This window comes from Novosphingobium sp. fls2-241-R2A-195, from assembly GCF_030209485.1.
Classification (GTDB): domain Bacteria; phylum Pseudomonadota; class Alphaproteobacteria; order Sphingomonadales; family Sphingomonadaceae; genus Novosphingobium; species Novosphingobium resinovorum.
Map to the genome: position 1 here is coordinate 57672 of NZ_JARVRY010000032.1, position 98813 is coordinate 156484.

Here is a 98813-nt window from a genome sequence, read left to right on the forward strand (position 1 = left end):
CGTTCACTCAGGGGCCACGCGGCTTCCGGGATGAACGGGCGGGATCGTATGCATCGTCTCGTCAAACCTTCTTGCCGGACGCGGCCTGCAGTGCATCGAGCGTGGTCTTCGTGTCCAGCACTTGCGGCAATATCACCGGATCGCCGCCCTTGGCCGGATAGACGAGGTAGAGCGGCAGCCCGGAGCGGCCCAGTTCCATCATAGCCTGTTCGATCCGCGCATCATAGTTGGTGGAATCCGCCACCATGTAGGTGGTGCCGGTGCGCGAGATGCCGTCCTTGAAAGCGGCGGTGGAAAGCACTGCCTTTTCGTTGACCTTGCAGGTCAGGCACCATTCGGCCGAGAAATCGACGAAGACGGCGTGACCGGCCGCCCGCGCCTTCGCGACCGCTTCAGGCGACCAGGGCACCGGCGCGATGTCGGTCCGTATGCTGCCAGCGGATGCCTGCATCTGCGCGGCCGGGGGAGAGGCCCGCAGCGCATTGCCCGGCAGGGCGCAGAGCGCCGCGATCGCCGCCGCGCCTGCGATCGTGAGCCCTTGCAGGACAGGGGCGGGGCGACCGGCCATCGCGCGCCTTTGCGCCATGCCGTAGATCCAGCATGTGAAGGCCAGCAGCAGGGCGCAACCCAGCATCAGGGCCAGGCCCGCACTTCCGGTCTGCTGTGCCAGCACCCATAGCAGCCATGCGGCGGCGGCCAGCATCGGAAAGGCCAGCGCATGCTTGAGCGTCGTCATCCATGCTCCGGGTCGCGGGAGGCGCCTCGCCAGCGCCGGGCTGAAGGACAGCGCCGTGAAGGGCGCGGCCACGCCCAGGCCCAGCGCCGCAAAGATGGCTAGCGCGGCCAGCGGCGGCTGGACGAGCGCGAAGCCGATGGCCCCTGCCATGAACGGTCCGGCGCAGGGCGTCGCCACCACCACGGCCAGCGCGCCGGTGAGCGCCGCACCCAGCATCCCGTCCTTCCCGTCGAGCGTCTGGCCCATGCGCTGCAGGCCCAGGCCGAACTCGAAGAGACCGGCAAGGTTGAGCGCCGAACCCAGCAACACCAGCACCAGCACGGCGACCACGAGCGGGGACTGGAGCTGGAAGCCCCAGCCCACCGCCTGCCCGCCGGCACGCAGGGCGATCAGCGTGCCGGCGAGGGCCAGCATCGCCAGCAGGGTTCCACCGAGGAACGCCAGCCCCTCATGCCGCATCCGCTGCGGATCGCCGCCCTGGCGGGCCAGCCCGAACGCTTTCAGCGAGATGATCGGAAAGACGCAGGGCATCAGGTTGAGGATCAGCCCGCCGAGGAAGGCGGACAACAGGGCAACAAGCATGACGGGGCCTCTTGGCGACGGGAAGGATCGATCGTGGGGAAAAGGTCAGCCGTGCTTGGCTTTCCATGCGCGCACTGCCGCCATCGTCTTCTCGATGTGGGCCTGCGGGTTCATGTCGGTGTAGCTGAGCAGGATCGTCCCGTTGGGGGCGATCACGAACGAGGTACGGTTGGAAATCGTCTGCTTGCCGCCCTGCATCGTCGCGTCGAACTTGGCGGCGACCTTGGCGTTCGGGTCGGCGGCGACGGCGAACTGGTTGCGGCATTCCGACTTCGAGAATTCGGCGACACGTTCGACATTGCCCGCGGTCACACCGATCACGCTGGCGCCCAGCTTCTTGAAATCGCCGGTGGCTTCGGCGAAGAGGTGCGCCTCGACCGTGCAGCCGGACGTGAAGGCGGCGGGGAAGAAGTAAAGCACGACCGGCCCCTTCTTCAGCGCCTTGGCCAGCGAGAGATCGAAGGGCTTGCCCCCCAGCGCGGCGTTCAGGGTGAAGTCGGGGGCTTTCGCGCCTTGCGGCAGGGCGGCGAAGCTCTGGCTCGGCACGGCGGCCATGAATAGACCAACGGCCAGCGACAAGGCGAAATTCTTCCGGATTTTCATCGGCTCTGCTCCAACGGGGGGCTCCAACGGGTTCAAGGCGAAAGCGCTCTGATCGAGCGCTTTCCCATCGCTGTTCGCTGGTGGGTGGCAAAAAGTTGCGGTCCGGAAATTTGCTCGCCGCTTTTTTTAACGGCGCGGCTCTGCTGCGTATTCATTCTCCGACCGGCGCCGCTCGTCCCGGATCAAATGCGGGCGAGCGCAATTCGTCGCAATATTCGTTTAGTCATGCATCCGCTGACGGTACTGGTCGTTAGAGCGGCATGGCCTCCATGACCGACCGTTCGCCCCCGGTGGCCTCAGCTTCATGCCAGGCAGCCCGGTTCGCTATGGTCCGCGGTCTTACCGAGGCGCTTGTCGCGCCGCTGTCCGATGCCGACGCCACCATTCAGTCCATGCCGGACGCTTCTCCGGCGAAGTGGCATCTGGCGCATACGACGTGGTTCTTCGAAACTTTCGTGCTGCGCGACCACCTGCCCGGCTACAGGCTTTTCGACGACGCCTGGCCTTTCCTGTTCAATTCCTATTACGAGGCGGAAGGGCCGCGCCACGCGCGCCCGCAGCGCGGGATGCTCTCGCGACCCGCGCTGGACGAGGTGCTGGCCTACCGCGCTCATGTCGATGCGCATGTGGAACTGCTTTTGCATCGCGCCGATCTTGCCGAACTGATCGCATTGGGGCTCAACCACGAGCAACAGCATCAGGAACTGCTGCTCACCGACCTGAAGCATGCGCTTTCGCTGAACCCCCTGGCTCCCGCCTATGCCTATCCGCGCGCGCCGGAGAGCGGGACGGCGTCCGCCGTGCCGATGGACTGGCACCGGCACGAAGGCGGCCTTCATCGGATCGGCCATGGCGGCGGGGAAGCTGGCTTCGCGTTCGACAACGAAGGCCCGGCGCATGAGGTGCTGCTCGAACCTTTCGCTCTTGCCCGTCGTCTCGTGACGAACCGCGAATGGGCGGAGTTCGTTGCCGACGGCGGCTATCGCAACCCGGCGCTGTGGCTGTCGGACGGGTGGGCCTGGATCAATGCAGAGGGGCTGACGGCGCCGCTCTACTGGCGCGAGGACATGGCCTTCACGCTGTCCGGTCTCCAGCCGATCCTGCCCGATGCGCCGGTTGCGCATGTCTCGTTCTATGAGGCCGACGCCTTCGCCACCTGGGCGGGGCACCGCCTGCCGACCGAATTCGAATGGGAAGTCGCGGCGGCGGGGCATGATCCGTCGGTTGGCGTCCAACTCGACGCGGGGGCCGGAGCGTTCGGAATCCACCCCCAAGGTTCGCCTGGGCTGTTCGGGGACTGCTGGCAATGGACCCGCTCCGCTTACCTGCCGTATCCGCGTTTCCGCCCTGCGGCGGGCGCGGTGGGTGAGTACAACGGCAAGTTCATGTCCGGGCAGTGCGTGCTCAAGGGCGCCAGCTGCGCAACGCCGCGCGGGCACTCGCGCGCCACGTACCGCAATTTCTTTCCCCCCGACAAGCGCTGGCAGTTCACCGGCGTGCGCCTCGCTAAGGACTTGTAGACCATGGCCACCGCCGTCCGCGAACTGATCGATACCTCCCGCGATGCCCTGCGCGCGCAGTTCCGCCGCGACGTGCTGACCGGCCTCTCGCAGCCGCGCAAGGCGATCCCGGCGCGCTGGTTCTACGACCATCGCGGCAGCCAGTTGTTCGAGGAGATCACGCGGCTGCCCGAATACTATCCTACCCGCGTCGAGACCGGCATCCTCATGGCCCACGCCACGCGGATCGGGCGCATGGTCGGATCGCGGCATCACGTCGTCGTGGAGTTCGGCGCGGGCAGCGCGACCAAGACGCCGTTGCTGCTCGATGCGATCTGGACCGCCGCTTACGTGCCGATCGACATTTCGGGTACATTCCTTTCCGAATCCTGCGAGGCGCTGGCGGCGCGCTATCCCGACCTGCCGATCCACCCGGTCGAGGCGGACTTCAGCGTGCCCACCGCGCTGCCCGCCGAAGTGGCCGATCATCGGCGCCTGGGCTTCTTTCCCGGCTCCACGATCGGCAACATGGAGCCGATGGCGGCCGCCGACTTGCTGCGTTCGATGCGCGAGACGCTGGGCGCGGGCAGCCTGTTGTTGATCGGCTTCGATCGCATCAAGGCGGAGGCGGAACTCGTCCGCGCCTACGACGATGCGCAAGGCGTGACGGCGGCGTTCAACCTCAATCTGGCGGAGCGCATCAACCAGGAGCTTGGCGGCACGATTCCGCGTGACGGGGTTGCGCACCGGGCGGTCTGGAACGACGATCGCGCCCGGATCGAGATGCACATCGCGGCGACGCGCGACATCGATTTCGAGGTCTGCGGTCGCTCTTTCACGATGGCGGCGGGCGAGACGATCCACACCGAAAACAGCCACAAGTACGATCCGCGCAGCGCCGACACGCTGCTGCTGGCGGGGGGCTGGGAGCCGCTGCAGGGCTTCGGCGATGCGGATGACAAGTTCATGGTCATCCTCGCCCGCGCGATCGGCGATGACCTCACCGCCTGACGGTGGAAACGGGCTGAGCGCGTTGCCAGTTTAAGGCGAAGTCACGGTCCGAGCTGCCGCAACGGGGGGGCGGGGCGGTCTCGCGTGCCTGGGCCGGCATCCCAGTTGGCCGATGTCGGTGCACGGTGCTAGGGGCGCAGGAGCAGCACGGGCTTCCAGCCCGGGCAACCAGCACAGGAACCCAATTCGATGATTCAGGCCGGCCCGACGTTCAAGGACAATCTGCAGCAGTTTCCGCCGATCGCGGGGGTGGATCGCATCGATCTCGTCGGGATTGACGGCGCGGTGGTCGCCAGCATCGAGAATCAGCCGGGCAAGCAGGGTTCGCTCGCGGTCTACCAGTACCTCAAGCAGTCGTTCGGCACGCTCGACGCCCGCGCGGCGGAGCATGGCCTCGACGTATTCGCCGAGCACACTGCCGATGCCCGCAACCGCCCCGGCGCGCATCCCAACATCGACCGTCTTCTGGAAGTCGCGGCGGGCGGCGGCACGCTTGCCATCGAAGTTATACCCCAGCCGCTCGGTTGAGGGCGCAGTGCGCACTGGCTGCTTGATTGCGGCGCGCGCACACAAGTTTTCGGCGAACGGTGCAACGCCCGGCTACGACCAGGGTGCGGCAGGTCAGATGACCCGCCGTACTACTGGAAGGAGCATTCGTGGCCTGCAAGCGTGACCGAGTTGGCTGGAAGGGATACCTCCCGGCGATCACGACCCCGTTCGACGACCAGCGCAACCTCGACTTCGATGCTCTCGGCACTCTGCTCGAATGGCTTCATGGGGAAGGCATGCACGGGCTGGTCGTCGCGGGGACGACCGGCGAGTGGTTCAGCCTAGACGCCGGCGAACGCCATGCGCTGTTCGCGGCGGCGGGCGCGCAGATGGGCAAGCGGCTGCCGCTGATCGCGGGGTGCAGCGCCTATACGCCTGCGGAAGTGCTGGCGCACATCGAGCAGGCCCATGCCGCCGGCTTCTCCGGCGCGCTGGTGACGCCGCCGCCTTATGCGCGGCCCGGCGACGAGGACATCCTTGCTTTCTACACGACGATCGCGCGGCACAGTCGCCTGCCGATCTGCGTCTACAACTGGCCGCCGGGCACCGAGATCGACTTGTCCCTGCCGCTGCTGGAGCGCATCGCCGCTCTCGACGCGGTGGTAGCGATCAAGCATTCGACGGGTGACATGGCGCATTTCATGGCGACCTTTTTCGCGCTTCACGCCGAGGTCCGCGTGTTCGGCCTGCCGCTGGACGAAGTGGGCCTCACGATGGTGCGGTTGCACGATGCGGACGGAACGATGGGCGCGGGCGGTGTGCTGGGCCACAACCAGCCGGATTTCTACAACCTGGCATGGCAGGGCGACTTCGACCGGGCGCTTGCCTGCGGGGCGAAGGATCGCGTCATCATGCGCGAATGGTTCACACCTTCGCTGGTCGGGCGCTTCGGTTCCGCCGCCGCCATCCTCAAGGCGGCGCTCAATGCGCGCGGCGTCCCCGGCGGGCGGGTGCGTTCGCCGTTCCAGGACGTGAGCGCCGCGGACGCCGGGCGCATCGCGGCTACGCTTGCCGGGCTCGGCTGCCTGGGTGACACGCCAGGCGTGCAGCGGGCGATGGAGGGCGTGGGCTGATATTTCGCGGCGATCGCGGGCGCTAATTTGCGTCAGCGACAATGAAACCGGGATGGCGATCGCATTGATCGCACCAGGCTGAAATGGAAGCATCAGGACCGGCCGCAAGGCCCGCAGAGAAGACAAGAGCACCGCGCCGGAACGAGCGCGGCACGAATGCAGGCAACCAGGAGGAAGTCAGTTGGCGCGTTATCGCATTTTCGCGGTGGCGCCCGGCCTTTCAGCGCATGAGGGTTTGATCCATGAAGACACGATACATGACTGCCATTTCGACCAAGGCGCTGGTTTGTGCCGGACTGGTCTCCGGGGCGTTCGCCACCTTCTCCGCGCCCGCCATGGCCCAGACCGCCGACGAGCCGAGCGCGCCGAACGAGATCACCGTCACCGCCCGCAAGCGCAACGAGACCGCGCAAACCGTCGCCGACCCGATCAGCGTCGTGACGGCCGCGAAGATCGGTAATGCCGACTTGCGCACGCTGCAGGACGCGGTGCGCCTGACCCCGAACCTCGTCGTGCTCGACGGCCTCTATCCGGGCTACAAGACCGTGTCGTTCCGTGGTTTCACCACGCTCGGCCGTGACGGCGAGTTTCCCTTCGCCACCGTCGTCGACGGTGTCGTCCAGCCGGGCCAGATGTTCTTCCAGCAGGACCTCGTCAACGTCCAGCAGATCGAAATCCTGCGCGGTCCGCAGGGCACGCTCTACGGCGGCGGCGCGATCGCGGGCGCCATCAACATCGTGACGCGCAAGCCGACCAACGAATACACCGGAAACGCCTCGTTCCAGTATTTCAACGGTGACGAAAAGCGCGGTCTGGTCGGACTGTCCGGTCCGATCTTCAAGGATAAGCTGTACTTCTCGGTCGGCGCATCGGCTTACGATACCGATGGCCTCATCAAGAATCTGGCGAATCCGAAGAACGTCGATTTCGGCAAGGGCCTGACCACGCGCGCGCAACTGCTGTTCACGCCGACCGAAGACCTGACTTTCGCCCTTAGCGCCACGACGACCGATAGCAAGACCGGCGGCCTTTGGCTGGCCCCGGTGCCGGATGTGGACTTCAAGGATACCATCCCCGATCCGAGCGAGAACCAGGCGGGCATCGTGAAGACCAAGCTGCGCGGCTATTCGCTGAAAAGCGACTGGGCACTTGGCGGGGCGACGCTCACCTCCGTTACCGCCTATTCGCGCGGGCGCGACTACACCACGGCGGATGGCGATTTCACGGCGGTCGATGCCTATACGCAGACCGTGCACTTCGTCGATACGACCTGGTCGCAGGAACTGCGCCTGACTTCGACCGGCGAAGGGCCGTTCAAGTGGAACGTCGGCGGCTATTACCAGGACGAAAAGCGCGATTATCAGAGCAGCTACGGTCCTGTCGGCGGCACGCCGGGCCTGAACGACAGCCTGAGGCACTATGAGACGTTCGCATTGTTCGGCCAGGCGTCCTACGAACTGACCGACCGCCTCGAACTGACCGGCGGCTTGCGCTACGACTGGGAAAACCAGTCCTACTTCGATCGCCTGAGCGGCCAGATCCTCAAGCAGAAGTTCAGCGAGCCGCAGGGCAAGGCATCTGTCTCCTACAAATGGAGCCCGGACCTGTTCACTTATGCGACCTACTCGCGCGGTTATCGCAAGGGCGGGTTCAACCCCAGCAGCAGCGCCGAAACGCTGTTGTATTACGCCCCCGAAACGGCCGACAACTTCGAAGCCGGGTTCAAGAGCAACTTTGGCGGCAGCCTGATGACCTTGAACGGCGCCTTGTTCTACACCGACTTCAAGGGGCAGCAGTTCTCCACCTCGCGCGTGCTGGAGGGTGACGGTATCTACACTGCCATCTCCAACATCGGAAAGACGCAAGTGATGGGTGCAGAAGCCGAGCTGTCGATCCGGCCGACGCGCGGGCTCAGCATCAACGGCTCGGTCGGTTATTCGGATGTGAAGATCAAGAACTTCGTGCCCGAGGATCAGGACGCTTATCACAACAACGTAATCCCGCAGATCTACCGCTTCACGGCGCAGCTCGGCATCGACTACGAAGCCGATCTGACCGACGATTTGAAGCTTGTCGCGCATGGTGACATGTCGCATCGCGGCAACGTCTACTGGGACGTCCAGAACTCGCTGGAGACCGGGCCGAAGACGTTCTTCAACGCCAAGGTTACGCTGCAGAAGGGCATGTGGTCGCTCTCCGCGATCGGCCGCAATCTCAGCAACGAGAGAACGCCGATGGCGGTCGGACCCCACGCACTGGGGACCTCGACGCTTGCCAGCTACAACAGCCCGCGCCAGTACGGCGTCGAGGTCGGCGTGAAGTTCTGATCGGACAGGGCCGGTGGGGGGTGCCCCCACCGGCCCGGTTCGTGTGAACGACAGGATAGATTACAGGCAACAGGGCAAGGCATTGCACCGCAGGGACATTCTCAAGTGGATCGCCGCCGCCGCGTTCAGCACGCCGGCGATAGCACAGGGCATGGCGGATCATGCAGGTCATATGATGGGCGGTGGCGATGCGGCTCCGTCGGTGCCGCTGCCTCCGCCTTACACCCCATTTGCCCCTGAACACCACGCCGCGCTGGAGCGGCTGGTGGACCTCGTCATTCCTGCCGACGATACGCCCGGCGCGAAAGATGCGGGCGTCACCGGGTTCATCGAGATGATGTACCAGCACTGGATGAACGACGAGGAGCGCCGCCGCTGCGACGCCGAACTCGATCTCGTGCTGGCCGCCTTCGCTGCCGGGGGCGATCCGGTGGTCACGCTCTACGACGGCACGCGCTTCAAGGCGCCGACGCTGCGCAAGCTGACCGTCTACGGCTATTACACCAGCGAGATCGGCGCGAGCCAGGAGCTTGATCTCAACCTCGTGCCCGGCTCCTACGACGCCTGCGCGGCACTGGGCGCCGACGATAAGGCGCCCTCTCTCTACGTCTGGGGAATTTCGATGAGCCTTGCCAGCGGAGCAGGCGCCTGATGGATGCTGACGTCATCATCGTCGGCTCGGGCATTTCGGGCGGCTGGGCCGCGAAGGAACTGACTGAGCGCGGCTTCTCTGTGCTGTTGCTGGAGCGTGGCCGCGACGTCGATCCTGCCAGCGACTACGTCACCGAGCACCTCGCCCCTTACGAGCTGCCCTATCGCGGCTTCGGCGACCGCCACCGCTATCAGCGCGACTACAAGGTCCAGTCGCTCATGGCGGGACTTTCGGACGCCAACGAACACTGGTTCGTCAATGATGCCGAAAACCCCTACGAGACCGCACCCGAGGCGGACTTCGCGTGGATACGCGGCTATCACCTCGGGGGGCGCTCCATCACCTGGGGGCGCGCTTCCTTTCGGCTGAGCCCGCTCAACTTCTCCGAAGCGGGCAGGGACGGCCACGGCATTCCCTGGCCGATCGGTTATGACGACCTTGCGCCGTGGTATTCGCACGTCGAGCGCTTCATCGGCGTCAACGGCGATGCGGACGGCATTCCCTCTCTGCCCGACGGCGAGTTCATGCCCCCGCACGGCATGAACTGCGTGGAGGAGCACGTGAAGGGTGCGGTTGCCGCGAAGTTCGGCGGGCGCCCGATCATCAACGAACGCAGCGCCGTGCTGACCCAGCCGATCGGCGACCGCCAGCCGTGCCACTACTGCGGCCCGTGCATCCGGGGCTGCTCCACCGGTTCCTACTTCAGCAGCGAAAGTTCGACGCTTCCGGCCGCGAAGGCGACCGGGCGGCTCAAGGTGATGACTGACGTGGTGGTGGACTCGCTCATCCACGATCCGGCGACGAACCGCGTCACCGGCGTGCGGATCATCGACGCGAAAAGCCGCACGCGCAGCACCGTTTCGGCGCGGGTGGTGTTCCTCAATGCCTCGACGCTGGGGTCGACGCAGATCCTGCTCAATTCCCTCGATACGCAGACCGGACGCAGCTTCGCGAACCGTTCCGACGCACTCGGCCGCTACCTGATGGATCACGTCATGGGACCATTCGGTCTGGCGACGATCCCCGGCTTCACCGACCGCATGCCGATGGGCAACCGGCCGAGCGGCATCTATATCCCGCGCTTTCAGAACCTCGACGGCAGCGACCGGCAGTTCCGGCGCGGCTACGGCTACCAGGGCAGCGCCTCGCGCCAGATGTGGACGCGGGGAGGAGAGGGCGACGACATCGGCCTGTCGCTCAAGCACCGTCTGCGCCAGCCGGGGCCGTGGCAGATGTTCATCGGCGGCATGGGCGAATGCATGCCTTATGCCGACAACCGCGCTACGCTCTCCAGCCAGACCGACAACTGGGGCCGTCCGCAGCTGCACGTCGAATTCCACTGGCACGAGAACGAACTGGCGATGGCCAGGGACATGGCCGCAGAGGCGAAAGCCATGCTGGAGGCCGCCGGGGCTACCGACATCATGGTCGGCGATACCCTCGGGTCGGGTGGCCTCGCCATTCACGAGATGGGCACCGCGCGAATGGGCGACGATCCGGCGCAGGCGGTTCTCAACGCGCGCAACCAGTGCCATGACGCGGCGAACGTGTTCGTGACGGACGGCGCCTGCATGACCGCTTCGGCCGCGCAGAACCCGTCGCTGACCTACATGGCGCTGACAGCGCGCGCTGCCGCCTTCGCGGCCGACCAGATGAAGCAAGGAGTGCTGTGATGACCGACTTCGCCCTTTCCCGCCGTGGCCTGCTGGGCGGTACGGCCCTGTTGGCGACTGGGCTGGCGGCAGGCTCCATGCTGGGCGGCGCCGGCGCCTTTGCCCGCCCGCCGAAGCGGCCGCTGGGCATCCAGCTCTACACCCTGATGACGCTGCTGGATGCCGACTTCGAGGGCACCGTGGCGAAGGTCGCGAAGATGGGATACCGCGAGGTCGAGACGCTCGGCAGCTTCGGCCGCGACCCGGCTTTCGTCCGCGATGTCTTCGATCGCAACGGCCTCGTTTCGCCCTCTCAGCACATCATGCCGCCGGGCTTGTACGAAGTGTTCGACGATGGCGTGGCGGGCCGCATCGACCGCGCCACCTTCGAGCGCAAGTTCATCGAGGCGTTCGACTTCGATCACGTCGAGGGCCTGATCGACGCCTGCGCCAAGCAGGCCCGGCCGCTCGGCCAGAAGTACATCGTGTGGCAGATCAGCTGGCCCTCGCAGCTGCAGTCGCTGGAGCAGATCAAGCAACTCATCGCCGCGCTGAACCGCGCCGCGCAGGCTGCTCACGATCGCGGGTTCCAGCTGGCGTACCACAATCATGATCAGGAATTCAAAAAGGTCGGCCCCGACGTCCCCTACGACCTGATCATCGAAGGCACCGACCCCGACAAACTGAAGTTCGAACTCGACCTTGCGTGGGCGACCAAGGCGGGCGTCGATCCCGTGGCCTACTTCAAGCGCCATCCCGGCCGGTTCCGGATGGTCCACATGAAGGACGTCGCCGCTGATGGCAGCGTGCGCGATCCGGGCACGGGTCTGGTGGACTTTCGCCGCATCATCCCGGCGGCGGAGAAGGCGGGGATCGAGCACTTCTTCGTGGAATACGACGTGCCCACCGACCCGTTGCGCACTGCGGCGGATGCCCAGAAGTACCTCGCGCCGCTGATGTGACCTGCCAGCGGGATAATGAAATAAGAAAAGGCCCGGTCGCATGAAGCGGCCGGGCCTTTTTTGATGCCGATCAGCTGGCTTCGGGCCGTCCGATGACCTCGAAGCGGGCGATCTTGCCGTCGCGGAACCGGGCATGGGCCATGCAGACTTCGGAACCGGACTTGCCTTTGGCGGTGAAGGTGCAGCGATATTGCACGAAGCCCTGTGTCTCGTCGGCGAGCGTCGCGATCACAGGGGTGACCAGTTCGACCGCATCGCAACGCTCGCGAATTCGGGCGAAGTGGGCGCAGATGGCTTCGGGGCCGGTGCCGCGCACGCCGCCGTCGACGATGAACTGGGCATCGTCGGTGTAGTGCGCCGCAAAGGCGTCGGGCGTGAAGGCGTGTTCGCGGAAGGCCCTGTTCCACCAGTCGAACATGCGGGTGATGGGGCTGAGGGTGTCGGTCATGAAAGCTCCGTTCAGGTAAGGGCTGCGGCGGGGCGCGAGCCGGGCACCCGGTCGGCCACGAAGAGAAACACCATCGCCGCCAGCAGGGCATCGACGGTGGGGGCATGGGTGATCTCGAACAGGCCGAGGCCGACGTTCGCGCGCGGCAGCGCCGCCACGCCGACTGCTATGCCGAACACCCATGCCATCAGCGGCGCGGCGCGGAACGCCGGGATCGGTGCATTGGCGTCGGTGTAGCGGCTGCGCTTCATCAGGAAGTCGGCGACATAGGCGCCCGACATCGGCGCGATCAGCAGGCCCATGAAAGTCAGCCAGACGATGAAGTGGCCAAGGATGTCGGCCGCGGCGAGGCAGGTGCCCAGCACGCCCGCGACGACCGCCAGTTGCCAGCGCTCAACCTTCGGGAACAGCGCCGAAAGCGCCAGCGCCGAGGCGTAGAGGTTCTTGTCGTTGCTGGTCCAGGTGGCGAGGATGATGATCAGCGTGCCCGGCAGCGCGATGCCCGCCGCCAGCATCGTCGCGACGAGATCGGCGTTGCCGTAGAGCGTACCGAGCGCGGCGGCGAGGATCAGCAGCAGCGGAAAGGCGATGGCGTAGTTGATCGTCATCGCCGTCGCATTGTCCCCCGCGGTCTTCAGGAAGCGGCTCAGGTCGGGGTTGATCGAGCAGCCGAACACTTCGGCGCCGACGACCACCGAGACGATCATTCCAAGCCCCATCGGCTCTGTGATCGGGCGAGCAGCGAAAAGTCCCGCCATGCCGTGCCGGTCCAGCCCGATCGCCAGCGGTACCAGCGTCGCCATCAGCAGCAGCGGCACGCTGACCACGGCGACCTTGCCCATCGCCTTGACCCCGATCACCGCCGTCGAGGCGATCAGCGCGCCGACGAGGACGACGCCGATCCGCTCGTCCAGTTCATAGGCCAGCTGGGTGCGCAGGATCGCCGCGAGGCTCTTGACGAGGATTTGCGTCTGCAGACCGAACCAGCAGAACGAGGTCAGCACCATCATGCCCACGATCGCCATCGACCCGCGCCGCCCGAAAGTGCGCTGGATGATCATTGCGGTGGGCAGGCGGGCGACGAGACCGACATAGCCGGTCAGCACGCCCCACAGGCCCAGCAGCGCGCTGCCCAGGATCACGCCGATGGCGACGGTGGTGAAGTTCGCATGCTGGCCCAGCTGTCCACCGAACGCGAAGAACGGGACGGAGATCGAGACGCCGATCAGCACCATCGTCAGGAACGGCCAGCGGCGCAGTTCCCCCTCTTGGGGCGGGCGTTCGGGATTGCGTTCGACGATCCCGGCGATCTTGCGCAGCAGCTTCATTATCGAAAATGTCTCCAGTGCCCGCCGCCACGGGGAGGCGCGGCGGAAGGGCGGGTATGGCTCAATGGTGTCAGACGTATCGGGCAGGGCAAAGGGGAGAGGGCGGGTCTTGCGCGTGATGCAATGACTTCGCGAAGACTTGTGCCGTTTGCGCAATATCATCGGCGGCGAGTTCAGGGATTCACATCCGGGAAAGCAGTGCATGAAGAGATTTCGCGTCGCCGTCGATATCGGCGGGACATTCGTGGATTCGATCCTGTTCGATTCCGAAACGGGAACGACAAGGCTCGCCAAGGCATCGACCACCCCTGACGAACCGGTGCGCGGCGTTCTGGCCGCGCTCGACCGCCTCGGCGTGTCACTGAACGACACCGAACTGTTCGTCCACGGCACCACTCTGGGCCTCAACGCGGTAATCGAACGGCGCGGGGTCGAGACCGGCATCATCACCAATGCGGGCTTCCGCGACGTGTTCGAGATCGGCCGCGCCGACGTTCCAGCCGCCTCGATGTACGACTACCGTTACCAGCGCGAGGCGAGCATCGTGAAGCGCCGCCACCGCTTCGGCGTCGGCGGCCGCATTGATGCGCACGGCAACGAGGTGGAACCGCTCGACGAAGCCGCCGTGCTGGACGCTGCGGGCAAGCTGGCCGAGGCGGGCATCCGCTCGGTCGCGATCTGCTTCCTGCACAGCTACCGCAACCCGGTGCATGAGGCGCGCGCCGCCGAAGTCATCCGCGCGGCCTATCCGCAGCTGGCGGTCTCCGCTTCCAGCGCGATCACCCGCGAATACCGCGAGTACGAACGCACCGCGACCGCCGTGGTCGATGCCTACATCAACCCGATCTTCAACGATTACGTCGGCCGTCTTGAGAACGGGCTGGTCGAGAACGGGTTCGGCGGCAAGCTGCTCATCATGCGCTCCGCAGGCGGGGCGATGACCGCGCAGACCGCGCGGCAGGCGCCGATCTATACCGTGCTGTCCGGCCCTGCCGGTGGCCTCATCGGCGCGGGCCAGCTGGCCAAGGCGATCGGCCGCGACCGCGTGCTGACGCTGGACTACGGCGGCACCAGCCTTGACGCTGCAGTGATCGAGGACGGCGAGCCGCTGGTCATGCACGAGGCGCCGCTCGCGGACCTTCCGGCACTGATCCCGATCTTCGACATCCGCTGCATCGGCGCGGGCGGCGGCTCGATCGCCTGGGTGCAGGAAGGGCTACTGCAAGTCGGCCCGCAGAGCGCCGGTTCGCAGCCCGGCCCGATCGCCTACGGTCGCGGCGGCAATGAGCCGACCACAACCGACGCGGCGCTGATTTTGGGCTTCCTCGACCCCTCTACCTTCCTGGGCGGCACCGTCGACCTCGACGTTCCCGCCGCGAGGCAGGGCATGCAGAACCGCGTTGCCGGGCCGCTCGGCATCGATATCGACCGCGCGGCGGCGGGCATCTTCGACGTTCTCGTCGCCCGCACCGCCGGTGCCATCCGCGAGATCACCGTCGAGCGCGGCCGCGATCCGCGCGACTTCTCGATGCTCGCCTTCGGCGGCGCCGGTCCGCTGATTGCCCCGCTGATCGCCCGCGAGGTGATGAACGCCGAACTGATCGTGCCGCAGAACCCGGCCGTGTTCTCGGCCTGGGGCATGCTGATGTCGGATATCGTCACCGACGTCGCGCTGACCCAGCTGCGCCTGCTCGAACCCGAGGCGCAGGGCCCGGTGGAAGAGGCGTTCGCGACGCTCATCGAGGACGCGCGCGCGCAGCTTGAAGGGCAGAGCGGCACCCAGACCGAGCGCCGCTTCCTGCGCCTCGTCGAATGCCGCTATGCCGGGCAGGAACACGCGCTGGAGATCGAACTGCCCGAGGGTGAGGATCTCGCCTCGCTGCGCGCCCGCTTCGACGACCTCCACCGCGAGCGCTACGGCCACGCCATCGCCGCGCCGGTTCAGATCGTCACGCTGCGCGTGCGCGCCAGCGCGGTCATGCCCAAGCCCACCCTGCCGATCGTGCCCGAGGCCACCGGCCCGGCATCGGACGCGCAGATCGGTTCGCGTGAGGCGTTCTGCTTCGCCCTGCGCGAACGCACGCCGTTTGCGGTCTACGATCGCAAGCTGCTGGGCGCGGGCCACACCTTCGACGGTCCCGCAATCGTCGAGGAAGGCACCACCACCACCGTCATCCATTCCGACCAGACCGTCGCCGTCGATCCGCACGGCCACCTCATCGTCCGCAGGAAGTCCGCATGAGCACCGAAACGAAGCTTGATGGCGCGACCGTAGAGGTCATCCGCAGCTACCTCGTCTCCGCCGCCGAGGAGATGCGCCGCACGTTGATCCGCACCGCGTTCAACCCGGTGATCTACGAGGTGCTGGACTTCGGTATCTCGATCTACGACGCCGATCTGGAACTGATTTCGGACGCGCCGGGCCTCGCATTCTTCCTGGGCGCCAACGACTACGCAATCCGCAAGGGCGTGGAGTTCGCGGGCGCAGAGACGATGCGCCCCGGCGACATCTTCATCATGAACTACCCGTACTGGAATTCGGCGCATGCGCTGGATGCTACGTTGTTCGCGCCGGTCTTCGCCGACGGCGAGGACAGGCCCTTCGCCTATACCTGCATCCGCGCGCACTGGATGGACCTTGGCGCCAAGGATCCGGGCTACGTGCTCGATTCCACCGACATGCACCAGGAAGGCCTGATCTTCCCCGGCACCCGCATCTACAAGGATGGCGCGCCGGTGAAGGACATCATCGACATCATCAAGTTCAATTCGCGCATGCCCGGGCCGGTGATGGGCGATCTCGACGCGCAGGTGGCGGCCACCCGCACCGGCGTCGAGCGCCTGAACGCGATCCTCGGCAAGTTCGGTCGCGAGGCCTTCGACGAGGCGGTGGAGCGGATCAAGGTGGCAAGCGAGGCGCTGGTGCGCCGCGCGCTGGCCGACCTGCCGCGCGGCACCTGGGAAGCGGGCGATGTGGTCGATGACGACGGCATCAGCGATGATCCGGTGCCGATCCACGTCAAGGTCACCATCGACGACGAGGGCCTGACCTGCGACTTCTCGGGCTCCTCCCCGGCGGTGCTGGGTCCGATCAACATCCCGATCGGCCTGACCGAGACGATCTGCAAGTTTGTGCTGAAATCGCTGACTTCGGCGTCGCAGCGCAACAACGCGGGTTCGTTCCGCGCGCTCAAGGTGATCGCGCCTGAAGGCAACCTGTTCCACGCGGTGTACCCCGCCGCCACCTTCACCCAGTGGCCCGCGCACCTTGCGCTGGAGCTGGTCTACAAGGCGCTGGCGCAGGGCATGCCCGAACGCATCGCGGCCTGTTCGGGCGGCGATACGCTGGGCTTCATGATGATCGGCACCGATCCGGTCACCAAGTCGATGTACGCGGTGTCGAACAACGAGCCGGTGGGCTGGGGCGGCAGTGCCGAGTTCGACGGCATCAACGCCACCAACCACATCTCGGGCAGCCTCGTGCGCAACACGCCGATCGAGGTCATCGAGATGAAGACCGGCATGATGATGGAGCAGTTCGAGATCAAGCCCGATTCGGGCGGCGCCGGCAAGCGCCGCGGAGGCATGGGCACCGAGCGCCTGATCCGCTTCACGCAGGACGGCGAGTTCCTGTCTATCACCAAGCGTTCGAAGGAAAAGCCGTGGGCGCTGGGCGGCGGCGCGCAGCCCGAGACGAACGAGCTGATCGTGCGGGCGGGCACCGATGCCGAAAAGCGCGTGGGCACCTACCGCATGCCGGTGGCGATCGGCGATCGCGCCATCGCGCGCGGTGCGGGCGGCGCGGGCTACGGCCTTGCGGCGGAGCGCGATCCGGCGGCGGTGCTGGACGACGTGCTTGACGGCTACGTCTCGGTCGAGGCGGCGCGGGAACTGTACAAGGTGGCGATCGTCGGCAGTGCCGTCGATGTGGCTGCGACCGAGGCTCTGCGCGGGGGCTGAGGGTTCGGACGACGCAAAGCAAAAGGCCCGCAGGATTGCTCCGGCGGGCCTTTTTTGTGTTTCGGCAGAGGGTTACTTCGGCAGCGACGCCAGATACGCCACCAGCGCGGCGCGCTGAGCCGGATCCTTGACCCCGGCAAAGCCCATGCGATTGCCGGGCACCATGCCAGAGGGCTTCGCCAGGAAAGCATCGAGCGTCTTGGCATTCCAGGTCACGCCGGCCTTGGCCATCGCCGGCGAGTAGCGGAAACCGGGGATGCTGCCCGCCTTTCGGCCCGAAACGCCTGCGAGGTTAGGGCCCAGCTTGTTGGCGCCGCCCGTATTGGTCGTATGGCACATCGCGCAGCTGCGTGCGAAGACCTGCGCGCCGGCGGGGGGCGGGGCGGCGAAGGCGGGGGCGGCGGCGAGCGCACCGGCGGCGGCCAGTGCCGCTGCGGCGAGGGGGAAAGTCTTCACTGTTGTTTCCTCACGGTTTTTCCGGGTCATGGTCCGGGGGAGGCGGTCACGCGGGGCAGCGTGCCACGGGGTAGAGCATGTGGCGTTCGTCGCGGTAGGGCGAACGCAGGTAGAACCACTTCAGCCGCGCCATCGGGTCGGCGGCGAAGGCGTTGTCCGAGGCCAGTTTCGCGTGGAATTCCGCGCTCAGCTCTGCGTCGGTCGCCAGCATCTCGTCGGCCATTGGCGCGATGACGTAGGCTTCGAGGTATTCGACGGGGTCGAGCATGCCCGCGACGTAGCCTTGCGCGAACAGGGAATCGGCGCAGACCGGCTCAAGCATGTGAATCGCCAAAGCTCCAAGCCTTTGATCCGTAGTCACAAAAGCCGATCCCGGGGCGAATTTCTCGACGCGCCGCTCGACGCCTGCGACGCTGGCCTTCAGGACGATCCGGCGTTCGGAGACACCGCCCGCCACCTCCAGATCCGCGAGGCGCAGCATGTCCACTTCCGCCTCGGTCCATGCCTCGGCGATCTCCATCGCGATGCCGTGGGCGCGCAGGCGGTCGAGCACGTCGAACTCGCTGGCGGGCACCCAGTAGCCGCGCGGACGGGCGATCGTCTGGCCCGGAATCGAGCCCAGAACGGGGGTTTCGAGCGCGGGAAGCGGTGTGCCGAGCCAGCGTACTTCGCGCGCACCGCTTGCCGGGGAATCGTAGAATTCCGAGGCGATCGGGTGGAACATCGTGGTCCGCACCGGCTCGGGCGCCATGTCCCAGGTGAGGACCGGCTCCGCCACGCGGCGTTCCCGGTCGGCGCGGGAGGCGGCGCGCAGCGGCACCGAGCGGCACCTAGCGGCACCTAACGATGCCTCAAGCAGCGCATACGTGCCCAGAACGCGCTGGCGCACGGGCTTTAGCGAGTGGTTCTCCACCAGCACCGTGGCGATGTGGCGAATGTCGCCGTAGCCATGCGAAAAACGCGGGGGGAACGCGGGCAGCATCAGCCCGAGTTCGGGCCGGCGATCGTCGGCGGCAAGGATGAGCGGACCGGGCAGGTGCCCCAGGGCGCGCATGTGCGCATCGACCAGCGGGCGGTAGCTGTCCTCCAGCCAGGCGCTCAGTTCGGGCGAGGCGGAGTAGCGGGCTTCCTGGAAACCGTAAGTGATGTCGTACTGGTAATCGAGGCCGTCGGTGACGTGCAGGTCGATGAACAGGTCGGGATCGATGCAGCCCAGCAGCTTGATGATCGCGCGGATCTCGGGCGAGTGCGCTTTCACGAAATCGCGGTTGAGGTTCAGCCCCTGCGCCGAGGCGCGCCAGCCCTGTTCCTCGGGCCCGCGCTGGTTGGGGCGCGCGTAGACCGAGCGGCGCTCGTGCCCGTCGGGGTTGAGCACCGGCACGAAGTACCAGTCGCAGCCGTCCAGCAGGTCCGCCTTGCCGCCCACCGCGATGTCGCGCAGCAGCATGAGGCCGGCGTCCTTGCCGTCGATCTCTCCGGGGTGGATGCCGCATTCGGTGAAGACGCGGACCGGGCCTTCTCCGTCCGGAGCCGCAGCGGCGCGGTCGAGATCGGTGCTGACGATGACCAGCGTGAGCGGCCGCCCTTCGGCGGAAGTGCCGTATTCGTAGAGCCGGATCAGCGGCGAGGCCTCCGCCAGCCGGACGAGGAACGCGCGGGTCTCCTCGTACGTCGGCGTGGTCTGGAGATCGTCGATCTCGGCCGGAGTCACCCAGGGGTCGGACGGCTGGCGGATCAACGCTTCGCTCGGCCCGGTCCAGGGCTGCACGGGGGGGAGGGGGGCGCGGCGCTCCGGCGGCCAGTAGGCGGGCTTCATCGTCTTCCTTTCACAGGTCGGCAACACGCTACCGCCCGTTCGTTGCGTGCGCGGGCACAAGACGTTGCGTGGGGGTTCGGTTGAGCGGGGCCGGCCCATGCCCCCACCCGGCCTCCCAACGATAGTACCCTGTGGGAGGCCGGGTGGGGGCGTGGGCCGGCCCCGCGAAATTCGCCGCAGGCGAATTTCCTGACAACTTCAATGCGTCCAGCTGCGCATCTTCGCTTCGAGAACCGTCAGCAGCTTGGCCGGCGCGCCTTCCAGCTGGCGGCCGAGGCGGGTGATGAGGTGGACGGATACCGGCTCCGCCTCGGTCTCGGCGAAAGGGATGGCGATCAGGCGGCGTGCGGCGATCTCGCCGAAGGCGGCGATCTGCGGCAGCACCGTCGCAAAGCGGCCCTCGCAGGCGAGGTCGCGCATCATCACGATCGACGAGGTCGTCTGCGCCGGTTCGAGATAGGCCCCTGCGGCGGCCTCCATGTGGCTGAGGATCTGGCGGATGCGAAAGCCCTTGGGCGGCAGGCACAAGTCATGCTGCGACAGGTCGGCGATCGACACCTGGTTCTTGCGCGTGAGCGGGTGCGAGGGATGGACCAGGATCATCAGCGGCTGCGCCACCGACAGGCGCACGCGCACCTTGGGCTCCGGTTCGATCTGCAGGACGAGGCCGACATGCACCTCGTCCTCCTCCACCATTCGCACGATCTCGCTGGTGGAGCCGACGTGGGTGTCGATGTGCAGGCCGGGGTTCTTCTTGTGGAAGGCGTCGATGGTTTGGAAGAAGGCGCTGGTCAGGAACCCTTCGCCCACCGCCAGCCGGATCGAGCCCTTGCGCACCCCGCGCAAGTCCTGGATGCGCGACCGCAGCGCGTCCAGCTCGGCGATGTGGGTGCGGTGGAAGTCGTAAGTGAGCTGTCCCGCCTCGGTCAGCTTCACCGAGCGGCGGCCCTTCTCGATCAGGTTGACGCCGAGATAGCCTTCGAGCTGCACGATCTGGCGGCTGATCGAGGAGACCGCCACCCCCAGCTTCTCGCTGGCGAGGCGCATCGAGCCCTGGCTCGCCGCCTCGTAGAAATAGCGCATCGCCACGTCCATCAACATCTTCGTGCAGACCCTTCCACCACCCTCGGGCAACAGGAAGGAGGATAACCGAGGGCTGCCGTCTGGCACCTGCGGGAAATGGACAGGATCGTGCAGATTCGGCCAGTAGGCCCTGCGCTTTGGCGCTGTCCGGCGTATGACAGCGCATTCGCGGGGCTTGCGCGGGAAGCGCCAAAGACGTTAGCCTTTCGCACATGCGAAAGCCTGTGTGCTCCCTCTCATGGCCCGAAACCTCCGGAACGTCAGTCCTCGGAACGGCCCGGCCGTCGTCGGGCGGGACGGCATGACCGCATCGGGGCGCGTCAGCCCTCTAACGCCGCCGGATGACGTATCCGCGACAGCGCGTGTCGAAAATCGGCCTCCCTCCCCGGAGCTTTCTCCTCTCCCGGTCCCGCCGACGCCTTTTACCGTGGAAGTACGTCTGGGGCGGCTGGCCAAGCTGATCGAACCCGCTGGGACGGAGCGGGTGCTGCAGGTCTACGGCCCCACCGGCCTCGGCAAGACGACCCTGATCGCCAACTACGCGCTGGCTCGCGGGGCGGTGCAGCGGCAGTTCCGCTGGCTGGGCCTGCATCCGGCGCATCTGCGGGACGAGGACGCCTTTCGGCAGACGCTGGCGGAGGCGCTCGGTCATCCGGGCGAGACGGCGTTCGATCGCATTCGGGCCGTCCTTCGCGGGCGCGGCGATCAGGTGCTGGTGGTCGATGCCGGTGCGCTGGAGCCGGGGCCGCTTGGCAAAGTGCTGGGAGAACTGGTGCACTGGACCGGGACCGAACTGCAGGTCTGGTTGATCTCGCGCCGGCCCAATGCGGCGATGCTGGCCGAACTGCGCTCGCCGCATCTCGTGCGCACGCTCGATCCCGGGGCGCTGCTGTTCGATGCGGATGAGGTGTTGGGCCAGGGCATCGCGCAAGGGTGGCCGCTGGCCGAGGCGGTCGTCGCAGCGTTGTCACCGGGGGAAGCGGACGCCGACCGGCTGCTCGATCATGCCGGCGGCTTGCTGGAAGCGGCGATCCGGGAAGGCATCTGGCAGGGCCTTTCGGCCACGACCCGCGATTTGCTGGCGCAGACTGCAATGCTCGAGAGGGTGGACGCGCGGCTGCTGCCGCACATCGCCGCGCCGTTGCCGGCCTATCCGGTCCTCGACGAGATCGCCACGCTGGCACCGCTCGGGCAGGTCAGGCGCGGAGCGGGCGGCGGTTTCTCGCTCCATCCGCTGCTGCGCGCCTTCGCCTTGCGCCAGCTGGAGCGCGGTGAGCCTGCCCGCAGGGACCGGGCATACCGGCAGGCGCTGCTCCATCATGCCGAGCGCCGCGCGCCGGAAGCGGCGATCGCGCTGGTGCAGGATACCGGAGACCACGGCCTTGCGCGCATGGCCTTCGAGACTTTCACCAGCACCGAACTGCTGCGCGCCTCGGGCTACAACCGCCTGCGCTCGGCGATGGCGCAGCTGAGCCCCGAAGCCGCCGAGCAATCGGGGCAGATCCGCATCACGCAGGCAGTCGTGGCGATGAAGGAAGGGCGCTTTCCCGAAGCGCGGCGACTGCTCGAATCCGCGCGCGAGATGTTGAGCGAGGACATGGCCTACCAGTCGCCGTCGCTCTCGCGCGTCTATACCGATTTCGTCATCGCCCAGCACGTTCTGGCGTTCCACGCCCATACCGAGCTGACCGAGGCGCAGCTTTCGGAAGGATATTTCTGGTCGACCTACACCAACGACCTGACCAACGCGGCTTTCGTCTACGCCTTGCGCAGCCTGCACTACCTGCGCCGGGGGGAGATCGCGCTGGCCCAGGACCAGATCGAGATTTCCCGCGCCAAGTATGAACGGGCGACGAGCTATTACGGCCTGGGCTCCGCGCTGCTGGTGGACGGCATGATCGCGCTGGCGGGCGGGCGGCTGGAGCGGGCGGCGGCGCTGGCGACCGAGGCGCAGGTGCTGATCACGCGCGCCATGCCGGACGATGCGGGCCTGATGGCCGTGGCCGAATGCGTCCTGTGCGAAGTGGAGTTCGAGCATGGCCACGCCGATGGTCTGTTCGACCGGGTCGATGCCGCGTTGCGCGATCTTGAGGCTTGCGACGGCTGGCCCGATGCCTTCGTCATCGGCTACCGCGTCGGCACACGGGCCGCTCTGGCGGCAGGGGAGGAGGACCGCGCGCTGGGCTTGCTCGACCGGGCGATCCGGTTGATGCGCGGGCGCGGCCTCAGCGACATCGAGCGGTATTGCCGCATCCTGCGCGCGGGCATCGTCGCGGACGACGCGGGCGGTGCGCAAGGCTGGCGCTCGCGTGATGTAGCCGCCAACCTCGTCACGCCGAACTGGATCGCCTGGCGCGAGAGCGACGAGACGGCCCTCCTGGACGGGCGCGAGGCGCTGGAAGCCGGGGACAATGCCCGTCTTGGCGGCATCGTTGCCCGGTTGCAGGAGCAGGCGGGCGCATCCGGGCGGCGGATCACGGCGATCCGCGTGCTGCTGCTTTCGGCGGTGGGCGCATTCGGCGACGATCACGTGGCAGAGGCGGTGCAGAGCCTTCGAAAGGCGGTCGCTCTGGCCGAGGCCGAGGAGATCGTGCAGCCCTTTGCCGAGCACGGCCCGGTCCTGCTGATGGTGCTGGAGGCGATGAAGGCGGCGCCGGCCTATCGCTCGGCGGGGCGCGGCACGCGGGGGTTCTGCGCCGCCCTCGGGCGTGCGATCGCGGCCCGCACGCAGGACGCGGACGGCGGGGTGGCCTTCGTCCCGCGCGAATTGCAGGTGCTCCATTGCCTGACGCAGCGCCAGTCCACCAAGGCGATCGCGCGCGAGCTGGGGCTGTCGGCCAGCGCGGTCAAGTTCCACCTTGCCAATATCTACCGCAAACTGGGCGTCAACAAGCGCTCCGAAGCGGTCGTCGAAGCCCAGCGTCGCGGCGTCGCGACCTGAGAGCCGCCGTCGATGGGTGCGGGTCTGGATGAGGGTATTCGTGTAAACGATTACTGGCATAACTCCGTGCTATTACGCGAAATTATCGGGCAACAGGCGGATACAGCGTTGCGCTCATCGCAACGAACCTCACGGATTGGCTGCATTGAAGGGCAACCGCGCTCGTGTGACGTTTCTGTCATCCGGCGATGCGGGGACACTTGCTGTCGCGCCGGTTAAAGCACAATCGGGTTGAAAGGGGTTCCATGAAGATCGAGACGAGCACTGCGCTGAAGCTTTTCGTAACCGGCATGATGGCCGGCACCGCGCTCTGCGCCGTGCCTGCACTCGCGCAGGACGCAGCGACGGCCGCTGAGGGCACCGGCGGCGACATCGTCGTCACCGCGTCCAAGCGTACGTCCTCGACCGTTCAGGATACCCCGATCGCCGTGCAGGCTCTGGGCGGCGACGCGCTGAAGGACAAGGGTGCGGTCGATTTCGCGGACTTCTACCACGCGATTCCGGCCCTGTCGGTTCAGGACGAAGGCCCCGGCGACAAGCGCTACGTCATTCGCGGTGTCAACTCCGCCGGTGCCAGCACCGTGGGCATGTACCTCGACGAGACCGTCATCACCGGCGAGAACGCGCAGGACGGCGGCGGCCAGGCTCCCGACATCAAGCTGTTCGACATTGACCGCGTGGAAGTGCTGAAAGGCCCGCAGGGCACCACCTTCGGCGCCAGCTCGATGGCGGGCACGATCCGCTACATCACCAAGAAGGCCGATCCCGACGGCGGCGTGAACGGCTACGTCCAGTCGGCCCTGCGCGCCACCAAGGGCGCATCGCTGGGCATGCAGACCGACGGCGCCGTCAACCTGCCGGTCATCCCCGGCGTGCTCGCCGTGCGCGCCTCGGGCTTCTATGCCGACCTGCCGGGCTGGATCGACAACCGCTTCGAGAAGGGCGCCAACGCCGAAAAGAGCAAGGCCGGCCGCCTGACCGCCCGCCTGCAGGCAACGCCCGACCTGACCGTAGACCTCACCGCGATGTACCAGGATGTCCATCAGGACGCGAAGAACTTCTACAACAAGCTGGATTACGACGGCAACGCGCTGCCCTCGAACTATCAGGCCGACGAAGTGCGCGCGCCCTACAGCGACAAGAGCGAAATCTACAACGCGACCGTCAACTACAAGCAGCCCTTCGGCACGTTCACCGGCACCGTCTCGCGCTTCGTGCGTGACACCAGCTTCGTGCGCGACGCCTCGCTGGCGGCGCAGGCGTTCCTTGGCCTGCCGCACGACACCACCGGCCGCAGCGCTCTGAAGCAGGACAAGCACCGCCGGGTGGACAGCGGCGAACTGCGCTTCGCCTCGGACTTCGACGGCCCGTTCCAGATCCTCGTCGGCGGCTTCTTCCAGAACGAGAACCGCTTCTTCAACAGCTCGTGGCCCAAGGCCGACGTGAACGGCAACCTGCCCGCCGATGCCGACATGCTGCTCGACCGCACCGTCGACACCCGCATCAAGGAACGCGCGCTGTTCGGCGAACTCAGCTACGAGATCGTGCCGGACCTGACCTTCACCGCAGGCGGCCGCCTGTTCGACTTCAAGCTTGAGCAGCAGTCGGTCGCCAACGTCGCGTTCGGCGGCGGCACCGGCGCGGGCGCTGGTCCCAAGCTGCACACCAAGGACAACGGCCTGATCGGCCGCTTCAACCTGGCGTACAAGCTGAGCGATCAGGTCAACACTTACGTTCAGGTTGCGCAGGGCTACCGCTCGGGCGGCACCAACGACCAGACCGCCGCCGCCATCGCCAACGTCGTCATCCCCGACGGTTACGGCTCGGACTCGCTGTGGTCCTACGAATGGGGCGTGAAGACCACGCTGATGGATCGCAAGCTGTTCCTGAACGGCGCGGTCTATTACATCGACTGGTCGGATATCCAGGTTTCGCAGCAGGCTACCGACGGCACCGTGTCGTTCGGCTACACCGGCAATGGCGGCAAGGCCGAGGTCAAGGGCATCGAAATGACGCTCGATGCGCGTCCGGTCCCGGGCCTGCAGATCAACCTGTCGGGCAACTACAACACCGCCAAGCTGGCGCAGGACAACCCCGTCGCGGGCACCGGCAACAAGGGCGACCGCATCCCCTACGTGCCGGAATTCACCGGCGCGGGCAGCGTCAACTACACGACTTTCGTGGACGCACTGGGCGTGGACGCTTCCTTCGGTGCCGACGTGAGCTATCAGGGTTCGATGGCGACCAAGTTCAACCCGACCATCGACAACTACCAGCCGCTCGACTCCTACTGGCTGGTCGGCATGCATGCCGGCATCAGCAAGGGTCCGTGGCAGGTGAACCTCAACGTTACCAACCTGTTCAACGACCAGACCACGATCAACTACAACGAGATCGTCCCGGGCGTGTACCCGCTGGGCTACTACATGAACCGTCCGCGCACCGTCAGCCTGTCGGGAATGGTGAAGTTCTGATCATGACTGCTGCTTCCAAGTTCGTCCTCGGGTCGCACCAGGTGGCAAACGTATCCCGGAGAGCCTTGCTCTCCGGGATCGCGTTTTGCGCCGTGGCGACTGCTCCCGCCCTTGCAGCTCCGGCCGACAAGCCGTGGCTGGACGCCGCCCGCACGCCCGAACAGCGGGCGGAGCTGGTGGTCGCGGCGATGACGGACGACGAGAAGCTGAAGCTCCTTCAGGGCGATACCGAGCTTGATGCCAACGGCACCGGCGTCAACGCCTGCGTCGGCCACATCAGCGGCATCGCCCGCCTCGGCCTGCCGCGCCTGTGCATGGGCGACGGCCCGGCGGGCGTCGGCAACGGCATGAAGGGCGTGACGCAGTTCCCGGCCCCCGTCATGGGCGCGGCGACCTTCGACCGCGACCTGATGACCGCCTACGGTAAGGCGCTGGGCGCCGAGCACGCGGGCAAGGGGCGCAACGTGGTGCTCGCCCCCACCATCAACATCATCCGCACCCCCAAGTGGGGCCGCCTTGCCGAGACGCTGAGCGAGGATCCCTATCTGACCGCGCAGCTGGGCACCGCGATCACCGGCGGCATCCAGTCGCTCGGCCTGATTGCCACGCCCAAGCACTTCGCGGCCAACAATCAGGAGTGGCTGCGTCTGGGCGATGGCCCCGCCTACGAGGCGGTGGATGCCATCGTGCCCGAGCGCGCTCTGCGAGAGATCTACTATCCCGGCTTCGAGGCGGTGGTGAAGCAGGGCAAGGCCGGCTCGATCATGTGCGCGTACAACCGCGTCAACGGCCAGTACGCCTGCGAGAACCCCGGCACGCTGGGCAATCTCAAGCGCTGGGGCTTCGACGGGTTCGTCGTGGCGGACTGGTACTTCGCCCATCGCTCCACCGCGCCCTCGGTGAAGGCGGGGCTCGACATCTCGATGCCGGGCGGCGTCAGCCCCTTCGGCTTCGCCGAGTTCTACGGCGTCAAGGAACTCAAGGCCGCACGCGCGAGCGGCGCCATCACGCAGGCCGACATCGACGGCATGGTGAAGCGCATCGTCACCCCGATGTTCCGCCTCGGCCTCGTCGATCATCCGATCGCTGCCGCCGACGCCAATGCCAACGTGCGCGATCCGGCGCATCTCGCGCTGTCGGAGAAGATCGCCGAGGAAGGCACCGTGTTGCTGCGCAACGAGCGCGGCGTACTGCCCCTGAAGGCCAAGACCATCGCCGTGATCGGCGACGATGCGGGCGCGAACGTCCAGACGTCCGAACGCTACGGCGGCTTCGTGAAGACCGAGGACGTCGGCACGCTCAAGGCCCCGGTCGATGCGATCAAGGCGGCGCTCGGCGACAAGGCGAGCGTGACATATGCGCGCGGCACCCTTGGCATCGCGCCGCTGCCCGCCATGCCGGCCTCGGCTTTCGAGGGCCTGACGGCGCGCTACTACGCCTCGCCCGACTGGAAGGGCGAACCGCTCGTCACCCGCAAGGAACAGGCGATCGACTACGCCGAGGCCGGTCCCAAGGCGGGCGTGCAGGGCTTGCCCTCGCTGTGGTCGGCGCGCTGGACGGCGGGCTTCGTACCGCCCAAGACCGGCACTTATCGCTTCTCGCTCAACGGCGGCGGCGAGATCGCGCTGCTGATCGACGGCAAGCGCGTGGCCTACGTGCCCAAGCAGAGCTTCCGCCTCGCCACGCACGGCACCGTCTGGCTGGAAGCGGGCAAGCGCGTGGCGCTGCAGCTCGACTATTCCAACGCACCGACGCTCTCGGCCAACGAGCTGCGCCTTGGCTGGCAGGCGCCGGATTCGACGTTGATCGACGAGGCGGTCGCCGCCGCGAAGAAGGCCGAAGTGGTGGTGGTCTTCGTCGCCGATCACGTTTCCGAAGGCGCGGATCGCACCGACCTCAAGCTCCCCGGCGATCAGGACGCGCTGGTCGAGGCGGTCGCGGCGGCCAACCCCAACACCGTCGTCGTGCTCCATACCGTCGGCCCGGTGCTGATGCCTTGGCGCGACAAGGTCGCGGGCATCCTCGCCGCCTGGTATCCGGGAGAGCAGGCGGCGGACTCCATCGCCGCGCTGCTGACCGGCAAGGCCAACCCCTCGGGTAAGTTGCCGGTGACGTTCCCGGCGGACGAGGTCAATGGCCCCGCCGACCAGCCCGCCCGCTACCCCGGCATCGGCACCACCGCGCGCTATGACGAAGGCATTCTCGTCGGCTACCGCTGGTACGACGCCAAGGGCATCGCGCCGCTCTATCCCTTCGGCCACGGTCTGTCCTACACCCGCTTCGCCTACAGCGGGCTGAAGCTGGCGAAATCGGGCGATGGTTGGTCGGTGCGTGCCACCGTGCGCAACACCGGCAAGGTCGCTGGCGACGAAGTGGCGCAGCTTTACGTCTCGATGCCCGCCGCCGCCAACGAACCGCCGCGGCAGTTAAAGGGCTTCGCGCGCGTCTCGCTGCAGCCGGGCAAGTCGGCCACGGTCGAATTCCCGCTGGACCGCCGCGCGCTGTCCTACTGGGACGAGACCGCGCACGACTGGCAACTGGCCAAGGGCAGCTACCGCGTCCAGATCGGTTCCAGCTCGCGCGACCTGCCGCTGGGCAAGGACTTCGATCCGGCGCGGTGACCTGCTAGGGACTGGCTTCGTCATTGCGAGCGAAGCGAAGCAATCCATAGCGGTGTAATGCTGCCCTGGATTGCCGCGCCCCTTCGGGGCTCGCAATGACGAGCGGTGTGCGAGTCCCAAAGGAGTTCGATTTGTCCGAAGCCGGAATGCGATATCTGCTGGAAGCGCTCAGCGCCGGATCGATGCGCGCGGCGGGGGATCGGCTCAATGTCGCGCCGTCCTCGATCAGCCGCCAGATCGCGCAGCTGGAAAGCCAGTACGGCCTCGCCCTGATCGAGAAGGGGCGGCGCGGCGTGCGCCTGACCCATGCGGGCGAGATCGTCATCGCCCACTACCGCAACCAGCTGGCCGACCGCGAGGCCCTGCGCGCCAAACTGGAGGAACTGCGCTCGGTTCGCACCGGGCAGGTGACGGCGGCGATCGGCGACGGCTTCGCGGGGCAGAGCTTCACCTCGATCGTCAGCCAGTTCTCGCAGGCGAACCCGCTGATCCGGCTGGAGATCCTCACCGGCTCGACCACCGAGATCCTGCGCATGATCGCGGATGACGAGGCGCATTTCGGCCTCGTCTTCTCGACGCCCAACGACATGAAGATCCACGTCCGCTCAGTGATCGCGCAGCCGCTCATGGCGATCATGCTGCCGGATAACCCGCTGGCCGCGCAGCCGAGCGTCACCATTGCCCAACTGGCGCAAGTGCCGCTGGTGCTGCCGCCCGCCCACTTCCGCATCCGCCAGATTCTGAGCGCGGCGGAGGCCAATTCGAAGACCTATTTCCAGCCCGCGATCACCTCGAACTCGATCCACGTCATGCAGGACATGGTGCGCGCGGGGATCGCCGTCGCCATCCTGCCGCAGATTTCGGTTTGGTCCGAACTGACCGAAGGCGCGATGGTCAGCGTGCCCATTGCCGACGACAGCATCGAGGAAACCACCACCAGCCTCGTCCTGCGCTCTGGCCGCCAGCTGGAAGGCGCGCCGCTGCGCCTGCTCAAGCGCATCGAGGCGCAGCTGCGGCAGTGGAACCGGCCCGTCGTCCGGGAGCGCTGATGTCAGGATACCTTCGGGTCGTCATTGCGAGCGCAGCGAAGCAATCCAGGGCAGTATGAGGCCGCCCTGGATTGCTTCGCTGCGCTCGCAATGACGAAATGGGCGAAAGACAGTCATGCGGGATGACGTTTCGTTTTTCGCAACATTTCGAGCATTGATTCGTCATTGAATGCAACGTTGACGGCGTCCACGCTGCTCATTGCAACATCCGAGAGCACTGATGACTGACCCGACCGACAACTCCGAAGACACCGGCCTGTCGCGCGCCGACCTGCTCCTGCTGCTGCCCTTTGTGTGGCAACTGGGCTTCGCGCCATGGGCCAACGGCGTCGAGTGGGCGCCGCTCGGCCTGCCGTTCGGGATGGTCTGGCAGATGGCGGGCATCCTCTTCGCCACCGTTGTTCTGGGTCTGCGCTTCATGCTGGACATGCGCAACAAGGAGGGCGGAGCATGATCCTCTCGCTCATCCTGCTGATCGTGTGCGGCACCGTCGCCGGGTCGATGCTCTATGGTCGCCGCAAGCAGAAGCGCGCGCAGACCATGGAGGAATGGGCGCTCGGCGGCCGCAAGCTGGGCACGCTGGTGTTCTGGTTCCTCAACGCCGGTGAGATCTACACGACGTTCGCCGTGCTCGGCATCTCGGGCTTTGCCTGGGCTTACGGCGCGCCTGCCTATCTGGCGTTTTGCTCGGTCTCGCTGTCGGCGGCGCTGGGCTATTGGCTGACGCCGATGATCCATGCCTATGGGCGGCGCCACGGCCTTGTCACGCAGGCGGACTTCTTCGCGCACCGCTATCAGGCGCGCTGGCTGGGCGTCTGCGTGGCGGCGGCGGGGCTGATCGCGCTGGTGGTCTACGTGCAGATCCAGGTCACCGCGCTGACTCTGGTGGTGCGCCTCGCCGCAGGGCCGTGGGTGAGCCAGGGCGCGGCGGCGGGCTTTTCGGTCGTGCTGATGCTGCTCTTCGTGTTCCTCGCGGGCCTGCGCTCCGCCGCCTTCGCCGCGGGCGTGAAGGACGTGCTGATGCTGATCGTGGTGATCGTGCTGGCCTGGACCGTCGCGAGCGTGGTGGGCGAGGCCTCGGTGCTCGACGTCTTCCGCACCGTCGGCGAGCGTTTCCCCGACGCCACCCGCTTCCCCGGCCTCAAGCCCGAACTCGGCCTCGACGTGACCTGGCTGGTGACCTCGGCGATCAATGTTGCGCTGGGGACGTACATCTTCCCGCACATGTTCCAGCTGTGCTACTCGGCCGACAGCGGCACGACGATCCGGCGCAATGCGGTGTTCCAGCCGATCTACTCGCTCTCCTATTTCTTCATCATCCTGCTCGGCTTCGCGGCGCTGCTCGCCGGGACCAAGGCCCCCGGCGGCGACCCCAATGCGCTGCTGCTGGCCTTCGTGGAGCAGCGCTATCCGGCCTGGATGCTCGGCGTGCTGGCGGGGACGGCCTCGCTGCTGGCGCTGGTGCCGGGATCGGTGCTGCTGCTGACCTGCGGGTCGATCTTCGGCCGCAACATCGTGCGCCCGCTGGTTCCGACCATAGACGACCGCACCGAACTGCTGGTCTCGCGCCTCGCCATGGTCGTGTTCGCCGCGATCGCGCTTTACCTGACCTTGGGTGCGAGCGGCTCGCTGGTCGAGATCGGCCTGTCCGCCTATGCTGCAATCGGGATGCTGGCGCCGGGCGTCTACTGCGCTTTCCTGCTGCGCCGCACGAGCGCCGCCGCCGTGCTGTGCGGATTGCTGACGGGCTATGCGGTGCTCTGGGTGCCCGCGCTGTCGAGCCTTGCCGCCGGGTGGTTCCCGCACTGGGAGATCGGCCTCGTCGCGCTGGTCGCCAATGCCGCGGTCACCGTGGGCCTGTCCCTGGCCAGCCCGCGCAAGGTGCTCGTCGCCCAACCCGCCTGATGGCAGGCGACTGAGGCGAAAGACAACGCCGCGTCCGGTTTCGACCGGGCGCGGCGTCTTCGTGTCCGGGCCATGTCCGACGTTGCGGCCAGCGCAACGTTTTCGCCCGATGCGCGCCATTGTTGGAAAACAACCCCGCTGGCATCGATCGTCTGAAGGCAGAGAGCGGGACAAAGATCGCGCCGCTGCAGCAGGAATTTCCGCAGGTCAGGAACAAGGACGAAGCAATGACGGTCAGCAAGCGGTCACGGGTGAACTGGCAGGGCTATATCCCCGCGATCACGACCCCCTTCATCGACGAGGACACGCTCGACGAAAAGGGCCTCGGCCTGCTGCTCGAATGGCTCGTCGATCAGGGCATGCATGGCCTCGTGCTGGCCGGCACCACCGGTGAATGGACCAGCATGCGCCCCGACGAGCGCAAGCGTCTGTTCGAACTCGCGGGTGCCCAGATGGCGAAGAAGGTGCCGCTCATCGCGGGCTGCTCCAGCTTCACCGCGCGCGAGACGATTGCTTATGCACAGGCCGCCGCAGAGGCCGGTTTCGAGGGCGTGCTGATCACCCCGCCGCCTTACGTGCGTCCGCTGCCGAACGAGATCGTGGCGTTCTACGAGGAAGTCGGCGCCGCCATCGACCTGCCGATCTGCGTCTACAACTGGCCCCCGGGCACCGGCATCGACATGCCGCTGGAGACGCTGCGCCGCCTTGCCGACATCGACGCGATCGTCGCCATCAAGCAGTCCACCCCGCGCTTCACGCACTTCATGGACACCGTCTTCGCGCTGGGCGAGCAGGTCCGCGTGTTCGGCTATCCGATGGACGAACTGGGCCTGACGATGCTGCGTGTCCACGGCGGCGACGGCACGATGGGCGCAGGCGGCGTGCTCGGCCGCAACCAGACCGGCTTCTACGACAAGCTGTGGGCCGGTGATATCGAGGGTGCCCGCGAATGCGGGCGCAAGGACCGGGTGCTGATGGAGGAATGGTACACGCCGGACCTCGTCGGCAGGTTCGGTTCCGGCCCGGCGATCCTCAAGGCCGCGCTCGATGCCATGGGCCTGCCCGGCGGTCCGGTGCGCAAGCCGCTGATCGACGTCACCGGCAAGGACCGCGAAAGCATTGCCGAGACGCTGCGAAAGCTCGATATGATCTGACCATGAGCATGCCGGCGACGACCCACTGCGATATCCTGATCGTCGGCGGCGGACTCGTCGGCTGCGCTACGGCCTGGCACCTTTCCCGCTTGGGATTCAAGGTGTTGTTGGCCGAGCGGGGGTACCTCAATTCGGGTGCCTCCGGCCAGAACGCGGGCTCGCTGCACTTCCAGATCGAGCGCCGCTTCCTCGAACAGGGGGAGAAAGCGGCGGCCGACGGCGCGCGCATCGTCTCGCTCAACCGCCTCGCGATCGAGGAGTGGAAGGGCATCGAGGAGATGCTCGGCCGCCCCCTCGACGTCGCCATGCACGGCGGGCTGATGGTGGCCGAGACCGAGGCGGAGATGGACCTCCTTGCCTTCAAGGTGGCCCGTGAGAACGAACTGGGGCTGCCCACAAGGGTACTCAACGGCACTCAACTGTACCACAAGGCGCCATCACTGTCCCCCAACCTCGCCGGAGCGGCCTGGCTGAAGGACGAAGGCCATGCCAATCCGCGTATCCTCGTCGATGCCTTCGCCGATGGCGCGCGCGGGCAGGGGGCGGTGGTGCAGACGGGCACCGCACTCGCCGGACTCTCGATGCAGCGCGACCGGACCTATCGCGCCACGCTGCAAGGACTTGACGGCGAGGTCACGGTGAACACGCCGCGCGTGCTGTTGGCGGCGGGGCATTGGGTGCCGCGCCTTGCCGGGCTGCTCGGGCTCAACGTGCCGCTCTATCCCGCGCCGCTGATGATGAGCGTGACCGATCGGACCGCGCCGGTGCTGCCTTACCTCATCCAGCACGTCGGGCGGCGGCTGTCGATGAAGCAGACCGAGGACGGCAACCTGCTGATCGGCGGCGGCTGGCCCTCGCGCCTTGCGAAGCGCGCCGACGGCACCCCCGATCTCGACCGTCCCGCGATCGTCGAGCCTGCCAACTTGCGCGCCAATCTGGAAGTCGCCGCGCGGGTCATGCCGGGGCTGGCCGAGCGCTCGCTGCTGCGGACATGGACCGGCACCACCTGCATTTCCGCCGATCAGCTTCCGATCGTCGGTGAGGTCGCCGCCGCGCCGGGACTGTTCGTGGCGGCGGGGGGATCGCTGTTCACGCTTGGCCCGGTGCTGGCGCGGCTGCTCGCGCGCACGATCGCAGAAGGCGCCGCGCCGGAGGAACTGACGATGTTCACGCCGCGCCGCTTCGCGCACCTCGATGCCTTCGCGGTGTTGCCGTGAAGCGCGTCGAACAGGGCGTCACCCGGCCCGCGCCGGTCGCGGTGGAACTCGACGGTGCGCAAGTCATGGCGCACCCCGGCGAGACGGTGGCGGTTGCCGTGCTATCCGCCACGCCGCGCTTTCGCGACGACCGTTCGGGACAGGCGCGGGGGATGTTCTGCAACATGGGCACCTGCAGCGAATGCACCGTCTGGGTCGCGCGCGGGGATGCGCCATGGCGCCGCCTGCGCGGCTGCCTCGTGCCCGTGGAGCCGGGCCTGCGCATCCGCACCGAAAGGCCCGAGGCATGAGCCTTTACGACATCGCCATCGTCGGCGGTGGCCCGGCGGGCCTGGCTGCTGCGGAGCGCACGCTGGCGGCGGGCCTCTCGACATGCGTGATCGACGAGCAGCAGCGCCCCGGCGGCCAGATCCTGCGCCAGCCTCCCGCGACGTTCTCCGTCCCCGGATGGCTCGGCGGCGCGCCTTATCGCAAGGGCCGCGCACTGCTCGACCGGGTGAGCGGCGACGCGCGGCTGCAGTGGCTGGGTGGCCGCTCGGTGCTGGGCGTCATGCCTGATGGCGAGGGTTTCGCGCTGACCCTCTCGGGCACGGCGGGCGGTATCGAACAGGTGCGGGCGCGGCGGGTGCTGGTGGCTGGGGGCTGCTACGACATGCCGGTGGCGCTGCCGGGCTGGACGCTGCCCGGCGTCATGAGCGCGGGCGCGGTGCAGACGCTCATCAAGGCGCAGCAGGTGCTGCCCGGCCAGCGCGTGGTCCTGTTCGGCACCCATCCGCTGATGATCGTCCTCGCGCAGCAGATCGTCGAGGCGGGCGGCGAAGTCGCTGCCGTCTGTTTCGCGCAGCCCTTTGCGGCGATGGCGCGCACGGCGCTGGCGAACCTCCCGCGCGCGCTGCGGACGCCCGGCCCGTTGCTAGCCGCTGCCGCCGGGATCATGGCGCTGCGCCGGGCCGGGGTTCCTGTTCGCCACGGCGCGCAGGCGTTACGCTGCGAAGGCACCGACGCGGTGGAGCGCATCGTGCTCAGCGACGGCGAGGACATCGCCTGCGACGTCGCCGCGATGTGCTATGGCTTCCTGCCGCAAGCCGACCTGATCCGCCAGATCGGCGCCGAGGTACGCTGGTCCGACCCCGCCGGAGGCTGGGAGGCGGTGCACGACGAAGCCATGCGCGCGACCGTGCCGGGCCTCTACGTCGCGGGCGAGACCACCGGCGTCGCGGGCAGCGATGCGGCGATGGCCGAGGGCGCGTTGGCGGGGCTGGCCATCGCGCAGGACGCGGGCGCGCTGTCGGACGGGGAAGCGGCTGCGGCTATACGCAAGCCTCGGGCTGAACGGCAGGCGATGCAGGGCTTCATCGATCTTCTGCGGGCTGTCGCCGATCCCCGCCCGTGGCTGCCGCAGCCGGAACCGGAAACCCTGCTCTGCCGGTGCGAGGACATTTCCGCCGGGACTGTCGATCGCGCGATTGCCGATGCCTTGGAAGTCGGTCCCTCGTTCGGGGCGAGCGCGATCAAGCTGCGCTGCCGGGCGGGAATGGGGCTGTGTCAGGGCCGGACCTGCGAGCACGCGCTGGTGCGCCGCATCGCCTCGGCGCGGGGCTGCGCGGAAGCCGAGGTCACCGGCTTCCGCCCGCGCTTTCCCGCGCGTGCGATGTCGGTGGCGGACTTACTGGATACCCAAGAATAACCCCCTCCTCCCGCTCAGCCTGAGCTTGTCGAAGGCCCTGCGGCTGGCGCCTGGAGCCTGGAGCGCGACTTCCGCCGATCCATCGTCATTCCCGCGAAAGCGGGAACCCATCTCCTGACGCCGCCTGTTGCACGGGCATCAGATGGGTCCCCGCCTTCGCGGGGATGACGACCGATTTTCGAGCAACACTGTCACGCTTTAATTCCCGGGCCTTCGACAGGCTCAGGCTGAGCGGGGTATGGGGAAGCGGCGGGCCTTTACGTTGCGTCCATCGCAACATCTTCGCTCAGTCCACGCCATTGCCGGAACACTCGTGCGGCGTAGGCTGGCCGCTTCCCAGCCGGAGATTCCCATGACCGACGCCGCGTCCGACCGCCCCATCTTCATCGAGGCCGACCACGTATCCTGGACCGTGGCCGCTGCCGACGCCGTCGCGCAGTGGTACAAGGACGTCTTCGGCGCCACCGAACTGTTCCGCATGGGCCCGCTCGACGCCGCGCAGATCCCGGTGGGCGAGGACGGCCGCGACTGGATGGAAAGCCACGTCAATGTGCCGGGCGCCTGTCTGACGCTCATCATGCTCAAGCTGACGGCGAACCTCAACTTCCAGCTCGTCCAGTACGACAAGCCCGCCGATCGCTCCGCGACCCTGCCGCGCAACTGCGACGCGGGCGGCCACCACCTCGGCATCAAGGTGGACGATGTGGAGAAGGCCAAGGCTTACCTCGCCGCCCACGGCTGCACGCCGATGGAGACCATCGACATCACCGAGGGGCCGCTGGCGGGCAAGAAGAACCTCTATATCCTCGACCCCTGGGGCCACCAGCTCGAGATCGTCGACTGACCTTTCCTGACAGGAGCTTGCCATGACCAGCACCCGCATCAATCCCGAGACGCTCTATCCCAGCGTCCAGTACGGTTTCTCGCACGCCACGCTCGACGAGGCGACCGGCACCCTGCACCTCTCGGGCCAGGTGGCCTGGGACAAGGACTACAACGTGGTCGGCGGATCGGACGTGGGCCTTCAGGCGCGTCAGGTGCTGGCGAACATCAAGGACGTGCTGGCTTCGCAGGGCGTCGGCCCTGAAGCGGTGCTGCGCCTGCGTACCTTCATCGTGAACTACGACGTCTCGATGCTGGCCGCGATCGGGCCGGAACTGGGCGCGTTCTACGGTGATGTGGTGCCCGCCTCGAACACCGTGGTCGGTGTCTCGGCGCTGGCGATGCCCGAGTTCCTGATCGAGATAGAGGCCATCGCTACGGTGAAGTAAGGCGCACTCGTCGTCCCGGAGCAAATCCGGGACGACGATCATCACGGCACGTTGTCGCGCAGCCGCATCCAGCCCGGCGCCTCGACACAGACCCCCGCGCCGACGGCGAGATTGTCCGCCGCGAGCCACTGGACCGTCTCGTCCTGAGGCTTGCCTTCGGAGACCACGCGGATGCCGATGCGCGCCAGCGTGATGGCGTTGGCATTGGCGTGCAGGAACCGCCCGAGCCAGCCCCAGATACGGATGCCCTCGTGGAAGCGGCGGTCGTTGCCGGGGGCGAAGTCGATTTCGTTCTCGTTCACCCGCACCTGCGCGGCATTGCCCACGTAGATGCCGTGACCGCCCCACAAGTACTCGACCGGCAGGCGCAGCGCCATGCGGTTGGCGATGACGGCGACGCTGGCGAAGTCCCGGTGGTCCCCGGGGCCGTCGCCCTCGCGGGCCAGCGCGACATGGACGCCTTCGAGGAAGGCGGCGATGTCGTTGCGGGCGATGCGGGTTGTCCGGCCTTGACCACCGGCGACGACGATCGCCTGTCCGCCGACCACGCCAAGACCTTTGCGCAGCCGCTCGAACCACGCCGCGACGGCGGAGAACTTGGCGCGCAGGTCGGGATCGGTGACGAAGCGGCGGGTCAGGTCAGCGATAGCGTCCCAGGTGCGCTCCTCGGTTTCGGCCGTGATCTCCTGCGCGAATTCGCGGGCGATGCGGATCCAGGTTTCCTGATCGATCTCGGATTCGAAGGCGATGCGCCATTGCCCGGCGGGAATGGTGATCAGGCCCTTGCCATCCGTGGCAGCGGGTTTCGGGGCCTCGGCCACGGTCATCTCGCCGCCGCGGATGAGGTCGCCGAGCAGTTCGGGCGATAGCTGGATGCCGGTCTGTCGCCCCATGACCTTGCGCACCCGGTCGGCAGGCGCGCGGAAGGCGGACGTGGCGGACGTGTCCGCCAGAGCCTTGTCGGTCAGGCGGCGCATATAGGCCTGCACCGCGTCGGTGCTGGCGGTGTCGGCGGCGGCGGGCGGTTCGGCGGCGACCAGCTTGCGCCATTCGGGGGCCTCGACCATCGAGGCCATGCTCACCGCGTATGGTCCGACGAGGACTGCATTGCCCGGCACCGGCGTGCGCGTCTCGGCCGGGGTGAAGTCGCGGGCAAGGTGCCTTGCCAGCATCCCGTGGCGACGCGGATCGGCGGCGAGTTCCTCCAGCGTGAACCGCTCCGGCAGGGGCGAGACGCGCAGGCGGTTGCCCTCGATAACGGAGTCGATGGCGTCGGTGACCAGCACGCCGTCCTGCCCGAAGCCGCAAGTGAAGGCGCAATCGACGATCCGCACGAAGCTGACCGAAACGGGCTTGCCGTCGCGCTGCGTGCCGGACACGGTCACGCATGTCCGCTCGTTTCCGCGCGCGGTGCCGCACGTGACGGTCAGGTCCTCGAGCGTCACGGTATCGACCCCGATGGCGGTGATCGCTCCCCGGCGGCGGGGCTTGTGGTCGAGGAGATCGGCGGTCGCGGCGACGGTCAGCTCGCGCATCGAGAGGCTGGCGCAGTCGATGAACTCCAGCACGCTCTCCCCCTCGCTGCACAGCACCTGGCTGGCCGCTCCGCCGCCGTGGATGACGACGTGGCCGAGGCCGGTCAGGATCACCGGCTCCCCGGTCTCGAACCGGCCCTGCCGGAAGCAGATCGTCACGTCCTCGCCTTTGGGCAGTTCGCTCAGCGTCTTCACCCAGTCGGTGCCGGGCGAGAGCGTGACTTCCACGCAGCCGCCGCCGACGCGATTGGCCAGTTCCTCGATCGCGCGCTGGACGGTGACGATCCCGGCGAGGCTGGGCGTGGCCGCCGGGTCGTAGGACACGCGCGCGGCGGTGGAGAGGCTGGCCCCGAAGGTGACGGCAAGGCCCACCCGCGCATCGGTGGAATCGATGAGTTCGGCGCGGACCTGCTGGGTCGCGGTAGCGGCGTCGAGTGCCCAGGCGACGGTCGCCTCGCCTTTGTCGTCGGTGAGGGCGATGACGCTGGAGAAGCCGCTCGCGGGCGGAATGACGTTGAGCCCCCCGCTGCCCGTCAGCACCTTGAAGCGTACGCGGGCATTCTGGACCGGCGTGGTCCCGCGAAACACGCCGACGCGCAGCAGGTCGGCGAGGGGACACAGGCGCGTCGGCTGGGTCGGATCGGGCATTGCCTCCTGCCCGTCGCCGCCGAGTAGCGCCAACTGGCGCATCCGGGTAAGCGGCGGGAACAGAGGGCGGCAGTCGCCCACGATAGTCCACGCGCCGCCGGTGCAGTCGAGCACGGCGAGGCGGGCATAGGCATGTTCGATGCCTTGCGGTGACTGCTGTGCGGGGGCGCCGCCGCTCTCGGGCCAGTCGATCCCGCTGCCGCTGCGGGCAGGGATCACCCACCAGTCGCCCGAGCGGTAGGCGCCTCCGGCGAGGAAGGCGACCTCCAGCCCGCTTTCCAGCGGCAGGAAACCGTCGTTGGTGCCGGGCACGGTGATGGCAACGGCACCGGGCGAATCCCACGCGCGGACCTTGGGATTGCGACCGAAGGAGCTGATCGCGATCGGCCCGTCGGCAGTCGGCGCGTCGAGCCGGACGCGGTTGCCGGTCAGGCTGACGATGCGCACCAGCGTTCCGGGGCGGCCGGCAAGTTCGGCGTCGTCGTCGGTCAGCTCGATCCACTGGCCGGGGCTCAGGCCGCTTACCGCGTCGCGGCCGGTCTCGGCGAGGGTCAGGGTGTCGCCATTGCTTTCCAGCCAGCGCGTGGCGAAGGCGGCATTGTCGCGCGACCACTTGAAGGTCGCCCCTCCGCCTGCCGTACCCGGCTTGTGAATCTCGACGCGGTAGAGGTGGTTTTCGAGCCGCTGATAGCCTGCGGTCTCGGGAAAGGCGCAAGGGTTGGCCTCGGTGTCGGCGGGCTTGCCGCGCGCGGCGATCGTGCCGTTCGGGCGCTGGATGAAGGAGGTCCACCCCGGCACCGCCGCGTCGCAGGTCACCGCGCCGTCGCCCGCATCGCCTGCCCGAAGGAAACCGACCTGCTCGACCACCTGCAGCCGCGTCGTGGTATCCACGCCCAGCGCTTCCTCGACGAGTTCATCGTCCTCGATCGCGGTGACGTGGCGGTGCCAGACGTCGACGAAGGCGATGTAGCGCCCGTCCGCCGGGCTGGCCGAGCGGCTGCCGTCCGCCGCGACGAAGACCAGCGCTCCGGCAGGCAGGAAGGGCTGCGCGTCGTGAAGGAACTTGCTGAGGTTCACGCAGCGCACGCCGTCGACGTAGAGCGTGCCCGCGCCGACCCCCAGCTTGCCTGCCGCCTCGACGGTGATCGCAAACCCGGCATCGCCCTGCGGCGCGCCGGATGGGCCGATCAGGTCTGCGGCGGTGCGCCTGTCGCGGTGGAGCTGGATCGCGCTGGCCTCGTTACTGTCGGCGTCGAGCGCGACGCGGCCCTGTTGCAGCAGGACGGCCTCGTACTGGCGGTCGGGATCGAACCGCAGCCGGGAAAAATCGCCTTTCATTCGTCCTTCTCCTGCATGATCAGCTGGCCGGCAGCAGTCCGGCTTCGAGGCCGAGGCCCAGATATTCGTCGAGCGCGATGGCAAGGTTGGCGCGGCGCTGCGGCTCCTCGAGGAAGCGCCAGACGCCCATCGGACCGCCGTTCGCCGCGCCTTGCGTCAGCGCGGGATCGCTGCCCCACGAGAGGCGCGCGAAACCTGCAGCGCCCGGCTCCAGCGTTTCGAAGGCGAGGCCCAGACGCGCGGCGATGGCGGCCTGATCTGCGGCCGCGCCGGCTTCGCGGATGGCGAGGTCGGGCTGGCAGCGGAACTGGCGCGGGCCGGTGGAGCCGGGAGGCACCAGCGAGTAGCGCAGGCATCCCACCTGCCGCCGCGTCGCCGCGAGCGTGCGGGCGAAGATGCAGTCGCTGGCGGTGATCGAACGCACCTGTGTCTGGCCGAGAACGGTTGCTCCCGAGAGCACCGCGCGCACGCCGGGCATGGTTGCAGGACCGAGCACCACGCTTTCCGTCACGTCCAGCCCCGGCACCGTCGCGGGCGCGGAAAGAGCGGGCAGGACGCTGCGGCGCAGGGTCACGTTCAGCCGGTCGTGGTCCCCGGCGATGGTGAGGCCGTCCGCGCCGAGCACGGTGCTGTTGGACACGACCAGTTCGCCGAGGTTCGCGGACCCGTCCGCCGCCACCCTGAGCGCGCCGCCGACCAGCAGGCCGTCGATCACCAGCGCGCCGGGATCGAGCGCATCGGCCGGAGCGGTCCCGGTGACGGCAATGTCGCCGGTCACGCAGGCGCGCCGGTCGCGGGCGGTGAGGGAGCCGGGGCGAAGGTCGCTGCCGCCGCCCTCGCGCGGGGTTTCCGGCCAGTCGACGCTGGCGAGGAGCAGCAGGCTGCCGCGCGGCAGGGCGATCGTGCGCGGGCCGGTCAGGTCCTCGTCGAAGCGGTCGTTGTCGAGCAGGACGATGGCGCCCACGGTCCCGGCAGGCTGCGCGTTCCACAAGGCCACGGCCTCGGCCACGCTGGCGAGCATGACGCCCGGAACCGGCGTGCGGCGGCGGCTGACGCCGACCTGCCAGGTGATCTCGCGGCCGCCGAGCAGCGTGGCGATTGCGGTGCTGCGATCGTAGGGGCCGCCGCCGAGGTCGCCCGGCGCCGCGAGGGCGTGGCTGACGTGGACGCCCGCAGGCTCTACGCCTTCGGGAAAGGCGACGCGGCCGCGCACCGGGTCGAAGGCGGCGGTGATCGGCCGGGTCACGGTGCTTCCCGTGGCATCGAGGTAGTCGAGCGTCGCAGGAGGCCGTCGCCATCCGCGCGCGTCGGCCACGTCATGCAGGTCCGCGCTGGCCAGTTCGGCGGAGGGCACCGCGACGAAGGCATCGCCCGTGCTGGCTTGCACCCAGAGTTGGACCGGCGGGCGATCGTCGAACCACAGCGGCGTGGGCGTGCGTCCCGCCGCTATGTCGGCGCGCATGGCTTCCAGTTCGAGATACAGCCTGCGCCGGTCGAGTAGAATGGGCAGGTCGGCCTCGCCCGCCGGAACGTCGGCAGCAAGCGGGCTTGGCGGGTTCCACAAGGGCAGTTCCCGCCCCGCAGGATCGCAAAGGAAGCGCCCCGGTCCGGCAGGCGCGGCTTCCACGGCGGCAAGCGGGTAGACCTGCTGGCGCCACGCGAAGATGCCGATGTTTGGCACGTTGTAGCGGCCCCGCCCGCGCGCGATGGGGCGGATGTCGAGCGTGTGCGGCAGCGCGTCGAAGGCGGTGTCGTGGCGCCGCATCCGCTCCGGTTCGCGCACCGTGGCGGTAGCGGGCGCGTCGAGGCGCAAGTGGCGCAGCGCCTGCGTGGTGGCGAGGCGGCGGAACATCTCGGCCGGCACGGCGGGCCAGCCCGTCGTCGCGCGGGTCAGGGTGCCGATGATCCCCAGCGTGCCCTTGCGCCGCCGCAGGCCGACGGTCTGGGCCACCCATGCACGCTCGGAGAAGTTCTCGGTCGGGGTCAGCGCCCGCACGGCGAGGAGGTCGGCGATGTAGGGTACGGCCCATTCCGGGCAGGTCTCGATGAACCAGCTTTCGCTCAGCTCCTCGATGGCGCGGGCGACGCGGTCGGCCTCTCCGCCCATGATGTCGAACAGCGCGGCGACGGCTCCCCCGGCATCGAGGTCGGCCTCGCGTAGATAGGCGGGCAAGGCGGTGTATAGGCGATCTGCATCCATGCGCATCATTGCACCTGCGTCAGCTGGAGGGCGGCGGGATCGATCGTCAGCAGTTCCGCGCCCTGCCACCCGTTGCCGAGGCGCGCGGCGATGGCCGCGGGAAGAACGGGGGCAACCGAGGCGGACTGGTCCTGCCGGTGGAAGCGGGTGAACCGCGCGGCGGTCACGCCGTCGACCGCGTGCAGCACGGCGGAGACTTCGGCGAGGCTGGCGGGATGGGCGAAGGCGCGCGCCGCGAACTCGAAGGCGGCCAGCAGCGCCTCGCGCGCGGCGGCCATGACCGTGGCGGCGACCGCATCGGCGGCAAGTACCAGCCCGGCGTGCAGGACAAATCGGCGCGATCGGTAGGGGGCGAGCGCGATCGGCAGGCCGTGGCGTTGCCCGGCATAGTCCCCGCCGCTGCGCACGGACGCGATCGACTGCTCCAGGTTGTCGAACAGGGCGTCGCCGGGCAGGGGGGCGCCGCCGCGCGTGTCGGCGATTGTCAGGACGACGGCGCGCAGCGTCCGGTCGCGTACAAGGGTGGCGTCGGCCTTGCCGATCCCGGCGAACGTGCGCGCATAGTCCGCCGCGTCGGCGAGGCTGACTATGCGGGCCATCGTGCGCACGGTGCTCGGCGCATTGGCGCGTGCGGTGGCGAGGGTCTCGGGGTCTTCGGCGCCCGATGCAGGGAGCGGGTTGATCACGCCCGAGAGTCCGGCGGGCCGCTGCAGTGGCTGGCTCAGCTGCCCGGCCCTGAGCATCCCGACAAGGCCGGTGCCGATGCGGTAGCGGGCGATCAGGTTGCCCTTGCCGCTCGGCGGGCGCGCGCCGGTCACGCCGTCGCCGAACTGGATGGTGACGGTGCCGTCGTCGGCGGTGCGGGTGGTGAACACGCGGTCGCGCGGGCCTTTGCCGACGAAATCCGCGACTTCGCGCCAGCGGGCGGGTCCGATGCGCAGTTCCAGCGTGCTCGCGCGGCCGAGCGGCGTGGGGGCCGATACCCAGGTCAGCGGCTTGCCGGGAAGCGCGACGGCCTGGAAAGCGAGCGTCGCATCGCCGTTGCCGATGGCGTCCTCGCGCGTTTCGCCGTGGCTGGCGGCGACGACGTTGGCGTTGATCCGCAGGCTGCGCGGGGTGAGCGGCGGGTCGATCTCGGCGGTGAAGGTCAGGCGGGTGGCGTCCCGTGCCGGGGGAGCGAGTTGCGGCGCGTCGCCGCCCGCCGCGACCGTGCCGATCTGGGCGATGGTGAGGATGCGCGCGGCCGCCGCGCCGCTTGCGGCCTCGGAGCCGGTCAGGGCGACGCGCTGGCCGACCGAAAGCCCGGCGACGCGGCGGCTCAGCGTCACGCTCTTGCCGCTGACGGTTTCGGTTACCGGCGTCATCGCCCAGCCGAGCAATTCGCTGACGCCGTGCACGGTGGTCGAGCGCGGCGAGAAGGCCGTCATCACAGGGCCGCTCAGCTTCAGGCGGGTGACCTTGCCGGACATGCCGAAATCGCTGACGCTGATCTCGCTGGCTTCGGTGACCTTGTAGGTCTCCATAGTCGTCCCGGCGCGCAGCACGACCCAGCTTCCCGCCACGAAGCGTTCGTAGACCTGGTCGAGATCGACATAGTCGCGGGTGGCGGGGAACGGCGCATCGGCCCAGCTGGAACGCCTGCGCGCATAAAGGCCGGGCGCGAGCTTGCGGGTGGTGTCGAACTCGATGATCTCGCTGATGTCGTCCAGGATGCCGCCGTAGCCGATCGCGCTTACGGCGGTGTCGCCGATGCCGCCCACGATGGCCCGCTTGATCGCCTTGGCCTCCAGCGCGGCTGCGGCGATCGGCAGGAATTCGCCGACGCGCAGGGCGAGGGGCAGCGACTCCCACGCGGGCGCATTGTGCCCGAACAGGCTGGCGCGCTGGCGCAGAGCGAAGACGCGGGGCGCCAGCTGCGGAATGGCAGCGGCGGTGCCGAGCGGTGCTTCGAGGACCACCTCGCTGCGTGCCGGGATCTGGTCGGCGGTGTCAGGAGGCACGTCGGTCACGCCCGCGACGCGGCGGGCCTGCCAGCGGGGGCTGGTGGTCGCGGTGTCCCGCTCGGAGCCGACGATCAGCACCATGTCGCCGGTGCGCAGCTGCGTGGGCGGCTGCAGCATGAGCTTGTCGTCCCCCGCCTTCGGTGCGACGTAGCGGACGCTTTCGGCGCGCAGGTCCTGCCAGTCCGGGCGAGCGTCCATGGCGGCGTCGGTTTCGAAGATCTGGGGCTTCTCGTCGGGGCCAGGGATGCTCATGATCCCGGACCCGGCGGGGAGCGAGACGACCTCCGGCGAACCGGGAATGGTGTCGCAGGTCACCGCCAGCCAGGCCGAGGCGGAGACGCCGGGTGCGGGCGCATAGCCGATCAGCCGCGCCAGTTCGAGCACCGAACGCCGCTCGGTGGCGGGGCGCAGGAAACCTTCGTTGCCGATGCGCTCATTGTAGAAGGCGAGGATGTCGAGCGCAGTGGCCCAGCCGTCGAGCAGGGCGATGGCCGGGTCGGCGGGGTCGCGCGTGGTCAGCCGGGCGAGCGCCGGCGCCTTGTGCAGCCGGTCCAGCATCGCGCCGTTGAAGCCTGCGTGCGTGGCCAGTCGCCACGGGATCATGGCGAGGTTCGCGGCGGGCGTGTCCGGCTGCGTGTCTGCGCCACCGAAGCAGGCGCATTCGGGGTCAGTGGTCATCGTCCGCCCTCCATGTCGAAGCGGATGCGGCCCCGGTCGGGATGGTCGGGGTCGTTGTCGAGCCGCAGCAGTTCCGGGCCAGTCGGTGCGATCACGCCGTCGGCGACCGGGTCTATCGGCGGCGCCCCGGCACGGCCGAAGCGCGTCAGCATCGCCGATCGCACGCCTTCCACGCCTACGGCAGCGGCGAGGATCGCGCTGGCGTGCACCGGGTCGCCGAAGCTGCGGCGGTCGGGATGGAAGAACCCCGGCGTCCCGTCCGGCGCGGTGGCCGCGCTGAAAGTGCGCTCCAGCCGCTGCCGCACATCGGCGAGGATCGCGTCGGGATCGACGCAGACGTGCATCACGATGTCGAGCGGCACGTGGACCGGGTCGGCGACTTCGAGGTCGAAACCGACCATGCGCTTCGCTTCCAGATGGGCGAAGAGGTCTGCGGCGAAGTCCGGGTCGTCCGTCGCGGACAAGCCGCCGATGCGGTCGACGATGAGGAACACGGTGTACCAGCTTCCCGTCCAGCGAATGCGCGCCTGTGCGCGCTGGACGCCGGGCAGTTCCTCCAGTGCGGCTGCATAGTCGGCCTCGGTCACCGCGCGGTCCTGCCGGGCGACGCGGGCGGGGGCGAAGCGGCGGATGTGCGCGGCATCCTCCCGGTCGCGGCCGCCCTGTGCCGGGAGCGGGTTGGTGACGGCGACGATACCTTCGTGCGGCGGCAGGGCGACGTGGCGCAGCACGTCGCGCCCGACGTTTCCGGCCGCGCCGCCGCCCAGCCGGTAGGCGACGGAGAAGCGTGTGCCCAAGGCAGGCCGCACGCCCAGCCGGTCGTCGCCGAAGCGCAAGCTCACGGTGCCGCCGTGCTCGACTTCGGCGACGGCGGCGCGGGCGAAGCGGTCGGCGCCGAGCAGGTCGGGCAGGATGTCCCACGCCTGCGCTCCGTCGGTCAGCCGGATCGCGGCATGGGTGGGTGCTTGGGCGGGCGGGGCAAGGAAGCCGGAGACCGGCCCCGATGCGGCGAAGTCCGGTGCGAAGACGACGCCGGCATGCGCCAGTTGCGGACGATAGGGTCGGTCCGTGTCCCGGGCGGTGTCGGGCAGGAGCGTGGCCTGCGGCTCCCAATGCCCGGCATCGGCAGGGGCGAGGTTCGCCATGGCGAGGGCGCAGGGACGCACTTCACCGGCAAGGCTCAGGCTGTCGAGAGGCAGCGCGAAGGGCAGGGCGTCCTCCTCGTCCCACGCGACGTCGCAGACCGGGGTGCCGTCCACCGGATCGACGGCGTGGCGCACGGCGGTCAGCCGCACCGCATGGCGCAGGCGCGGGTCGGCGTCAGTGGCCGCGCCGGTCTCTGGATCGGCGCTCTGGAGCAGCATCAACAGGTCGCCGGGGGCAAGGTTCAGCCGGGGCTCGTCCACCAGAGTGACGCCGAGCGCGCCGGGCTGCAGGCAGCAGGCCGCATCGGACCAGGTGTGGATGGGGATCGCGTCGTGGGCGGACCACAAGGTCACGTCGGCCATCGTCTCGAAGATCGCCGCGCCCGAGCGTAGCGCCGCGTCGCGCTGCGCGGCGGTCTTCAGCACCGCCTCGCGCCCGGGCTGCATCCCGGCGACGAGCTGACCGGCGGGCAGCACCCGGCCGTCCATCGCCGATCCCGCCGCGACGCCGAAGTGGACGAGCGTGCGGGCATTGGCGCCTTCGTCCACGCGGTAATCGACCAGCCGCGCGTGGCGGCGCAGCGATATGCGGCTGCGCGCGGTGCCGAGGTAGGCTTCGGTGCCCGCCGCGTCCTGCGCGTAGCTGAGCCGGTCTGCGTGGTAAGCCAGCGTCTCCACCAGCGCGAGGTAGGGATCGGCCGCGCCCCGGTCGCGCCAGCCGGGCATCAGCACCGCCAGCCTGTCGAGCATGACGCGGCGGAAGCTGGCGTAGTCCTTCGCGAGATAGTCGATGCGCGGTTCCTCGGCCACGACCGGGGGGCAGCGGTGCACGGGGGCGCAGTCGAAATCGCTGGGGCAACCGGCCTTGAACAGGAAGTCGATGGCGGCAAGGCGCGGGTCGAAGCGCTGCGGTGGTTCCTCCTCCCCGCTCGCGCTGACGAGGTGCAGGACGTAAGTGGAGAAGTCCCCGGCGGCATTGACGCGCAGGCGTATCCGGTTACCGTCGGTTTCGATCAGTTCCTCCACGCCGATCCCGGTCACGCGGTCGCCGCCGGTCACGCTGAAGTTGGCCGCGACCAGCGGCGGCGAAGCGGGAACGCCATCGGTCTCGCCGGGCAGCGGATGGACGAAGAACACGTCGATCAGGGTCTGATCCGGGGAGGCGATCTCCAGATAGTCGAAGCCGTTGATGGCGTCGGGCTGCGGGTCGCCCAGGGTATCGCGCACCGCCGCCACGCGGCGCGCCTCGCGGCAGAGGTAGCGGGCGGTCATGGCAGCGGCCTTTCGATCGTTGCCAGCTTCGTTTCGCCGCTGGCGCGCAGGACGTAGGCGACGCGGATGCGCAAGGTGGCCTCCTCGATGGTCACTTCCACCTGCCCGACCTCGATCAGATCGCCGAGCCACTGGCCGAGCGCGCCCTGCAGGCCGAGTTCGACGGCCACGGCGATCGAGGGATCGTTGCCGCCGAACAGGATCTGCCGCAGGCCGCTGCCGAAGTCGGGCCGCATCACCCGCTCTCCGGGAGAAGTCAGCAGGAGCTGGCCGATCAGCATCCGCACATAGCCCTCGGCGTCCATGGCGGCGGTGCGCCCGCCTGAATCGAAGGCGAGGGGGAAGGCGATGTGCGGCGCCTGCGAGGTGGCTGGCTGGGTCATTGCGCGATCACTCTCGTCTGCACGGTGGTGACGGTGGGAGGGCCTTGCGGGATCTGCTCGGCGCTCTTGCACAGGCCCGGCGAGGTGGAGAGGATCAGCGGCTGCCCTCCGGCGGTGACGCGGGTGGCGGGCACCAGCCACTGCACGTTGACGCAGGGCTGGGGCTTGGTGCCCGCGCCTACCGGCACCTGGAACGGGCAGGCGGCGATCGTCGCCATGTCGGCCATGGTCGCGGCGGGCATCCCGCCCAGCATGACGCGCGGCGATCCGGGGGCGATGCTCATCTGCCCGGAGTGGGGGCACATGCCGAGCGCGCCGACGTGGAGGATCGGGCCGGGCATCAGGTCACCACCAGCGCGCCCTGGTTCACGGTCACGGTCGGTCCCGTGAGCATGATCGTCGCGCCCTTGCCGTTGGTGATGGTGATGCCGACGTCGTTGATCGCGATCATCGCGCCGGTCATGGTCTTGAGCAGGAAGCCCCCGGTCGGCCCGGGGGTGTCGCTGATCATCAGCGTGTTCTGCCCGGCGGTCTGGATCACGAAGTTCGACAGGCCGGGCGTGCCCGCCATCGCCAGCGGCGGGACTTCGCTGGTGCTGTGGTAGTAGCACCCGGTCCAGATCGGGTAATTCAGGTTGCCCTGTTCGAACTCCACCCACACGCCCGCGCCGATCTGCGGCAGCCAGTGCATGCCCATCTGCTTGCCGGTGGCGGGAAAGCACGGTTCCGCCCACGTCGAGGGGGCGAGGCCGGGACCGTCGGGAACCTGCACCATCAGGCGGCCGGTCTGCATCGGGTCGATGTTGTTGATCACCGTGCCCCGATACTTTCCGTAATAGCGGCGGGTCTCGGTCATGCGGCCACCTCCTGCGTCCATGAGCCGTGCGCATTGCGTGTCAGCTGGAAGTTCTGGCGGAGTTCCCCGCGCTTGATCGAGGTCGTCACCGACTTGACGAGGTAGACGCCGTCGTGATGCGGCCCGGCCCCGCGCACCGGCACCAGCCGCCCGGGCACCAGCACCCGGCCGTAGCGAGCGACGTCGAGCGTGCCCGAGGCACCGACCACGCGGCTGGCCTGCGCGGCTTCTCCCAGCCCGCGCATGACCAGTTCGGGGACGTCGAGCCGTGCCTGCGTCTCCCGGTCCGAATTGCGGCCGAGGTCGGCGAGCTTGGAGAAGCGGGCATAAGGTATCCAGCCCGGCCCCATCGGCGGGCTCAGGACCTCTCCGGGAATGGGGATCGGGATGGTGAGGCCGGTGCCGCGCACTTCCTGGCTGAGCAGGTAGGGCAGCAACTTCTGAGTGCCGTCGAAGGTGAAGTTCAGCGACTGCACGTTGGATGCCTGATCCATGTTCACCGTCAGCGCGGGCTGCATCGAGAAGCCCTGGCTGTTGAAGTTGCCGCCCGGCGTCAGGCCGCCGAGGTCCGGCCCCCAGTAGGCGGTCGTCACGCCTTCCTCCTCGGTCGGCTCGACCATGAAGACGTAGCCGCAATCGCGGGCGAGACGGTTGACGTGGCCGTAGTCGGTGCCTTGCTGGACGTGCCAGCCGTTCACCGGATTGGGGATCGTCCAGCTCGGCGGGGGAAGGATCGCGGCGATCACCCCCAGCGGCGTCCACCGGGCGAGGATGAAGGCGACCTGGCCCATCGGCGGCATCCCCGGCATCGGCAGGCCGGTGACGTCGTACTGGTCCATCAGTTGCGTCACGTCGCCGCCGGTGACGCTGAGGGTGGCCTTGCCGCTCTCGTTCGACTGCGCGACGTCGTAGCGAGCGACGAACCCGTCGAGCAGCACCGTGCGCAGGCCGTCGATGGTGAGCGAGAAGATGAACCGCTTGCCCGGCGTGAACATGCCGCCGGGGAGCATCTCGGTCTCCACCGCGCCGCCTTTGGCGAGGTTCAGCTTCATCTGGAAACCGCCGCGCGGAGACTGGCGGGTCACCTGCAGTTCGGTGATCGCGTCGATCAGCGCGAGCGGCACCGGGTCATGGGTGATGAACCCGGTGCGGATCGAGAGCTGCGCGCCCCTAAGCATCGCCCTGCGCCTGATGCGTGGGGCCGGGCAAGGGCACCATGACCCGCGAGCCGGGCGTCGCGGCGAGTGCGTCGATGTCGGACAGCCCGGCCGCGTCGGCGAGGCGCCAGTCCAGTTCGGCCCGGCCGTAGGCCCGCGCCGCGACGAGGTCGGCGCGGTCGCTTACTCCGATTTCGGCGACCCCGGCGGGGGAGAACGCCTCGGGCGGCGGGATCAGCCGCCGGGTGACGTAGGCCGCGTCACTGCCGTCTGGCAGCGTGACGGTGGCGAGCGGCAGGCCTTGATAGCGGCTGGTCGCGCCGAATGCGGGCTCGGCGCCGGGGGTAAGGCCGGGCAGGACGGGAAGCGGCGACGTGCTCATTGCAGCGCCTCCAGCCCCAGATCGGACAAGGCCCGTCCGCCGAAGCGCCCGGCGAGGCTCTCCTTGCGCCCCTGATAAGCAAGGTAGAGCGAGGCAGGCCAGCTGGTGAAGCCAAGGTCGTTGGCATTGAGCACCCGCAGCGACAGCTTCACTTTGGCGCGGATCGGATTGAGCGCGGTGTCGAAGGCGTCCTCGGTCACGCTCATGTCGGTCAGGCGCACCGGCATCACCCGCGAACGGCCCCAGACGAAGACGGTCAGCGGTTCCGGCGCGGGCAGCACCTCGATCGCGCCGCGCGCCGCCTGCGCGTGGGCCGCGCGCATCGCCGCGAGGCCGGGGTAGAGCATCCGTTCGAGGATCGCGAGCTGGGGCCAGAGGCCGAGCGTGGCGGCATCGTCGGTCGGCTCGGCATTCTCCAGCGCATCGGTGGCGTCGAGTTCGGCTTCCAGCGAGATCGTCTCGGTCGGCGGGCCGGTGAGGCGGGTCGCCTCCTCCGCCGGGGCGCCATCGGTCGCGCCGCGCGGCTGCAGGGTGCGGGAGAGGGTGTCGGGGTTGTACTGTAGCGGCACGACCTCGATCAGCACGCCGGTCTGGGGCTCGACACGCACGAGACCGGCCTTGAGCAGACGGGGGGTGAGGGGGGAACTGGCCATCGTCGCGCCTTTTGCTTCAGGGTTTCTTTTTCTTCTTCTCGGCCCAGGGGGGATCGAGCAGGTCGATCGAGAGCCCGCGCACCGAGGTGCCCCGGATCTCGTCTTCCTGCTGCCAGCGGTCCCACTGGTTCGGGTTTTGTCGGTACTGGTAGGATTCGTAAGCACTGGAGATCGAGCGGCGGGCCAGCCAGTCGCCGATGTCCGCGCCGAACACGCCGCTCCAGAACGGTAGCAGTCCGCGATAGAGAGACTCTGCCGCGGCGGCGTCCCGCAAGTCCACTGACTGCCCGCGCAGCGCCGCGGAACGTGCAAGGGCGGTCCAGTCCACACCCTCGCCGCGCCATGGGAAGAGGCTCTCGTTACTCAGTGGCGGCACCAGCGTGGCATCGAAGCGTGGCGCGTAATCCGAGGGTAGCAGGCTCGCCTCGAAGCGCGGCGCGAAGCGGGGATCGAGGAGGGGGGCGGACGCCTCCGGCTCGCTCCCGGCAGGCGGCGGTGCGACATCCGGACGCCCCCCGACAAGCGGGCTCGGATCGAGCTGCAGGCGAAAATCGCCGAGCAGGCCGATGCTGGAAAGCTCCGGCGCATCGCGCAGGCGGATGCCGACTCGCCGGTTCTCTTCCACGGGGCCGAAGTCCTGCACTTCGCCCTGCGCGTGGACGTCGAGCAGCGAACCGCGCGGCAGCAGCGGTTCGATCGCCCGACGCACGGCGACGCCGCGATGGGCGGACAAGTTGGCGTTGTAGGCGTCGTCGCCCTCCAGTGAAGCGTAGCCGTAGACGTCCACCCACAACCTGCGGCTGCGCCCGCGCATCAGGCCCTCGATCGTGGCGACGTCGCCGGGGTCGAGGTCGGCGCTGTCGCGCTCGAACAGGACGTGGCCGGTCTCCGGCATTACGCCTTCGCCGCGCTCGAACGCATCGCGCGGGGGCGCCGAGCCGATGCCGCGCGGGCGGGGCGGATCGTCGTGGAGCGCGATCGGCGGCGCGGCTCCGGTACGGGCCTGCGCGACGTGGGCGAGTTCGTGAAGCAGTACCGGCTCGCCCGCTCCGGCACCCAGCACGACCTCGTCCCCCAGAGCGAAGGCATTGGCGCCCAGCACGTGCGTGCGCTCCCGTGCCTCGGCCCCGGTGTGGAGGCGTACTCCGGCCAGGTCGATGCCCAGCTGTGCCTCGGCCTGTCGCCGCACCGTGCCCGGCAGCAGGGAGCCGCCGCTGCGGGGGAGCAGTCCGGCCTCGTCCCGGGCCGCCCGGCGAGATGCGGGCAGCCCGCCGAGCAGCCCCGGTGCGGCCAGCCCGCGCACGGCGGTATCGTGCGCGCGGTTCTCCAGCGTGGGGCGTGCCGCTTCAGGAGAAGCGCGGGGGGAGGGCGCGTTCATGGACGGTCCTCCCGGGGCCTGCCGTTCGCGTCGAGGCTCCGGAATTCCCCGGCGGTGTCGAGTGCGGGAGCCCCTGCGCGGCGCGGGGCGGGTGTCTCTGGCACCGGGCAGACCTGATCCGGATTGAGCGTGACGATCAGATTGGTGACGCTCGCCTCGGACAAAGTTCCTTCGGCCGTACGCGGGGTCAGCCCGGCAAAGCCGATCTCGGCATCGGCGATACGGCCGATGTGCACCGCGCCGGTGCGAACGTCACGCGATCCGCGTCCGCGCGTCGGGAAGCGCAAGTCGAGCGCGCTGAGATCGAAATGATCGAGCCGTACCGCCAGTGCGCCGGGGCGCTCGGGATTGGTGATGCCCTGACGGCGGAGGCTCGGGTAGGCGTTGAAGATCGGATCGAGCGGTTGCAGCGCCCCCGTGACCGTGAGGCCCCCGAGCGCGTGCGGCGCGAGTGTCGCCGTCCCTATCGATCCCAGCGAGACGGTGAGATCCGAACCGTTGTCCAGCCCCAGCGCGAGCGCCAGCCGGTCGATCCTGAGCGGCGCGGCGTAGTCCGTGCCGCCAGAGTCCGAGGATGCCGACGGTGCGCGGGGAGAGCGTGCGCGCAGCAGGGTTTCCAGGTCGATCCGGCCCGCCTCCGCCTCGCGCAGGTGATTGCCTTCGAGGTTCCATTCGAAGAAGTCGTGATAGATCGGGATCGGCTCCGGCGTGGGCCCCATGCCTTCGGGATCGCCCGGCGGGTAGAAGTGGAAGCCGGCCCCGATGAAAAGCGTCGATCCTTCGAGGTGGAAGTCCACCAGGGCATCGGCGAGGTTGGGGATCTGGCCCTCGAGGTCGGCGTAATTGATCGAACCGTTGGTGATCGGAACGTTCACCCCGAAGGTGTAGTCCAGCGAAGGGATGCCCAGCGCCCCGTCGATCCCGTAGGCGCCGGCGAGCGTGAAGCTGCCGTTGACGTGGCTGAACAGCTCGTGGTTCGCGGCGAGCCATGCCGCGCCCGCATCTGCCGCCAGATAGCGCGAGGCTGTTGCCCCGCTGCCGCTTCCCCCGCCTGACGGGATCGGATCGATGCGGAACCACGCGTCGGTGATCGTCGCCGAGGGAATCTCGATGACGCGGCGGCCCTGGTTGTTGCCGCCGAGATCCACCGCGACTTGCGGGGACTCGATGCGGCGGATGTCGAGGTGGATGCCCGCACCCTCGTCGTCGTAGCGCAGGCCGCGTGCGTTGAGGCCGGCGAGGGTGACGTGGCCGCCTTCCGCCGCGTTGTAGGACAGTCGATCGCCGCCGATGCCGGTGCCTTCGCCGAACATGTCGTGCCGGGTGCCGCCCGCTCCCCGGCGTACGCGGATGCGCTGGTCGGGATCGCCCATCACGTAGCCGACGATCTGGGTGGCGGACCAGTTGAGGAGGTCGATGCTCATCGGCCCGTCGCCCGCGAGGTTCGCCTGAAGCACGTCGGCATCGAAGGCCATGCGGGCATTGAGCGAGCCGACCAGCTGCGCCTGCAGCCGCTCGGTGTGAAGTGCTTCGGCGCGCACGATCCCGGTGATCGCGGTGCCTCCGGTGGAGGGCACGATCTCCAGCGGCTCGTTGGTGGCGGGATCGGCAGGGCGGCCGACAAGGACAGGGCCGACCGTGAAGGGCTCGCTCTCCGGCAGGTCCAGCCAGAGGTCGAGGCTCGCAAGGTGAATACGCATCCCCGAGGCGGCCACCTGGCCAAGGCGCAGTTCGTCGATGACGATGCGTTCGTAGGGCGTGCCTGCAGCCGCCGCTGCCGCGGGCGTGGGATGCAGGTGCACCGAGAGCCGCGCGGTGATGTCGCTGACCGTGATCTCGCTGGTGTCGGGGGCGAGGATCTGCATCGACGGTCCCGAAAGCTCCAGCTGGGAGAGGTTCAGGCTGTCCAGATGCAGCGGCGCGCTGCCGTTCGCGCCGATCGAGACGACGTTGCCGGAATAGCGGATCAGCCCGGTGTCGAAGTTGCGGAACCCATAGCCGAGATCGACACCCGGCCCGGTGCCGTCTCCATAGTGGACCGTGCCCGCGCCCGAGATTCCCGTAGCCCGTCCCTCGATCGCACCGCCGGGATCGAAGGCGAAGTCGATCCTTCCCGCGTTCAGCATGCCGCTCGCGCGCAATTGTTCGCCGTAGCGCACGAGGAAGTCGGTCTCCACCGAGCCGATCGAGCCGCGCGCCCTTGCTGCACCGGCGGTCGGCCCGATGGTGGTCGCCGCGCCGCCGAGGCCGATCAGCAGGTTGTGGACGTTGATGTCGGACAGCGTCGCCGCCTCTCCCGGCACGAAGCGCCCGCCCGGTGCGGCCTCGGGCAGTTCCAGGTGCAGCGAACCGGCATCGACGACGATCCGCGCGGCGCTGATGCGGTCGACATGGAGGCTGTCGATCGCGAATTCGCTGCGCTCGTCCGCCAGCGAGGAATAGCGGCCGGAGAAGCGCACGCCGGTGGCCACCGTCGGGCCGTCGGCGCGGATCGTGGTGCCGTCGGCGGTGTGCCAGCGGATGCGGCTGAAGGTCAGGCTGTCGAGCCGCAGCGCATTGATCCGCGTGTCGCCGCCCGCCAGGACGACCTGCCCGGACACGTCGCCGCGCGTGATATGCATGCCCCCGCCGCTGCGCCCGTCCGCGCCGCGATAGGTGACGTCGGTGTCGGAGGCGACGAGGGCATCGAGGGCGACGGTCATCGTTCCGTCGCTGGCCATGTCGACGCTGACCGCGCGGGGCGCTCGCTCGGCCCCTTCCGGCCGATCGAGCTGGCCGTCGGCCTCCAGCATCCGGCCCATCGCGAAACGGAAGCGCATCTGGTCGAACCCGGCGACCTCGATGGCGCCGGACATCCGCGTCTCCTCGCCGCCGAGGTCGATGTCGAACCCTCGCAGGGCCAGCCCGAGCAGGGCGCCGGAGGTGATCTCGACCCGGTACGAACTGCTGCCGGCAACCAGTTTCTCGTAGCCGAGGCCGCTGCCTTCGATCCGGCCGATGCGGAAGGTCTCGATGTGGATGTTGCGGAAATCGATGCCGCCGTTCTCTCCGGTGCGGCGGCGCAGCAGGATGTCGGCGGTGATGTCGCGCGCGGTGCTCAGGCCATCCGCCCAGATGTGATGGGTGCCGTTGTTGTAGTCGAAGGCCTGCAAGTCGAGCTGGCGCACCACGAGCCCCTCGACATGCAGCCCATCGGTAGCCACCCGCAACCCGGCGCTGACACCCGAGAGGGTGAGGGCCTGTCCCTCGCGCTCGGTGATGCCAGCGCCGTGGATGCCGCGCACCGCCACGGAACTGGCCCCGATCCGCGCGGAAAACGCTTCGCCGCCGCCTGCCGAGATGGTCGGTCCGGTCACGGTAACTTCGCGCACGCGGATGTCGAGCAGTTCGCCCAGCTGGCGCGACACTTCCAGCAGTTCGCGTTGGTCCTGCGGCGAGCGGGCCAGTCCTTCCGGCACGCCGATGCCGAGCGAACGGCTCCGCAGTTCCTCGTAGCGACCGACCAGCGGGCGCAGGCGCAGCAGGTGCTCGCGCTCGGCGGGCAGAGGAGGCGGATCGGCGCGCAACTGCGCCTCGATCGCGGCGAGCGTGGGGATCGTCGCGGGCAGGGCGAGGTCGCGCAGGGTGAAGTCGTCGGCGCTCACGCTCGGCCCGCTCGCCGCTGTGCCGAGGCGTGCGGGCGAAGGGGGACCGGCGCTGACGAAGCGGCGGATCGCCTCCTCGCTGGTCATCTGGCGGAAGGCCAGCGCGGCGGTGTCGCCGCCGCCGCGTATGCCGGTCAGTTCCGCATGGCCAAGGCGGACCGGGCCGTCCACGCCGTCGACGCTGACCCGCGCAATGGCGATGGACAGGCCGCCGACACCGCCCACGCCCGTCTCGGCCTGCAAGGTGTCGAGCCGTGCCTGCTCGGCGGGGCTCAGGCGATGCCCTGCCTGCAGCCGCGCCATGAGGCCCAGCATTTCCGCCTCCAGCGGCTCCAGTGCGGCGAGCCGGGGCCGCAACTCCTCGCGATCGGCGACCAGCCCAGCGACCTGTTCAGGAGCGGCGGCGCGCGCCCGTTCGATCCGCGCGTCGAGGACGAAGATCTGCGCGCGCAGCGCCGCCGCGCGGTTGCCGCCTGCCGCCGCCGTGAAGCCCTCGACCGAGAGGCTGGCGACGCGCAGGTCGCCCATGTGCAGGCCCTGCGCGTCGATGCGCCCGACCGAGATGGTCGCGGTGCCCAGCGAGGTGTTCGCCGCCGCCCGCTCGGTCAGCGCGTCGCGGTTGAGCGCTAGGTCCCACAACAGGCCGAGCACATGGCCCAGGACCGGGGAATCGGGCAGCGGTGCGGTCTGGAAACTGGCGCTGGCATCGACTCCGGCGATGCCGAGGTGGCGCAGGCCGGTCGGTTCGGCGTCCCCCGCGCGGGTGTGGACGATCTCGTCGAGCGAGACGTCGTCCACATGAAAGCGCCCGGCACGCGGCGCCCGCAAGTCCTCTGGCGCGAAGGTGATCGCGAAATCGAGGTCGGTGAGCGAGACCGCCCCCGCGCGCAGCGTCGATCCGGTCGAGACGGAGGCGAACCGGGTGAGCGCGATCCGGCTGGCCCGCACGCGCATGAAACCGGCGGGCTCGTTGATCTCGATATCGACGACGTTGGGCTGGGCGAGCGCCGCCTCGCGGTTGTCCGAGCCGATGGAAATCCGCTCGCCCGGCGACCGCGCCAGCACCGCGCCGGTGTAGAGCGGAGCCCCGGCGTTGCCCTCCAGCTGTTCGAGGTCGACGGTCACCCTGAGCCCGGTGGTCTCGGCATACGTCGCGGGTTCCCCGGTGAAGGGGTCGGTGCCGTGGACAGGGCGGGTGTACTCCTCCAGTTCGTAGGCGCCGGTGCCGAACAGCATCGCCAGCAGGTGGCGGCTGCTCCGTGCGGCGCTGACCGTGTGCGGGCGCGGGAACGTGCGCCCCACGCGCGGGTCGTAGAGCGCGAAACGTTCGACCAGCGGCCCAAGCGGCTCGCGCGTCCAGGCCCGTTGGCGGTGCGACTGCTCGAAGATCCAGTCGAAGTCGCCCGCCGCGATCCCCATCTGGACCAGCAGCGCCAGATCGGCAGGGTTCGTCCCGTCCCATGCCGCCGGGTCGGCCAGCTGGCGGCGCAGCGGGGTTTCCCCGCGCTCGTCAGGGCGGGTGAAGGCGAACGACAGCCCTGCCTCGTGGAGCATCGACTGCGACAGTGCCCCGGCGATCCGGGCGGCATAGGCGCCGCGATCCTCAAGCTCGAAGGCGCGGCGCTGGTCCTCGGGCAGGGCGCGCAGGATGTGGAAGGCGAACAGCGCCTCCTCGAACGTCACCTCATCGATGGTAATGATCCACAGGAAGGTGCTGACGTGGAGCAGCCGCCGCAGGTCCTCGCGATTGAACGCCGGATCGCGGGCGCCGAGGACAGTGGCGAGATCGTTCCAGTAGCGTCGGTCCTGTTTTACCCCGTCGGAGAGGGCGGAGAACAGGCGGCGCATCAGGCCCAGGACGTCAAGCCTTCGCACGACGGCCTGTAGGACGGACAAGCCGGGCGCCGGGCGCGTGGAGGCGGGCGCGGTTCCTTCCGGCGGCGCGTGGGCAGGAGCCGGCACGGCGAGCGCGGCCAGTCGCACGAACAGGCGATAGGCCGCCTCGGCGCTGTCGTCGAAGGCGCGGGCGGCGGCGATCAGTTCGGCCTGTCCTTCCAGCAGCGCGCCCGCCTCTCCGGTGAGGTCGGACAGGGAACCGTCTTCGCCGCGAACCACGATAAGCCCGGCCATGGCGGCTTCGGCGCGCAGGTCGTCCGGCAATTCCTCGATCAGCCGCAGGTAGAGGCGGCCCTCGTCGAGCGACTGGAAGCGCGCCTGCTCGGCGGGCGGCATCGCGCGCAGCATGTCCCAGGCGAGCGAGGCCTCCCAGTCCCGCACTGCCCAGTCGAAGAAGCTGCGGCTCAGCAGGGTACGCATCCGGGCCATGGTCCTGTCCGGCCGCCGGGTGCGGACGAGCATCGCGAAGCCGCGCGCTTCGGGCGTCTCCCCCCGGCGGTCGACGGGTTCGAGCGCGCCGATCCAGCGATCGACGATGCCTGCGCCGTCGAGCCGGGCGATGACGCTCTGCAGGCTGCTTTCCGGCAAGGGGGGCAGGGCGGCGTCCGGTGCAGGTGTCGGTGCGCCCGAGAAGCGCGGGTCCGGCACCGCGAGTGCGGGGTTTTCAGCCAGCAGCCGAAGCGCCTCACGGGCGTCCTCGCGGCTGGCGTCGGTGAGCATGATGGAGAGGGTGCGGCGCAAGTCCTCTTCGCGCCGGGTGAGGTCGGGCGCGGCCGCGCGCCTTGCCGCTTCGGTGCGAGCGGCGCGGCGGCTGGCCTCGTTGCGGTCGTATTCGGGCAGTGCGGTGGTGCGCAGGGCGCGCAGGTCCGCGCCGTTGTCGCCGCTTTCGAGGCGGGTGAGCTGGCCGATCGGCACGCGGCGCAGCGTGGTGACAGCGGCGTGATGTTCGGCCGGACTGAGCGAGCCGGGGTCGAGCCGCATCGCCCGGAAGATGCGATGGCCGTTGTCGGCGCGGTCCAGCATGTCCGTGGTGAACGATTCCGCTGCGGCCAGAACCTCGCGCCGATGGCTGCGCGCATGATCATCGCCAAGGCCGTTCGCGAGCGCGGCGAGCGGCCCGGTGCCCAGCTGCGCCGCCAGCACCCGCGCCGTCTCGAAAGGCAGCGGCGCGAGCAGGTCCAGCACGCGGGTCACGGCATCGGCGGACGGGGTTTCCTGCGCGAGCAGGCGAACCATGTCCTCGCGCTCGTCCCGGTAATTGGCCTCGACAACGTCTTCCAGACTGCGTGCGGGTGGCGGCTCGGCCCCGTCGAAATGCAGCGCGCCGCCGGTCGCCGCACGCGGGCGCGGCGCCATGCCTCCGCCGAGCAGGGTTGCGGCCAGGCGCTCGGCCTCGCGCTCGGCGGCAAGCGGCGACGGCGGTGTCGCGGAATGCAGGCGGCCTTGCGCGACATGGACAAGTTCGTGCGCCAGCGTCAGGCGGCTCGCCTCGGATGCCGGATCGTAGCCGCGCAGCCACACCACGTTTCCCCGCGCCGCGCCCCGCGCCCCGGCATCGGCCAGCAGGCGGTCGCCCTCGCGATCGAGCCGGAGATCGACCTCGCTCGCCGCAAGGCCGAGAGCCGGGGCGAGGCAGGCGAGCGCGCCTTGCGCGGCCTCGCGCGGCGCGCTCACGCTCTCGGTCGAGGAAGGGGCGGCGCGTTCGCTCATGGCGCGCGGCCTTGGCCCGCGATCCCCGCATGGACGCGGGCGGCGGCGGCGCGGCCGATGTCCTCGGGGCGGGGCCGGGCGGGAAGACGCTGCGGCGCTGCGGCGCGTGACAGGCCGCGCTGGCCGACGAGACGCTGAAGCTCGGAGGAGAAGGCCGCCCCGGCGCGCCCTGCCTCATCGGCGTCGAGGCCGTGGAAGACCAACTGGCCGACCTCGATCGCCACGCGGCTCACAGCCAGCCTCCCAGTTCGGCCGAAGTGACCGGCCGCTCCAGCTTGCGGCATTCGAGCACGGCGGCTTCGTGCAGGTGGCGCATCTCCACGGCGTCCCTTTGCGCAGCGGCGAGGAACGCGGCGTTGACGGCGATGCTGCGGATGTTGCCGGGCGCGACGTTGAGGCGCGCGAGGCGGTCGAAGTCCAGCCCTTCGGTCGGCGTGGCTTGCGGGAAGGCGCGTTCCCAGACGGTCCGGCGCAGCGCTTCGTCGGGGAAGGGGAAGGCCACCACGAAGCGCAGGCGGCGGAAGAACGCGGCATCCAGCGATTCGCGCTGGTTGGTGGTGAGGATGGCGAGGCCGGTGTAGCTCTCCATGCGCTGCAGGAGGTAGCTGACTTCGATGTTGGCGTAGCGGTCGTGCGCGCTGCCGACTTCGCTGCGTTTGCCGAACAGCGCGTCGGCCTCGTCGAACAGCAGCACCGCGCCGCTGCCCTCAGCGGCGGCGAAGACGCGGGAGAGGTTCTTCTCGGTCTCGCCGATGTACTTGCTGACGACGCCCGCCAGATCGACGCGAACCACGTCGGTGCCGAGGTCGGCGGCGATGACTTCGGCGGCCATCGTCTTGCCGGTGCCGCTGGAGCCCGCGAACAGCGCCGCGATGCCGAGGCCGCGCCCGCCGTGCGCGGCGAAGCCCCAGTCCTCGTGGACGTGGCGGCGGTGCCGCACTTGCGCGGCGATGGCGTGCAGCGCGGTCTTGAGTTCTGCGGGAACGATGAGGTCGTCCCACGTGGCGACGGGGTGGATGACTTCGGCGATGGCGGCGATACGCGCCTGTGCATGGGCGCGGGCCTCGCGGTGGAGCAGGTCGCGCGCGGCTTCGCGGTCCAGCCCTTCGGCCAGCGGGCCGAGGCGCGCGATGGCGGTCGGGCCGATGGCGAACTGGCTGGCCAAGGCTTCGCTCGCGCCGTTGAGCCTGGCGGCCTGAGCCTGCCCCAGCGCCCGCGTCCAGAGGGCATGGCGCTCGGGCGCTTCAGGCACTTGCAGTGTCGCGGAGACAAAGGGGCGGCGGCATGGCAGCGCCCCCGCGCCGCCGCTGACGATGATGCAATCGTCTAGTCGATCGACGAGATCGGCGGCGAGCGCCGCCTGTTCGGGGGCGATGTCTTCGGGCAGCTCGATCAGCAGCGCGAGGCCGCCCAGCAGCGCCTCTCGCCGCCACAGGGCTGCGAAACCGTGGCGCTCGGCGGGAGTGGGCGGCAGGTTCGCCGCGCCGAGAACATGGAGGCGGCGCCCCAGCCGGGTTGCCGCGGTCTGGGCGATGAGCCGGGCATCGGCGGGTTCGCCGTGGTGCAGCCGGATCGCGGGAGTCTCGCCGCCCGCGCGCATCGTCCACCAGCGTTCGACCAGCCGGTCCGCCTGGGCGCGGCCGGAGGGGCCGATTTCCGCGCCCGCCGCCACCGGGCGGACGAGCGGGGCGAGGCGTTCGTCAAGCGCGTCCTCTCCCAGCAGCGCGAGGAGGATGCGTTCGTCGATCAGGAGTTCGGAGAGGGTCGGTCGGTCGGGATCGGCGAGGCGCAGGCACCGCAAGGCGCGCAGCGGGGCGTCGGGGCGCAGCGCCGACCATGCCGCCTCCGGCAGTACCGCCATGGCGAGGGCGGCGGTGATGCGGCCTTGCGGGTCGCCGGTCACGGCGGCACAGAGCGACACAGAGCGTGCACTCAAGTGTGGCATGGCGGCCAGCAGCAGGCAGTCACGCGCGAATGGGGTGAGGCCGAGGCGCTCTGCTATGCGCCGGGCCGGTCCGCCGGAGCGGGCAGCCTCCTGCGCGGTCTGCAATGCCGCTTCGGCGGCGGCGATGTCCTCGCTCGTACCGCCCGATCGCGCGGCGGCGAGTGCGAGGAGGGCTTCGATCACGGCGATCTCGCCGGCGAGAGACGGCTCGCTCATATCGTCACCAGCGGGGTGGCGAAGCGGCCGTCGCCGCCGGGGGTGAGCAGGCTTTCGGCGCCGTCGATGCGCAGGCGCACGAGGTAGTCGCCGCGCGCGATGGCGCGGTAGGGGATCGCGATCTGCGCGGCCTCGTCCACGCTTTCGGCGAGGCCGTTGGCGGCGGGAGCGGCGATGGCATAGCCGCGTGGAGGCCGCGAGGCGGGAGCGCCGCGTTCGTTGAGCAGCACTTCGACCCGCTGGTCGCGGCCGATGGCACGGGCGGCTGTGACCGTCAGGGTGCCGTCGGCGTAAACGATGCTGTCGATGGTCCGCGTCGCGGAATTGGCGGCGGAGACGGTGTTCACCACCGGGCGCAGGATCAGCGCGGCGGCGTTGGAGAACACGCCTTCGTGCGCGGTGGCCGGATCGCCCATTTGGCGCGGGTGGATGACGGTGACGCTCTGCACTCCGGCGCGCGGGCGAGGGGCGGCGGCGAGGTCCACGTTCAGGACATGGGCGCGCGAATCGGAGGCGGGCGCGCGGTCGGTGGCGCCGATGCGGACCACGGTGCCGCTGGCGGCGAGCAGGCGCAGGCCGGCGATCGCCAGCGTGTCCTCGGTGGTTACTGCCGGGCTCGGATCATCGGCGAGGCCGACCCGCGCGATCTCGGGCAGCGCCAGCGTCTCGCCGAAGACGGCGCGGGCAGTGGTGGGCAGGGCGGTGCGGCCCTTCGCGCGCGGATCGATGAGCACGACGCTCGCTTCGTAGGCGACGGTGGTGCGGTAATGCGCCTGGAATGCCGACCAGATCCGCGACATGTCCTCCAGCGCGACGGCGGTGGGGGTCAGCTTGACCAGTTCGATCTGGTCGGCGAGGCCGCAGTTCTCCAGCGCCGTGGCGAGCGGGCTCGCCGCCGTGGGCACCAGTGCGCGGCGCACCGCCTCGCGCGTCAGCACTGCGTTCTCGCCGAGGATGCGCAAGGTGTGGCCGAGCAGGACTTCGGCGACGAACATCTCCGCCGCGAAGGTCGTGACGAGGTAGTGCAGCGTGAACGCCAGCGGCGGTGCGGAGACGAGGTCGCCGCCGCTGTCGCGCCCAGGCAGCCCGAGATTGCGCCAGGCCGCGTTGGGCGTGACCTGATGGAGATAGAGGTTCACCCGCGTCGGCTCGGGCTGGCCGGGCTTGGCGACGAGGTCGGGCGGCCCGGCACTGACGCCGATGGTGCCGACCGCGTCGCCTGCCTTGTCGAGCGCAAGGCCCTCCACCACGAGCTGGCGCAGCACGGCGGTGACCGCGGCGATGGCGAAAGGCGTGCTCATCGTGCGCGCTCCCCGCCCGAAAGGAACTCGGCGAGCGAGGGGCCGGGCGATGGCGCAGGCGAGGCAGGCTGGCGCCGTGCGGGCGGCGGAACGGGGGGTGGGGGCGCCGTGTGGACGTCTATGCGCTCGATCCGGATGATGACCGGCGGCTCGCCTCGGGGCGTCGAAACGGAGCGTTGGCGAGGTTGCGGAGCGGCGGGCGTGGGCCGGGGTATCGCATGCACGAGCGGCCGAGGAGCGGGTTCGGCGGTGCGCGGCGGGGGTGCCTGAACGTCCGGGTCGGGCGGTGTGCCGGCGGGCGCGTGGACTTCGACGTGGCGTACGATCTCCTGCAGCACCGTGCGTTCGGAGGTCTGGAGGTTTGGGGAGGGCGAGTTGGGCACGAGGCAGGGAACCGGGCGGTCAGGCGCTTGGGCCGGGGGTGGCGTGAGCGCAGGCGTATGGCCGGGATCGGCAGGGGGCTGCGGTATCGCAGGACGTTCGCCACTCGGTATCGCCGTCTGGATTGGCGGTACGGCCTGAGAACGGAAGCGCGGTTCCGGATTCTCAGCGGACGTAAGCACTTGCGTGACCTGCACCACCGAACCCTGCCGGATTGTCGGCGCGGCGGCGGGGGCCGTGGTGCCTTGGCGCGGCGCCGTGCTTTCCCTTTGGGCGGAGGGCGCGTCCATGACCGTGCGCGGTATAGGGTGCACGCTCCCGGCGATCGGCTGCGCCGGTTCCTCGAAGGCCGTATCTTCGCCGCCGCCCTCGTAAAGCGTGCGCGGGCGCGGGGAGAGCAGCGCCACGCGGCCCGAGGCTCGGGCGGCGAGGGTGGCGAGATAGCGGCTCACGCTGCCAGCTCCAGATAGGCCGCGCGGCGCTGCGGGGTCATCGCCAGGATGTCCGCCTCCCGCCAGCCGTAGGCACGGGCGAGCGCGGCGACTTCCGCCAGCAGCCGCCGCGCCTCGGCGGCGACCGAACGGGCGAGGTGATGCGCGGGATCGTGCAGCGCCGGAATGCTCGCGCCGCAATGGGGGCAGGCGACGAGCAGTGTGATCGCCGCCAGCGGATCGGCGGCTTCCAGCGCATCCTCGATCGCAGCGACGGCCTCGGGCGGGAGGTTCGCGGGATCGGCGGGCGCACCATCGCGGGTGCAGAGCGTCACCACGCGGGCGAGGAGGGCGCGCTCGGCCGCTTCGGGCACCTCCATCGCCAGCGCCGCCATGTCGCGGCTGTCGGCGGGGCGGGCCTCGATCCGCCATGCGCCGGACGTTATCGCGATCGGCGCGACCTCCTCCGGCGCCATCGCCAGCAGGCTGTCGGCATCGAGGGTGACTTCCGCCGTCTCGCCGCACTCTGCGCAGGGCACGGTCGCCTCGATGGCCGGGCCGAACAGCCGCCGCTGGTGCGCGATCAGCTTCCCGTCACGCGCGCCGACGGGAAGCCGCGCAAGGGCATCATCCTGCACGCCACTGGGCTCGGCAGCCCGGAGCAGGGCAAGCGGGCTCGTGCCCGCCTCCCATAGGGCGAGCAGTCCCTTGGCCGGGTTCGTGGACATGGCCTTACTGCGGTTCGACGAAGCTCGGTTCGGAAGGCTCGGTTACCGCGTAGTCGCGCTCCCAGCCTTCGTTCTCGATCTTGATGTGCTGGATGGCCACCGCGTTGGCGTTGGCGTCGAGGTCGGGCATCGACTGGAACTCGCTGATCCAGCAGCGGAACAGGCGATAGACGATCGCCGGTTGCCCTGCCTCGTTGTAGAGTTCGATGGTGATGTCCTTGCGGAAGTCGGCGAGCGAGACTTCGGCGCCGAGGGCGGAACCGAAGTTCCAGACCTTGTTGGCCCACCGCTCGAACTCGACGTCGTGGGTGACGCCCCGTTCGAGGGTGACGGCCTCGAACTCGCTGCGGCCGGGGGACTTGCGGCTGGAGGAGGGGTCGCCCCCCTCGCGATGCTTGACCACCTCGGTCGTGCGCTTGAGCGCGCTGACCTTGCTGACGCCCGCGACATAGCGGCCGTCCCACTTCACCCGGAACTTGAAGTTCTTGTACGGGTCGAAGCGCTGGGCGTTGACGTTGAACTGGGCCATCGGGCAACTCCTCCCTTGCCGATTACGAAGCGGCCTGACCGGCCAGCTGCTGGATGCGGATCATGACGAATTCCGCGGGCTTGAGCGGCGCGAACCCGACCAGGATGTTGACGATGCCCCGGTCGATGTCGGCCTGCGTGGTCGTCTCCTTGTCGCACTTGACGAGGTAGGCGTCGCGCGGGGTCTGGCCCTGGAACGCGCCCTGCCGGAACAGGCCGTGCATGTAGGTGGTGAGGTTCAGCCGGATCTGCGCCCAGAGCGGTTCGTCGTTGGGTTCGAAGACGACCCACTGGGTGCCCCGGAACAGGCTTTCCTCGATCATCAGGGCAAGGCGCCGGACGGGTACGTACTTCCACTGGCTTGCCTCCACGTCGGAGCCGACGCGGGTGCGCGTCCCCCACGAGAGCGTGCCGTAGACCGGCAGCGCGCGGATGCAGTTGAGGCCCAGCGGGTTGAGCAGCCCGTTCTCGGAATCGGACAGCTTGTAGACGAGCCCGCGCACCCCGCGCAGCTGCGCATCGGTTCCGGCGGGGGCCTTCCACACGCCGCGCTCGGCGTCGGTGCGGGCATAGAGCCCGGCGATCGCGCCGGACGGGCCGAAGGTGCGCAGCTGGAAGTCGTTCAGCGGATCGGCCATGCGGACGCGCGGGAAATACGTGGCCGCGTTGGCGCCCTTGACGGTGAGGCCCGAGGAAATCCACTCGAACGCGCGGTCGACGGTGTTCACGGTCGGCGGCGGGTCGATCAGCAGGAAGGCGCGGCGCTTGGTGCAATAGTCGAGCGCGGCCTGATAGATGGCGTTCGGGTCCAGCCCGGTATCGAGCGCATTGGGATCGCCGGGGCTGGCGCGGGTGGCGTCGGGCAGGACGAGGATGTTGAAGATGTCCGCCTTTTCCAGCGCATGGATGCCGGTGAAGGCGGACGGACTGCCGATCACGTCGGCGCTCTGCGGCAGCTGGGTGCCGTCGGCGCCGGGGACGGGGTTGCGCTGGGCGGCTTCGGCCGTGCCGGTGCCGAGGCGGTAGCGACCGACGTTGAAGTTCGCCGCAGGCAGCTTGAGCATCGCCAGGGCACCCGCCGGGGCGCTGTCCGCCAGGGAAAGCGTGGTGTCCACGGCGGCGGGGAGCAAGGCCGGGTCGAACATCGGGGCGATGCGCAAGGCCTTGCCCGATCCGGTGACGCCGACGGCGACGGCCGCGCCGGGCAGTGCGGCAGCCAGCGCCTCGTTGAAGCGCCGCTCCAGCAGCCGGGCGAGGGCGACGACCGAGGTGGGCAGTGTCTCGGCCTGCTTGATCAGCGTGACTTCGAGCGCGGTGATGGGGCCGCTGGGCCGGTTGGCGGTGACCCGGACCTTGTACGCCTTGTCGTTGGCGAGGCCGGTGATCCCGGTGGAGGTGACGGTGAAGTCGGTGCCGACGATCCCGCTCTCGGCCGGGCGCGCGCCGGGGCTCGCGGCGGGGACTTTCGCCGTGGCGAGGCGCGAGCCGTTGGCCGGGTCGTTGAGCACCGCCTCCACGAAGCGGGGCGAGGCGGTCGATACGCTGAGGTCGCCCCAGCGCTCGACGGCGCCGCTGCCGAGATCGGTCAGGGTGAGGTTGAAGTTGCTGGCCGATGCCCCGTCGTAATCGACGTCGGCGACGATCCCGTTGCCCCAGTCGCCCTTGCTGGTCGCGGTGAGGGTGAAGCTGACCTTGGCGGCGTTGGCGACGCCTTCCTTGAGGTTGACCTGCGCGGCGACCCCGTCGCTCTTGGGCACGCGCACGACGATCGCCTGTCCGCCGCCGTTCTGGAAGAACTGCTGGACCGAATAGCTCAGCTCGCTGTTGGCGGCGAGGCCGCCGAATTCGCGCTCGTAGTCGGCGTAGCTGAAGATCGTCGTCGCCCGGTTGTCGAGCCCGCGCGCGGTATAGCCGACGAAGGCGGCGATCGCGGTGGGTACGCCGGCCAGCGGACGCACGCCGCTGCCCAGTTCCTCGACGTAGACGCCGGGATAGGTCGGTACGATAGGCATGAGGCCCCTCCTCCCCCTTGTCCGCAGATGCGGATGGTGGATCGATGTTGATGGGAAATCGACCTTGAATGATTATCGCTACGTATAGCTGCTTGGCGACCGGATCTGCTTGCGGCGACTCAATAGCACCGGGGGAAGTTCGGGGCACATGACGATCTATGTTAGAGTATGTTTGTCGGCGTGCGGCGAAATGACTTATTACGTGGATCAACTGATATTGGTTAACATCATGTAGTATTGCTTCTACTTGATTGGATTGTCTTTCTCTGAATTTCGACTGTCGTTGCGGGTTTTGCATGCGGTAAAGCGTGGCGCTTTGCCGCGTCACTCCGCGCAGGATTGAGTCGCTGCGCTTGCCATGACGATGCAGCGGCAGGTCACCCGCTCCCTGCCCGTCGGCGCCACCGTTCAGAACAACTCATAGGTCGCGGCGACCAACTCGATTGTCCCGTGCGGCTTCGGTCCGCAGGTCATCCCGGCAATCTGAGGAGTCGATCCGTGCATCTCGCCCTGTTCCTTTCGCTTTCGGGCTCACATCTTGCCGGCTGGCGCCATCCGCTGGCCGAGCATGGCGATCCCTTCGACGTCGCCAACTACGCGCGGATCGCGCAGGCGGCGGAACAGGCGAAGCTCGACATGGTGTTCGTGGCCGACAAGCTGTCGATCGACGACATCTACGGCAGTTCGTTCGAGGCCGCCGTCAGGCTGCGGCCCGCGATCCACGTCGAGCCGCTGACCCTGCTTTCGGCACTGGCCATGACGACGGACCGGATCGGGCTGGGGGCGACGATCTCGACCAGCTATTCCGAGCCTTATCACGCTGCGCGCATGTTCGCGTCGATCGACCACTTCAGCAAGGGGCGCGCGGCCTGGAACGCGGTCACCTCCGTCAATGACGGCGAGGCGCGCAACTTCAGTCGGGCGGAGCATCTGGGGCACGCCGAGCGCTACGAACGCGCCGCCGAGTTCATCGACGTCGTGCGCCTGCTGTGGGACACATGGCAGGAAGACGCGATCACCGCCGACAAGGCGAGCGCGCGCTATGCCGATCCGTCGCGGATCCACTACGCCGATCATCGCGGCACGTGGTTCCAGGTCAAAGGGCCGCTCGGCGCGGTGCGGCCGCCGCAGGGGCATCCGGTGCTGATCCAGGCCGGTGTCTCCGGGGCGTTCCAGTCTCTGGCCGCGCGCAATGCCGAAGTGATCTTCCCGGTGCAGTCGACGCTGGCCAAGGCGCAGGCGTTCTACGCCGACTTCAAGGCCCAGGTCGTGGCCGCCGGCCGGTCTCCCGATGCGGTCAAGGTGCTGCCGGGGGTGGTTCCGATCATCGCGGATACCGACGAGGACGCGTTCGAACTCGAAGCCCAACTCGACGCGCTGATCCATCCCGAGGCAGGGCTCAGCTTTATGTCGGGGAGCATGAACTACGACTTGTCCGTCCACCCGGCCGATGCGCCGGTGCCCGATATCCGCGATCGCATACGCGGCAGCAAGGGCCGCTTCGAAGTCGTGCTCAAGAGCGCGATGGAGCAGGGCATGACGCTGGGCGATCTCGGTAGAAGCTATGCCAAGGGCCTCGCCTTCGCGAAGTTCGTCGGCTCGCCCGCGACGGTGGCGGACAGGATGGAGCAATGGGTCCGCGAGAAGGGCGCCGACGGCTTCGTCGTCATGCCGCCCTACATGCCGGGAGGGGCGGAGCGGTTCCTTTCAGGCGTCGTGCCGGAACTGCAGCGGCGCGGGCTGTTTCGCAGCGAGTACGCGGGTACGACCCTCCGGGACCACCTCGGACTGGAGCATCCCGGCAACCGCTTCGATCTGGGCGAGGACATGCTGGCCGCGCAGTGACGTAGCCGCGCACCCGGGGTTTCAGCGCCGCGGTGCCGGTCCGGGGCTCTCTCGAGTGGCTGTCCGGCAGCGAATCGCCATGTCGAAAGAGCCGGTCACCCGGAGGCGGCGCCATGCTGCTTTCGGGTGTCGCACGTGGTTCGTAACGACGAGATGAGGCGGATCGCATGTTCTCCAGAGACCGGAGCATTACACGAGTGCCGATCTTCCAAGTCATTATTCGATTGCCCTAATTGCTTCGGGAATACAGGATTTGCCTGTTTCTCGGAGAAATCTCTTTGATGGCCGATAAGGGCAAGGCTATATTGCGGACCCGGAGTAATTGACCATGCGGAAGGTCCGGCCGACGCTTTTTCGTACAGTAGCGCAGATTTCGTGCTGCATTGCAGAAAGGGCGTAGACGACGCCGCCATCCCGTATTACCATGTTTGAAATAAGTATTACTGACATGGGTGGTCAAATATTACGAGGGCAGGCGCATGGACGGGGTTCGCGTAGGTAAGAGATTGATCGGAACACAGGCACCAGTCACTGTCGGCTGGGAGAATATCGGCAGGGTCGAAGGCGGTCCGGTGAAGCAGTTCGTCTTCACCTGGTTCCAGCCAACGGTGCTCTTCGCGCTGATCGCGTTCTGGTACTACGCCCCCAATTCCATCGCCAAGGCATCGACAGCGATCGGCATCGGCATCGGTTTCCGTCTGTTTCTCCTCGGCCTCGAATGGGCCTTCCCGCGCTACGAAAGCTGGAACCTCACGTGGAAGGAACTGGCGACCGACCTGTTCTACGTCGGCCTCGGCTATACGATCCTGCGCATCGTCGACGGCTACATCGGCGACGGCGTGATGATCGAGGCGATCCAGGGCGCGTTCCACTGGGACAAGTTCGCCTGGTTTACCGGGCTGCCGCTGCTGCTGCAGGCTTTCCTGATCTCGTTCATCTTCGATTTCGGGCAGTACTGGATGCATCGCGGGATGCACAACTGGTATCCGCTGTGGCTGCCGCACTCGGTGCACCACTACATCACCCAGTTGAACATCAACAAGGGCGCGGTCGGCAACCCGGTGGAGCTGTTCCTGATCGGGCTGGGTGTCGGCGGGTTCTTCGACTTCCTGCCGCGCGCGTTCCTGCTGGCCGGGGCGATCGGCATGGCGGTCGGCAGCTACCAGCACATCAACGTGCGCTTCAATTCGCCCCGCTGGTGGCGCTTCCTGTTCCACACGACCGAGCATCACAGCCTCCACCACTCGCAGGACTTCGAGGCGAGCCGCAGCAACTTCACCAACACCTACATCTTCATCGACCGCATCTTCGGCACGTGCGTCGATGGCGAGGCGGAGCTGCTGGGCATGGAAGGCGGCCGCCGCATGGGCATCCGTGAGCAGATGACCTTCCCCTTCACCGAAGGCTGGAAGGCCCTGAAGGAGCGCTTCGGCGGCACCCGCGCCACTGCGGTTCCGGCCGAGTGACCGCCCGCTTCGGGCGCGGCTCTCCTCCCATGCAAATGCAGTCCACGGACTTGGGCGGCCCTTGTGGCCGTGCCGAAAGGGATACCATGAACGCGCGTTTCATCGACTGGATCTGGCATGTCAGGGGCAGCCTGCCGCTCGCGCCCGGACAGTCACGCGAGGATGCCTTCGACCGCCTCACACCCCTGTTCTTCGAGAGCGGCACCAGCCACGAGCGCGGCGGCGACACCCTGACCTTCACCAAGCGCGATCAGGCCGCGCAGGACAGGATGTCGGTCTTCGACGGCGGCACGCTCCGGATCGAGAACGGCGCGGGCGGGTCGGTACTGCGCTGGCACATGACCAGCCGGGCCTTGCTGTTCTGCTTCCTGGCGCCGCTGCTGTTCCTCGCCTTCGGGCAATTGACGATCGCGCTCGGCAAGCTGGAAAAGCCCGCAGCCGAAGCCTCGGAAAAGAAAGACGAGAAAAAGGACAAGGCCGCGCCGGCGATGAACCCGATCGACAAGTTCCTCGGCGCACCGGCTCCGGAAAAGCCCAAGAAGGACAGCAAGGACAAGAAGGAAGAGAAGAAGGACGACAAGCACTCGCCCACTTCCGCCTATGTCTTCGCCGGTATCTTCGCCGCGCTCTACGTCGGTGGGCGAGTTCTCGAGGACCGGAAGATCAAGGCGCTGATCCGCAGGAAGCTTTCGGGACTCTAGCGTGTTGTTCTCGCCGTACCGCGCCATGGATTGCTTCGCCGGGTGATCTCGGTCAGGGGTACGTCGAAGCGGGAAGAGGCGTACAGGAATGGCGGAAGCAGGCGAGAACAGGAGCAGGGCGGCGATGGACCCGCGTGCCCTGCTGACCTTCCGCGCGGTCTGCGATACCGGATCGATAAGCGCTGCCGCCCGGGCGCTCAACCTCTCGCAGCCCTCGGTGTCGAATACGATCTCGCTGCTGGAGCGCAAGTTGGGCGTCGTGTTGTTCGAGCGCGGGCGCGGCGGCATCGTGCTGACGGCGGAAGGCGAAGTGCTCCAGCGCCGGGCCGAGGCCATGGCGACGCTGCTGGGCGATGCCGTGACCGAGATCGAGCACGCCCGGCAGGGCATCGCCGGACCCTTGCGCATCGGCGGCACGCCGGGCGCCCTGCTCACTCTTCTGCCCGGCGCGATCATGCGGGTGGAGGAGGCGATCGGCGACTTTGCGCTCAGCGCCATCGAGCGGCCCGACGAGGAACTGCTGGAGATGGTGCGCAAAGGGGCGATCGAACTGGCCTTCGTGACGACCGGTATCGAAAGCGTTCCGGCCGACATGAAGGAAGTCACGTGCGCCAGCGACCCGTTCGTCCTGATCGTCGGCCCCAGGCATGAGAAGCTGCCGGGCCGCGTGTCGCTGCGCGAGGTCGAGAGCTACCCCTGGGTGCTGCCCGAGGCGCGCGGCGCGTTCCGGCGGCAGGTCGACGCGCTGTTCATCGCCGCGGGGGTGGCGGTGCCGCGCACGACGATCCGCTGCGACTCCCTTCTCACCACGCGGGCCATCGTAAGGGAGAGCGACCGGGTGACGGTACTGCCGCGAACCGTGGCGCTCGACGGCGTCACCGATGACAGCATCCGGGCCGTGATGATCGAGGAAGCCGTGCGTGAACGCAGCGTCGGCGTGCTATGGCTAGCCAGTCGTCCGCTGTCTCGTCCGGCGCAGGCGATGATGGACGCGCTTCGGCAGGTTCCATAGTTTCAGACTATAGCATCGCAAAAAATCATTATTTTACTTTGTGGGTCTGCGCAGCTTAACAATCCAGCGATAACGATGATCGCAGGAGAGCAGGATGCGGGCACTGATCCGCCAGGTTTCCATTTTCGACGGCACCGGCTCGGCGCTCCGGACAGGCTCCGTTCTGGTCGAGGGCGAGCGTATCGCCCGCGTCGCGCCGGGTGAGGACGCACTCGCCGATGAGGCCGCCGATCTGGTGATCGACGGGCGCGGGCTGACCCTCATGCCCGGCATGGTCGATGCGCATACGCACCTGACCTGGGCTTCCTCGCTGGAGAAGGTCTACCACCAGTTCATCCTGCCGCATGACGAACTGAAGGTCGCAGCCTGGCGCAATGCACGGGTGCTGCTCGACCACGGTTTCACCAGCCTATACTCGGCCGGTGCCCTGGGTGACATGATCGAGCCGGATCTCGCCCGCGCCATCGAGGAGGGCGATACGCCCGGCCCGCGCCTCGTCCCCTCGACGCTGGAGCGCAGCCCCGAAGGCGACGATACCGGCGACGTGTTCAACGGCCGTGGCCCGGAGGCGATGCGCCGTTTCGTGGCTTATTGCGCGGACGAGGGCGTCAAGTCGATCAAGCTCGTGGTCTCGGGCGAAGATGCGCTCAAGCCCGGCAGCGCGATGGACGTGCTCTATACCCGCGAGGAAATGCTGGCGGCGGGGGAGGCCACCCGCGAGGCCGGGATGTGGATCGCCTGCCATACTTATTCGCCCGAGGCGATCGGCCTCGCGCTCGATGCGGGCGCGCGAATCCTCTACCACTGCTCCTTCGCCGACGAAGCGACGGTGGAGCGGATGGCGGCGGAGAAGGACAGGTTCTTCTATGCCCCCGGTCCCGGTGTCTCGGTCGCCGCGCTGGAGGCGAACCCGCCGCCACACGTCGACATGACGCACATGAAGGCGAGCGCAAAGGTTCGCATGGACCTTGAGGCGAAGCTGATCCCGCAACTGAAGGCGCGCGGCGTGCGCGTGCTGGTCGGCGGCGACTATGGCTTCCCGTTCAACCCGCATGGCCGCAACGCGCGCGACCTGCAGCACTTCGTCGATTACTTCGGCTTCACTCCCGCCGAGGCGCTGCAGGCGGCGACCCAGCATGGCGGCGAACTTATGGGCATCGAGACCGGCGTGATCCGCGAGGGCTGGCTGGCCGATCTGCTGCTGGTGGACGGCGACCCGACGCAGAACGTTGCGATCCTGCAGGACAAGGATCGCCTGAAGATGATCATGAAGGGCGGCAAGCTGCACAAGGCTCCAAGTGACATCTTGGCCGGGGCCGGGGCCGGGGCAGGGGTCGCCGCCGCCGCGAACTGAGTTTTAACAGGGACGAAAATCATGTCGTACGACGTCGTTGTCGTAGGCTGCGGCCCTGTGGGCGCGCTGGCCGCGAACCTTCTCGGCCTGAAAGGGCTGCAAGTCCTCGTTCTCGAACGGGAACTGGAACACTATCCCCTGCCGCGTGCGGTCCATCTCGACCATGAGATGATGCGCCTGTTCCAGTCGGCCGGGGTGATCGACCGTGTCGAGGGCGACATGATCGCCACTGACGGGCACCTCCATGTCGGCGCGGATCACGGCGTCATCCGCTATATGGGCACGGTGGGCAAGCCGCGCCCGTTTGGCTGGGCGAACGACTACTTCTTCTACCAGCCCGAGCTGGAAGCCCACTTGCGCGAAGGCTTCGCCGGCATGGCGAACGTCACGCTGAAGCTGGGCGCGACGTTCACCGGTCTGGAGCAGGATGCGGGCGGCGTTACCGTGTCCTACGACGAGGGCGGTGAGCGGCAGACCGCCTCGGCCCGCTGGGTGATCGCTTGCGACGGCGCGCGCAGCACCGTGCGCAAGGCGCTGGGCGTGGACCTCGACGATCTCGATTTCGAGGAGCCCTGGCTGGTCGTCGATGCCGAAGTGCAGGGGCCGGTCAGCTTCCCGCCGATCGCGGGTGTGCCCGAAGGGGCAGACCTGCAGCGGCTGTCGGTGATGATGTGCGATCCGGTGCGCCCCGCGACCGTGGTGCCCGGCCGCCGCGATCATCGCCGCTGGGAATTCATGCTGCTGCCGGGTGAGGACGACAAGGCGATGTCTGCGCCGGACAAGGTCGCCGAACTGGTCGGCGCGTGGATGGCCGACGTACCGCACGAGATCGTGCGCGCCGCGACCTATCGCTTTCACGGCCTCGTCGCCCATCGCTGGCAGGTTGGCAATGTCTTCCTCGCGGGGGACGCCGCGCATCAGACGCCGCCGTTCTTTGGGCAGGGCATGTGCCATGGCCTGCGCGACGTCGCCAATCTGGCTTGGAAGATGGACGCGGTGATCAATGCGGGCGCGTCACCTGTGATCCTCGATACCTACCAGCCCGAGCGCGACCCGCACGTGCGGGCGGTGATCGGCGCGGCGGTGGCGGCCGGGCGCTACATCTGCGAACTCGACCCCGACCTTGCCGCCGCCCGTGATACCCGTATCCGTGAGGAAGCACGCGGCAAGCAGGGTGAGACCGCGCATGACCTGATCCCCGCGATCCGCGAAGGGCTGGTGCTTTCCGGCACTTCGGGTGCAGGCGCGCGCTTCGTCCAGCCGGTACTCGCCGACGGCAGCAAGCTGGACGAATGCACCGGCGACGGCTGGCGCCTTTTCGTCCGCGACGACACCGTGCCCGGCGACGCCGGGGGCGTCACCCGCGTCGTCGCGGCGGCGCTGGCGGACAATGAGGCGATCGCGTCGTGGCTTGACCATCATGGCGTCGATGCCGTGCTGGTGCGCCCGGACCACTACGTCTTCGGCACCGCCTCGGACAGCGCTGAGGACCTGCTGGCCGCTCGCGCGGCCCAGCTTTTCGATCATAAGGAACTGACCGCATGACCCTGACGCTCTTGCAGGCGCAGACCATCGTGACCGCCACGCTGGCCGAAGCGCGTTCGCGGGGCGCGAAGGCTTTGGCGGTGATCGTGCTCGACGCCGGAGCCCACCCGGTCGCCTTCGCGCGTGAGGACGGGGCGAGTCTCTACCGCTTCGACATCGCCCGCGCCAAGGCCGAAGGGGCCGTGGGCATGGACGCCGACACCGCCATCCTCGCAGAGCGTGCAAAGGGCAATCCGGTGTTCTTCCATAGCGTCAGCGCGGCCGTGGGCGGAGGCATCGCCTTCTCGCCCGGGGGCGTGGTGATCCGTGATGCGAAAGGCGCCCTGATCGGCGCGGTGGGTGTCAGCGGCGATACGGGCGAGTGCGATGCCGACTGTGCGCTCGCAGGGATCAGGGCGGCCGGACTTGTCAAGGAGACCGAGGCGTGAAAATGCGAAGCATTGAACTGGCGCTGCCCGATCCGGCCGCTGCTGCCGCCTTCATGACCGATGTGTGGGGCATGGCGCCCGCCGACGTGATCGGCACGACCCATTACCTGCGCGGTTCCGGTTCCTACCCCTACCTCGTCGCCTTCGAGCAATCGGCGGACGAGTTCGTCCGCTCCACGACCTTCCTGTGCTCGGCGGAGGAGCTTGACGGTATCTCGGGCCGCGCCGCCGCCGCAGGTTGGCCGCACCGCGCCACGGTCAGCAAGGACCCCGGCGGCGGGCACGGCCTGCTCGTCGAACTGCCTGAAGGCGAACTGCTGCGCTTCCTCGTCGATGCAGGCGAAGTCGAGCCGATCGCGGGCCGCGACCTGCCGGTCAAGCTCACCCACGTCGTGTTCAACTCGGCCGATGCCGAGGCGTCCGGGCTGGCGGTGGAGGAAGTGCTGGGCTTTCGCATTTCCGACCGGACCAAGGGCATGGTCTTCGTGCGCTGCAACGACAGCCACCACTCGACCGCTTTCGCGCGGGCGGGGATCAGTTCGCTCAATCACATCGCCTTCGAAATGGAGGACCTCGATGCGGTGATGCGCGGCATTGGGAGGCTGCGCGACCATGCGCTGGCGCCTGCCTGGGGGCCGGGGCGGCATGGGCCAGGGGCCAACGTCTACGCCTACTACATCGCGCCGTTCGGGCCGGTGATCGAATTCTCCACCGCCGTCGAGAAAGTGCCCGAGGACTACCGTGTCGGCGCGCCGGAGGACTGGACCTGGCCGGAGAACCGCATCGACCAGTGGGGCATCTCGGACAAGGATTTCGCCGGACTGCGCCGCGCCGAGGAACGCTTCCGCTTCCGCCGCGACTGGCAGGACGAAGCGCAAGGACAATGAAAACCGCTGCCGCCATTCCGGCAGGTCAGGAGAAAACGGACATGACCCAGTATATCAGTTTCCAGCGCCCCGACGACACCAGCAGCTTTGGCCGTCTCGATGGCGAGACGGTGCTCGATCTCGGCGCACCCGGCGGTGATGCGTGGCTGAAGGACGCGCTCGCGTGTGATCTCTCGGTGCTTGTCGTTACCGGCGAGTTCGCCCGTGCCGCCGTCAGGCTGCTGCCGGTGGTGCCGAACCCCGGCAAGATCCTGTGCGTCGGGCTCAATTACGCCACCCACGTCGCCGAGACCGGGCGCGAGCAGAAGGAGCACCCGGCGATCTTCACCCGCTGGGCCGACAGCCTGATCGCCGACGGCGACGCCATGGTCCGCCCGCTCGAAAGCGAACGCTTCGACTACGAGGGCGAGCTTGCGGTGATCATCGGCAAGGGCGGCCGCCGTATCGCGCCCGAGGATGCGTGGAACCACGTAGCCGGTTACGCGCCGTTCAACGATGGCTCGATCCGCGACTGGCAGCGTCACAACATCCAGTTCACCCCCGGCAAGACCTGGCCCGGCACCGGCGCCTTCGGCCCGCACATGGTCCCGGCGGGTGAAGTCGAGGACCTTGCCGCGCAGCGGGTACAGACCCGCGTGAACGGCGAACTGGTACAGGACCAGCCGGTCTCCGACATGATCTGGGATATTCCTACGGTCATCGCTTATTGCTCGACCTTCACCGAACTGCACCCCGGCGACGTCATCGCCAGCGGCACCCCGGGCGGCGTCGGCGACAAGCGCAAGCCCCCGCTCTACCTCAAGGCTGGAGACACCGTCGAAGTCTCGATCGGCGTGATCGGCACCCTTTCCAACCCCGTCATAGATGAAGCCTGAGCCGCTTCGACCAACCAGATAACAAGTTCAAGGGAGAGACAGACATGACCATTCGCAAGATTGCGCTGCTTTCGGGCATCGCTCTGAGCACCATCGGCGCTCCTGCCCTTGCGCAGGACGCCGGTGCGCCCGCCGACACTTCGACCGCCGACGCCTCGGGCAACGACATCATCGTCACCGCCCAGCGCCGCGCGGAGAAGGTGACCGAGGTGCCGATCTCGATCACCGTCGCCAGCGCGGCCCAGCTCGAGCGTCAGCAGGTGAACACCGTCAACGACCTCGCCCGCATCGCGCCGAGCCTCGAAATCCAGTCGGCACCGGGCCAGAACACCGGCGGGGGCGGATCGATCCGCGGCATCGGCACCCTGACGTTCTCTCCCGGTGCGGTCGCCTCGGTGGGCGTCGTGGTCGATCAGGTGAGCCAGGGCAACGCCAATATCTCGGACCTGTTCGACATCTCCCGCGTCGAGGTGCTGAAGGGCCCGCAAGGCACGCTGTTCGGCCTGACGACCTCTGCGGGCGTCATCAACATAACCACCAATGCGCCCGAATTCGGCGAGTTCTCCGGCCGCGTGCGGACCGAGCTGTCGAACGCCGGGACGGCCGGCGCCAAGTACGGCAACCAGGTCGTGCAAGGCGTCATCAACGTGCCGCTCGCATCCAATGCCGCGATGCGCGTCTCGGGCGTCGCCAACTTGCGCCAGGGCGTCAACCGCAACGCGACGACCGGTGATTATAACAACAACGACCGCTACGGCGTGCGCGGCCGCCTGCTGTGGGAACCGACAGACCGCCTCACCGTCAACCTCATCGGCGACTATTCGCAGACCCGCTACGAGAACGGCGGCGATTTCTTCACTTTCGTCAAGACCAGCGGTCCCGGCTCCTTCCTCGGTGGTGCGGGCTTTGACGCGGTGGGCATCACCGATCGCCTCGCCAGTTGCGGCGTTACCGTGCGGGAGGGCAACCGTGACTACTGCAGCAACAACGAGCAGATCGGCAAGGCGACCAGCTATGGCGGTTCGCTGCAGGTGGACTATGCGGCGGATCCGTTCACGCTGACCTCGATCACCGCCTGGCGCAAGGCGACCGAGACCGGGTACGGTGCGGCGTCCGACGTCTTCCGCGGCTCGCCGCTGGAACTGCAGGTGGCCAACGACCCGGTCGACCGCGACCTCGGCCTGTTCACGCAGGAGTTCCGCGTCAGCTCGGCGGCGGGCTCGCCCATCGAGTATACGGCCGGCGCGTTCTATTCGAGCCAGAAGCAGACCCGCATTCCCGAGATCGTTCGGGTCACGCTGGTCCCGGTTCCGGGCGTCGTGATCCCGATCGTCACATCGACCACGCCCGCGCTGACGATCCGCGACGAATCGCTGGCCTTCTTCGGGCAGGCGACCGGCCACGTTTCGGACAGCTTCCGCCTGATCGGCGGCGTGCGCTACACGACCGATCGCCTTTCGCTGAACACCGCGACGTCCGAGACCGAAACCTTCCTCGACGTTGCCAAGTGGTCCTGGCGTGCGGGCGCGCAGTACGACCTGACACCGACGATGATGAGCTACGCCACCGTATCGCGCGGGTTCAAGGGCGGTCAGATCGCGGTTCCGGCAGTTGGCGATCCCTCCGTCGTCCAGCCCGAGATCCCGACTTCCTACGAAGCGGGCCTCAAGGCCACGCTGTTCGGCGGCTGGGTGGCCGACCTCAGCGTGTTCTACATGAAGATCCGCAACTTCCAGGCGCAGCAGTGCACCGTCGACGACAACGGCATCATCTCGTGCGTCCAGACCAACATCAACGGCGTGAAGACGCGCGGCGCCGAGCTTAACTTCTTCGGCAAGGTGACGCCCAACCTCTCGCTCAACACCGGCTTCATCTACGCCAAGGCGACTTATCCCGGCGGCTTCGTCGGCACCGACGGGACTGATATCGGCGGCACGCAGCTGGCTAATTCGCCGCGCTACAAGTTCACGCTCTCGGGCGAGTACGAGCAGGACTTCGGCGATACCCTGGCCGGGTTCCTGGCGGTGGACACCGTTTGGAAGTCGCGCGTGCGGTACGAAGCGAACTCGGTGGCGGACACGACCTTCCGCGCCCACTGGATGGTCGGCGGGCGGGTCGGCCTGCGCACGCAGGACCAGCGCTATTCGGTCGCGCTGTTCGTGCGCAACCTGTTCAACGTGCACGAACCCTCGCTGATGCAGAGCGACTTCCCCTACACCAGCACGACGACTGCGGGGGCGAGCGAAGGCAACATCGGCGCGATCTACGGGCCGCAGTCGTTCCGGAACGTCGGCATCAGCCTGGACGCGAAGTTCTGACGATGGCGGCGCCGTCAGGTCTGGACCTTCGGGCGCTGCGCCGCCGCGAACAGGCGATCAGCGCGATCATCAACGCGGTGCTGAGCGCGGTGTTCTTCGCCATCGTCTTCGGCCCTTCCGCAAGGCCGTTGACGATGGCGGCGCCGGATCGCTTCGCGCTCGATTTCGTGCCGCAAGGGGTGATGGTTTCACTCATGGCTTCGCTGGTGCCAACCCTGCTGGTGCGGGCGAAGCTGCGCGGGATGGGGCTGGCGACGCCCGCAAGCGTTGCGGGGATCGTCCTGCGCGGCGTGGCTTGCGGCATCGCTTCCGCGCTCGTCCTCGCGGGGCTGGCACTGTTCGGGCCGCTCCACGAAGTGCCCAGCCATCCGGCGCTGGCTTTCAAGGTCGTGTATGGCGCGCTGTTGGGGCTTGCCTGTACGCGGCTGGCGGTGTCCTTCCTGTGCGTCCGGACGCTGAAGGAGCAGGCTGCGTGACCGATACGATCGCCGAACTCGGAACCCGCCTCGGCCCCGATGTGGTGGGTGCGGTGAGGGCGCTCTATGCGCCCGAGCAGGAGCCCCGCGCCGCCGCGCTTGCCCCTGTCGCAAGCGACTTCGCCTATGGCCCGCATCCGCGCAACCGGCTTGACCTCTATCGCGAGGGGGAGAGCGGAGGGCTGCGTCCGGTGCTGCTGTTCGTCCACGGCGGAGGCTTCCTCGTTGGCGACAAGGGCGGTGACGGGAACGGCAACGGCGGCTGGGCCAACGCCCATCTGGGCCGCTGGGCCGCCGTGAACGGGATGCTGGGCGCGGTGATGAACTACCGCCTCGCGCCCGATGAGACCTGGCCCGCCGGGGCCGAGGATGTCGCCGCTGCCGTCGAATGGCTGCAGGAGCACGCGGCCGAGCACGGCGGCGATCCCGAGCGGATCGTGCTACTGGGCACCTCCGCCGGTTCGGTTCACATTGCCGGTTTCCTGAAGCTGCGGAGCGACCATGCCGGGATGGTGCGCGCCGCCGTCCTGCTCTCGGGGCTCTACGGCTTCACCCCGCTCGATGAGCGCGACATGCTCTACTACGGGCCGCAGGACGCCTACGCCGGACGGATGCCGCGCAAGGCAGTGGTCGAGACCGCGCTCCCCTTGCTGCTCGCTTGTGCCGAGTTCGATCCGCCGCGCTTCCAGGCCGAGTGGGCCGGGCTTCTGCAGGCCCGGCTGGACCGCCACGGCCGCCTGCCGCGCGCGCACTATGCCAGCGGCCACAACCATTACTCGATGGCCATGCACATCGGCACCGCTGACCGGCGGCTTTCCGACGAAATCCTGACTTTCATCTCCGCGCATTCGTGAGGAAATCCTGATGACCCAGATAGACCGCCGCAGCATGCTCGCCGCCGCCGCCATGATCGCGGCTGCTCCCGCCGTGTCGCGCGCCGCCGCGAAGCGCCCGAGCCCGGCTTTTCCCGCAGGCTTCCTGTGGGGCGCCGCCACCGCGCCGCACCAGATCGAGGGCAACAATGTCGCCTCCGACTTGTGGCCGCTGGAGAACCAGCAGCCGACGATCTTCGCCCAGCCTTCGGGCGATGCCTGCAACAGCCTGGAACTGTGGGCCAGCGACCTCGACATTGTGAAGTCGCTCGGCCTCACGTCCTATCGCTTCGGCGTGGAGTGGGCGCGGATCGAGCCGGAGAAGGGCCTGTTCTCGCAGGCGATGCTCGATCACTACAAGGCGATCGTCGCGGGTTGCCACGCGCGCGGACTGAAGCCGCTGGTGACGTTCAACCACTTCACCGCGCCGCGCTGGTTCAGCGCGCAAGGGGGCTGGACCAACCCGGAATCGGCGCAGCTCTTCGCGCGCTACTGCGACAAGGTGGCCCGCGCGATCGGCGCCGACATTGCCATGGCCATGACACTGAACGAGCCCAACCTGCTGTTGATCCTCAAGCCGATGCTGCCCCCGCCGGTATGGGACATGCAGCGCCAGACCCTTGCCGCCGCCGCCAAGCGCTTCGGCGTGGAGAAGTACGTCTGCGCCAACGTCGCCGCGCTCGAGGACCTCGACGCGATCCAGACCGGGCTGCTGGCCGGACACAAGGCGGCGCGCGCGGCGATCAAGGCGGTGCGTTCGGACCTGCCGGTCGGCTTCACTCTCTCGGTGCTGGACGACCAGGCGGCGGGCCGCAACTCGATCCGCGACAAAGTGCGCGCGGAAACCTACGGGGCCTGGCTGGAAGTGGCGAAAGCCGACGACTTCATCGGCGTGCAGAACTACGAACGCGCGGTATGGAACGACAAGGGGCGGCTGCCGCATCCCGATGGTGCGGACGTCAACTGGTCGGGCACCGAGGTATGGGCGCCCTCGCTCGCGGGTGCGGTGCGCTACGTCCATGAGGCGACGCGGGTGCCGGTGCTGGTGTCCGAGCACGGCGTCGGCACAGGGGACGACACCTTGCGCGCGCGCTTCATCCCCGCCGCGCTGGAGGGGCTCAAGCAGGCGATCGACGACGGAGTGCCGGTGCTGGGATACATGCACTGGTCGCTGCTCGATAACTTCGAGTGGATCTTCGGCTACAAGCCTCGCTTCGGCCTGTGCAGCGTCGATCCCGCCACCTTTGCCCGCACGCCCAAGCCCAGTGCTTCGGTGCTCGGCGCGATCGCGCGGCGAAATGCATTGTAACGCATGCGGGCTTTTAAAATTAGAATTAATATATTAATACATGCGAGAGCCTGAAGCGGCTCCGCAGGATACAGATGGGGAGGATGGAATGCCGGGTCGCCGTTTTCGTGTGATGCTGATGCTCGCTTCGGCCCTGGCCGCGCCGCATGCGGTGGCGAAGGAGGAGGCACCGACCATGGCGGCGGCGGAGACAGGCGACCCGCTTCAGGAGGCGTTCCGGGACCCGCCGAACTCGGCCCGGCCGCGCGTCTGGTGGCACTGGATGAACGGCAACATCACCAAGGACGGCATCGCCAAGGACCTTGCATGGATGAAGCGCGTCGGCATCGGCGGTGCCCAGACTTTCGACGCCAACCTGCAGACGCCGCAAGTGGTGGACCGCCGCCTCGTCTACATGACGCCCGAATGGAAGGACGCCTTCCGCTTCGCCGCGCATGAGGCGGACCGGCAGGGGCTGGAACTGGCCATCGCTTCCTCGCCCGGCTGGTCGGAAACCGGCGGGCCATGGGTGCAGCCGCGCGATGGCCTGAAGAAGCTGGTCTGGTCGGAGACGTCCATAGCGCCGGGCAAGCGCTTCAATGGCAAGTTGACGACGCCGCCACAGACGACCGGGCCTTACCAGAGCTTGACCCCGCCGCTGTCGATCGAGGAGATGATCTCCGGCCACCCCGCGCCTCCCGGCCCGCAGTTCTACGGCGAGATCGGCATCTTCGCGTTCCCGGAGGCGATGCCGGTTTCGCTGGCGGCGGCCCGCGCTTCGGATGGGCTCGGCAACGCGCTGGATGCTGCGGCCCTCGGCGATGCGGACATCGCGGGCGGCATCACGCTGGTGCGCAAGGAGGGCGCTGCGCCCGAACTGCATCTGGACTACGCCCGGCCGACGGAGGTGCGTTCGGCGACGGTCTATATTCCGGATGTGGTCGTGCCCTTTGCCGGAGCGGCGTTCACGGCGGCGCTGGAGGCGAGCTCCGACGGCGCCGCCTGGACCCCGATCACCACGCTGACGCTGGGCGCGGTGCCGACGACTGCCAGCTTCGCGGCCGTCACCGCCGCGCATTTCCGGGTGGTGCTTAATCCGCGCAAGCCCGATGGCGGACTGGGCTCCCCCGTGCCGGGCACGGCCATGGCGGGGCTGTTCGACGGCATCGGCGCGATGATGGCGAAGAAGCCGCTTGTCGTCGGCACTTTCGCACTGGGCACGGCAAGCAAGGTCGACCGCTTCGAGACCAAGTCCGGCTTCATCATGAGCCGCGATTACTACGCGCTGGGTGAACCGGCCGACACCGCAGGCGGCGTGACCCCCGCCAGCGTCGTCGACCTGACCGGCAGGCTGCGGCCCAACGGCTCCCTCGACTGGCAGGCTCCGGCGCTGCCGAAGGGACAGCACTGGCGCGTCCTGCGCATGGGCTATTCGCTGCTCGGCACCACCAACCATCCCGCCTCGCCCGAAGCGACCGGGCTGGAGGTGGACAAGTTCGACGGCGCGGCGGTGCGCCGGTATCTCGACCACTACATCGGCATGTACAAGGACGCCGCCGGTGCCGACATGGTCGGCAAGCGGGGCGTGCGCGCGCTGCTGACAGATTCCATTGAGGTCGGCGAGGCGAACTGGACGCCCCGGATGATCGAGCAGTTCCAGAACCTGCGCGGCTACGATCCGCGTCCCTGGCTGCCCGCGCTCACCGGCACGCTGGTGGGCACGCGTGCGCAGTCGGACAAGTTCCTCTACGACTATCGCCGCACCCTGGCCGATCTCCTCGCCAGCGAGCATTACGGCACCGTCGCCAAGGTCGCCCACGAGAACGGCCTGATCGTCTACGGCGAGGCGCTGGAGGACAAGCGCCCGATGCTGGGCGACGACATGACGATGCGCAAGGCGACCGACGTGCCGATGGCGGCGATGTGGACTTTCGGCAAGGACGACGGCCCGCGCCAGACGCTGATCGCCGACATGAAGGGCGCGGCATCTGTGGCGCATCTCTATGGGCAGAACCTTGTCGCGGCGGAATCGATGACGGCCTCGATGGCGCCCTGGGCCTTCGCGCCCAAGGACCTGAAGCGCTTCATCGACATGGAATTCGTCAATGGCGTCAACCGGCCGGTGGTCCATACCTCGGTCCATGTCCCGGTCGACGACAAGAAGCCGGGCCTCTCGCTGTTCATCTTCGGCCAGTACTTCAACCGCATGGAAAGCTGGGGCGAGATGGCCAAGCCCTGGGTCGATTATATCGCGCGGTCCTCGCTGCTGCTGCAGGCCGGGCGTAACGTCGCCGACGTCGCCTACTTCTACGGCGAGGAAGCCCCGCTGACCGGGCTCTACGGCGACAAGCCGGTGGCCGACGCCCCGGTCTCCCATGCCTATGACTTCCTCAGCTTCGATGCGCTCGACACCCTGCTGAAGAACGACGGTGCCGACCTCGTTGCGCCCAGCGGCGCGCGCTACAAGGCGATCTACCTAGGCGGCTCATCGCAGCGCATGAGCCTCGCGGCGCTACGCAAGCTGGCGTCACTCGTCGAGGGCGGGGCGACCGTGATCGGCAACGCACCGGTCGCGACGCCGGGCATGGACGGGCGGGGGCAGGGCAGCGATGCCGAGTGGTCCGCTCTCGTCGCCAGGCTGTGGCCCGGTGCCGGCGAGGCGCGGGTCGGGCAGGGCCGAGTCATCCCCGGCACCGACGTGGAGGCTGCGCTCAAGGCGATCGGCACCGCGCCGGACTTCACCTTCACCGGAGCCGCAGCCGGGGCCAAGATCCCCTTCGTCCACCGCAGGGACGAGCGCGGCGACATCTATTACCTCAGCAACCCGCATGACAGCGCCCAAACCGTCGAAACGCATTTCCGCGTGACCGGCAAGGCACCGCGCCTGTGGCACCCGGAAACGGGCGAGAGCGAAGCCGTCAGCTACCGCATCGAAGGCGATGAGACGATAGTGCCGCTCTCGCTGGTGGCGGGCGATGCGGTGTTCGTGGTGTTCCATGAGGCTGCGACCGCGCGATCGCTCGATGTGCCGGTCAAGACCGCGACGACACTGGCCACACTCGACGACAACTGGACCGTGCGCTTCCAGCCGGAACGCGGCGCGCCGGCCTCGACCCGGCTGACGACACTCGCGCCGCTCGACCACAATGCCGATCCGGCGATCCGGTACTTTTCGGGAGAGGCGATTTATACGCGCAGCTTCGCGCTGCCCGAGGGTGCCCGGCCGGGCAAGTCGTTGCTGCTCGACCTAGGCCAAGTGGGCGATCTGGCGCAAGTCACGGTCAACGGGCGCGACATGGGCACCTTGTGGCATGCGCCCTACCGCATCGACGTCGGCCGCGCTCTCAGGAAGGGCGCGAACACGATCGAGGTCAAGGTCGCGAACCTCTGGGTCAATCGCTTGATCGGCGACCAGCAGGCCGGCGCGAAGCCAATCACCTGGACGGCGATGCCGACCTACCGTCCCGATGCACCGCTGCGCCCTTCGGGTCTGATCGGACCCGTGACCCTGATCGGCCGTTAGATCTCGCTGACGCTCAAGGGCATGTTCACGACAGCCTGTAGTGCGCCACGTAGCCGAGGTGATCGGAGAAAACGTCCTTTCCGGTGTTTTCGCCGAGGGGAACCTCGAGGCTGCGCAGGCGCATAAGGCCGCGATAGTACAGCTTGTCCTTGTTGCGTTCGCGGATGGCGGCAAGGTCGCGCTGCTGGTCCGGTGCGGCTTCTGTAATCGTGGTTGCTTCCTGCCCGCCTGCGATGAGGTTGCGCGCGGCGGCGATCCGCTCCGGGTCTCCGCCGATGTTGAAGTCCCCGCCCAGGATAAGGTCCGTGCGCGGATCGACCTGCCGGCGCAGGAAGGCGCGCATGGCCTCCACCTGCCGCGTGAAGGCCATGTTGGCGCGGGCGACCGGCACGCCCGAAGCCTTGCGCGAATTGAGGTGGGTGTCGGCCACCGCGACCGGTCCGGCGCGCCCCGGCACCGCGATCCAGGCGATGACGACGCCCTTGCTGGCAAGGCAGTCGAACCCGGCGCACATCGCCTCGGGGAAGGTCATGCGGCTGGCTTTCACGATCGGATGATCCGACAGGATGACGAGGCCGCTGTCGACTTGCGGGCCGACCGTCTCGCCCCGGCTCCACGAAGCCTTCTGCACGAAGGCGTCGGCCTCGCCGCCGGCAGGGGCTGCGTCCTTGACGCCGGGGCCGAGCAGGACGTGGGCGTAGCCCGCCTGCCGGGCGATGGCCTTGGCCTCGGGAATGAAGGCTTCCTGTAACAGGATGACGTCGGGCTGCCGTCCTTCGCGGCGCAGCTTGCGGAGCCGGTCGCCGATCGCTTCCAGCGCCTCGGCCCGGCCATAGGCGAGCGGGAAGGGCAGGCCCTTCACGTTATAGGTCATGACCGAAAGCGTTCCGTCATCGCGCACCGAGGTAGCGAAGGGACGTTCGGGCGCCGCCGCCGGTGACGGCTTTGACAGGTTGAGCACGACGACCGCAGCGGCCGTCGCAAGCGACATCTTTGTCAGGCTCTTCATGCGACGCGTTCCCCCCGAACTTTTCGCAACGTGGTCCTGACGGCGCCACTAGGCGCGCCGTGTGAAACTGGCGTTGCGGTTCGGTGAAGGCTGCGTGACGGTGTTCAGAGCAGGACGACGCCCTCGATCGTCATTGCGAGCATAGCGAAGCAATCCAGGGCGGTTTACGCGGCCCTGGATTGCTTCGCTATGCTCGCAATGACGAAGTGGCGCTTATTCCCCGCCCAGCTTCAGGCCCTTGAGCGCGGCGAACGGGCCGCTGTCCTCGGGCGTGCCGAGTCCCGCCGCCTTGCGCGCCGTATCGGCCTCGGGCCCGGTCAGGAACGGGTCGATGGCAAGGGCGAGGCTCTGCGCCACCGCCTCGCCGATATCGACGTGGGTGCCTTCGTATTCGATCTCGTCGAGTTCGTCGGCGGTCAGCTCGACTTCCTCGTCCGGGGCGTAATCCGTCGCCATGGGCACGAAACGGAAGAACAGCGGCTCGTCGATCGATACCGGGACATCCTCAGCGGAAACGGCGCAGGGCTGGACGATCTCGGCCTTGAGGGTGCCGCGCGCCTCGACGCGAAAGCCGCCCTCGCGCTCCGACGTCGAGAGGTCGAGTTCGGCGACGAGTTCGTCGATCTGAACCAGCAGAAAGCGTTCGGTGAGCGCGGCCCGCTCGGCTTCGTTGGGCGAGAGGCGGACGTGTTTGCCTTCGATCTGGCGCACGTCCAGCAGGCGGGAGAATTCAGGGGTCATCGCGCGATCCTAGCAGCAAGCAGGTCTTCGTTGGAGAGGGCATCGATCTGCGCGTGAAGCGCGCGAACGCGGGCGGCGAGGCGCGCGGTGTCGGCGCCTTCCACCAGCGTGACGTTGCGCTCCAGCGCGGCGGCGAGCGCGGCGTCGTCCTGTGGGAGCGCATCGCGCAGGGCACCGATCCGGCCGCCCAGCACGCTCATCAGCTTGCCCATGCGCTTGCCGACGACGAGATCGCCGACACCCGACTGGCGCAGTTGGCCGTCCATGTCGTCCACGAACAGCTCGGTCAGCCGCACCGAGGGGTTGATCAGCGTATCGTCGGTTTCCTTGTCGCGCTCGGCGCGCAGCATGACCAGCGCCATCACCAGCGTCACCGCGTCGAAGCGGCCAGGCACGGTATCGGCGACACCGCACTCGGCATACCATGCCTTTTCGCGCGCGATTTCGACCACGCGATGCCACAGCGGCCGCGCGGCTTCGCGGGAGTCGGGGCCTTTGCCGAGAAGGCGGGAGATCAGGGACACGATGGTTACGGGCCTTTCTTCGAGGATATCCGTTAAGGAGCAATTCAACCGGTCTGCCCCAACGCCCATTGCGCGGGCGCGGATGGGGCCTTAAGGCCGTCTGGCGATATATGGGTATGGGCGCGGCTGGCAATGCCTGCGGCTTCTATACCTGCGGTTTGGAGTGTTGAAATGCGCAAGGTGGGTCTCAAGGTGGCAGCGGCAGGCATTGCGCTGGCGGTCGCCACTCTGGTGGGCGGCTGCACGTCGATCCGCGACCATCGTGGTTACCTGATCGACCAGGCGCTGCTCGATTCGGTGCAGCCGGGCATCGACAACCGCATGTCGGTGGAAAAGACCCTCGGTCGCCCGACCTTCGAAAGCCAGTTCGGCACCAAGGACTGGTACTACGTCTCGCAGCAGGTGAAGACGCCGCCGTTCCGCAAGCCGCGCACGGACAGCCAGACCGTGCTGCGCGTCCGCTTCGACGCGGCTAACAACGTCGTCGGCGTCGACAAGCGCGGCGCGGAACAGGTCGCGCGGATCAATCCCGATGGCCACGTCACGCCGACGCTGGGCCGCCACCGCAGCCTGCTCGAGGATCTGTTCGGCAACATCGGCGCGGTCGGCGCGGGCGGCATGGGCGGCAACACCGGCTCGAACACGGGCCCAGGTCCGAACGGCAGCTGATCTCCTGTCTTGAACCATTCGGAGCGCGGCATATATCCGCGCTCATGAACAACGACGGGGCGAGCCACGGCCTCATTCAGTGGCACGGAACGACCATCATCGGCGTACGCAAGGGCGGCAAGACCGTCATCGCCGGCGATGGTCAGGTTTCCATGGGCAACACGGTCATGAAGCCGAACGCCCGCAAGGTCCGGCGCATCGGAGAAGGCGGCAAGGTCATCGCCGGCTTCGCGGGCGCCACTGCCGACGCCTTCACCCTTTTCGAGCGTCTGGAACGCAAGCTGGAGCAGTATCGCGGCCAGCTCATGCGCGCGGCGGTCGAACTCGCCAAGGACTGGCGCACCGACAAGTATTTGCGTAACCTAGAGGCGCTGATGATCGTCGCGGATGCCGATACCCTGCTGGTGCTGACCGGCAACGGCGACGTGCTGGAGCCCGAGGGAGCGGCTGGCGGCGACAGCCAGATCACCGCGATCGGTTCGGGCGGCAACTATGCTCTGGCCGCTGCCCGCGCGATCGACGCCTATGAAACCGATGCCGAGACGATCGCGCGCAAGGCCATGCAGGTCGCCGCCGACATCTGCGTCTTCACCAATGACCGCGTGACGGTCGAGACCGTCTGAGCCGGGAACCCACATGAACGACAATCTCACGCCCAAGGCGATCGTCGCCGCGCTCGACGCGCACATCGTCGGCCAGACCGAGGCCAAGAAGGCCGTCGCCGTTGCCTTGCGCAACCGCTGGCGCCGTCAGCGCCTGAATGCCGACCTGCGCGACGAGGTGACGCCGAAGAACATCCTGATGATCGGCCCGACGGGCTGCGGCAAGACCGAGATCAGCCGCCGCCTGGCGAAGCTGGCCGACGCACCCTTCGTGAAGGTGGAAGCCACCAAGTTCACCGAAGTCGGCTACGTCGGCCGCGATGTCGAGCAGATCGCCCGCGACCTCGTCGAGGAAGCGATCCGGCTGGAGAAGGAGCGCCGCCGCGAATCCGTGCGCGAGGCGGCCAGCAAGGCGGCGATGGATCGCCTGCTCAACGCGCTCGTCGGCGATGGCGCCTCGGAGGCGACGCGCGCCGCCTTCCACCAGCGCATCACCGAAAACGCGATGAACGAGACCGAAGTGGAGATCGAGGTCGAGGACGCTCCGGCGGGCCCGATGGAGATTCCCGGAATGGGCGGCTCGGTCGGCATGATCAACCTCGGCGACATCATGGGCAAGCTGGGTGGCCAGCGCATGAAGCGCCGCAAGATGAAAGTGCCCGACGCCTGGGACAAGCTGGTCGACGAGGAGTCGGAAAAGCGGCTGGATCAGGACGACGTCGCCCGCGTCGCGCTGGCGAACGCCGAGCATAACGGCATCGTCTTCCTCGACGAGATCGACAAGATTGCCGTCTCGGACGTGCGCGGCGGCTCGGTCAGCCGCGAAGGCGTGCAGCGCGACCTGCTGCCGCTCATCGAGGGCACCACGGTCGCCACCAAGTACGGCCCGATGAAGACCGACCACGTCCTCTTCATCGCCAGCGGTGCCTTCCACGTCGCCAAGCCGAGCGACATGCTGCCCGAACTTCAGGGGCGCCTGCCGATCCGCGTCGAATTGAAGGCGCTGACCGAAGAGGACTTCGTGCGCATCCTCTCGGAGACGCGCGCCAACCTCATCGCCCAGTACAAGGCGCTTCTCGGCACCGAGCAGGTGACGGTGGAAGTGACCGCAGACGCCATCGGCGAGATCGCGAAGATCGCCGCGCAAGTGAACGAGAGCGTCGAGAACATCGGCGCCCGACGTCTCCAGACCGTGATGGAAAAGCTGCTCGAGGAACTCAGCTTCGAGGCCGAGGACCGCAAGGGGGAAACGGTGACGATCGACCAGACCTATGTGCGCGACAAGCTGTCCGGCCTCGCGGGCAACGCGGATCTGTCCAAGTACATTCTCTGACGGCAGCACCGGAATGGTTCAGACGGGGCGCGGGCAGCTTGCTCGCGCCCTTTTTGTTCCTTGAATGTTCCTGTCAATCGCGTAGCTTCGGCGGCGAAGGAGAATCGCGATGAAACTCGAAGGTGGATGCCAGTGCGGCGCGGTGCGCTACAGCGTCGAAGGGGAGCCGCAGCACGTCGCGTTCTGTCATTGCGCCGATTGCCAGAAGTCTTCCGGCGCGCCGGCTGTCGCATGGGCAGCTTACGCGGCGGATGACTTCGCGGTGACGGCAGGAGCGGCTTCGTCCTACAGCTCCAACGGGGATGCGATCCGTCATTTCTGCCCGACGTGCGGATCCGGGCTCTATTACGTCAACGAAGCGGTCCTGCCCGGTCTGGTCGATATTCAGGTCGCCTCGCTGGACAAGCCCGATACCCTGCAGCCGCAGGCGCACATCCAGGTTGCCGAGCGTATCAGCTGGATGAAGCACGCGGCCAGCCTGCCGGAGTTCGAGCGCTATCCGGGATGACGGTGGCCTGTACGCTTGCAGAGCTGGATCTGGACCGGGACGGAGTAAAACTCCACCCTGGGTTGGCCTTGCCTATGCTCGCCGGGTTCGAAACGGTCTTGGGACGAATGCCGGATGGCCGGGCCGGGTTACGCATTGCGGCTGAACCGGAACTGGCCACTTTGCTTGGCGTTGCGGGGCCGGTCAGCACTGCGGTGCGCGAAACTTTGGGAGAGGGGGCTCAGCCGGTCCGGGCGGTGTTGTTTGACAAGAATGACGAGGCGGGGTGGGCGCTCGGCTGGCATCAGGATCGGACAATCGCTGTGCTGCGAAAGGTGGAGGCGCCGGGTTTTGGGCCATGGACGGTCAAGCAAGGCATCACCCATGTCGAGCCGCCGTTCGCGGTGATCGAGGGTATGCTGACTGTGCGCATTCATCTCGATCCTGTCGATGCGGAAAACGCCCCGCTGCTGGTCGCATCGAGTTCCCATAGGCTGGGTCGGATTCCTGCGGCCGAAGCGGAGGCAGTCGCAGCAAGGTTGCCCAATCACGTCTGTCTCGCCAAAATCGGCGATGTGTGGTTTTATCGCACGCCTATCCTTCATGCCTCCAATGCCGCACGGCCGGGCCGCAGGAGGAGGGTTTTGCAGGTCGATTATGCGATCGGGGCCTTGCCGTTCGGGCTGGAATGGCTAGGCATCTGATATCGGATAACCAGAGTGCTTCACATGTACCAGACCCCGGAAGATCGCCCCGTATATCGCCTGCTGACAGGAGCGGACGACCGTGCCTTCTGTGAGCGCGTGTCGGAAGCTCTGGCGCAGGGCTGGCGGCTCTACGGTTCGCCGTCACTATCATGGGATACGGCCGAGAACTGCATGAAGGCTGCCCAGGCCGTCGTCTGGCACGAGGCCGACGTCGTCAAGTGACAGTCAGCGAGGGGCGTCGTCCGTAGGGCTGACGTCGTGGTCTGCCCGATCCATGGCAAAGGCACGCTCGGCGATGCTCTCGGCCTTTGCCTGCGCCACATTGGAGGGCAGGGCCAGCGGGATGGCGCAGAGGGGCGTTGCCGCGAGGGCAAGCGCACCGATACCCGCAAAGCTGGACTTCATCGAATCATGTTTCCGGCAGAACTCTTCCCGAACGAACTGCTGAAGGTTCAAAGGGTTCCCTGACGGGTTCACCGTGATTGAGGCACGGTCCGCAGGCTTTCGCCTTGCCCGCACGCCCCGCATCGCGATGCTCGACTTGCCCTGACGCAGGAGCATTCAGGCTGATTGTTCCAGAATTTGCGGTCTGTAATGTTTTTTCGCCAGGTGATGTCGCCTGACGGGAAAACGCCTAAGCTTGCGGAGAACGACATGGTCCTCAAGACGGTCGCCCCTCTTGCCGCCGCGGCCTTCGTCGCCGTGCCGGTCGCGGCGCAAGACATTGTGCCCATAATCTCGCCAGGTCAGGCAGCGGAGGGCGTGTTCAACCGTGCGCGCATGGAGGAACAGGCGCGCCGCCAACGCGAAAAGGATGCAGGGCAGGAAGCATCGAGCGATACGCCATCCGATTCCCGCCCCGCGCCCGGCACGCCGGAATTCCAGAAACAGGCGTGCGACAACCGCCCGATCTATCGCCGGCAATATGGCGAGGACCATCCGCAGGTCCAGAAACTCGAGGCGCTGTGCAAGGCCTCGGGTTACTGAACTACTCGGCGGCCTCGATCATCGCTTCGGCTTCGGCCGCCTGGCGCGCCCACATTTCTGCGTAGAGCCCGTCATGGCGCAGCAGTTCGGAATGGGTGCCGCTCTCTGCCAGCTTCCCTTCGTTGAGGACGAGGATGCGATCCGCGTCGGCGATGGTCGACAGGCGATGGGCGATCGACAACGAAGTGCGATGCTCGGCCACGCGGTGCAAGGTGGTGAGAATGTCCTGTTCGGTGCGGGTGTCCAGCGCACTGGTCGCTTCGTCGAGGATCAGGATTGGCGGGTTCTTGACCAGCGTTCGCGCGATCGCGACGCGCTGCTTCTCTCCGCCCGAGAGCTTGAGACCGCGTTCGCCGACTTCGGTTTCGAAGCCCTGCGGTAGCCGGTCGATCAGGCCCATCAGCGCCGCGCCGCGTGCCGCGGTCTCGATCTCCTGGACCTCGGCGCCGTCGCGGCCGTAGCCGATGTTGTAGCCGATGGTGTCGTTGAACAGCACCGAATCCTGCGGAACGATACCGATCGCGCCGCGCAGGCTCACTTGAGTGACCTCCCGTATGTCCTGCCCGTCGATCAGGATGCGGCCCGAAAGCGGATCGTAGAAGCGATAGAGCAACCGCGCGATCGTCGACTTGCCCGCGCCCGAGGGGCCGACGATGGCGAAGGCCTGACCGGCAGGCACCTCGAACGAAAGACCATGGAGGATCGTGCGGTCGGGTTCGTAACCGAAAACCACATCATCGAACACGATCGAAGGCTTGCGAATGACCAGCGCGGGCGCTCCCGGCGCATCGGGGACTTCCACCGAGGTGTCGAGCAGGCGGAACATCTCGGCCATGTCGATCAGGCCCTGCCGGATCGTGCGATAGACCATGCCCAGCATGTCGAGCGGCCGGAACAACTGCGTGAGGTAGGTCTGCACGAAAACCAGCTGGCCCGCCGAATAATTGCCGCGCCACCAGCCGTAAACCGTCCAGGCCAGGGCACCCGCCATCAGCAGGTTGATCACCACGCCCTGCACGATGTTGAGCAGGCCGAGCGAATTCTCGCTCTTCACGGCGGCGACGGCATAGGCGCGGGTCGCCTGTGCGTATCGTTCTTCTTCCCGCTTTTCGGCGGAGAAGTACTTCACCGTCTCGTAGTTCAGCAGCGAATCGACCGCGCGGGAAAGGGCTTGCCCATCGAGGCGGTTCATCTGCTCGCGCAGCTTGGTCCGCCATTCGGTGATGACGCGGGTAACCCAGATATAGGCGGCAATGGCGAGCGCCGTCGCGGCGACGAGGCCGGGGCCGAAATTGACCCAGAAGATCACCGCCACGACCAGCAGCTGCAGCACGGTGGGGGCGATGTTGAACAGCATGAAGTAGAGCATCGTGTCGATGCTCTTGGTCCCGCGCTCGATGGTCTTGGTGACTTCGCCGGTGCGCCGGGCAAGGTGGAAACGCAGAGACAGCCGGTGCAACTGGCCGAACACGTTCTCCGCCAGTTGGCGCGTCGCGTCCTGCCCGACCTTCTCGAACACGATATTGCGCAAGTTGTCGAAGCCGGTCTGCGCCAGCCGTCCGGCCGAATAGCCGAGCACCATGAGCATGGTCAGCTGGAGCAGCTTCGGCCCGGTCGTGCCCATCAGGTCGACCGCCCACTTCATCATGTACGGCAGCACCAGCTGCGTCGCCGTAGAGAGAACGATGAACACGCAGGCCCAGACGATCCGCCAGCGCAGCGCCGGATTGTCGCGCGGCCACAGGTACGGCAGGAAGCGCAGGAGCGTGCGCCAGCCATCGTGGCGGGCATTGGAATCGCGAACGGCGGTATCGGGAGGCATCGGCGCTATTTAGGGCCTCGACGTCACGAAACAATCCGGCAATGCGCTGTCCGTCAACGCGCACCGGCCAGGTCAAACGAAACCTTGCGCTTCGTGAAGTCGATGGCGACACGCTTGAAGGCCCGCAATTCGCGCATGCCAAGGAAGATCGCGGGCTTGCGGCTGAGCTTCAGCTCGCTGAACGCGGGGGCGTCGGCATAGGCTATGACGACGTTGGATACGCCGATCCCGCCCAGCTCCAGCTTGTCCGCGACGCCGAGATCGACGGCGAGTTCCTGCCCGGTGACGCTCGATACCGCACCCTTGAGCATGGCCTGTCGTGGCTTCTTCGCCAGTGCCTCCTGCAAGGCGCGGTTGCCGATCGTGCCGCTGGCGCCGGTATCTATGACGACGTCGGTGCGTACGCCATCGATCAGCGCGTCGGTCATGATCAGGCGGCCGGAGCGCTCCTTGGCGCGCACCACAATCTCGAAGCCGCGCCCGCCGCCGGTCTCGGCAAGGTTGCCGATGGTGATGGTGTTTCGCGCGAAATCGAGGAGCACGCGCTGATGCTGCAGGCTGTCGGTGCCGAGAATCCCGTCGGCGCCCATGTTCGCGCGTTCGAGCAGGGGCACGGTCAGGCCGTAAAAGGCGCGCGGGCCGATCGTGATGGATTCGACCTGGGCCGTGGCGACGTCATGCGCTCCCGCGATGCCCACCACGCGCACTTGCGGTCCCTGCGCCAGCTTGAGGGTGCCTGCCAGCGCGGTTGAGACGACGGTGCGCTGGGATCCGGTGTCGATGAGGAAGCGATAGGGCCCGGTCCCATGGACGGCGACGGCGATGGTCATGCGTGCATGGGCGTCGGTGTCGCCCTGGACCATATCGCCCTGCGGCTCGGCGCCGGGCTGTGCGGGGCCCGTGATCGGGGCAGGGGTTGCCCCGAGGATAACGGGATTGGCGATCAGCATCGCCAGCGCCATGCTCATTCCCGACATTGCATCCTCCCCGCGAGGTACGTGCCTCGCGTTCTTTATAGAGAATGTCAGTTTATCACGATATTGCGTGGAACACTACGTGAAACGGATAAATATTTCAGCTTTGGCTGAGGCGCAGGCGCATCCGTATCGGCGTGAGAATGTGCCCCGCCATGCCCTTTATGTCGTCTCGAGCGGGGTGCCGAAACAGCATGATCGCAGCCACCCAGGCCACCACGGATGCCGTACCGGCGACTACAAGTCCGACGAATCCAAGCGTCGCCGGTGACCGCCACGCCGTGACGGCATAAAGCGCCGGCGCGATCGTCACCACCGCGACAAGGATGGACGATGCGTAGACCCTGACGGTCGCGCGCCAGCGAAAGCCGATCATCCGCTGGAGCCAGAACGCATAAAGAAAGAACCACCCGAGGCCGTAGACGAGCCGGGAGGCCGCCGCCGCTTCCACGCCGATGGCCGCCCCCGCCGCCAGCGTGCCGACCGACAGCGCTGTGTCCGCGAGGTTGAACCAGAGCAGGACTTTCAGCCGCCCCAGCAGGATCGGCAGGTCCATGTGCAGCGGCAGCGCGACGAAACAGCACTCGGCAATCGCGACGAAGGCGAGCAGCGGCGCCGCCTCGGCCCAGCCGGGACCGTAGAGCAACAGGATCACCGGCTCGCTGAGCACTGCCAGCAGGGCCATGGCGGGCCAGACGATCGCGCCATGCGCCGCGACCACGCGCTCGTAATAGGGGCCGAGATCCTTGCCCTCGTCGCGCAGTCGCGCGAAAGTCGGATAGTAGATCGCGCTCACCGCGCCCGCCACGAGGTAGTGAAGTTGCGTCGCCAGCGCGACGCCCCGGCTGAACAGGCCTGCCGCCGTCATGCCCTGCATGCGCCCGACGATAAGGTCGGGCGTGCGCATGCCGATCCCTCCGGAGAGATAGAGCAGCGCGCTGCCCGATCCGAATCCGATGATCTCGCGTGCCCTTTCGCGCCGTACCCGAAGGCTGGGCGGGGTCGGTCGCAGGATCTGGGCCGCCACGGCGCGCGCGGCGGCTTGTGCGATCATGGCCCAGGCGAGCGAAGTGGCCGAGAACCCCAGCGCCGCCAGCGTCAGCGCGCAGGCGCTGTTTGTTACCGATCCGGCGGCGTTGACGATGAACGTCGCCCTGAAGTCGAGCCGCCGCGACAGCAGTGCCACCGGCACGATGCTCCAAGGATTGAGCAGGTAGGATGCCGCGATCAGCCCGAATATGGGGAACAGTCTCGGTTCCCCATAGAACCGCGCCACCGGCCAGGCGATTGCGAGGATCAGCGCCGCAAGCAAGAGCGAGAACCCCGCTGCGATCACGGTGCAATGCCGCACCGTGTCCTCGTCGGCGGTGGGGTGCCGTCCCAGATAGCGGGTAAGTCCGAAGTCCTGGATCACTGAAAGGATCATCGCCGCAGCCAGCGCGACGGAGAACAGGCCGATCTCTTCGGGCTTCAGGAAGAAGCGCGAGACGATGACCGAGGTTGCGAATTGCAGCACGAATTGCGTGTACTGGCTCGCCGCTGCCCAGAGGGCTGCGGACTTTACGCTGCCGGTGCCCCGGCCTGCATCCGTGGCGCGGGGCTCGGCGGCGGGTGCTTCGATCTCGACCGTCATGGGGCGGTCAAGTCGAAGTCGAGGTCGTGAGCGTGGCGGCAAGGCGCAATGCACGCACCGGCTCGCCGAAGCGCACGAGTCTGGCGACGGTGCGCCACATGCCGTCACGCCGCCCGCCATCGCGCAAGTGGCTCACCAGCAGATCGAATCCTTCATCACGCATGGCGCTGGCCGAATAGAGCAGGCCGAGCGCGACCTGCTCGCGTACTTGCCGGGAAATGCCGGGACGGCCGAAAAGGGAGTCGAGTTCGCCGATCGGCGGCAGGTGCTCGAGGTCGGCGGTCGGATCGGGGCGTCCGGCCTTGCGCTCGCGCCAGGCGATCTGGGCGACGGCCGTGCCGATCTGCTGCTCGGTGGCGTGGCGAGAGGAGACTTGTCCAGGATAGCGCCGATAGCGCAACAGGCGCTCGGGAATATTGCCGAGTCTGGTCACGCTCGACAGACGCAGCCACAGGTCGAGGTCCTCGCAATGCCGGAATGCGGCGTGATAGCCGCCGACCGACCGGACTACGTCACGGCGATACATCGCGGCGGGATGGCATATCAGTTGCCCGCCGATCTCTATCGCGGCGAGCAGTTCCTCGTGTGTCTCGGGATGGTCGGCGCCGGACCGGACGAGCTTTTCGCCATTTTCTCCGATGTCCTCGCTCCAACTGCCGACGACGCCATATTCGGGATGGCCCGCCAGAAAGCCGATCTGCCGGGCGAAGCGGTCCGGCCTGCAGATGTCGTCGGCGTCCATGCGTGCGATGATCGGTGCGCGGGCTGCGTCGATCATCTCGTTGAGGCTGGCCACGAGCCCGCGATTTTCGCGTACGATGGGGCGAATACGCGGATCGCGTTCCGCGTATTCGCGAATGAGTCCCGCCGAACCGTCGCTGGAACCATCGTCGATGATGAGGAACTCGAAATCGGCGAAGTCCTGCGCGAGGACGCTCTCGATCGCGGATGCAAGGAAGCGCTCGCCGTTGAAGACGCTCATGGCCACGCTGATCGCCGGTGTCGGCATGTAGGTAACAGATTCCTCATCAAGGCCGCGCGCCGGAAAGCGCGTTTGCAAATCAGCCCTTATGCCTGCCGTGGTAAAGAAAGCGTTGGGGATGAGGAAGCCGGGGATGCAAGGGGGGCAGGGGAAGCTTAAGCCTCGGGCGCTGACGCTCACATCCCCCTCTCCCGTTCGAAGGTCGGTTCATCGGGCGTTCCTCCCCTGTTGAAAACATTTTTGAAAATTGAGTGTTGACCGAATCAGAAGCCCCCCT

Annotated in this window: 78 protein-coding genes (1 of these 78 only partly in view); 43 read left to right on the top strand and 35 right to left on the bottom strand. The window is 68.0% G+C overall.

Annotated elements, in window-relative coordinates; translation table 11 throughout:
- The 3 genes in view from QRN25_RS22915 to QRN25_RS22925 are tightly spaced (at most 54 nt apart) and all read right to left on the bottom strand, a layout consistent with a single transcriptional unit that may run on beyond the window.
- Nucleotides 1-7, bottom strand: partial view of an RNA polymerase sigma factor gene (locus QRN25_RS22915; RefSeq protein ID WP_285021616.1) — the 5' portion only. The gene continues 590 nt to the left of window position 1, outside the view; only the first 7 of its 597 coding nucleotides appear in the window; it begins with the start codon at nucleotides 5-7; the stop codon falls past the left edge of the window.
- 54 nt (nucleotides 8-61) lie between these two features.
- Complete coding sequence (locus tag QRN25_RS22920) at nucleotides 62-1318, bottom strand: protein-disulfide reductase DsbD family protein (protein ID WP_285021618.1); 1257 nt, start codon at nucleotides 1316-1318, stop codon at nucleotides 62-64.
- Nucleotides 1319-1363: 45 nt separating this feature from the next.
- Complete coding sequence (locus tag QRN25_RS22925; RefSeq protein WP_271184422.1) at nucleotides 1364-1921, bottom strand: peroxiredoxin; 558 nt, start codon at nucleotides 1919-1921, stop codon at nucleotides 1364-1366.
- 260 nt (nucleotides 1922-2181) lie between these two features.
- Here QRN25_RS22925 and egtB point away from each other — a divergent pair, with 260 nt between their 5' ends.
- The 8 genes from egtB (at nucleotide 2182) to QRN25_RS22965 (ending at nucleotide 11646) form a co-directional block, all read left to right on the top strand.
- Nucleotides 2182-3441, top strand: a complete 1260-nt coding sequence (egtB, locus tag QRN25_RS22930) for an ergothioneine biosynthesis protein EgtB (RefSeq protein ID WP_271184423.1) — start codon at nucleotides 2182-2184, stop codon at nucleotides 3439-3441.
- A gap of 3 nt (nucleotides 3442-3444) precedes the next feature.
- A complete protein-coding gene (gene egtD, locus QRN25_RS22935) occupies nucleotides 3445-4431 on the top strand; it encodes an L-histidine N(alpha)-methyltransferase (RefSeq protein ID WP_285021620.1) in 987 nt (328 codons plus the stop codon).
- 189 nt (nucleotides 4432-4620) lie between these two features.
- On the top strand, nucleotides 4621-4959 hold the full coding sequence (locus tag QRN25_RS22940; RefSeq protein WP_285021624.1) for a DUF2322 family protein: 339 nt from the start codon (nucleotides 4621-4623) through the stop codon (nucleotides 4957-4959).
- A gap of 128 nt (nucleotides 4960-5087) precedes the next feature.
- A complete protein-coding gene (locus QRN25_RS22945; protein WP_285021626.1) occupies nucleotides 5088-6053 on the top strand; it encodes a dihydrodipicolinate synthase family protein in 966 nt (321 codons plus the stop codon).
- 257 nt (nucleotides 6054-6310) lie between these two features.
- Nucleotides 6311-8380, top strand: a complete 2070-nt coding sequence (locus QRN25_RS22950) for a TonB-dependent receptor (RefSeq protein WP_285021628.1) — start codon at nucleotides 6311-6313, stop codon at nucleotides 8378-8380.
- 82 nt (nucleotides 8381-8462) lie between these two features.
- Nucleotides 8463-9032, top strand: coding sequence for a gluconate 2-dehydrogenase subunit 3 family protein (locus QRN25_RS22955; protein ID WP_285021630.1), 570 nt, complete (start codon nucleotides 8463-8465; stop codon nucleotides 9030-9032).
- Complete coding sequence (locus QRN25_RS22960; protein WP_285021632.1) at nucleotides 9032-10705, top strand: FAD-dependent oxidoreductase; 1674 nt, start codon at nucleotides 9032-9034, stop codon at nucleotides 10703-10705. The genes QRN25_RS22955 and QRN25_RS22960 overlap by 1 nt, the downstream gene beginning before the upstream one ends.
- Nucleotides 10705-11646: a sugar phosphate isomerase/epimerase family protein gene (locus QRN25_RS22965; protein ID WP_285021633.1), complete on the top strand. Its 942-nt coding sequence runs from the start codon at nucleotides 10705-10707 to the stop codon at nucleotides 11644-11646. The genes QRN25_RS22960 and QRN25_RS22965 overlap by 1 nt, the downstream gene beginning before the upstream one ends.
- Nucleotides 11647-11716: 70 nt before the next feature.
- Here the strand turns inward: QRN25_RS22965 and QRN25_RS22970 are convergent, their stop codons facing one another.
- Together QRN25_RS22970 and QRN25_RS22975 are read right to left on the bottom strand one after the other, a co-directional pair.
- Nucleotides 11717-12094 carry a nuclear transport factor 2 family protein gene (locus QRN25_RS22970; protein ID WP_285021634.1) on the bottom strand — a complete coding sequence of 126 codons (378 nt, stop codon included), beginning with the start codon at nucleotides 12092-12094 and terminating at the stop codon, nucleotides 11717-11719.
- 11 nt (nucleotides 12095-12105) lie between these two features.
- Nucleotides 12106-13422 (bottom strand): purine-cytosine permease family protein, encoded by a 1317-nt coding sequence (locus QRN25_RS22975; RefSeq protein ID WP_285021636.1) that lies wholly within the window; start codon nucleotides 13420-13422, stop codon nucleotides 12106-12108.
- A 202-nt stretch (nucleotides 13423-13624) separates the two neighbouring features.
- Between QRN25_RS22975 and QRN25_RS22980 the strand changes: the two genes are divergently transcribed.
- The gene (locus QRN25_RS22980; RefSeq protein WP_285021637.1) at nucleotides 13625-15664 is read left to right on the top strand and encodes a hydantoinase/oxoprolinase family protein; all 2040 of its coding nucleotides are present in this window, start codon (nucleotides 13625-13627) and stop codon (nucleotides 15662-15664) included.
- Nucleotides 15661-17382: a hydantoinase B/oxoprolinase family protein gene (locus tag QRN25_RS22985; protein WP_285021638.1), complete on the top strand. Its 1722-nt coding sequence runs from the start codon at nucleotides 15661-15663 to the stop codon at nucleotides 17380-17382. The genes QRN25_RS22980 and QRN25_RS22985 overlap by 4 nt, the downstream gene beginning before the upstream one ends.
- Nucleotides 17383-17454: 72 nt before the next feature.
- Here the strand turns inward: QRN25_RS22985 and QRN25_RS22990 are convergent, their stop codons facing one another.
- The 3 genes from QRN25_RS22990 to QRN25_RS23000 form a co-directional block, all read right to left on the bottom strand.
- The gene (locus QRN25_RS22990; protein ID WP_285021639.1) at nucleotides 17455-17838 is read right to left on the bottom strand and encodes a c-type cytochrome; all 384 of its coding nucleotides are present in this window, start codon (nucleotides 17836-17838) and stop codon (nucleotides 17455-17457) included.
- A 46-nt stretch (nucleotides 17839-17884) separates the two neighbouring features.
- On the bottom strand, nucleotides 17885-19654 hold the full coding sequence (locus tag QRN25_RS22995; RefSeq protein ID WP_285021640.1) for a M14 family metallopeptidase: 1770 nt from the start codon (nucleotides 19652-19654) through the stop codon (nucleotides 17885-17887).
- A gap of 198 nt (nucleotides 19655-19852) precedes the next feature.
- The gene (locus QRN25_RS23000) at nucleotides 19853-20749 is read right to left on the bottom strand and encodes a LysR family transcriptional regulator (protein ID WP_285021641.1); all 897 of its coding nucleotides are present in this window, start codon (nucleotides 20747-20749) and stop codon (nucleotides 19853-19855) included.
- Between the two features lie 415 nt (nucleotides 20750-21164).
- Between QRN25_RS23000 and QRN25_RS23005 the strand changes: the two genes are divergently transcribed.
- The 12 genes from QRN25_RS23005 (at nucleotide 21165) to QRN25_RS23060 (ending at nucleotide 37056) form a co-directional block, all read left to right on the top strand.
- Nucleotides 21165-23678, top strand: a complete 2514-nt coding sequence (locus QRN25_RS23005) for a LuxR C-terminal-related transcriptional regulator (RefSeq protein WP_285021642.1) — start codon at nucleotides 21165-21167, stop codon at nucleotides 23676-23678.
- A 245-nt stretch (nucleotides 23679-23923) separates the two neighbouring features.
- On the top strand, nucleotides 23924-26152 hold the full coding sequence (locus tag QRN25_RS23010) for a TonB-dependent receptor (protein ID WP_285021643.1): 2229 nt from the start codon (nucleotides 23924-23926) through the stop codon (nucleotides 26150-26152).
- Nucleotides 26153-26244: 92 nt separating this feature from the next.
- A complete protein-coding gene (locus QRN25_RS23015) occupies nucleotides 26245-28773 on the top strand; it encodes a beta-glucosidase (RefSeq protein WP_285021644.1) in 2529 nt (842 codons plus the stop codon).
- Between the two features lie 131 nt (nucleotides 28774-28904).
- Complete coding sequence (locus tag QRN25_RS23020) at nucleotides 28905-29822, top strand: LysR family transcriptional regulator (protein WP_285021645.1); 918 nt, start codon at nucleotides 28905-28907, stop codon at nucleotides 29820-29822.
- A 220-nt stretch (nucleotides 29823-30042) separates the two neighbouring features.
- Nucleotides 30043-30276: a DUF3311 domain-containing protein gene (locus tag QRN25_RS23025; protein ID WP_285021646.1), complete on the top strand. Its 234-nt coding sequence runs from the start codon at nucleotides 30043-30045 to the stop codon at nucleotides 30274-30276.
- Nucleotides 30273-31727, top strand: a complete 1455-nt coding sequence (locus QRN25_RS23030) for a sodium:solute symporter family protein (protein ID WP_285021647.1) — start codon at nucleotides 30273-30275, stop codon at nucleotides 31725-31727. The genes QRN25_RS23025 and QRN25_RS23030 overlap by 4 nt, the downstream gene beginning before the upstream one ends.
- A gap of 227 nt (nucleotides 31728-31954) precedes the next feature.
- Nucleotides 31955-32881 (top strand): dihydrodipicolinate synthase family protein, encoded by a 927-nt coding sequence (locus QRN25_RS23035; protein ID WP_285021648.1) that lies wholly within the window; start codon nucleotides 31955-31957, stop codon nucleotides 32879-32881.
- Between the two features lie 2 nt (nucleotides 32882-32883).
- A complete protein-coding gene (locus QRN25_RS23040) occupies nucleotides 32884-34098 on the top strand; it encodes an NAD(P)/FAD-dependent oxidoreductase (protein ID WP_285021649.1) in 1215 nt (404 codons plus the stop codon).
- Nucleotides 34095-34388 (top strand): (2Fe-2S)-binding protein, encoded by a 294-nt coding sequence (locus tag QRN25_RS23045; protein ID WP_285021650.1) that lies wholly within the window; start codon nucleotides 34095-34097, stop codon nucleotides 34386-34388. The genes QRN25_RS23040 and QRN25_RS23045 overlap by 4 nt, the downstream gene beginning before the upstream one ends.
- Nucleotides 34385-35785, top strand: a complete 1401-nt coding sequence (locus QRN25_RS23050) for an FAD/NAD(P)-dependent oxidoreductase (protein WP_285021651.1) — start codon at nucleotides 34385-34387, stop codon at nucleotides 35783-35785. Before QRN25_RS23045 ends, QRN25_RS23050 begins: the two co-directional genes overlap by 4 nt.
- A gap of 352 nt (nucleotides 35786-36137) precedes the next feature.
- Nucleotides 36138-36629, top strand: a complete 492-nt coding sequence (locus QRN25_RS23055) for a VOC family protein (RefSeq protein ID WP_285021652.1) — start codon at nucleotides 36138-36140, stop codon at nucleotides 36627-36629.
- 22 nt (nucleotides 36630-36651) lie between these two features.
- Nucleotides 36652-37056 carry a RidA family protein gene (locus QRN25_RS23060; protein WP_285021654.1) on the top strand — a complete coding sequence of 135 codons (405 nt, stop codon included), beginning with the start codon at nucleotides 36652-36654 and terminating at the stop codon, nucleotides 37054-37056.
- Between the two features lie 41 nt (nucleotides 37057-37097).
- Here QRN25_RS23060 and QRN25_RS23065 read toward each other — a convergent pair whose 3' ends face one another.
- From QRN25_RS23065 to QRN25_RS23155, 19 genes are read right to left on the bottom strand one after another with little or no spacing between them, the layout of a single operon-like run.
- A complete protein-coding gene (locus QRN25_RS23065; RefSeq protein WP_285021655.1) occupies nucleotides 37098-40577 on the bottom strand; it encodes a DUF6519 domain-containing protein in 3480 nt (1159 codons plus the stop codon).
- A gap of 19 nt (nucleotides 40578-40596) precedes the next feature.
- Nucleotides 40597-42777 (bottom strand): hypothetical protein, encoded by a 2181-nt coding sequence (locus QRN25_RS23070; protein ID WP_285021656.1) that lies wholly within the window; start codon nucleotides 42775-42777, stop codon nucleotides 40597-40599.
- Nucleotides 42778-42782: 5 nt separating this feature from the next.
- A complete protein-coding gene (locus QRN25_RS23075; protein WP_285021657.1) occupies nucleotides 42783-45458 on the bottom strand; it encodes a baseplate J/gp47 family protein in 2676 nt (891 codons plus the stop codon).
- On the bottom strand, nucleotides 45455-47875 hold the full coding sequence (locus tag QRN25_RS23080) for a baseplate J/gp47 family protein (protein ID WP_285021658.1): 2421 nt from the start codon (nucleotides 47873-47875) through the stop codon (nucleotides 45455-45457). The genes QRN25_RS23075 and QRN25_RS23080 overlap by 4 nt, the downstream gene beginning before the upstream one ends.
- Nucleotides 47872-48258 carry a GPW/gp25 family protein gene (locus QRN25_RS23085; RefSeq protein ID WP_008831700.1) on the bottom strand — a complete coding sequence of 129 codons (387 nt, stop codon included), beginning with the start codon at nucleotides 48256-48258 and terminating at the stop codon, nucleotides 47872-47874. The genes QRN25_RS23080 and QRN25_RS23085 overlap by 4 nt, the downstream gene beginning before the upstream one ends.
- A complete protein-coding gene (locus QRN25_RS23090; RefSeq protein ID WP_285021659.1) occupies nucleotides 48255-48599 on the bottom strand; it encodes a PAAR domain-containing protein in 345 nt (114 codons plus the stop codon). Before QRN25_RS23090 ends, QRN25_RS23085 begins: the two co-directional genes overlap by 4 nt.
- A complete protein-coding gene (locus QRN25_RS23095; protein WP_008831698.1) occupies nucleotides 48599-49114 on the bottom strand; it encodes a phage baseplate assembly protein V in 516 nt (171 codons plus the stop codon). The genes QRN25_RS23090 and QRN25_RS23095 overlap by 1 nt, the downstream gene beginning before the upstream one ends.
- Nucleotides 49111-50292 (bottom strand): hypothetical protein, encoded by a 1182-nt coding sequence (locus QRN25_RS23100; protein WP_285021660.1) that lies wholly within the window; start codon nucleotides 50290-50292, stop codon nucleotides 49111-49113. The genes QRN25_RS23095 and QRN25_RS23100 overlap by 4 nt, the downstream gene beginning before the upstream one ends.
- A complete protein-coding gene (locus tag QRN25_RS23105; protein ID WP_285021663.1) occupies nucleotides 50285-50653 on the bottom strand; it encodes a hypothetical protein in 369 nt (122 codons plus the stop codon). The genes QRN25_RS23100 and QRN25_RS23105 overlap by 8 nt, the downstream gene beginning before the upstream one ends.
- The gene (locus QRN25_RS23110; protein WP_285021664.1) at nucleotides 50650-51306 is read right to left on the bottom strand and encodes a hypothetical protein; all 657 of its coding nucleotides are present in this window, start codon (nucleotides 51304-51306) and stop codon (nucleotides 50650-50652) included. The genes QRN25_RS23105 and QRN25_RS23110 overlap by 4 nt, the downstream gene beginning before the upstream one ends.
- 16 nt (nucleotides 51307-51322) lie before the next feature.
- Complete coding sequence (locus QRN25_RS23115) at nucleotides 51323-52684, bottom strand: eCIS core domain-containing protein (protein WP_285021666.1); 1362 nt, start codon at nucleotides 52682-52684, stop codon at nucleotides 51323-51325.
- Nucleotides 52681-59934 (bottom strand): eCIS core domain-containing protein, encoded by a 7254-nt coding sequence (locus QRN25_RS23120; RefSeq protein ID WP_285021667.1) that lies wholly within the window; start codon nucleotides 59932-59934, stop codon nucleotides 52681-52683. The genes QRN25_RS23115 and QRN25_RS23120 overlap by 4 nt, the downstream gene beginning before the upstream one ends.
- Complete coding sequence (locus QRN25_RS23125; protein ID WP_285021668.1) at nucleotides 59931-60167, bottom strand: hypothetical protein; 237 nt, start codon at nucleotides 60165-60167, stop codon at nucleotides 59931-59933. Before QRN25_RS23125 ends, QRN25_RS23120 begins: the two co-directional genes overlap by 4 nt.
- Nucleotides 60164-62095 carry an AAA family ATPase gene (locus QRN25_RS23130; RefSeq protein ID WP_285021670.1) on the bottom strand — a complete coding sequence of 644 codons (1932 nt, stop codon included), beginning with the start codon at nucleotides 62093-62095 and terminating at the stop codon, nucleotides 60164-60166. Before QRN25_RS23130 ends, QRN25_RS23125 begins: the two co-directional genes overlap by 4 nt.
- Complete coding sequence (locus QRN25_RS23135; protein ID WP_285021671.1) at nucleotides 62092-63396, bottom strand: Pvc16 family protein; 1305 nt, start codon at nucleotides 63394-63396, stop codon at nucleotides 62092-62094. The genes QRN25_RS23130 and QRN25_RS23135 overlap by 4 nt, the downstream gene beginning before the upstream one ends.
- Entirely contained in the window at nucleotides 63393-64229 is an 837-nt protein-coding gene (locus tag QRN25_RS23140) for a hypothetical protein (RefSeq protein WP_285021672.1), read from the bottom strand. The genes QRN25_RS23135 and QRN25_RS23140 overlap by 4 nt, the downstream gene beginning before the upstream one ends.
- Nucleotides 64226-64936, bottom strand: coding sequence for a hypothetical protein (locus tag QRN25_RS23145; protein ID WP_285021673.1), 711 nt, complete (start codon nucleotides 64934-64936; stop codon nucleotides 64226-64228). Before QRN25_RS23145 ends, QRN25_RS23140 begins: the two co-directional genes overlap by 4 nt.
- Before the next feature lie 4 nt (nucleotides 64937-64940).
- Complete coding sequence (locus QRN25_RS23150; protein ID WP_008831688.1) at nucleotides 64941-65465, bottom strand: phage tail protein; 525 nt, start codon at nucleotides 65463-65465, stop codon at nucleotides 64941-64943.
- 22 nt (nucleotides 65466-65487) lie between these two features.
- A complete protein-coding gene (locus QRN25_RS23155) occupies nucleotides 65488-67476 on the bottom strand; it encodes a phage tail sheath family protein (protein ID WP_285021675.1) in 1989 nt (662 codons plus the stop codon).
- A 498-nt stretch (nucleotides 67477-67974) separates the two neighbouring features.
- Between QRN25_RS23155 and QRN25_RS23160 the strand changes: the two genes are divergently transcribed.
- The 14 genes from QRN25_RS23160 to QRN25_RS23225 all read left to right on the top strand — a co-directional run bounded on the left by QRN25_RS23160 (nucleotide 67975) and on the right by QRN25_RS23225 (nucleotide 86066).
- Entirely contained in the window at nucleotides 67975-69321 is a 1347-nt protein-coding gene (locus QRN25_RS23160; protein WP_008831686.1) for an LLM class flavin-dependent oxidoreductase, read from the top strand.
- Nucleotides 69322-69800: 479 nt separating this feature from the next.
- The gene (locus QRN25_RS23165) at nucleotides 69801-70787 is read left to right on the top strand and encodes a sterol desaturase family protein (RefSeq protein ID WP_271184463.1); all 987 of its coding nucleotides are present in this window, start codon (nucleotides 69801-69803) and stop codon (nucleotides 70785-70787) included.
- Between the two features lie 86 nt (nucleotides 70788-70873).
- Nucleotides 70874-71488 carry a hypothetical protein gene (locus tag QRN25_RS23170; protein WP_285021677.1) on the top strand — a complete coding sequence of 205 codons (615 nt, stop codon included), beginning with the start codon at nucleotides 70874-70876 and terminating at the stop codon, nucleotides 71486-71488.
- Between the two features lie 124 nt (nucleotides 71489-71612).
- Nucleotides 71613-72500 carry a LysR family transcriptional regulator gene (locus QRN25_RS23175; protein ID WP_285021679.1) on the top strand — a complete coding sequence of 296 codons (888 nt, stop codon included), beginning with the start codon at nucleotides 71613-71615 and terminating at the stop codon, nucleotides 72498-72500.
- A gap of 94 nt (nucleotides 72501-72594) precedes the next feature.
- On the top strand, nucleotides 72595-73854 hold the full coding sequence (locus QRN25_RS23180; protein WP_285021681.1) for an amidohydrolase family protein: 1260 nt from the start codon (nucleotides 72595-72597) through the stop codon (nucleotides 73852-73854).
- A gap of 21 nt (nucleotides 73855-73875) precedes the next feature.
- A complete protein-coding gene (locus QRN25_RS23185) occupies nucleotides 73876-75399 on the top strand; it encodes a bifunctional 3-(3-hydroxy-phenyl)propionate/3-hydroxycinnamic acid hydroxylase (RefSeq protein WP_285021682.1) in 1524 nt (507 codons plus the stop codon).
- Nucleotides 75396-75827 (top strand): GlcG/HbpS family heme-binding protein, encoded by a 432-nt coding sequence (locus QRN25_RS23190; RefSeq protein ID WP_285021683.1) that lies wholly within the window; start codon nucleotides 75396-75398, stop codon nucleotides 75825-75827. Before QRN25_RS23185 ends, QRN25_RS23190 begins: the two co-directional genes overlap by 4 nt.
- Nucleotides 75824-76714 (top strand): VOC family protein, encoded by an 891-nt coding sequence (locus QRN25_RS23195; protein WP_285021684.1) that lies wholly within the window; start codon nucleotides 75824-75826, stop codon nucleotides 76712-76714. Before QRN25_RS23190 ends, QRN25_RS23195 begins: the two co-directional genes overlap by 4 nt.
- Before the next feature lie 41 nt (nucleotides 76715-76755).
- Nucleotides 76756-77589 carry a fumarylacetoacetate hydrolase family protein gene (locus tag QRN25_RS23200; protein ID WP_285021685.1) on the top strand — a complete coding sequence of 278 codons (834 nt, stop codon included), beginning with the start codon at nucleotides 76756-76758 and terminating at the stop codon, nucleotides 77587-77589.
- 44 nt (nucleotides 77590-77633) lie between these two features.
- Complete coding sequence (locus QRN25_RS23205; protein WP_285021686.1) at nucleotides 77634-79907, top strand: TonB-dependent receptor; 2274 nt, start codon at nucleotides 77634-77636, stop codon at nucleotides 79905-79907.
- Between the two features lie 2 nt (nucleotides 79908-79909).
- Nucleotides 79910-80383 (top strand): hypothetical protein, encoded by a 474-nt coding sequence (locus QRN25_RS23210; RefSeq protein WP_285021688.1) that lies wholly within the window; start codon nucleotides 79910-79912, stop codon nucleotides 80381-80383.
- Nucleotides 80380-81237 carry an alpha/beta hydrolase gene (locus tag QRN25_RS23215; RefSeq protein WP_285021689.1) on the top strand — a complete coding sequence of 286 codons (858 nt, stop codon included), beginning with the start codon at nucleotides 80380-80382 and terminating at the stop codon, nucleotides 81235-81237. The genes QRN25_RS23210 and QRN25_RS23215 overlap by 4 nt, the downstream gene beginning before the upstream one ends.
- Nucleotides 81238-81247: 10 nt before the next feature.
- The gene (locus QRN25_RS23220; protein WP_036529825.1) at nucleotides 81248-82564 is read left to right on the top strand and encodes a family 1 glycosylhydrolase; all 1317 of its coding nucleotides are present in this window, start codon (nucleotides 81248-81250) and stop codon (nucleotides 82562-82564) included.
- An 88-nt stretch (nucleotides 82565-82652) separates the two neighbouring features.
- A complete protein-coding gene (locus tag QRN25_RS23225; RefSeq protein WP_285021690.1) occupies nucleotides 82653-86066 on the top strand; it encodes a glycosyl hydrolase in 3414 nt (1137 codons plus the stop codon).
- A 25-nt stretch (nucleotides 86067-86091) separates the two neighbouring features.
- Here the strand turns inward: QRN25_RS23225 and QRN25_RS23230 are convergent, their stop codons facing one another.
- The 3 genes from QRN25_RS23230 to QRN25_RS23240 form a co-directional block, all read right to left on the bottom strand.
- Nucleotides 86092-87075 carry an endonuclease/exonuclease/phosphatase family protein gene (locus QRN25_RS23230; RefSeq protein ID WP_285021691.1) on the bottom strand — a complete coding sequence of 328 codons (984 nt, stop codon included), beginning with the start codon at nucleotides 87073-87075 and terminating at the stop codon, nucleotides 86092-86094.
- Between the two features lie 213 nt (nucleotides 87076-87288).
- A complete protein-coding gene (locus tag QRN25_RS23235) occupies nucleotides 87289-87816 on the bottom strand; it encodes a YceD family protein (protein ID WP_285021692.1) in 528 nt (175 codons plus the stop codon).
- Nucleotides 87813-88340: a ubiquinol-cytochrome C chaperone family protein gene (locus QRN25_RS23240; RefSeq protein WP_271184478.1), complete on the bottom strand. Its 528-nt coding sequence runs from the start codon at nucleotides 88338-88340 to the stop codon at nucleotides 87813-87815. Before QRN25_RS23240 ends, QRN25_RS23235 begins: the two co-directional genes overlap by 4 nt.
- A gap of 171 nt (nucleotides 88341-88511) precedes the next feature.
- Here QRN25_RS23240 and QRN25_RS23245 point away from each other — a divergent pair, with 171 nt between their 5' ends.
- The 6 genes from QRN25_RS23245 to QRN25_RS23270 all read left to right on the top strand — a co-directional run bounded on the left by QRN25_RS23245 (nucleotide 88512) and on the right by QRN25_RS23270 (nucleotide 92360).
- The gene (locus tag QRN25_RS23245; protein ID WP_271184081.1) at nucleotides 88512-89009 is read left to right on the top strand and encodes an outer membrane protein assembly factor BamE; all 498 of its coding nucleotides are present in this window, start codon (nucleotides 88512-88514) and stop codon (nucleotides 89007-89009) included.
- 44 nt (nucleotides 89010-89053) lie between these two features.
- Nucleotides 89054-89632, top strand: coding sequence for an ATP-dependent protease subunit HslV (gene hslV / locus QRN25_RS23250; RefSeq protein ID WP_008832063.1), 579 nt, complete (start codon nucleotides 89054-89056; stop codon nucleotides 89630-89632).
- 13 nt (nucleotides 89633-89645) lie between these two features.
- A complete protein-coding gene (gene hslU / locus QRN25_RS23255) occupies nucleotides 89646-90944 on the top strand; it encodes an ATP-dependent protease ATPase subunit HslU (RefSeq protein ID WP_271184082.1) in 1299 nt (432 codons plus the stop codon).
- A 109-nt stretch (nucleotides 90945-91053) separates the two neighbouring features.
- Nucleotides 91054-91452 (top strand): GFA family protein, encoded by a 399-nt coding sequence (locus QRN25_RS23260; protein ID WP_271184083.1) that lies wholly within the window; start codon nucleotides 91054-91056, stop codon nucleotides 91450-91452.
- Complete coding sequence (locus tag QRN25_RS23265; RefSeq protein WP_285021697.1) at nucleotides 91449-92135, top strand: phytanoyl-CoA dioxygenase family protein; 687 nt, start codon at nucleotides 91449-91451, stop codon at nucleotides 92133-92135. Before QRN25_RS23260 ends, QRN25_RS23265 begins: the two co-directional genes overlap by 4 nt.
- A gap of 24 nt (nucleotides 92136-92159) precedes the next feature.
- Nucleotides 92160-92360, top strand: a complete 201-nt coding sequence (locus QRN25_RS23270; protein WP_232493580.1) for a DUF1737 domain-containing protein — start codon at nucleotides 92160-92162, stop codon at nucleotides 92358-92360.
- A 3-nt stretch (nucleotides 92361-92363) separates the two neighbouring features.
- Here the strand turns inward: QRN25_RS23270 and QRN25_RS23275 are convergent, their stop codons facing one another.
- Entirely contained in the window at nucleotides 92364-92699 is a 336-nt protein-coding gene (locus tag QRN25_RS23275) for a hypothetical protein (RefSeq protein ID WP_285021698.1), read from the bottom strand.
- 9 nt (nucleotides 92700-92708) lie between these two features.
- Here QRN25_RS23275 and QRN25_RS23280 point away from each other — a divergent pair, with 9 nt between their 5' ends.
- The gene (locus QRN25_RS23280; RefSeq protein ID WP_285021700.1) at nucleotides 92709-93125 is read left to right on the top strand and encodes a hypothetical protein; all 417 of its coding nucleotides are present in this window, start codon (nucleotides 92709-92711) and stop codon (nucleotides 93123-93125) included.
- A 1-nt stretch (nucleotide 93126) separates the two neighbouring features.
- Here the strand turns inward: QRN25_RS23280 and QRN25_RS23285 are convergent, their stop codons facing one another.
- The 4 genes from QRN25_RS23285 to QRN25_RS23300 form a co-directional block, all read right to left on the bottom strand.
- Nucleotides 93127-94947: an ABCB family ABC transporter ATP-binding protein/permease gene (locus tag QRN25_RS23285; protein ID WP_285021701.1), complete on the bottom strand. Its 1821-nt coding sequence runs from the start codon at nucleotides 94945-94947 to the stop codon at nucleotides 93127-93129.
- A gap of 53 nt (nucleotides 94948-95000) precedes the next feature.
- Nucleotides 95001-95924, bottom strand: coding sequence for a retroviral-like aspartic protease family protein (locus tag QRN25_RS23290; RefSeq protein ID WP_271184087.1), 924 nt, complete (start codon nucleotides 95922-95924; stop codon nucleotides 95001-95003).
- A gap of 97 nt (nucleotides 95925-96021) precedes the next feature.
- On the bottom strand, nucleotides 96022-97554 hold the full coding sequence (locus tag QRN25_RS23295) for an oligosaccharide flippase family protein (RefSeq protein WP_271184088.1): 1533 nt from the start codon (nucleotides 97552-97554) through the stop codon (nucleotides 96022-96024).
- A 7-nt stretch (nucleotides 97555-97561) separates the two neighbouring features.
- On the bottom strand, nucleotides 97562-98563 hold the full coding sequence (locus QRN25_RS23300) for a glycosyltransferase family 2 protein (protein ID WP_285021704.1): 1002 nt from the start codon (nucleotides 98561-98563) through the stop codon (nucleotides 97562-97564).
- Nucleotides 98564-98813: the final 250 nt, after the last annotated feature.

Bases quoted from the DNA above. Each gene is read 5' to 3' on its own strand.
- QRN25_RS23115 (WP_285021666.1), bottom strand. From the start codon at position 52,684: ATGAACGCGCCCTCCCCCCGCGCTTCTCCTGAAGCGGCACGCCCCACG.
- QRN25_RS23035 (WP_285021648.1), top strand. From the start codon at position 31,955: ATGACGGTCAGCAAGCGGTCACGGGTGAACTGGCAGGGCTATATCCCC.
- QRN25_RS23130 (WP_285021670.1), bottom strand. From the start codon at position 62,095: ATGAGCGAGCCGTCTCTCGCCGGCGAGATCGCCGTGATCGAAGCCCTC.
- QRN25_RS23205 (WP_285021686.1), top strand. From the start codon at position 77,634: ATGACCATTCGCAAGATTGCGCTGCTTTCGGGCATCGCTCTGAGCACC.
- QRN25_RS22960 (WP_285021632.1), top strand. From the start codon at position 9,032: ATGGATGCTGACGTCATCATCGTCGGCTCGGGCATTTCGGGCGGCTGG.
- QRN25_RS23180 (WP_285021681.1), top strand. From the start codon at position 72,595: ATGCGGGCACTGATCCGCCAGGTTTCCATTTTCGACGGCACCGGCTCG.
- QRN25_RS23200 (WP_285021685.1), top strand. From the start codon at position 76,756: ATGACCCAGTATATCAGTTTCCAGCGCCCCGACGACACCAGCAGCTTT.
- QRN25_RS23135 (WP_285021671.1), bottom strand. From the start codon at position 63,396: ATGAGCACGCCTTTCGCCATCGCCGCGGTCACCGCCGTGCTGCGCCAG.
- hslU (WP_271184082.1), top strand. From the start codon at position 89,646: ATGAACGACAATCTCACGCCCAAGGCGATCGTCGCCGCGCTCGACGCG.
- egtB (WP_271184423.1), top strand. From the start codon at position 2,182: ATGGCCTCCATGACCGACCGTTCGCCCCCGGTGGCCTCAGCTTCATGC.
- QRN25_RS23145 (WP_285021673.1), bottom strand. From the start codon at position 64,936: ATGTCCACGAACCCGGCCAAGGGACTGCTCGCCCTATGGGAGGCGGGC.
- QRN25_RS23190 (WP_285021683.1), top strand. From the start codon at position 75,396: ATGACCCTGACGCTCTTGCAGGCGCAGACCATCGTGACCGCCACGCTG.
- QRN25_RS23155 (WP_285021675.1), bottom strand. From the start codon at position 67,476: ATGCCTATCGTACCGACCTATCCCGGCGTCTACGTCGAGGAACTGGGC.
- QRN25_RS23185 (WP_285021682.1), top strand. From the start codon at position 73,876: ATGTCGTACGACGTCGTTGTCGTAGGCTGCGGCCCTGTGGGCGCGCTG.
- QRN25_RS23285 (WP_285021701.1), bottom strand. From the start codon at position 94,947: ATGCCTCCCGATACCGCCGTTCGCGATTCCAATGCCCGCCACGATGGC.
- QRN25_RS23085 (WP_008831700.1), bottom strand. From the start codon at position 48,258: ATGACCCAGCCAGCCACCTCGCAGGCGCCGCACATCGCCTTCCCCCTC.
- QRN25_RS23105 (WP_285021663.1), bottom strand. From the start codon at position 50,653: ATGAGCACGTCGCCGCTTCCCGTCCTGCCCGGCCTTACCCCCGGCGCC.
- QRN25_RS23295 (WP_271184088.1), bottom strand. From the start codon at position 97,554: ATGACGGTCGAGATCGAAGCACCCGCCGCCGAGCCCCGCGCCACGGAT.
- QRN25_RS22950 (WP_285021628.1), top strand. From the start codon at position 6,311: ATGACTGCCATTTCGACCAAGGCGCTGGTTTGTGCCGGACTGGTCTCC.
- QRN25_RS23080 (WP_285021658.1), bottom strand. From the start codon at position 47,875: ATGACCGCCCGCTACCTCTGCCGCGAGGCGCGCCGCGTGGCGGCGGTG.
- QRN25_RS22965 (WP_285021633.1), top strand. From the start codon at position 10,705: ATGACCGACTTCGCCCTTTCCCGCCGTGGCCTGCTGGGCGGTACGGCC.
- QRN25_RS23000 (WP_285021641.1), bottom strand. From the start codon at position 20,749: ATGGACGTGGCGATGCGCTATTTCTACGAGGCGGCGAGCCAGGGCTCG.
- QRN25_RS23265 (WP_285021697.1), top strand. From the start codon at position 91,449: ATGACGGTGGCCTGTACGCTTGCAGAGCTGGATCTGGACCGGGACGGA.
- QRN25_RS23260 (WP_271184083.1), top strand. From the start codon at position 91,054: ATGAAACTCGAAGGTGGATGCCAGTGCGGCGCGGTGCGCTACAGCGTC.
- QRN25_RS23095 (WP_008831698.1), bottom strand. From the start codon at position 49,114: ATGACCGAGACCCGCCGCTATTACGGAAAGTATCGGGGCACGGTGATC.
- QRN25_RS22970 (WP_285021634.1), bottom strand. From the start codon at position 12,094: ATGACCGACACCCTCAGCCCCATCACCCGCATGTTCGACTGGTGGAAC.
- QRN25_RS23235 (WP_285021692.1), bottom strand. From the start codon at position 87,816: ATGACCCCTGAATTCTCCCGCCTGCTGGACGTGCGCCAGATCGAAGGC.
- hslV (WP_008832063.1), top strand. From the start codon at position 89,054: ATGAACAACGACGGGGCGAGCCACGGCCTCATTCAGTGGCACGGAACG.
- QRN25_RS22980 (WP_285021637.1), top strand. From the start codon at position 13,625: ATGAAGAGATTTCGCGTCGCCGTCGATATCGGCGGGACATTCGTGGAT.
- QRN25_RS23230 (WP_285021691.1), bottom strand. From the start codon at position 87,075: ATGAAGAGCCTGACAAAGATGTCGCTTGCGACGGCCGCTGCGGTCGTC.
- QRN25_RS23225 (WP_285021690.1), top strand. From the start codon at position 82,653: ATGCCGGGTCGCCGTTTTCGTGTGATGCTGATGCTCGCTTCGGCCCTG.
- QRN25_RS22940 (WP_285021624.1), top strand. From the start codon at position 4,621: ATGATTCAGGCCGGCCCGACGTTCAAGGACAATCTGCAGCAGTTTCCG.
- QRN25_RS23010 (WP_285021643.1), top strand. From the start codon at position 23,924: ATGAAGATCGAGACGAGCACTGCGCTGAAGCTTTTCGTAACCGGCATG.
- QRN25_RS23245 (WP_271184081.1), top strand. From the start codon at position 88,512: ATGCGCAAGGTGGGTCTCAAGGTGGCAGCGGCAGGCATTGCGCTGGCG.
- QRN25_RS23165 (WP_271184463.1), top strand. From the start codon at position 69,801: ATGGACGGGGTTCGCGTAGGTAAGAGATTGATCGGAACACAGGCACCA.
- QRN25_RS23070 (WP_285021656.1), bottom strand. From the start codon at position 42,777: ATGGATGCAGATCGCCTATACACCGCCTTGCCCGCCTATCTACGCGAG.
- QRN25_RS23110 (WP_285021664.1), bottom strand. From the start codon at position 51,306: ATGGCCAGTTCCCCCCTCACCCCCCGTCTGCTCAAGGCCGGTCTCGTG.
- QRN25_RS23170 (WP_285021677.1), top strand. From the start codon at position 70,874: ATGAACGCGCGTTTCATCGACTGGATCTGGCATGTCAGGGGCAGCCTG.
- QRN25_RS23075 (WP_285021657.1), bottom strand. From the start codon at position 45,458: ATGACCACTGACCCCGAATGCGCCTGCTTCGGTGGCGCAGACACGCAG.
- QRN25_RS23065 (WP_285021655.1), bottom strand. From the start codon at position 40,577: ATGAAAGGCGATTTTTCCCGGCTGCGGTTCGATCCCGACCGCCAGTAC.
- QRN25_RS23300 (WP_285021704.1), bottom strand. From the start codon at position 98,563: ATGCCGACACCGGCGATCAGCGTGGCCATGAGCGTCTTCAACGGCGAG.
- QRN25_RS23050 (WP_285021651.1), top strand. From the start codon at position 34,385: ATGAGCCTTTACGACATCGCCATCGTCGGCGGTGGCCCGGCGGGCCTG.
- QRN25_RS23220 (WP_036529825.1), top strand. From the start codon at position 81,248: ATGACCCAGATAGACCGCCGCAGCATGCTCGCCGCCGCCGCCATGATC.
- QRN25_RS23275 (WP_285021698.1), bottom strand. From the start codon at position 92,699: ATGCTCCTGCGTCAGGGCAAGTCGAGCATCGCGATGCGGGGCGTGCGG.
- QRN25_RS23055 (WP_285021652.1), top strand. From the start codon at position 36,138: ATGACCGACGCCGCGTCCGACCGCCCCATCTTCATCGAGGCCGACCAC.
- QRN25_RS23150 (WP_008831688.1), bottom strand. From the start codon at position 65,465: ATGGCCCAGTTCAACGTCAACGCCCAGCGCTTCGACCCGTACAAGAAC.
- QRN25_RS22975 (WP_285021636.1), bottom strand. From the start codon at position 13,422: ATGAAGCTGCTGCGCAAGATCGCCGGGATCGTCGAACGCAATCCCGAA.
- egtD (WP_285021620.1), top strand. From the start codon at position 3,445: ATGGCCACCGCCGTCCGCGAACTGATCGATACCTCCCGCGATGCCCTG.
- QRN25_RS23060 (WP_285021654.1), top strand. From the start codon at position 36,652: ATGACCAGCACCCGCATCAATCCCGAGACGCTCTATCCCAGCGTCCAG.
- QRN25_RS22920 (WP_285021618.1), bottom strand. From the start codon at position 1,318: ATGCTTGTTGCCCTGTTGTCCGCCTTCCTCGGCGGGCTGATCCTCAAC.
- QRN25_RS23290 (WP_271184087.1), bottom strand. From the start codon at position 95,924: ATGTCGGGAATGAGCATGGCGCTGGCGATGCTGATCGCCAATCCCGTT.
- QRN25_RS23175 (WP_285021679.1), top strand. From the start codon at position 71,613: ATGGACCCGCGTGCCCTGCTGACCTTCCGCGCGGTCTGCGATACCGGA.
- QRN25_RS23030 (WP_285021647.1), top strand. From the start codon at position 30,273: ATGATCCTCTCGCTCATCCTGCTGATCGTGTGCGGCACCGTCGCCGGG.
- QRN25_RS22925 (WP_271184422.1), bottom strand. From the start codon at position 1,921: ATGAAAATCCGGAAGAATTTCGCCTTGTCGCTGGCCGTTGGTCTATTC.
- QRN25_RS23270 (WP_232493580.1), top strand. From the start codon at position 92,160: ATGTACCAGACCCCGGAAGATCGCCCCGTATATCGCCTGCTGACAGGA.
- QRN25_RS23120 (WP_285021667.1), bottom strand. From the start codon at position 59,934: ATGAGCGAACGCGCCGCCCCTTCCTCGACCGAGAGCGTGAGCGCGCCG.
- QRN25_RS23100 (WP_285021660.1), bottom strand. From the start codon at position 50,292: ATGCTTAGGGGCGCGCAGCTCTCGATCCGCACCGGGTTCATCACCCAT.
- QRN25_RS23040 (WP_285021649.1), top strand. From the start codon at position 32,884: ATGAGCATGCCGGCGACGACCCACTGCGATATCCTGATCGTCGGCGGC.
- QRN25_RS22985 (WP_285021638.1), top strand. From the start codon at position 15,661: ATGAGCACCGAAACGAAGCTTGATGGCGCGACCGTAGAGGTCATCCGC.
- QRN25_RS23090 (WP_285021659.1), bottom strand. From the start codon at position 48,599: ATGCCCGGCCCGATCCTCCACGTCGGCGCGCTCGGCATGTGCCCCCAC.
- QRN25_RS23210 (WP_285021688.1), top strand. From the start codon at position 79,910: ATGGCGGCGCCGTCAGGTCTGGACCTTCGGGCGCTGCGCCGCCGCGAA.
- QRN25_RS22995 (WP_285021640.1), bottom strand. From the start codon at position 19,654: ATGAAGCCCGCCTACTGGCCGCCGGAGCGCCGCGCCCCCCTCCCCCCC.
- QRN25_RS23025 (WP_285021646.1), top strand. From the start codon at position 30,043: ATGACTGACCCGACCGACAACTCCGAAGACACCGGCCTGTCGCGCGCC.